Consider the following 97,722-nt stretch of genomic DNA (forward strand, 5'->3'; position numbering starts at 1 on the left):
CTTCTTCCCCCGCCGCCCCCCAGGAGCACGCCGTCCTGGAACTGGAGCGTTTCCTGCCCTATCGGCTGAGCATCCTGTCCAACCGCATCAGCCAGACCATTTCCGGCCTGTACGGCCAGCGCTTCGGTCTGGCGGTCACCGAGTGGCGGATCATGGCGGTGCTGGGACGCTACCCGGAGCTGTCCGCCGGCGAAGTGGCCGAGCGCACGGCCATGGACAAGGTCGCCGTCAGCCGGGCGCTGGCCCGGCTGCTGGAGCGCGGGCTGGTGCAGCGCGATACCCATGGCGACGACCGCCGCCGTTCGGTGCTGGAACTTTCGCCGGTAGGCTACACGGTCTACGACGAAGTGGCGCCGATGGCGCTGGAATGCGAACGCCGCTTGCTGGCGGGACTGGACGAGAACGAGCGCGCGCAGCTGGATGCGCTGATAGTCAAGCTGGCCGCAGGCGTGGGCAACATCCAGGAGAAATAGGGGCGCGACGCATGCCTGTAGGAGCTGCGTAAGCTGCGACGCGGTACGGGTTGGCTATCGCATCGCACCTACCGGCCGACCAGGTCGCAGCTTACGCAGCTCCTACAGATGCAATTCCTATCAGGTATTTACTTCGCGGCCGGCGCCCAGTCCTTGAGGAAGGCGAAGAACTTGGCGCGGTCGTAGCCCTTGCCCTTTTCCAGGTCGCCGGTGGACTGGGAATGCAGCAGATTGCCGTCGGCGTCCAGCACGAACAGGTGCGGATAGCCCTTGATTCCGGGATAAGCGGAGAGGAAAGCCTTGTTCTCGTTCTCTTCGCTGTAGTTGACCTTCATCCACACGAAGTTGGCGTCGCGGAAGCTGCGGATCTCCGCGTCTTCTTCGACCAGCTTGTCCAGGATGTGGCACCAGCTGCACCGCTCGCCGCCCACTTCCAGCAGGATGCGCTTGCCGCCGCGCTGCGCCTCGACCTTGGCCATTTCCAGATCGCTGGCCGGGTCGCGCTTGGGATCGAACGCCGCGTTCAAGGCAGCCACCGCCGCGATATCCGCAGCGGTGGGCGTGTTGCCCGAGGCGACAGGCCGGGACGTATCCGGCTTGGCCGACGTGTTGGCCTTCGTCGAAGGCGGGTTGGGTTCCGCCTTCTGCTCCTGCTTCGGCGAGCAAGCCACCATTGCGACCGCCAGCAACAATGCGGTCGCGCCGCGCGAAGCAAGCGCCATCACTTGACCCCGTGCATCAGTTTCTGGATCAGCGGCCCCAGCAGGAACAGCAGAGCGCCTGCGATCAACAACGCCCAGAAGCCGAAGGTGTAGCCGGCATGCGCGGACTGCACCGTCATCCCGCCGGTACCGCTGACGTGCCCGGCGAAAATACCCGACAAGTTGTTGCCGATGCCGGTGGACAGGAACCAGCCGCCCATGCCGAAACCGACCAGACGCACCGGTGCCAGCTTGGTGACCATCGACAGGCCGATGGGCGACAGACACAGTTCGCCGACCGACTGGATGACGTAGACCATGAACAGCGTCCAGAACGGGATCTTGCCCACGTCGTCGACCAGACTGGACAGCGCGAACATCAACAGCAGGAAGGCCAGGCCATTGAAGATCAGGCCCAGGCTGAACTTGCGCGGGATCGAAGGCTCGGCGTTGCGCTTGCCCATCCAGATCCAGATCAGCGCGATCACCGGTGCAAGGGCGATGATCGCCAGCGAGTTCACCGACTGGAACCAGGCATTCGAGAACACGAAGCCGCCCGGACCGAAGATGTCGCGATCGACGATCTTGTCGGCCAGGAAGGTGAACGAACTGCCCGCTTGCTCGAAGAACATCCAGAACATCACGTTGAAGACGAAAATGATCAGCATCGCGATGGCCTTGTCGCGCTGCACCTTGCCTTCGCGAATGCCCTCGATCAGCAGCAATGCGCACAGAATGACGAACATCGGCAGCAGCACGAACCATTGCAGCGCCGCGGCGCCCATCGACAGCAGGAAGTACACGGCCGGGATCGCGACCAGTGCGCCCACGAAGACATACAGCACCTTCTGCTTGCCGCCGTCGCCCTCCGGCGGACGGCCTATGCCTTTGAGCTGGCGGCGGCCGAACCAGAACCACACCAGGCTCAGCACCATGCCGATGCCCGAAGCGATGAACACATATTTGTAGGCCGGCATCGTCTGCGTGCCGAACACCTGCTCGGCAAGGAATCCGGTCGCGATCGGCGCGAGGAAACCACCGAGGTTGATGCCCATGTAGAAGATGGTGAAACCCGCATCGCGGCGGCTATCGCTTACGGCGTACAGCTTGCCCACCATCGTCGAGATATTGGGCTTGAACAAACCGTTGCCGCAGATCACGGTGGCCAGGCCGAACTTGAAGATCTGTTCGTCGGGCATCGCGATCATGAACAAGCCGGCCGCCATGATCACCGCGCCCAGCAGGATCGAGCGCTGATAGCCGAGCACCCGGTCGGCGACGTACCCGCCGAAAATCGCGGCGGCATAGACCAGCGCCAGATAAGCGCCGTAGATGAGATTCGACGGCGCTTCGCCGGCGTCGTTGCCGGCGTGGAACTGCGCCACCATGTACAACACCAGCGCCCAGCGGATGCCGTAGAACGCGAAGCGTTCCCAGAACTCGGTCATGAACAGCATCCACAGCGGCTTGGGATGGCCCATGCGCTGGCCGAATTCCGGTGGCGGCGAAGCGTCGTTGCCTGCGGGCGCGCCCAGCGGTGGGCCGGCCGGTTTCGCGGCGTTCGGGATGGTCGAGCTCATGGATTTGCCCCCTTGTTCAGCATTCGGATGTATCGGGAAATAGGATTCCGCGCCTTGGCGCGGGACAGGCGAGGATCACCGACGGGCGCCGCTGACGTCAAATAACGCGGACTTTTGCCTGCTGGGCACGTAGGTCGGGGCTACGCCCCCGACGCTCGCGGCTCATCCAGGTTTTAGAGGCCGGCCAACTCGCCAGCCATGCCGGGCCTGCGCGTCGGGGGCGTAGCCCCGACCTACGTCAGTAGGCGGGTGCGGCCGATCCGGGCTTGCCGTCGATCATCGTGCGCACCTCGAACAGCTCCGGGAAGAAGGTCAGTTCCAGCGCCTGGCGCAGAAACCCCACTCCGCTGGAACCGCCGGTGCCGCGCTTGAAGCCGATGATGCGCAGCACCGTGCGCATGTGCCGGAACCGCCACAGCTGGAACTGGGTTTCCAGGTCCACGAAGTCCTCGCACAGGGCGTATTCGCGCCAGTAACGGCCGGTGTCCTCGTAGATGGCCTCGAACACCGGCAGCAGCGCCGGATCGTTGACGTGCGGCAGGCTCCAGTCGCGCTCCTGGCGCTCGGCGGGAATGGCATGGCCGAAGCGGGCCAGATAGCGCAGGAATTCCTCATAGAGGCTGGGCGCGCGCAGCACCGCTTCCAGGTCGGCCTGCCCCTGCGGATCGTGGGCGAACACGCGCAGCATGTCGGCGTTCTTGTTGCCCAGCAGGAACTCGATGGTGCGGTACTGCAGCGACTGGAACCCGGAAGACGGCCCCAGCAGATCGCGGAAACCCATGTATTCCGAAGGCGTCAGCGTCTCCAGCACCGACCACTGCTCGGTCAGCTGGCGCAGCACCTGCTTGCTGCGCGCCAGCACCTTGCGGCATTGCCAGACCTCGTCGCGCTGCAAGTGCACCAGGGCCGCGCGCAGCTCGTGGATCATCAGCTTCATCCACAGCTCCGACACCTGGTGCTGGACCACGAACAGCAGCTCGTCGTGGTGCGGCGGCTGCGCCACCGGCTGCTGCGCGGCCAGCAGCAGGTCCAGGCGCAGGTAGCCGGCATAGCTCATGCGGCCGGCCAGATCGGTGTGGATGCCTTCTTCCAGCGGGCGCTGGTTGTCCTGGATGCTCATGCGGAACCTGAGGGATGCGGGAGGGGCATGGTAACGGCTGGCGTAACGGCGGTGTCATGCGCGTGCCCGAGGATTGCGGCACAATCGGCCGGCAGTCAGTCGCTCGTGCTGCGTTCATATCTAGGGAGAGGTTTATGAAGTACGGGTTCGCGCGCCTGACGGCGCTGGCGGTGTTTTCGTTGCTGTGCGCTGGGGCCGCGCAGGCGCAGGTCGTCATCAGCCAGGTCTACGGCGGGGGCGGCAATTCCGGCGCGCCGCTGCGCAGCGACTACATCGAGCTGCACAACAATTCCACTTCCACGGTCAGCCTGGACGGCTGGTCGGTGCAATACGCCAGCGCCGCCGGCACCACCTGGGCGCGCACCAACCTCAGCGGCAACCTCCCGGCCGGCGGCTATTACCTGATCAAGCAGGCCGACGGCGCCAACACCGCCGCGCCCGCGCTGCCCACGCCCGACGCCACCGGCACGATCGCCATGTCCGGCACCGCCGGCAAAGTGGCGCTGGTCAATTCGGTGGTCACGCTGAGCGGGGCCTGCCCCACCGGCAATATCGACTTCGTCGGCTTCGGCACCACCGCCAGCTGCGCGGAGGGCTCCAGCCCCACCGCCAACCTCAGCAACACCACCGCCGCCGTGCGCGCCGACAACGGCTGCACCGACAGCAACAACAACGCCGCCGATTTCGCGCTTACCGCGCCGGCGCCGCGCAATGGCGCGTCCGCCGCGCTGGTCTGCGGCGGCGGCGGCCTGCCGATCCTGTCCGTGGCCGATGTCAGCCAGGACGAAGCCACCGGCAATTTCGCCTTCACCCTGACCCTCACCCAGCCTGCGGGCGCGGGCGGCGTCAGCGTGGACTACGCCACCGCCGACGGTACCGCGACGGCGGGCGACGACTACACGGCCGCCACCGGTACGGTAACCATCGCCGAGAGCGCCGATTCGGCGCAGGTCGTGGTTCCGGTCAGCGACGACAGCGTGCAGGAAGCCGACGAAACCTTCTTCCTGGGCCTGGGCAACATCAGCGGCGCGGTGCTTGGAGATGCGCAGGCGCAAGCCACCATCGTCAACGACGATGTCACCCTGATCTCCATCCACGAGATACAAGGCAGCGGCGCGACTTCTCCGGTCGCCAACCAGCTGGTCACCACCACCGGCATCGTGACCGGACGCAAGAGCAACGGTTTCTTCATCCAGACCAGCGATGCGGAAGCGGACGCCGATCCGGCCACTTCGCAGGGCGTGTACGTGTTCACCAGCATCGCGCCGCCCGCGGCCGCCGCCGTCGGCAACCGCGTTCGCGTCAGCGGCACGGTGATCGAATACGTCCCCGGCACCGATCCCAACCAGCTGCCGTTGACCGAGATCAGCGGCAGTCCGAGCGTGGCCCTGCTCTCCACCGACAACCCGTTGCCCGTACCGGTAGCACTGAGCACCAGCCTGCCCTCGCCGACCGGCGCGCTGGACCAGCTGGAACGCTTGGAAGGCATGCGCGTGACCGCCGCCAGCCTGACCGTGGTGGCGCCCACCCAGGGCAACACCAACGAGTCCAACGCCACCGGCACCAGCAACGGCATCCTCAATGCCGTGGTCACCGGCACGCCGCGTCCGTTCCGCGAGCCCGGCATCCAGGCGCCCGACCCGGCGCCTGCCGGCAGCAGCATTCCGCCGATCCCGCGCTGGGACTTCAATCCGGAACTGCTGACCATCGACAGCGATTCGCTGGGCGGTCCGACTTTCATCCTCAATCTGGCCGCCGGTGCGTTGATCGAAGGCCTGACCGGCCCGCTGGATTACGGCTTCCGCCGCTATACGATCCTGCGCGACCCCGCAGTCGCCATCACCACCTCGCCGGGTCCGTCGCCGCAAGCGGCGCGCGTGGCCAACGCCGATGAGTTCACGGTGGCGGCCTACAACCTGGAACGCTTCTTCGACACCGTCAACGACCCCGCTACCGGCGAACCGGTGCTGACCGCGGCGGCCTTCGCCAACCGTCTCAACAAGGCCTCGCTGACGGTGCGCGACTTCCTCAATGCGCCGGACATCCTGGCCACGGTGGAAGTGGAGAACCTGACCACGCTGCAAGCGCTGGCCAGCAAGATCAACGCCGATGCGGTGGCCGCAGGACAGGCGGACCCCAACTACGTCGCCTATCTGGAAGAAGGCAACGACGTGGGCGGCATCGACGTGGGCTTCCTGGTCAAGACCTCAGAAGTCACCGCCGGGGTGGCGCGCGTGCAAGTGCTTAGCGTGACCCAGCACGGCAAGGACACCACCTGGACCGAGCCCAGCGGCACCACCAGCCTGCTCAACGACCGTCCGCCGCTGGTACTCGATGCGGTGGTGCATTACGCCGATGGCCGCACCTACCCGATCACCGCGATCGCGGTGCACCAGCGTTCGCTCAACGACGTGGACAGCGTGGAGCCTTCCGGCCCCACCACGTTGGGCGACCGCGTGCGCCAGAAGCGGCAGAAGCAGGCCGAATACCTGGCCAACCTGATCCAGTCGTTGCAGACCGCCGACCCGGGCAAGCGCATCGTCAGCCTGGGCGACTACAACGCCTTCGCCTTCAACGACGGCCTGGCCGACACCATGAACGTGGTGACCGGCACGCCGAGCGCCGACGAGCAGACCGCGGTGCCTGGCGACGGCGTCGACCTGGTGAATCCGGACCTGGTCAATCTGGGCGTGCTGGAACCGGAAGAGGAGCGCTATTCCTTCGTCTTCGGCGGCAATGCGCAGACCCTGGACCATGTGCTGGTCAACGAGCAGCTGATCGTTTCCAGCACCGCGTTCGGCCTGGACCACGCGCGCATCAACGCCGACTTCCCGGAAATCGCGCGCAACGACGCCAACTCGCCCTCGCGCCTGTCCGATCACGACCCGGTGGTGGCGTACTTCGAATCGCGCCATCGCGCCGATCTTGCGGTCACTGCGGTGGCCGACTCGGCGACCGTCACTGTCGGCCAGACCCTGCGCTATACCGCCACGGTGACCAACCTGGGGCCGGATGCGGCCGCTTCGACCGGCATAGGTTTCGCGTTGAATGCCGAATCCAGCACTTTCGCGGTGGTCGCGCCCAGCGGCTGGTCGTGCGATGCGGCGCAGATCTCCGCGGGCATGACCTCGATCGCCTGCCACACCGACAGCCTGGCCAATGCGGCCAGCGCCTCGTTCGCGATCAGTGCGGTCGCCACCGCGGCACAGGTCGGCGGCAGCGCCAATCTGGCGGTCGCCGCCAGCACCCAGTCGTTCGATGCGGTGCACGCCAACGATGAAGCGGTGGCAGCGATCCTGGTCACCGCGCCATCCACGGCGGACCTGGATCTGAAGCTGACCGGCCCGGCCAGCGTGCCGCGCCTGACGTTCTCGATTCCGTACACGGCGACCCTGCGCAATCTGGGCACGCTGGCCGCCGAACAGGCGGTGGTCGTGTTCAGCGGCAACACCATGAACCTGGCCGCCACCCTGGACCCGCCCAGCGGCTGGGACTGCCGCAAGCAGGGCACGGTCCGTCAGGTGACGTTCCGCTGCGCCGCCCGCAAACCGATGGCCGCCGGCGCCCGCGCCGACTTCAGGATCCGCGTCAATGCGCTGCCGATCCCGGCCAACCGCAGGCCGCAAGTCAACGGCGCAGCGACCACGATCACGCCGGAATCCGACACCACCAATAACAACGCCAGCATCACCACGATCGTGCGCTGAACCGAACGCAAACGATTACAGCTAGAGACGCGGCTTCGGCCGCGTCTTTTTTTGGTCTGTGTAATTGCACGGGAAAGCGCTACCGAACCCCTCTCCTGCTAGCGGGAGAGGGTGCCGAAGGCGGGTGAGGGAAAGCCGGAGCCGATTCACTGAAATATCCAGTTGGCATCGAGCGCCCAATCAGAGTTGCCGCATTCGATGTGTCTGAATCCAAAAAATTTGCGTCGCCGCCCCACATCCGGCCTTCGGCCAGCCGTATCCAGTACGGGGCAGGCTCTTTTCCCGCAAGCGGGGGGAGAAGGGCACCTGCCATTGCCCTGCGTATTGCTGCGCTGCACGACGGTTTTGCAACCCCGGTTCCTTAACATGGCGCCACTTATCATTGGTTTCACTTGCAACGGGAATCCGACACGCGATGACCATCGCCGCGAAATTCGAAATCGAATACCTGCAATACCTGGGTCCGGACGGGAAACTCGTCCGCGACGACCTGCCCGAGGCCGCGCGCGATACGCAGCGATTGAAAGACCTGTTCAAGCAGATGCTGTTCGTGCGCACCTTCGACACCAAGTCGGTGGCCCTGCAGCGCACCGGCAAGCTGGGCACCTACGCTTCCTGCCTGGGCCACGAGGCCACCCACGTGGGCATCGGCGCTTCCACGCGCCCGGAAGACACCTTCGCCCCCAGCTATCGCGAATACGGCGCGCAGTTCATGCGCGGCGTGCGTCCGCGCGAGGTGCTGCTGTACTGGGGCGGCGACGAACGCGGCAACGATTTCGCGGTGCCGCGCCACGATTTCGCCTGGTGCGTACCCATTTCCACCCAGTGCCTGCACGCAGCCGGCGCGGCGCTGGCGTTCAAGCTGCGCGGCGAGAAGCGCATCGCGGTCAGCACCTGCGGCGATGGCGGATCGTCGAAGACCGATTTCTACGCCGCACTCAATTCCGGCGGCGCGTACGAGCTGCCGCTGGTGCTGTGCGTAATCAACAACGGCTGGGCCATCTCGGTACCGCGCTCGGCGCAAACCGGTGCGCAGACGCTGGCGCAGAAGGGCATCGCCGGCGGCGTATTTTGCCTGCAAGTGGACGGCAACGATCTGATCGCGGTATTGGAAGCCATGCGCATCGCCACCGAACGCGCGCGCAGCGGCCAAGGCACCAGCGTGCTCGAATTCGTCACCTATCGTCTGGGCGACCACACCACCGCCGACGACGCGCGCCGCTACCGCGACGATGCGGAAGTGAAATCGGCCTGGGAACGCGATCCGGTCACCCGCCTGCGCACCTGGCTCACCACGCAGAAGTTGTGGAGCGAAGCCGAAGAGGCCGCCTGGAAGGAAGAATGCGGGCGTCTGGTCGACATCGAGGTCAACGCCTACCTGGAGACGCCGGTGCAGCCGGTGGAAGCGATGTTCGATTATCTCTACGCCGACCCGCCGCCGGAATTGCTCGCCCAGCGCGCAGCCGCCATCGCCGCGGAACGTTCTCTACGGGAGCCGCGCTAATGAACGTAGAAGTCGCCAAGAGCGTAGCCACTGCAACCGACGTTTCCGCCAGCCAAGCCGCGAAAGCCGCTCTGCCGATCACCCTCATCGAAGCCATTACCCAGGCCCTGGCCTGGGAAATCGCGCACGATGAATCGGTGGTGGTGCTGGGCGAGGACGTGGGCGTGAACGGCGGGGTGTTCCGCGCCACCGCCGGCTTGCAGCAGCGTTTCGGTTCCGACCGCATCCTGGATACGCCGCTGGACGAAACCACCATCGCCGGCCTCAGCGTGGGCATGGCCGCGATGGGCATGAAGCCGGTGGCCGAAGCGCAGTTCGACGGCTTCGTCTATCCCATGGTCGATCACCTGATCTGCCACGCCGCACGCATGCGCTATCGCACGCGCGGCCGCCTGCACTGCCCGATGGTGCTGCGCGTGCCGTGGGGCGGCGGCATCCGCGCGCCGGAACATCATTCCGAAGCCAACGAATCCATCTTCACCAACGTGCCCGGTTTGCGCGTGGTCATGCCCTCCTCGCCGCAACGTGCCTACGGCCTGCTGCTGGCCGCGATCCGCGACCCGGACCCGGTGATCTACATGGAGCCCAAGCGCATCTACCGCCAGTACAAGGAACTGGTGACCGATGACGGCGAAGCGCTGCCGCTGGACGTGTGCTTCGTGCTGCGCGACGGCAGCGACGTGACCCTGGTGACCTGGGGCGCGCAAGTGAAGGAAACGCTGGAAGCCGCCGACGCGCTGGCCAAAGAAGGCATCAGCGCCGAAGTGATCGACGTGGCCACGTTGAAGCCCCTGGATTTCGACACCATCGCCGAATCGGTCAGCAAGACAGGGCGCTGCGTGATCGTGCACGAAGCGCCGCGCACGGCGGGCTTCGGCGCGGAGATCGCCGCGCGCCTGGCCGAGCAGTCGATGTACGACCTGGTCGCGCCGGTGGAACGCGTTACCGGCCCCGACACGCACATCCCTCTGTTCCGCCTGGAGATGAAATACCTGCCCAGCGTCGACAAGATCGTCGCCGCCGCCAAACGCGTGCTGGCCGCCGGCTGATGCGACGCGCGCGCGTCATCGCCGAGCACCGTTCGCCGGACCGCCCTGCGATCCGCGTTTCGGCCGGCGACTCGGTCACCTTGGGCGAACGCGACAGCGACTGGCCGCAGTTCGTCTGGGCCACGCTGGCGCAGGGCCTGGGCGGCTGGATACCCGCGGCATTGTTCGACCGCGACACCGGCACGGCCACCGCGCTGGGCGATTACGATACGCGGGAGCTGGCGACCCGGATCGGCGAATCGATCGTCGTCCACTACGAGCAGGAAGGCTGGTGGTGGGCGGAAAACGCGAACGGCGAAAGCGGCTGGATACCGGCGCGCGCCATCGAACTGATCGATAACGAACCCACCTGATTTTTTGTAGAGCCGAGCTTGCTCGGCTGCTCCTCTCGCAGGATCAAGAGCAGCCGGGCAAGCTCGGCTCTACAAAGCGGACAACTCAACCTGGAACCCCGATGAGCGACAGCAAGACTTTCAATCTTCCCGATCTTGGCGAAGGCCTGCCGGACGCCACCATCGTCGAGTGGTTCGTCAAGGAAGGCGACACGATCCGCCTGGACGAGCCGCTGGTATCGATGGAAACGGCCAAGGCGGTGGTGGAGGTTCCGTCTCCTGTTTCCGGCAAGGTATTGAAACTGGCGGGCAACGCCGGCGACATCGTGGTGACCGGCGCGATGCTGGCCGAATTCCAGCTCGACCCCAATCTGCCGCAACGCGCCGATGGGCAGGACACAGGTCATTCCCACGGACCCGCGGTGGGAGCGGCGTCCCGCCGCGAGCTCCCCACTGAAAACACCGCAGCAAAAGATCGCGCCGCGGACGGCGCTCCCACGACTGCCGAACGCGACGATGCCGGCACCGTGGTCGGCGCGATGCAGAGCTCCAATGCCGTGCACCAGGAACAGGCGGTAGCGGTCGGCGGAATCAGAGCGATGCCGGCCGTGCGCGCGCTGGCGAAGAAACTGGGCGTGGACCTGAGCCGAGTGCGTGCCACTGGCGCCGACAACACGGTCACGGCGAACGACGTGAAGCAGGCCGTCGCCGACGGCCTTGTAGGAGCGGGCCCTGCCCGCGACGAAGCTTCACCTGTATCGGCCGGTCGCGCGCAGGGCGCGCTCCTACGAGAAAGCCATGAGCGCACCACACTGTCCGCTTCCGGAAAGCCCATGCGCACGCAACCGCCGGGCGTGTCGGTCAGCGGCCAACCGGAACAGCTGAAGGGCGTTCGCCGCAACATGGCACGCGTCATGGCCGACGCACACGCCAAGGTCGTGCCCACCACGCTCAACGACGACGCCGACGTGCACGCGTGGACGCCCGGCAACGACGTCACCGTTCGCCTGATCCGCTCCATCGTGCGCGCCTGCAAAGCGGTGCCTGCGTTGAACGCGTGGTTCGACGGCGAAAAACTCAACCGCACCCTGCACCCGCAGGTGGACGTCGGCATCGCGGTCGATACCGACGACGGCCTGTTCGTCCCCGCGCTGCGCAATGCGGACATCCTGGATGCTCGCGGCATCCGCGAAGGCGTCAACCGCCTGCGCGCGCAGGTGGAAGACCGCAGCATCGCCGCTTCGGAACTGAGCGGCTACACCATTTCGCTGTCCAACTTCGGCATGTTCGCCGGACGCTACGCCACCCCGGTGGTGGTGCCGCCCTGCGTGGCCATCGTGGCCGCCGGCCGCGCGCGCCACCAGGTCATGCCGATCATGGGCGGTTTCGAATCGCACAAGATCATTCCTTTGTCGGTGACTTTCGACCACCGCGCCGCCACCGGCGGTGAGGCCGCGCGCTTTCTCAAAGCGATGATCGACGATCTGGCGCTGGCAACGTAGGGCGGGCATTGCCCGCCGCTCCTCACATACCACGCTATGGCGGGCAGTGCCCGCCCTACGGAGAGCATATGACCCATCGCAGCCGATTGGCCGGTTTCATCATCGATTGCAAACGCGGCTCGCTGGAATCGTCCGCCGATTTCTGGAGCCAAGCGCTGGGTTTGGAAGTGCAGGACTACGATGAGGACGGCCTGGGCCTGTATGCCCCGCTCTCGGACGGGCCGGGCGGCATGCATATCGAAGTGCAGAAAGTCTCGCACCCCTCGCGCGTGCACCTGGATATCGAGACCGACGACATCGAAGCCGAAGTCGCGCGGCTGGAGAAGCTGGGTGCCAAGCGCATCGAATTCGTGCGCGAACGCTGGTGGGTGATGGAGGCCCCCAGCGGCCATCGCTTCTGCGTGGTGCCGATGGCGAAGAAATCGGCGCGCGAAAAACCAAATATATGGAAGTAGGCGCGCACGCGCGTAGGAGCGACGTGAGTCGCGATTATTTCCCAGTGGGCACGTCAATTCGCGACTCACGTCGCTCCTACGGTACCCCTACGACGCTCCTACGCACGCTTGTCCCGATCCAGCCACGAAGCCAGGCCTTGGGCGTTGAGCTCGATGTCCATCCGCAACACCTTCTCCACACCCGCATCGTCCAACGGGCAACCATGCTCGCGGGCGCATTGCAGATAGAGTGCAGCGAGCGCTTCCTTGATCCGCTCATGACGGTTCGGAAGACCATCGGACTCATGTCCGATCGCCACCATCGCATCGATCTGCCGATACAGATCGTCGGCCAGCCTTCGCACGTCGCCGACCCGGCCGTAATGGGTGAGGTACATCCATTGCGGATCGCGCGACAGCAGCCGGCCGATGGAAGCCTTCAGCTTCTCCGGCTCGAACTGCACCGGCGTGGAGGTGGGGATCACGAAAGCGCCCTTGGCGCTGTCCAGTTCGCGATAAGACAGACCGAAGGTGTCGCCCGTGAACCAGCTCCGGCTGCGCTCGTCCCAGATGCAATGATGGTGGCGCGCATGTCCCGGGGTATCGATGAACTCCAACGCGCGCCCGGCCAGCAGAAGGACCTGTCCGTCCTCGACCACCTGCACGCGTTGTTCGGCCACCGCCAGGATCTGCCCATAGCTGCGCTGCATTTCTTCTTCGCCATACACGGCGGTGGCGCCGGCGATCAGTTTGGAAGGATCGATCAGGTGCGGCGCCGCACGTGGGTGCGCGACCAGCCGGGCATTGGGCAGGTGCTGCATCAGCAGCCCGGCGCCACCAGCGTGGTCCAGATGCACATGAGTGACGATCAACCAGTCGACATCGCCGGGAGTCAGTCCGGCGCCTTCCAGCGCCGACAACAACAAGGGAACCGAATGATTGGTGCCGCAATCGATGAAAGCGCCGCGGCCGTTCTCCACGATCAGATAGGCGGCGTCGAAATGCTCGCGCTGGAACGCGGTGTCGATGGTGTGGATGCCGTGCTGGTTCATGCACTCGATCGTTCTAGCTGCGGACTATCGATTCTAGCGAGCGCGGCTGGCGCTCGCGATGCAGCTTTGGTAGCACCCATTGAGGCGCCCCATGTAGGAGCGGGCCCTGCCCGCGACCGGGCTTTCCCTGTAAAGCCCGGTCGCGGGCAGGGCCCGCTCCTACCTCTTGGGTTGGCGGGCGAGCAGCCAGCTCCGCAGCACGACCGCGATGAAGATCGCGGCCAGGAACGCGCCATAGGCGACCAACGTGGCCAGCACCTGCTTCCAGATGGCGCCGGTACCAATGTCGGCCAGCCCCAGCGCATAACCCCATTGCATGCCGGCGAAACTGAGCACGAACGCCACCAGCAACGCGAAGAGATCGAAGCGCCTGCGCCAAGCGTTGCGCGGTTGGCGCGGGAAAAGCCAGAACAGAGCGCCCAGCAGCAAAAACCAAGGTAGGAACAGGACCAGCGCCAGGTACGGCATCAGGCCTCCGCATCGCGCAGTTGCCTGAGCGCCTCCAGCACGTCCTGCACCGGCACCAGCACGTTGATCTCCGGTGTCTCCATCGCATCGGCGCGATCGCTGCGCTTCAGCACCGCGATCAGCTGGCCCGCTTCTTTCGGCGAATCGAAGCCGTTGCTCTGCACCAGCAGCACGCCGTTGCCGTCGAGGAGCTTGAAATAAAAGCGGTTGTCTGTGTCGCGGTACTGCTTGAACGAAGGCGGCGCCGATTTCTGCACGGACGCGTTCCGCGCCTCGGGCTGAGAAGAGAGGTCGCGTAAGCCGACGGCCTGCCGCAGTTCGGCGAGGAACGGAGTCGCGTACTTTTCGCGCAGCCTGCGCGCGCCATCGCGCAGGATCGATTCGATTTCCCCAGGCTTGGCCATCAATGCCTGGTAGCGTTCGCGCAGCGGCGCCACTTCCGTATCTATGCGCTCGAACAGTTTCTGCTTGGCGTCGCCCCAGCCGATGCCTTCGGCGAAGGCCTGGCGCATCTGCGCGGTTTCCTCGGCGCTGGCGAAGGCCTGGTAAAGCTGGAACACATGCGAGCCTTCGGCTTCCTTGGCTTCGCCCGGCAGGCGCGAATCGGTCACGATGGAAGCGATCAGCTTGCGCATTTCATCGCGCGGCGCGAACAGCGGAATGGTGTTGTCGTAGCTCTTGCTCATCTTGCGGCCGTCCAGGCCGGGCAAGGTGGCCACATTCTCCTCGATCGCCGCTTCCGGCAAAGTGAAGTATTCGCCGCCGAACAGGTGGTTGAAGCGCTGGCCGAAATCGCGCGCCATTTCGATGTGCTGCACCTGGTCGCGGCCCACCGGCACCTTGTCGGCGTTGAACAGCAGGATGTCGGCCGCCATCAGCACCGGATACATGAACAGTCCGGCGCTGATGCCTGCATCGTCGTCCTGTTCCTCGGCGCGGTTGCGGTCCACCGAGGCTTTGTAGGCGTGCGCGCGATTGAGCACACCCTTGCCGGCCACGCAGGTCAGGAACCAGTTGAGCTCGCTGATCTCGGGAATGTCCGATTGACGGTAGAACCAGACCTTGTCCGGCTCCAGCCCGGCCGCCAGCCATGTGGCGGCGATTTCCAGGGTAGAGCGCTGTACGCGGGCAGCGTCCTGCACCTTGACCAGGCTGTGCAGGTCGGCCAGGAAATAGAAGCTCTCCACGCCAGGGGTGCGGCTTGCGGCGAGGGCCGGGCGTACCGCGCCCACGTAGTTGCCGAGGTGCGGGGTGCCGGAGGTGGTGATGCCGGTAAGGACGCGGGTCATTCGTGGGACTTGCCTGAGACTGAATACGTCAAGTTTAACCGGGCGTGGGAGCGGGCGCGTGGGAGCGGCGTCCCGCCGCGAGCTGTCGCCCTTCCCGCTTCCGGTGCAACCGAAATGCAGTGGAGCGATCAAAGCAGGAGCTCGCGGCGGGACGCCGCTCCCACGGCCAATGGCCGCTGAACGCGATCAACCCCACTGGCAAAGCTGGCGCGTTCCCTGTCATGCCCACCACGGAGAACGACCATGTTCCGCAAGATCATCCTGATGTCGCTGGCGCTGTTCCTGACCGGCGCCTGCACGCCCCTTTCCGCCAGGCCATTGGTGGACGTCTCGATCGTGGACCGCGACACCGGCGAATGGCTGCGCCAATACCCGCACCGCGGCGATACCTGGGTGGCCGGCACGCCCGGCAACCGCTACGGCGTGCGCCTGACCAACACCACCGGCGAACGCGTGCTGGTGGTGCTGTCGGTGGACGGTATCAATGCCGTCACCGGGCAAACCGCCGCGCCTTCGCAAGCCGGTTATGTGCTCGAACCCTGGGAAAGCACCGAGATCGCCGGCTGGCGCAAGTCGCTGGACGACATCGCCCAGTTCGTCTTCACCGACCTGGGCGACAGCTATGCGGCCCGCACCGGCCGCCCGCGCAATGTCGGCGTGATCGGCGTGGCGGTATTCCAGGAGTCGCGCCCACGCTATTACCCGGCGCCGATGCCCTCGATATCGCGAGGCCGCGAATACGAGCGCGATGAAGCCAAATCCGCTTCGGCACCCGCTGCCGCCGAAGGCCAAATACGCGAGCAGGCAGCCGACAGCGCGGCACGCCAGAGCATGGGCACCGGGCACGGCCAGCGCGAATGGTCGCCGGTGGGCCAGACCCAGTTCGTGCGCGCCACCCGCAGCCCGGCGCAGATCAGCGAATTACGTTACGACGACGCGCACCGCCTGATCTCCATCGGAGCGATGCCGCGGCAGTACCCGCGCTACGAGCGCCGCGATCCCGCCCCGCGCGCGTTCCCCAATGGATTCGTGGCCGACCCTTATCGTTGATTGCCGCGCCGGTCTTCCGAAAGATACGGACAAAAAAGACAACGGGCCAAAAGGCCCGTTGTCGTATGTGTGGAGATGGAATCAGTTGCGCATATCGGATTTATCGATGCTGCGTGCGAAGTCGTCGACTTCGGTGTGGGCGCGATCGCGATCCCAGCCGTAGCGTTCCTGCAGTTTGCCTGCGAGATATTCCGAGTCGCCTTGGGCGACTTTGAAGTCGTCATCGGTCAGGTCGCCCCATTTGGCCTGGATCTTGCCCTTCAACTGTTTCCAATTACCAGCGATGGTGTCCTTGTTCATGGCTTGCCTCTCTGAGAAAGTCACGGCAGCGATGCCGTGCGAACAGCATGGCAGCGCGCTCGTTTCCGCAAGATCAAGTCCGTGTCAATGCGCCATAACGGCATTCAGGTCGCAACGCGAAGGCCACATTCGGGATGAAGCGACGCTTCGGAATGAAGAAAGGGCCGGTCGCCCGGCCCTTCCCCATGGCGCCATGGCGCCGCGTTCAATGCAGGAGCGCTGGAATCAGCACTTGGCGTCCTTGCATTCCTCGGCTTTCTCTTCGACTTTTTCGCCGACCTTCTGCACATCCTTGCCCGCGCCAGCCATGGTGTTGCAGCCGGCCAGCATTCCCGCCGAAAACATGGACAGCACCATCAATGCCAGTAAACGCTTCATACGATTCCTCCTGATTGAAAAAGGGTCTTGCCAGTCGCCGTGCGCGATCCGAACGATCCCCGGACAACTTGGGATATACGCTGACCTGCGCCGCATTCATCCCGTGTGAACGCGGGCAGCCGCATTCAGTTACGACTCAGTCCCGCATCAAGGTCGACTTGCCGAACAGGCTTTCCACCAGGTCCACCACCAGTTCGGCGGTCAGGTTGCGCGTGTCGATCACCGGATTCAGCTCTACGATATCCAGCGACAGCAGGCGCCCGGTATCGGCGATCATTTCCATCACCAGTTGCGCCTCGCGGTAGTTGGGGCCGCCGGGTACGGTGGTGCCGACGCCGGGAGCGATGCTGGGGTCCAGGAAATCCACATCGAAGCTGACATGCACGTGCGTGTTTTCGTCCACGCCCTCCAGCGCCGCCTCCATGGTGCGCTTCATTCCGTTCTCATCGATGTAGCGCATATCGTAGACATCGATGCCGTTGTCCTTGATCAGGCGCTTTTCTTCCGCGTCCACCGAACGGATACCGATCTGGCGCAGGTCGCGCGCATCCATCGCCGGGAAATCGCGGCCCAGCCGGGTCAATGCATCGGGCCCGATTCCGCACAGGCAGGCGACCGGCATGCCGTGGATGTTGCCCGAAGGCGTGACCGCACTGGTGTTGAAATCCGAATGCGCATCCAGCCAGATCACGCGCAGCCGCTTGCCGGCATCGCGGCAGTGCTGCGCCACTGCGGTGATCGCGCCCATGCCCAGGCAGTGGTCGCCGCCGAGCATGATCGGCATGCGCCCCAGGCGCAGTTCCGCGGCGGTGGCGTGCATCAGTTCGCGATTCCATGCCACCACTTCGTCCAGATGGCGATACCCTTGCACCGGCGGCAACCATGGATTGACCGGACCATTGAGATTGCCGCGGTCGGCGACGTCGACGCCGCGCGCTGTCAAGGCCTCGCGCAGGCCGGCGATGCGCAAGGCATCGGGTCCCATGCGCGCGCCGCGGTGTCCGGCGCCGATATCGGTAGGCACGCCGATCAGGGAAACGGGCGGGAAAGTTCGACTCATCTGCGATCTGCGGGCTGCACGAGGGGTGACGAGTCTAGCCTCGTTCGTCGGAACCTACTGCGGCGATGCAGCAAGTCCGCTCCGCACGCCAGCGCCCAGCCGGCCGGTCTACCGCTTAACTTCGCTGTCACGCATCGATCACGGCGTGGTCACCACGCATTGAGAACACTACGGACGCAGGGAAACGAATCGCCGGAGATCGCCATGGGCACCATTCGTGACATCCGTTCGACCCCGCAGGATGTGATGCTGGACATTGATGCGGAACTGCGGCACTGGCGCGGTTGCTATCGCGAAAGCGCCTTCCACCGCGGCTCGCGCGAGTTCGACGACTACATCCCCACCTTGAAATTCGGCTACGACCTCTACCTGCTCAATCACCGCGCCGAGCTCGAGGATCTGCTCTCCACGCTCAAGCAACGCTACGAACGCAGCATCCCGGAATGGCAGCGGCTCGACTGGCCGCTGAGCGAAGCGATCATCCGCGAAACCTGGAAGCGGATGAGGAGCGGGCCATCGTGGCGGCGGATGCAGCCGTTGAACCACGGTTTCAGGAGCACTGCCGCGTCGATGTGATCGCGAAGACGAAGCGAAGACGAAAAAGGCGCAGCCGGATGTGGATGGTGCCGGCACCCGGATTCGAACTGGGGACCTACCGCTTACAAGGCGGTTGCTCTACCAACTGAGCTATGCCGGCATGGCCGATGCGCGCAACGCGCGCCGGGAAAGAATGCGTGCTGAAAAGCGCGGACGCGGATTCTACCGCAGCAGGGCGCAATCGAGCGAACGCGATTGCGATGCGCCGGCTCCGCTGCGCAGCCCGGACGCGGTAATGCCGGCGGCGGCGGCGACATCCAGCCACCATTGCGCCGTGCCTTCATCGCCTATGGGCTGCAATTGCGCGTCGAATCCGGCCGCCCGCAGCGCGGCCTGGCGGCGTTCTGCGCCTTCGCGGCTGCGGTAGCGGCCCAGGGCGATGCCGTTGGTCTGCGCGCCGCTGTTGACCACCAGGTAGTCGTCGAAGCCCGCTGCGCCGATGCGCTGGGCAAGCGCCTGGGCCGCTTCGCGGTCGGCCTGGGGCGGCAGGACCACGTTGTAGCCCTGTGCCGTCTTGCCGGGAACTTCGCGGGGATTGCCGCGCGTTATCCGAGTGCCGATACGCGTCGCCGCCGATCTGGCCGCGGCCTGGTCGGCGAACGGTCCGATGCTGAAGCACTGCACGGGCGTTGCGGGTTCGACGGCAGCCACGGCAGCGGGCGGCGATGGCGCCATGGGCGCCGCTGCCTGCGTTAGCGGAGTAGCGTCGGTTTTCCCGCTTTCGCTGAGCAATTGCAGCCTGGGTACGCCCGCCGGCTGCGCCGGAAGCGCGGGGGGAAGCGGTTCGGGGCGGGAAATCCACCAGGCAGCGGCGCCCGCATTCAACACGATAAGCAGGACTATCAGGGCGCGGATCAGCATTCGGCGGTTCCAGGAGCCGTGCCCATGCGCGACCACAGGGCCAGCCCTTCCAGGACCAGTGCGGGCGCGCGAAGCGCATCGGGAAAATGTGGAGCGAGCATGTCAGCACCGCCGCCATGCAGCAACAGAGTGGGAACTTCGCCCAGCATCCGCGTCGCCTGGGCTACGCTGCGGTCGATCAGGCCCAACGCGGCGCCTTCGCAACCCGAGGCCAGGGCATCGGCCGTGGTGGAAGCGAATTCCCGATACTCGCCGCCTTCCGGCGGCAGCTGCGCGGCGGCCTGGTGCAGCGCCTGGCGCATGATGCTGGGCGAAGGTCCGATGCGTCCGCCGCGATGCAAACCGTCGCGGTCCAGCAGATCGATGGTCAATGCGGTGCCGACGCCGGCGATCAGCCATGGGCCCGCCCTGCGTCCGTGCGCGGCAAGCAGGGCCAGGAACCGGTCCACCCCCAGCCGCGCGGGTTCGGCATAAGCGATGCGCACGCCTGCCAGTCGGGCGCTGCTGCGTGCCAGGGAAATGCAGCGGAACCGCTGGGCCAGAACTTCCACCACCGTTGCGGTCAGGGCGGGGGACGCCACACTGGCAAGGCAGGCCGAATCCGCATTCTCGGGCAGCAGCCGCCGCAGCTCGCGTGCGAACGCGTCCGGCTCATGCGCCAGCGCAACCACCTCGCCCAGACTGCCGTCGTCCCGCAACTGCGCGCATTTCAGACGCGTATTTCCCAGGTCCAGCAGCCACCGGCTCATTGCGCCCTCACGCTGACTTCCCCCGCATGGAAAACACGTTCGCCGCCGTCGATGCGCACGCGCAGCGCGCCGTCTTCGGCGATGCCGGCGGCGATGCCGGCCTGGGTCGCCCCGGCCAGATGCACCAGCACTTCGCGTCCCGCCAGCGCATCGAAATGCGCATAGCGCGCCAGGAACGGAGCCAATCCTTCGACATCGAACCGATCCAGCGCCGGCACCAGATGGGTGAGCAATCGCGCGGCGACCGCGTTGCGCGACGGCGCCGTATCGAGAAGGTGGACCAGATCGATCCAGGGTTGGTCCAACGTCGCGGCCATGGCCTCGGGCATGCGCACGTTGAGGCCCAGCCCGATCACCGCGCGCACGGGCCCGGCGTGTTCGCCGCCGCCTTCCACCAGCAATCCGCCGAGTTTGCGTCCTTCCACCACCAGATCGTTGGGCCATTTCAGGCGCACGTCCGGGTACCCCGATTCGTGCAGCGCTTCGGCCACGGCCACGCCCGCGACCAGGCTCAAGCCGCCCAGCCGCGCCAGCCCGCCGGAGAACTGCCGCGACAGCGATAGATAAAGATGCGCGGCCAAGGGCGAGGCCCAGGTTTTCCCGCGCCGCCCGCGTCCGCCGGTCTGGCGCTCGGCGATCAATGCCGCCACGCCGTGCGCGGGAGTGTCGCGGCGCAGCAGTTCGCTGTTGGTGGAATCCAGCGACCAGGCGATTTCAAGCGAAGCGACGCCGGCGCGCACGAAAGGCGGAAGCGCGCCGATGATGGCTTCGGCCTGCAGCAGTTCCAGCGGGTGGCGCAGCGCATACCCGCGGCCGGCCTGCGCGTCGATTTCCACGCCGGCTTCGCGCAGGGTTTCGATGCGTTTCCACATCGCCGCGCGAGTCAGCCCCGCCTCCTGCGCCAGTGCGTCGCCCGACACCGGGCCGGCGATGAGCCGCTGCAGGATTGCGCGTTCGCCGCTCACGTACGCCCGCGCGACGGGCGTACGCGCCCGCGACGCGATCCGGAACCGGTGGGCAAGCGCTGCAGCAGACCGCCCGGCAGCCAGTCGGGCGGGTACGCGGCAGCCATCGGCGCGGGGAGCAGGAAAAGCATGGGCATGCCTTAATTATGCGCGAGATGCGGGCTGCGCCGGTGCGGCAGCGGCGGCCGCACGGTGACCATCGAAGCATCCCCTGCACCCGCGCCGGCGGCAGCGCCGGATCGCACCCGCCCGACAGGGAACCCGCATAGACTTCGCAGCGGTTCTGTTGCGCCGCAGCAGCCGGCGGTCGGCAAGACGGGCAGCAACCGCCAACGGGCCGGGAACCGCGCTATAGTTCGCGCGGTCAGAACGTCCGCCAGACAGGAGTCTCCCATGCTGCGTCTCAGCTTAGCTCTGTTGTTGATCTGCGCCAGCGCACACGCCCTGGCCCAGAACGGACGCAATGCGCCGCCCAATCCCGGCGCCTGCCAGGAAACCGAGGCGGTCGCTCGCGACGACGCAGCGCAGGCGGGCGCGGCGCACCCCAAGGCCAGCGCTGCGCGCAACAAGTACGCCAAGCCCGCTTCGGCTTCGCCGGGAGGCGGTGGCGGTGGCGATGAAGACGGTCTGCAGCGTGTTCGCGGCTCCAAGTGGCACAGCTTCCTTCCGGGCATGTTCCGCTGATCGGATCGTGGTTCGGCTGGCTCAAACGCCCGCCCCATTCCCTCGACACCGAGATCTGGGCCGACACCCGACGCTCGGTTCCCTTGTTGCACGACTTGCACGCATCCAGCGATGCGGCATTGCAGTCGCTGGTAGCGCGTTTCCTGCACGAGAAAACCATCACGCCCCTTGCCGGCCTGGTGCTGGATGCGCGCGCGCGCATGCAATTGGCCGCACTCTGCTGCCTGCCCTTGCTGGGTTTCGGAGCGAAAGGATTACGCGGCTGGTCGCAGCTGCTGGTCTATCCGGACGCTTTTCGCGTGCAACGCAGCCATGTGGATGCGGCCGGCGTGCTGCACGAATTCGAGGACGATCTTAGCGGCGAATCGTGGGAAGCTGGCCCGCTGATCCTGTCTTGGGCCGACGTGCAGGCCGACCTGGCCGACCCCTTCGCCGGCTTCTGCGTGGCCATCCACGAAATGGCGCATAAGTTGGACGCGCTCGACGGCGCGATGGACGGCACTCCGCCGCTGCCGCGCGCCTGGCAGCGCGAATGGGCCGCCGATTTCCAGCGCCAGTACGATGCGTTCTGCGACGAAGTGGATAGCGGACGCGACACCGCCATCGATGCCTACGCTTCCGAATCGCCGGAAGAATTCTTTGCCGTGACCAGCGAATACCATTTCTCCGCGCCAGCCTTGCTGCAAGCGGAAATGCCGCGAGTAGCCGCGCACCTGCAACGTTTCTACAATCCAACAAGAACTATGTAGGAGCGACGCGAGTCGCGAAGCCATGGAGCCTGACTGGTCCTATCTGCTTCGCGACTCGCGTCGCTCCTACATCGCCACAAACCGGCGCCGTCACAACCCCTGCGGCAAAATCACCTCGAAGCGCGCGCCGCCCAGTTCCTGCGAACGCGTCACCTGCAGCTCGCCGCGGTAGCCGCGCACCAGATCCTGCACGATCGCCAGGCCGATGCCGTGCCCTTGCACGCGCTCGTCGCCGCGCACGCCGCGCTGCAGGATATGCGCGACGTCTTCGTCGGCGATGCCGGGGCCGTCGTCGTCCACCGCCAACAGCAGACCGGCGCGGCGGTTGCCCACGGTCTTGGTGGGCGTGGCGGTCAGCAGCACGCGCGAGCGTGCCCACTTGAACGCGTTCTCCAACAGGTTGCCCATCAGTTCCTGCAGATCGCCCGGTTCGCCATGGAAGCGCGCATCCGGGTGGATGTCGAATTCGCAGATCACGCCCTTGGCGGCGTAGACTTTTTCCAGGCCGCGCACTATTTCCTCGGCGTTGGATTCGATGGGCACCGGCGTGGCGAACAGGGCATGGCCGCTGGAAGCGGCGCGCGCCAATTGATAGGACACCAGATTGTTCATGCGCTTCAACTGCGTATCCAGTTCTTCGCGCAATGCGGTGGCGTGGATGCCTTCGTCCAGCTGCGAACGCAGCACCGCCAGCGGCGTCTTCAGACTGTGGGCGAGGTCGGCCAGCGTATTGCGCTGGCGGTCCAGGTTCTCGCGCTCGCTTTCGATGAAGGCGTTGATGCTTTCGGTCAGCGGCTCCAGCTCGCGCGGGTGGCGTTCGGTCATGCGGCTGGCCTGTCCGCGCTGCACTTTGGTCAGTTCGTTGATCACGCGCTGCAACGGCCGCAGGCTCCAGTTGAGCACCGCCACCTGCAACAGCAACAGGAACGCGCCCGCCGCGCCCAAGTACCCCCACAAGGCGCCGCGGAAGGTGCGCAGCTGCGCGCCCAGCACGCGCGAATCCTCCGACACATAGATCGAATAAGGGAACTCGCCTTCCGGCGCGCGGTTTGCGTAGATGGTGCCCAGCCCGAAGCGATACACGCCGCCTTCGTTGCCGTCGATCTGGCGCATCGGCACCGGGCCCTCGAAGGTTTCCTGCAGCGGCTTGAGCATGTTGGCCGCCGGCAAGGTTGGCCCCAGGGTGGAATCGGAACCCCAGTGCTCGTTGGGCAGCACTACCTCGGCGTACAGACCGCTACCGGGCTGGGTGAAACGCGGATCCACCGGCATTTCGGGCGGAATCAGGGTACCGTCGCGGCCGAATTCCAGCTTGTTGGCGTAGGAAATCGCATAACCCTTCAGGCGATTGCGCAAGTTGAGTTCGGCAGTGCTGACGAAGGCGCGGTCCAACGCGTAGCCCGCCAGGAACAGGAAAGCGAGCAGGCCCACGCTGGCGGCCAGCAATTGCCGGGCGCGCAAAGAGCGCGGGCGCCATCCCTGAAAAGGATCGCGCCCGCTTTGTGCCGCACCAGCGTCCGCCGCGCGCGGTGGCATCAGCCCTCGTGGTTGCGCGGTATGGCGAAACGGTAGCCGCGGCCGCGTACGGTCTCGATCGGCTTCAGTTCGCCTTCCGGATCCAGCTTCTTGCGCAAGCGGCCGATGAAGACCTCCAGCACGTTGGAGTCGCGGTCGAAGTCCTGCTGGTAGATGTGCTCGGTCAGGTCGGCTTTGGACACCAGCTCGCCCGCATGCATCATCAGATACTCCAGCACTTTGTATTCGTAACTGGTCAGATCGATGTTGCCGCCGTTGACGCTGACCGTCTGCGCGGCCAGATCCAGCGCGACCGGGCCGCATTCCAGGGTCGGTTTGCTCCAGCCGGCGGCGCGGCGCAGCAGCGCGTTGACGCGGGCCAGCAGCTCTTCCACATGGAAGGGCTTGACCAGGTAATCGTCGGCGCCCTGCTTCAGGCCTTCCACTTTGTCCTGCCAGCTGGAACGCGCGGTCAGGATCAGCACGGGGAATTTCTTGCCTTCGTCGCGCAGCGCCTTGATCAGTTCCATGCCCGACATCTTGGGCAGGCCCAGATCGATGATGCCCACATCGAACGGCACTTCGCGGCCCATGTACAGGCCTTCCTCGCCGTCTTGCGCCGCATCCACGGCGAAGCCTTCGCGTTTGAGGCGCGCGGCCAGGGTTTCGCGGAGAGGGGCTTCATCTTCGACCAGCAAAATACGCATGGACACTCCTGTGACTACTAGAACTGGCGGCCAGCAGGCCCCCGGGTAGGGAACATCTTACGGTCGGCGGGGGTTGTCGCCGCGTGCACGCGGCGGCGCATCCTCGCGCTGGGGGGCACGGTCGCGGCCGCCTCTGCGCTGCGGGTCGTCGTCCATGTAGCGGACGCGGCCACGATCATCCATGACCTTGACCCGGTTGATCTCGCGGCCGTCGAACTGCACCCGCTCGGCACCCAGGATCTGGCCGCCGGTCTCGCGCTGGGCGCGGCGCACCGAATCGGACAACGAGGCCGGATTGCGCTGCGGCACCATGCTTTCGCGTGGCATGCTCTGGCGCGGCGGCGGATCGGGGCGCGGCTGTTCTTCCTGCCCCGATTGCGCCCACGCGCCCACCGCCGCGCCGGACAGGGCGAGCAATGCGCAGGTGGACAGCAGAAAGCGGGACATGAATCTCATAACGGAATCGTAACGGTTTTCGGCTTCCCTGAATGAACGGGAGCCGACGCGGCCTAGTGGTTGATTAGGAAATGGATTCTGGCGTCGGGCGGTGAATTCGATATGAATTTATCCACAGCCCGATCCGGCGCGTTCAGGTTCCTGGCTCATTAGAAAATCTCCGCAACGCAGCAACGGAGCGACCCCCCGGCGGCTTCGATAGCCTCCAGCGGCACGCTGCGCGAGGCAAAACCGGCCTCCCGCAGGCGGTTGCGGGTGGTCGAAGCCAGGGAGGCTTCCGCCCCTGCGCTCATCCAGACCGACCTTCCGGACAGTGCGATGGCATTGCCGGCGAAGGCGGCGTGTTCGGCCCGGGACAGGGAAATGCCGTGGGCCGCATACAGCCCGGCGATGGTTTCGGGCACGGCGGCATCGGCGAACCCGTCCGCGCAAATCAGGGCCGCGCGGCCGGCCAGCACCGCCAGCACCACGTTGGTGTGGTATTCGCCGGGTGCCAGGTCGAACATCAAGGTGGCGCGCAGGCCGAAAGCCCGATGCATCAGCGCGGCGCCCTCTTCGTCGCAGCGTTCGGACAATCCGCAGAAGCCGAGGCCCCGTGCGCGGTCGATGACCAATGCGCCGGTGAGTTCGCAAGGGTGCGGCTGCGTTGACAGGTCGGTTTCCTGGTAGCCCAGCAGATCGGTGAAGAACCCGCGGATATCGCGGCGCGCGGCTTCGCGCTGGCGTACTTCGTGGCGCATGCGCCCCACCACCAGCCGACCCGGCGCGGTGGCGAAAATATTGTTGGGAAACAGGGCGTCGGGCGTGGCCGGATCGCCGCTGAAGCACAGCACCGGCAATTCCGACGCCAACGCGCGCTGCAGTTCGCGGTGCTGCGCCTGCGCCGCGCCCGCATCGAAGGCCGCGGCCTGCGCCATATACCGGTTGTCGCGCGCCGATTGGTCCGCCCGCGCGAATCCGTCCGGCGCCACCAGGAACGCCGCCCGCGCGGTGGCGGGGCCGAAATCGGCTGCGCAGTTTCGGGCGAAGGGGAGGAACTCGGAAAGGGTGCGGGTAAGCATGGGATCCCTACAGCGGCTTGCAGGAGACGAAGCTTCAACCGGATCCCAGCAAAAAAGAAGCCCCGCGATTGCGGGGCTTCCGTGACCGGACGGATGTCGAGCGGAATCCCGATCAGATACCCATCGTGCGTCGCTGCTCGCGCTCTTGCTGCGCTTGCGGCTGGTTCTGCGTTTCCTGCTGCACTTGGGCCGTGCTCTTTTCGATCGGCTCGGCGATGGCTTGTCCCTTGTCCATGTAGACGCGGCGGTTGGCCGGGTCGCCGGGTTCGCCCTGCACCAGGAACACACCGGTGCCGTTGGTGTTGGGCAGCACATGGTCGATCCGGGTCAGGCCGCTGGCCTTGGCTTCGAACACGCCCGCCGCCGCCGCATTCTCAAGGTCCTGCCGGCTCTTGAAGGCCTGCGGGCCGAGTTGCTCCATGCTCTTGACCGTCTGCTGGAACAGCGCATTGTCGGGATGGCGCGTATCTGAGAGCAGCGGCGCTTCCTTGGATTTCTTCAACGCATCCAAGGTTTGGGGACCGACTATGCCATCGGCCTTCAAGCCGTGGGCCTGCTGGTAGGCCTGCAGGGCTTCCTTGGTACGGTCGCCGAAACTGCCGTCTTCCTTCAGCGCGCGGCCTTCCTTGTCGCGATAGCCGTAGTTGTTGAGGGTGTCCTGGAGCTGGCGGATGCCTTCGCTTTTTTCGCCTGCACGCAGAGTAGCGTCGGCGGGTTGCTGCGGCTGCGGCTTCGCTTGTGTCTGGTCCTGCGTCTGCTGCTTGTCCTGCAGCAGAGTCCGCGCCTCGGCCAGCGGATCCGTGGCGTACAGCTTCACGCCGTTGGCCTGCTTGCGCTCCAGGTACTTGTCCAGCGAACTCAGCTCCACGCCTTCGCCGCCGCGCGACTGGCTGATCATCAACTCGCCGCTCTTGGGGTCCTTCACCACCATGGTGATGTGGTCGATGCCCTTGTAGCGGCCGCCGTCCCACTTGGTCGGGCCGTTGTCTTCGCCGATGATCATGCCTTCCTTCAGCACGTCGCGGGTGACCGCTTTGCCTTCGATCATCACCCCGGAGCGCGATTGCGCTTTTTCGACGATCATCGCTGCGCCGTCGGTGCCAAGATTGAAAAACTCGTCTCTGCCGAAGACCTGCCGCCCCGCCTTGGCATTGACCTCCTTCATGGTCGCGTTCTGCATGGTCGCCACCCAGCCCGAGCAATCCACATAGCCCTGGTCCGGATGCTTGCCGTCCACGCCCGGGATCTTGCCGCTCATGGCGTACTTCACATGATCGTATTTCACGCTCAGATCATGGGCGGCGGTCAGCGCGATTCCCGTTGCCGGTACGGTCTGCGTGGACGTGCTCTGAGATGTGCTCTGAACAGGTGTAGTCTGCGCCGGAGTATTCTGGCGCGCATCGGTGACCGGCTCGATCCCTTTTTCCGGAATGCGTACCCGGTCGAACTTCGTATCCCAGTACTGCGTGAAAGTCGTCGCCATGTCGCGATCCGACATGGTTCTGAAGTCGGCGTACTTCTGGCCTGTCACCGCCTCGAAATCGCGAGAGCTGACGTTGTTGAGAATCTTGCTGCGTGTATCTTGGCGGCCGAACTCGCCTGTAGCGATGGCAGTCTGTATGGACCTATAACCCGCCGCACCCTGCTGGTGCGCCAGGTACATGTCCAAACCATCGGGTTCTGGCTTGCCTGAAAGATAGGGGCGGCCATCGTTCGCATGTCGATTGACCAATGCGTTTCGATTGTCCAAGTACAAGCGGGCTGCCGCATCGGTATTGACCACTGCATCCAGCTCACGGCCGCGGATGCCGTAGGCGTCCGCCGTACCCGGCACGAACTGGAATAGACCTTTGGCCCCTTGAGCCCCGCGCGAGGCCAGTTCGTTGAACGTACCCCCGGTCTCGATGTAGGCGAACCGCATAAAATCATCGCGCGGGATGTTCCTTTCCTGCGCTTCCCTTTCGATGATGTCGAGAACTTCCTTCTTACTGTAATCGTGCGCCATGCTTGGCTCTCCTTTTTCAGGTTGATTTGCGGCACGAATTGCCGCGATGCGTCAACCGGATCCGTCCCTGGATCCTATGTTGTCAGTCAACAGTTGCTCTACTTCATAAGTCTTACTGGTACTGCTTTTTATCCGAGTCGTAACGGTACTCATAAGTATCGCCAGAACCCAGTGTTCGCACCTTTCCGGCGGAAACAGTCTCCGTTCCACTGCGCTGGACTTTCAACAAGGGAAGGTTGCTTCCCTCTTGCGGCTCAAAGCTCAACGTTCCGGTACTCTTTGCACACGCCTGCTTCGCACCTGGTGTTTCATCGCAGGCGGCGCCGTTGTCAGTACCAATCACAATATTTCCAAGGTAGTCCCAACGCTTGTCGTCCACCTTCAACTCGTGTGGATTGAACAAAAGCAGGTCAAATGTGTTGACCTGAACGCCAGTAGCCAGGTACCAGGTCGGCACAGCTAGCAGAAGCTTGCCATCGGGAGTCTGGTAGCTTTGTGACTTCCGTGTTTCATCAATCACGTTGCCTTTTTCGTAACCCCCAAACTCACCGACGGAATACTGATTGCCATCGAATGTCCAGGGCTTTTCCGCTTCAGGGCTGGTCGTGAAGAAGGTCGCTTGCGTAATCGTTACCTTCGCATCGGGGGCCGCATAGTCCTCTTCCTCCGACTTGCCGTATTTATCCGGCGTCTGTGTAGCGAAACCAGTGAAGTAATGCTTGCCGCCAAGATCGAACGAATAGCCGTACCAATAAGTCGCCCAACTCCCGTTCTCAACCTCATACGACAAGGCGCCGTCGCCGTCTTTCTGATAGATGAAATACAGCACGCTGCTGGGCGACGGCGGCTGGACTTCGGTTGCTTTCTTGGATTCGTTGTTCATGGCTGGGACTTCCTTATCGGTCGGCTTGACGGGGGAGTTGGCGGCCTTCCCGGAGACGTTCTCGGGCGTCTTGGCGTTACAGGCGCCTATCAGAAGCACCATCAGCACAAGGAGAAATTTTCTTCCATGTCTCATAACTATTCAACTCCATAGTTAGCATCCAGTCAAAGCCATTGAATGCGAATTTTCACAATGAGCGACGCACCACACTATCTGAAAGATGCTTGCCTATAAATGTTGCTTCTGTGGAAAGTATGTCCGTGGCCACGCAAACCTATTGGATCCGTCGAGCCGATGTACAATTGGAGTACACAATTTTGCAATTGCTTGTGTTTCTACTGCATGTTTTCATCGCCATATCGGATGCCTCTTCTACGGTACGCGCGCCCGCTGCGTTGCCATACTGATCTCCCCAGGCGATTACTCCGCACTGGTTATAGTAGGTAAGTTCGGTCGAACATTTTTCACCGCCCGCAGAAATACATTTTGCTATCGCTACTTTCTTCGCAGTCCCCTCGCTTGCCATGTTCGCAGATACGCCTACTGAATTATTAATATCCGAGAACGCAATTGCCCCCCACCTATCTTTCCAGCGAACCGGCTGATCAAGAGGGCGTTGGCTTGCATCATCGCTATCCCTGTAATAACCCGGTGGGATAGGCCCACAAGAACTTATGTCGGTGCCGCTATAGGGAATCATGCCGGATGGGCAACCACCTTCAGCCAACGCAGAACCGCTCAAGCTGAGCAACGCCACTATCAGCAGCCATCTCGATTTCATAATCGCACTCTCCATTGTGCTGATGAACCATGCCCCTTGATTGGCTACTGAATACGCTTAGCCAAACTGCAATCGGCATAGTAAACGCGGCAATTGGTATCCGTTGAACTACAAGTCTTTTCCCCCAATTGCGTTGCCTTCTCGATCGTTGCTGCGCGTGCCGTGTTGTATCCCTTGTCTCCTACTACCATCACCGCACACTGATTGTAATACTCAAGATCAACCTCACAATTGAGTCCACCGTTAGCACGACATTGTGATAAAGCAGTTCGTTTCGCCTCCTCCTTACTAGGCATGCGTACGGCAGTTCCCAAACTGCCTTTAATACCATCAGTAGCAATCGCCCCCCATGTCGTGGCCCATCGGACCGAGGGTCTGTAAGCTTGAGAAGCACTATTATTGTCATTGTTGTTGCCGTAATAACCAGCAGGAATAGGCCCGCACGAGCTCAAATCCGTGCCGCTATACGGAATCATGCCGGATGGGCAACCACCTTCGGCCCACGCAAAACCGCTGATGCTGAGTAGTCCTAACATCAATAACCATTTCGATTTCATCACCCGCACTCTCCGTTGTGCTGTAAAGAACCAAGGCCCTTGATCCGCTACCGAATGCCTCGCGCCAAACCACTCAGGTTACGGCCTGTCGTTCTATACCCTTCTCCTCAGCCAACTCTTACCTTCGTAGCTCCGCTATTGGGTACGCTCTGCAAAGCTACAATTTGAATAGACTATTCTGCATTCATTTGACTTTGCGATGCATGACTGCATCGCTTGCTGCGACGCTATTTCTATTGTGCCGGCTCGGGCGGTTCCCACACGCGTATCTCCCCAAGCCATAGCAGCACATTGATTGTTATACGAGAGCACAACTTCGCAGTTTTGCCCTCCCGCCTCAACGCAATCCTTGACCGCTGAATTTTGTGCAGCCTGTTTGCTCGGCGTTCCAGTAGCTACGCCAACTGAATTATTTGTTTTGGATAGTGCAATCGCTCCCCATTTATCGGCCCAAATAACTGGAGATTGACTTGGCTCAGTCGAAGAGTCATCTCTACCGTAGTAGCCCGATGGGATTGGTCCGCATGAACTTATATCGGTGCCGCGATAGGGAATCATGCCCGAAGGACAACCTCCTTCTGCGTGAACCCCGCCGTTAACACCGAGTAATATCAAAGACATCAGTAATATCTGTTTCATCTGATATTTCCGTCGTGTGTCACCCACGATGGATCATGTCCCATTGTTTGCTAACCCTCGCTGACCGGATGGCGCCTGTGCAGTTGCAGGCTGGCTGCCGGATACTCTCCCCGCATTAAAGGTCGGCCCCCCGCCAGAAGACGGTATTTGGCTATCAACCCGCTCAATTTCAGTATTTGCGGCTCTATGCGACCCATAGCCACCCCGATACCCCGACTCGCCCGCTCGCTGGCCTACCGGCGCGCCACCACCGCTAAACGCCGAGAAGTGCATGAAGTTGCCCAGCGTACCCTGGAAGAACGCGGCCGCCATCGGCGGCACACTGACGATCAGCAAGGTCAGGATCATGCCCATGCCGCCTTGCTGCATCGCCTGACTGGTCATGCCGTCGCTGAAATTGGACCCCAGCAACGAACCCACCAGCGCCGTCCCCCAGAATGCCGCCGACACCCTCACCACCATCTCCAGCGCAATGGACACCATGGCGCTCAACACCGCCATCGAGAACATGGTGCCTATGCCATACAGCAGCCATCGCTGGAACAACGATTTTGTCTGATCGAACATCAGACATAAAATGAAGATCGGGCCGAAGCCGACGAACAAGGCCATCGCCACCTCGTAAAGCAGCAACAAAGTTCCGCCTACGATCGCAGGACCACCCGCACCGACGCCCGCGAACCACATGGCGCGGGATTTCTGATTGTCCAACGTCGGGTCGCTCATCACGTCCAACGCATCGATGCTCGACAACGCCACCTGCATCCAGGCCAGATTCTCGTCGATCTTGTCCTCTGGGGTCGTATTCTCCCCGGTCACCACCCAGTTGATTTCCTTCTTGACGTCATCGTTCAGGAACTGGTGCAAGTCGGTTCCGAACATCGCCATCATCGTGGCCGCCGTCAGTATCAACACCGACCGCAATGAGTTCGTCACCAGCGCCATCATCGACTCGCGCGATTGACCCGTCACGATGCGGTAGCCCTGAATCATGATCCACAAGGTCAGCAACGTAAGCGCGATGCCGCTCACCCATTGCATGGCTCGCCCCAGGAGATCGATGCCGAACTCGTGGATCTCATTCTGCAGATAAGCCATGATCTGCCGGAAGAAGATGAAATCCCCGACAGATTGGATTTTGGGCGCAAGCCAATTCAGCCAACCGGCCCCGTCCAGAAAATTCCCCACGATATCCATTTCTTTTCTCATCATCTACGCCCGGTTTGTGTAGGCCGCCGCAGCGGCCCTCCCCCTACCACCGAACCGGACAAATCCTGGCACGGACTCTTACATTGGTACTGCGAATCGAGCTCGCTCGTGGAACTGCCGAGGCCCCTGACCGGAACCTCGGCAATGTCCTCAGTTGCCGACTTCCAAAGCCCCTTGCAGGGCCGTGGTCTTCACAAGCGTTCCCAGCGGACTGCTTTGCTTTCCCTTCAACGCGATTTGGGTCAGCGTTTTCTGGGCTTGTTGCATGGATTGAATGTAAGCATCGTAGGAATTCATCCTCGACTCCCATTCCGCAAAACTTTTGTTCATGTCTGCGGTCAATGCCTCTGCGTCGTAGCTGACCTTGGTAAGATTTCCTTGATCGTTATTGGAGTCGCGCATGCTCTTCAACGTGGCCAATGTCTGGTCCAATTCCGGCATGCTCTTTTTCAGGAACTCCACCGTCTCGTTGTATTTCCTGTTCTCCATGACCTGGATGTTCACGCAGATTTGTTGCTGCTGCTTCATCAGGTCCCCGTTCGGGTCCAGAGTAAGCATGTTCTTGAGTCCGGACAGGAGACCGCCACCCGCGCCTCTACAGCGGTCGGCGATCATGTAGTCGTCTTCGACTTTCTCCAGAGTCACGCTCTGCGGCAATCCGAGCTTGGTGAACATGCTCTGCGCCTTGATCAATTGCTGCCGGTAATGGCTGTATTGCTGCTGCCAGCGCGCGGCTTGCTCAGCATACTCGGCCACATCCTTACCCATTTGTTCAAGCTGAGTAAGAATATTCTGCATCATGTGCGCAGGATCGTTGACGATCCACTGCGCATTGGCGCCGCCAACGGCCAAGGAGCACATCAAAGCGAGGCTGGCTAACAGCGGTTTCTTGTGCTTGCGCTTGGCCGATTTGTTTTTACTGTCGATGTTCATAAAAACTCCTTCGCTAATCTTGAGACGACTTTTAAACAGAGACCGTGCCTATGCATCCGAACGCTCGGCACGCAGTAATTTCTTACGCACTTACCGCACGCGCATTTTTTTGCGCCGATCGGACTGCTGGTTTTCCGGAACCCTTTCTCTGCGCATAGAATTCGGCTAACCACTGCTCAGGGCGCAGGTCGTTGCTGGGCAAGCCCGTGGCTTCTGCCTGCTGCTCCAGTACCTGATGCATGATTTCGATGTTGTCGGTCGATGCCGAAATCACCGCCAGCGCATCGTCCATGCCACGCAGGTTGAGCTGGCAGACGCTGGACGCATGGCCTTGCTTGACCAGGAAGCAGCGCGAGCGTTCGTCCAGGCTGACCACGACCTGGTATTCGGCTTCGGTCAGCTTCAGACCATTGATGTAGTCGTCGCGGCTGGCGTTGGGATTGGGCAGCAGGATCATGGTTGCGGTCTGCTCGATCAGCGCCGCGGCGATGTCGCTGGCCAGCGCGTCTTCCGGACTCTGCGTGGCGAAGATGCCCAGGCCGTTCTGCTTACGGATGGTCTTCTGCTTGTTCTTGGCGAATTCCTTGAGCCCGCCCTTGCCGTCGAGGATCTTCCAGAATTCGTCCATCACGTAGATCAGGCGGCGGCCATCGATCAGCGCCTCAAGGCGGTGCAGCAGGTAGTTGATGACCGGCACGCGCACTTCGGGGTTGTCGATGATGTCGGTGTAGTCGAAGCCGATGATGTTGGCCTTCTGCAGGTCGATGGTGTCCACCGGATTGTCGAAGACCCAGCCGTGCGAATTTCCCGCGGTCCACTTGCGCATGCGCGCGAACAGGCCGTCGTCGCCCATGTTGGGCAGGCTCTTCTGGAAATTGGTCATGTTGCGCAGATGCATGGGGGTGTCGAGCATGTTCTCGACCGCGCGGAAGATGTCTTCCTCTTCGCGCGAGGTGTAGCCGGTCTTTCCGGCCAGCACCTTCATCAGATCGGCCAGGAACTGCGTGTTGGCATCGTTGCGTTCGCACTGGAACGGGTTAAAACCGGTGGGCCGGCCGTTCTCCAGCGCCAGGTAGTTGCCGCCGCAGGCGCGCACGAAGATCTCGGCGCCGCGATCCTTGTCGAAGAAGAAAATGGTCGGCGACGGGTCCAGCTTCTGGACCTGGCTGAGCAGGAAGTTGATCAGCGCGGTCTTGCCGGTACCGGACTTGCCGATGACCATGGTGTTGGCGATTGCCTTCTCGCCCAGCGAATTCTCCGCCGGGTGAGTGGCGTGGAAGTTGAAGTAGTAAGGCTGGCCGTTGGTGGTCTGCAAAGTGGTGACGCACTCGCCCCAGGGATTGTTTTCCTTCTTCCCGGAAGCGAAGTTGTGCAGCGGCGACAGGCCGAGGAAGTTGAGCGAGCTGACATTGGCCAGGCGCGTGCGGTTCTTCCAGTTGCCCGGGATCTGCGAATAGAACGAGGACGCTATGGCCAGGTCTTCCTTGGTGGAGACGAACCCGGCATTGGAAAGCTCCGCGCGTGCGGTGGCGGTATTCTGCGAGAGCTTTTCCTGGGAGTCGGCGTACAGCGCCAGAGTGAAATGGTATTCGCCCAGTACGAAGTTTCCCGAAGCCAGCTGGTCCATGGCATGGTCCAGCTCCACGATCTGGCTGACCGCCTTGTCGCCCGATGAAATCATCATGCCCTTGGTGCGGTCCAGCACCTTCAGCGCGTCCTGGCGGCCGATAGGACTGAACGAGTGGGTTATCACATAATCGAAGTCCAGGTACTTCAGCCCATTTAGGATGCCGGGGTAAGTACCGTCGGTGTATTCCTTGATATTGAGGATGGCGCCGAAATGATTGACGCCGTTGGGCGTGTTGATGATGAAGTCGCCGGTCTTGTCCGAGAACATGTGCCGGCTGACCGGTAAATAGCCGTTCACCGGCGCGCTGAGCACAGGCACCGGCTCGTCGATGCGGTTCAGCAGGTAGCCGAAGAATTCCAGCGCTTCGGAGAACACCACCCCGTTGCTGGCTTCGTACATGCCCAGCCGGTACGGCGAATAATCCTTCAGCACCGCTTCCAGGTTGCCCGCCAATTCCTGGATCTTGGCGATGGCCTGATCCTGTTCGGATTGCAACTGGGCGATGTTGGTGGATTTTTCCACCAGCCGCTTACCCGTCACCACCGGCCGGTAGATCATGGTCAGGTACAGCTCGTTCTGCATGATCTTCTGCGAGGACAACGACTCGAAGTAAGCGTCCGACATGCCTTGGTTGAAGGCCTGGCCGAACTTGCTGCGGTCGTTGATGCGCCGCTTGCGGCGCACGTCGTGCACCCAGAACGCCAGGTTGGCGAAGTCCGGCGCGCGCAGCGTCTGCAGCATGCGGTTGAAGGTGTTGTGCCGGTGTTCTATCTCCCATTCGTCCCGTCCGACGAAAGGCAACCCGCCCAGATGCCACACCAGCAGGTAGTCGCCACCGGTGGTCTTGATCACCGAAGGCGACACGTGGGTGGAGAGCGGGATGAATTCGCTTATGGAGGTGTCGGGAGTGAACATGTTTTAGCGGGTCTTGTTTTAGCGGATCTTGAGTTTCAGCGGATTTGGGTAGACGGGAAAACGCAGGCGGCCAGGCCTAGCGATCCTTCGCAGGCTTGGCACGGTAGCTGTTGGGCGAAAACACCCACATTCCCGAGTGATGCTTCAGGTTCCTGGCCTTGAACTTGAACTGCAGCCGCAGGCCGATCATGCGGAAGATCATCTCGTCCCGCCTGGCCATCTGTCGCATGACGAAGATGACCGGCGGCAACAACAGCAGGCAGAACATGTTGATGTAGAAGGTCAGCAGGATGCACGTCCCGGCCGCCAGGAAGAACGGCATGTAGGGCACGCCCATGAACATGGCCGGGCGCGTGCAACCCCTGAACAGCACATTCTTATGCATAGAACATGAGGGAATTGATCAGCATGGCAGCGGGCGTGCCGCCTTCATCAAGCGTAGCGTCGCCCAGCAGCATTCTCGCGATCTGCGCCGCGGCGCCGATCAGGAACCCGCCGATCAACACGGGCGCCACATCGGAAATCCGCTTGTGGGCGAAAGCGATCTGATAGCCCGCGAAGATCACCGCGATGGTAACCACGGCGATCGAAGCGATGTTGAGCAGCGAATTGAGGTTTCCGAAGAACTCCTCGACCCGGTCGGTGGCCTCCTGCGCCATTGCCATGCCCGGCATCGCCAGGATGCCGACGAACACCACCGCCATGAGCAGCGGCGAGAGGAACTTCTTGGCCTGATCGCTGGAGGCCTTCGAGAATACTGGTTTCATGCGTGTCATCTCCTTGGGTTGATTTGCTAAACGAAAACAAGCGGTGGGGGTATCCATGATTTCCGCCATTCAGAAAAACGCTAAAAAACGAATGCCGCATCGACCGCGGGCAATTCCACTGCAGTTGCTTGGGAAACGGCAGGGCTGTCCGCTGCGATAGGCGCCTGGGCCGGCTGGGCGCCCGCCTGCATGCTTTGCAGGACTACAGGCTGCTCCTGCGGAGTGGCGGCCGATATGCGCATCAACGCGGCCTGCGAGGCATCCGGCGGGGCGATGGGTTGCGGCGGAACCTGGCGCACGGTTGATGCCGTGGCCATCGCGGGAACCTGTGCGGGCGGCGCGGCATATACGGGATAGCGGGTCACCTCGACACTGCGCCGCGACGGCCTGCTGACTACAGGGATGGCCTGGCCCTGCGGCGCACTGGCCGACCCCGGCGCGGTCTGGCGCATCGAGGCATAGATTTTCTGCACATAGCCGTGGCGATAGCCGGTAACGAAGTTGCCGGAGTAGTAGCAGCTGAACGATTTCCCCCAATCGCCGCCCGAACGGCTGTAGCACTCGGCCAGAATACGCGAGCCGGCTTGCAGGTTGGGGCAGACCTCGAAAGCCTTCTCGTAGGAGTTCAGGCCGTACTTGTCGAGGTTGTAGCGATTCACCTGGGCGACGCCCAGCGAGAAATTGAAACCGCGGCTCTCCAGCATGCGTACCGTGGCGAGCGCTTCGGGCAGGTTCTTCGGCTGGCGCACCAAATGTCCGCCGACCACGCCGATGGCGTACGGGTTGTGCGACGATTCCACGCGCACGACGTGGTGCATGACCTCCGGCGGAACCGCCAGTTCTGGGCAACTCATTAGCTCCATGCCAGGTAACACCGCGTACTCCTCCGTTACACGCTTATCGCTTTTCGACGATCATCCGACAGAGCATGCGGAGTTCCACAGCCCCTTCGATTACATCGCAGATATCCCTGTACCCATATTTCATGAGCACTCTAGTGTTGTCAACTCAATGCAGCCGCAAAATTCTGTAGGAAAAACATTACATGTCCGCTTGTTTCCGCCATCACGACGTCCGCTATCGGTAGCATTTCCTGTTTCTGAAAAAAAATGCCAACACAGGTAACCGATCTGGACGATTTTAGAGACGACGGACACGTTTTCAGCCTTACTCTGCGAACGTTCTCTCCGGATTGAAATCAATGCCCGTGATGTTGCGTTGGCCCGCGTGAGCCTTGATGTGCACCAGGATATCGATGGTCATCATCAGCAGACGCTTGATGATGGCGAACTCCAAACCCGCGCCCTCGGCGGAGGCTTTCACCATCAGCGCCAGCTGGTCCCAGGTCTGGGTGGTGCTGCCGGCGTGGCAGCTGGTGATGGAGCCCGGGTGGCCCGAGGCGCAGTTGCGGATGAAATAGAAGGATTCGTCGCCGCGCAGCTCGGCCAGGATGATGCGATCCGGCTTCATGCGCAAGCAGGCTTCCATGCAGCTCTTGGCGGTGACGTTGCTGGTGCTCTGTCCGCCTTTGGAATAGAGCAAGTGCACCGCATTGGGCTGGGTGATGAACAGTTCGCGCGCATCCTCGATGGTGACCAGGCGTTCGTCGCCGGGGATGTGGTTGACCAGCGATTTCATGAAAGTGGTCTTGCCGCTGCCGGTGGCGCCGGAAACCACTATGTTCTTCTTGTACAGGACCGCTTTCTTGAAGAACTCGGCGTAATTGCGCGAATACTTCAGCTCCAGCAGTTCCCGGTCGTGCTCGCCCAGGGTGTGCCCCTGCTCCAGGATCTGGTCGAAGAATCCGTCTTCCTGATACTGCTGCAGCGATTTGGTGTGCTTGGACGGCAGGCGGATGGTGATGGAAACCTTGCCGGCGTCGCAGGCGGGCGGAATCACGAACTGCGCGCGCTGGCCGGTGGGAAAGGTCAGCGATACGACCGGATCGGTGTCGGTGATGCGCTGGCCGGTATTGCTTTCGTTGACCACGGCGGTGCAGAACTGCCGCGCGCGTTCGAAATTCAGACCGGGCACCTCGATGCGCTGCCAGCCCTGCCGGGTTTCCAGATAGATTTCGCCGGGCTTGTTGATGCAGATTTCGGTGACATCCGGAGAACTCATGTACTCCAGGATTCCCAATACTTCGTATTGGTAGTCCAGAAATTCGCTGGAGACCCGCGCTACCGGTGAGTTGTCGATGTCCATGACATGTGGCCCGCGTCAGTTGCGGGCCAGTACCCCGGTGAAGTCCACATCCTTGGAAACGTAGACATTGACCACGGTGCCCTGGTTGATGGTGACCGTGGGCGGACGGTTGATGCTCTTGTCCAGCGCCTGGTTGGCCAGACGCTCCATGGTCCGTGCCGTGGTGCTCTCGAAGGGAGTTTCGAGTACGTTGCCATTGGAGATGGTGGTGGTGCGGGGACCGTTCTCGGCAGCCGCGTAGCTGAAGGCGTCGCTGATCAGGCTGATCAGCAGCGCCGAGGCGATGCGGCTGCCCCAATGCGCGTTGTAGTCGCCCGGATGGCCGGCGCCGCCAAGATTATCCACGCCGGGACTGGCCATGTTGACGTCGATGCCGTTGGGGGTGGTGATGCGGTCCCAGATCACCGCGACCCGCGGTCCAGTGGCGCCGGAATTATTGTATTTTCCGGAAATCTTGGAACCCTTCGGCAACAGCAGGCTGCGGCCGTTGATCGAGTAGACGGGTTCGGTGACGACGCACGAAGTGAAGCCCGGGATATCGGTGACGATGCGGGTTTCGAGCACGCAGCGGATATAGGTACCCCGGACCAGCAAAGCGTCGGGACGGTTGATGTATTGCGCGCTGGTGGCCTCGGATTGTCCATTCTGCTGCGCTCCGCCATTGGCCTGATTGCCGGGCATTGTCGCGAGCATGGCTTGCATGTAAGAGTCTTGCTGACGCTGGCCATTGGCCTGCGTCCCCTCCCCATTGTTCGCGCCGCCATTCGACATGCGCCGTTCCATCAGAGTGGGTTCGCGGGGGCCTTGCGGAGCATCGTTATAAGGCGCGGATTGCGAATACGAGGGCGCCGGCTCGGCAGGCAAGGGCGGCACATTCGGCTCGGCGGCGTATTGCTCGACCTCGATCGGCGCGGCCTGCTCGGCCGCTGGCGGCTCAGTGTTGCTGGGCAACTCGGGAATCACCACTTTCTCTTCGCGTGGCTTGGCGACCTCGTCCTTGCTGGAGGTAGCGTTCTTGAACATCCATACCGCAGCGACGATCAGCAGCACCACGATACCCGCCAGGAACAGCAACGCCTTGCGGTTGAGCTTCTGCAGGTCGTTGGATCTCAGCTGCGGGGCGTTCGCGTCGAGATCCGGCGGAGCGGCGCTCTGCTGGCTGGCGTAATAGGGATTGCCGGTTTGCTCGGGCGCATCCGGACCGCGACTGGGTTGCGGATCGGGATCGCCATCGTCGTAAGGGCGGCCGGAGGTATTGGACGGCGGAGTCTGGTTCATTGTGCTTTGTTCCTACGCAGGCCGACGACATTCCTGCCGTGCCGGATGACCAAGAAGGGATAGGTGCCGTGCACGATCAGCGTGTTGTTTTCCACCGTGGTGTTGACCACGAAATCTTCGCCGCCCTCGCGCTCGCGGCCGAAAACCGCGGGGAAGTTACCGGTAGGAAAGGCCTTGAGGTCGCTCATCTTGACGTAGGTGAACTGGCCGTCGTCGTAGACGTTGGTGGGGATCAGCCACGCCTGCTTGGTGCGCGTCGAATAGTCGTAGTTGAAGTTGTAGCGCCTGTCCTTGTCCAGCTTCGTGCTGAGTTGCGGAACGGTTTCTTCCGTCTCGGCGGCGAACTCGATGTCGTTGGGATAGGCGAAGGTTATCTTGTACTGCACGCCCGCCTGTTTGGCCTGGCTGAGCGCAGTCCAGTCGGTAGCCACGACCTTCAGTTCGAAGATATAGGAATGCGTGGCGGTGCGGATCACCATGTTGGTGTCCACGTCCACGTTCTTCGGCTTGAGATAGAACACGTTCTCGCGCCGGGTCAGGTCCCAGCCGGCGCTGAAGCCCGTGCTGAAATCCAGGATCTTCTCGTTGGGGCTAAGCTCGATCTGGGTGGTGATGCCCAGGCCGGTGCGCACCTCATAGATGCGGTCCGGTTCGTATTCATATTGCTGCACGACCTGCGCGCTGGCCGGCAGTGCGACGCCGATGATCGCAGCGTGCAGGATCACTGCCAGGCAATGCTTGCTCAAGCGATTCATTGGTTGATGGCCCCATTGGCATTGTTGGAGGAAGGAGCGGCAGCCGGCGGCGTAGCGGGCGCCGGGTAGCCTTGCTGGATCGCAGGATTGGCCGCGTCGCCGGGGATTGCGCCTGGAACGACCGGTTGCGCAGCGGGTATCGCCGGATTGGGCGCCTGTTGCGGCGGTTGCACTTCCATTTCGTCCGGCGGAGTGGCGGTGAAGCCGCTGTCGTCGTAATCCCTGTCGACGCGGTAATTGGTGACCTGGAACCCGAGCGGGTTCTCGATGCGGTATTTTTCTTCCATCTTCAGGTTCGATTTGTAGGTGAACTCCATGGTCGCGATGTTGCTGTCCAGCGGCTTGGACGTGCCGGTCGGCTTGTCGTAGAGGCTGCGCTGGAAGCGGACGGTCGCGCCTTTTGGCCATGTCTTGGCCGACCCGCCGATGAGCGAGATGCTGAGGATCTTGACCCGGATCGCCTTGTTCTTGCCGTAGACGTTGAACGGACTGCTGGGGCTTTTCGGGTTATGCAGGCCGGTATAGGCCGCCGCCACATCCGGCGAGGACATGGTGTACACGGTGGTGCGATCGCGCAGGTTCATCAAAGCGACGTCGTAGGACTCCCGCGCGAGCAGGAAGTGGGCGACGTTGCTGCGGTTGACCGCCTCCTTGGTGGTGATGCTGCGGTGATCGGCGTCCTGGGTAAGGCGCGCCACCGAACTGGTGCCGGTGTAGGCGTCGGCCATGATCAGGTAAGGCACCTTTTCCTTGAGCGGCAGCATGTAGAAATAGCCCGCCGCCAGGATCAGCGACAGCGCGATGGCGCCCGACGCCACCAGCCAGGCGCGGCGCTCGCTGCGCCGGGCCATGTCGGCCAGGGTGATCTCGAAATTGACCGCTTTGGAAACCGCGCTGTCGATCTGCGGCGATGAAACTTTCTTCCCGAACATCAATCTGATTCCTTGAAACCGTTATGGGAACACCGACCCGAAAACATTCCGGCCATGCTCAGGGAGTGGCCGCAGGCGCGTCCCCGCCGGCCTGGGCCACGCGGACGACGATCTGGTTGTCGCTGGCGGTGACCGATACCTGTTGTCCGGCATAGGCGGCGGTCAGTTGCGAAACCGCCGTTTGCAGGTCGTTGGTCTGGATCTGCGCCACCGGTCCGTACAGCGTGAAATCCGAAGGATGCAGGTACGACAAGGTCATCTTCGAGTCGCTCGCCCAGCGCGTTAGCATGTTCTTGAGCGTGCCGTCCATGGGCGAGGCATGGAATACGTAAGTCTGGTACAGGGGGATCGCCTCGGCCGACGCCGCGTAGCGATTCACTGTTTTCCAGCGGCCGCCGAAATCCGGCGCCGGGCGCGTGGCGCATCCGGACAACGCAATCACCGAGAAGATCAACACGCACCAGTAGCGACCAACCAAAGTCTTATGTTTCACGCTTCACCAACGGATGGGATTGGAAGGATCGGCCGGCGCGGCAGTGCTGCTCCGCAGCCGGCATGAAGATGGGAACGACAGGCAAGCGAAAAGCGAGAACGCACGCGGCCGGAGCCCGTGGTGCGCATTGAAAAACGAATGGCGAAAGAACCAGCCGGACGAACAGGCCCGTCGTAGCGACAGGCGCATCCCGGAACCGCATCGGTAATGACCGCAGAGGAATATCGCGACACTAGTACCCCACCTCCCTGGCAGAAACGCTCCCTGAAACATTATCTATCCCCGTGATTGCGTCCCTATCCGGCAAGCGGATGGCGGTCGCGCCTAAGCAGGCGAACGAGCAATCAAGCGGAAAACTAGCTCGATACAACACGCATAGTCAAGCACTACTATTGCGCGGGTGTTGCATGCGTCTCAGTTTGAAGTATCGAATCGAGAATTCCGTTCGTGCAAATAGTGCAGTGGCAACGGAGATACAGCGACAACCGTGTTATGGCAGAGGGGTGACTATCGGTAGCTTTCGTTTTTTGGACAACTGTGATTACAGGTATTTCAATACGCTCGATCGACAGCCTGCGCCCATAAGTCATCCTGAGATTCGCGATGAAAGACACGAATGCACAACTGTGCATCGTCTCTCATAAACAGGAAATCGATAGTCCAGCGAACTGATGGAAGCACTATCGTTTCCATGCCGTTATTTTCACGCGTGCGCCATTAATGTGCCGTAGGTCTCTTTCTGGCCGTGCCAAGCGCATGAATAAATTCCGCAAAAGAAATTTTCCGACGGACCAGGTGCGCCGCTTCCTGGAACCAGGCCCCATCGTCCTGGTTAGTTCGGCATGGAAGGAAGAACGCAACCTCATGACCATGGGCTGGCACATGATGATGGGCTTCGAGCCATCGCTGCTGGCCTGCTATATCTGGGAAGAGAACCACAGTTTCGAAATGATCCGGCGCAGCAAGCAATGCGTGATCAATCTACCCACGCTGGATTTGGTGGACGCGGTGGTGGGCATAGGCAACTGCAGCGGTGCCGATACCGACAAGTTCGCCAAATTCGGACTCACCGCGCAACGCGCCAGCGAGGTGGAGGCGCCGCTGCTGGCGGAGTGCCATTCCAATTTCGAGTGCCAGCTTTACGATGGCAGCCAGGTAGGCAAGCACGGGCTCTTCATCTGGGAAGTGGTGAAGGCCCATGTCGCGGTCGCGCCCAGGATTCCACGGACCATGCACTACCGCGGCGAAGGCAGGTTCATGGTGTCGGGGCCGGATATCTCGCGGCGCAGCCGCTTCAGACCGGAAAATCTGTAACCCCGACGCCGCTGCGAAGCGATACCGGCGCATTCCGTTTTTATGCGGTCCGGAAAAGGCGGCTGCGCAAGGCCGCCCTCACTGCTTTGTCCGTGATGCAGACCTTGGGTCGGGGCCATCGGACACGTTTGTGGCTGCGCCGGCTTCATCGGTATTCGATGGCAGCAGTACCGCACGGGCCAGCTTGCGCGGCGGCACAGGAGTCTGCACGCAAAGCTGCGTTGTTGTCGCCGCAGCAGGGGCCGCCGCTGGAGTGCCCGCAGCGGGCAACGGGCCCAGAAGATGCTGGGGCAGCAGGACCGTCAGCAGCGCCAACAACCAGGCAAGCAGCTTATGCAGAGAGAACAGGAAGTCGGTAATGCTCATGGCGGCACCCGGCCCGTGTGGAGTGCCGGCGAGAATAGTCGGCGCTTTGCCGGTCTTGGCGGCGGCGGCGACGGGACGCGGGATGGCGCGACGAAACGGCGGATTCAGGTACTGGAATCCCCCGGTTGAAGCGGACAGGGCCCCTTGAGGCGCAGGATCCGGCGCCTGGCGACGACTGGCGGAAGCGCCGGCAGGGGTCGGGGCGGATCGATGCACCGCATCCAACGAAGCCACCAGAAGTTGCGTCTTCGCGAAAACCGCATCCGCATTTCTTCACGTCAGGCCAGTCCCGGCCCGCGCATGTTGGCGATTGCGGCACAGGTTGCCGCAGCAGCGAAGGAGAACGGTTTGAACCAGCACGATCCCAATCCCGGCGCACCTTTCCAACCCCCTGCCCCGAAACCCGGAGAAACCCCGAATCCCGCACGCGACACGCCGCCTTGGCAGCCCAGCGATCCGGTGTTTCCTCCCCCGCCCGACCCGGGCGTGGATCCCGATGGCCCGCAGCCCGCCGATCCCGCCCAGCCCGGCGGGTCTTAGCGCGGCATCGGTTTTTCAGTCGGCCCTTCGGAGTACTGTGCGCGGCATCCGCGGCACGGGTGTTGGCTATTCGATGCCGATGATCGTCGCCGCGTTGCCCGCCAGTTCCAGCGTCGTCCCCAGCGCAACGGTTTTTCCGGTCAACGCATCGCGGCCCTTGCTGCCGGTCTTGATGAATCGGCCGAACCGTTCCAGCGCCAGCGTCGCGGGTTCGGCATTCTTGTTCAGCGCCACCATGACCGTGTCGTTGCCGTCGTAGCGGAAGTAGACGTACACGCCGCCTGCCGGTGCGAAGTGCTGCAGTTCGCCGTGCTGCACCACCGGGGCGCTCCTGCGCCAGCGAAGCAGTCGCCGCAGGTAATCCTGCGCCTCGCGTTCGGCTGCCGACAGGCCGTCGCCGGTGAAGGCGTTCTTCGTATCGCCCGCCCAGCCGCCTGGCATGTCGGCGCGGATCTTGCCGTCCTCCCGTTCGCGCGGTCCTTCCAGCAGTATTTCCGAGCCATAGAAGAACTGCGGCGTGCCCCGCACGGTGGCAAGGTAGGCCATCGCCATCTTGAACAGGGCCACATCCCCCTTCACGTTGGCCAGCAGGCGCGTGGTGTCGTGGTTCTCGGCGAATACGACCAAGCGGCCCGCGTCGGGATACAGGTAGTCGTTGGCCAGCGCTTCGTACAACCGTATCCAGCCCGTGTCCGCGCCCTCCGGTTCGTTCAACGCATCGCGCAATGCGGTGTGCACGGGGAAATCCATCATGCTGGGCATATGCGGAACATGGCCGTCCGGATTGACCTTGCCGCGTTGCCAGTGCGCGACCGTGGCGGGGTTGGCGCTCCACTCCTCACCGACCATGCTGAAATCCGGATATTCGTCGAGCACCGCCTTGCCCCATGCGCTGAGGAATTGCGCATCGGCATAACCGAAAGTGTCCTCGCGGATGCCGGACAGGCCGGCATATTCGATCCACCACAGACTGTTCTGGATCAGATAGGTGGCCAGGCGCGGATTGCGCTGGTTGAGGTCGGGCATCCCGGGCGAGAACCAGCCTTCCACGAAGTCCGCGCGGTCTTGCGGCGCCGCGTGCGGATCCTGCACCGTGGTGCGGCGGTGATTGGTGGGCGCGAACTTGCCGCCGTGGTTGATCCAGTCCGGCGTGGGCAGGTCGCGCATCCACCAGTGGTTGGAGCCGATGTGGTTCAGCACCACATCCATGATCAGGCCCACGCCTTTGGCCCGCGCGCTGCGGGATAGCGCACGGTAGTCCTCGTTGCTGCCGAAGCGCGGGTCGACGCGGTACAGGTCGGTGATGGCGTAGCCGTGATAGGAGAAGTCAGGCTGGTCGTTTTCCAGCAGCGGCGTGGACCAGAGCTGGGTGAAGCCCATCCCGGCGATGTAGTCGATGCTTTTCGCGATGCCCGCGATATCCCCGCCATGGCGTCCATTGGGCGAAGCGCGATCGGCTGGCTCGCGCATGGTTGCGAGCGTGTCGTTGCCGGGATCGCCATTGGCGAAGCGGTCCGGGGTGATCAGATAGATGGCGTCGGAAGGGTCGAACCCCTTGCGCGCCGCCGACCCCGGCTCGCGCGCGTCCAGGCGGAACGGATGGTGCGACACCACACGGTCGCCGTCTAGGAACTCGATATCGAACGTACCTGGACTGGCGCTGTCCGCGATCTCCAGGCTGACGAACAGATAGTTGGGGTTGTCCACCCGCTGCACGTCGACCACGCTCACGCCAGGCCGCGACAACCGGGGCTTCAATGGTCCGATCGCGTCGCCGTGCACCATCAGTTCGATGCGTGAATGCTTCATTCCCACCCACCAGCTGGCGGGTTCCAGATGGTCGATGGCGACGTCGCGCGCGGATGCCGACGCGCTGAGCATCAGGCCGAAACACAATGCGACCGCTGCTTTCATACGGACTGCCTGCATACGGGATTCCCGAGGGCCGTCGAATGGCGGATGCATTCGCGGGATGCGGCGAGGCTACAAGCCGGAGCCGCTGGCGGGAAATGAATTCGTATGTACTGCGACGCAGCAGCATGGTGCCTGGCTTCCGACGAATCGCAAAACAAGGACGGCGGCCTTGCGGCCGCCGTCCTTCGTTCCTGCAATCGCACCGAGCGGATTACTTGCCCTTGCCGTTGCCTTTTTCCTTTCCGCTTCCGTTGCCTTGGTCCTTCCCCTTGCCTTTGCCCTTGTCGCCGTGATCGTCGCTGTCGTGACCCGACTTTCCATGCCCATGATCGGCGGCAGGACGTGGAGCGTTGCCCTTGCCCTGCGACTTGCCAGGACCGTGCTTGGACCAGTCGACATGCACGGGGCGGTCGACGACGACCGGGTAACCCCATCGCCCATAAGTGGACGCCGTGCCGCGCTTCAGGGCATGGAAGGCCGGAGAGCCCGGTTTGATGCCGTAGTGCTTGGCCACGTTGCCCCAGCCCAGACCGGGATTACGGTCGTACTCGCGCACTACGTTCACGCAGGGAATGCCCAGCGAATGGGCCAATGCGCAGGCGTAATAAACGTCTGCAGGTGCCCAGCGACGATTATCGAGCAACTCGACGATCAGGCTGCGCGGCGCGCCGTAATAGCCGGTCATCTCGCCCACGAATGGATCGCGGTAGCGCCGGCCATAGTCGTTGATTTCGCCCAGGCGTGTGTCCACCCATACGTCGCCGGTGCGGATGTTGTAGCCCACCGTCTGCGCCGAAGCCGCAGCGCCGATGCCCAGCCCCACCGCCAATGCGGCAGCCAGTCCGATCTTCTTCAATGTCTTCATCACTTGTCCCTCCTTGTGAAAGTGGAGCAAGTGTCGGCGCGGCCGGGTGAATCGGACCTTACGGAATCGTTATCCGCTCATCGCCCACGGACGCGGTTAAGCAAGCGCCACCCCTGCCCAGCCGCTCCTCCTTATAAATTCATCGATAAGGAGCGCCTCAATAAGGAGAGCCGCCCGCTTGGGAGGAACCAAGCACACCGGCTTCGACGGATACCGTATAAGTGGTCCCGCCAACAGGCATCCAGTTGGAGAGATCGAAACCGTCGCCGGCGGCAATGCGCGCAACGCCGATATTGCGGTAGGTCAGCGGTTGCCTGGCTGCGCAAACCTGCGGCAATCCCGGCGCCTGCAGGAAGTAGACCTTCCCCGAACCCACCACGCTGGCATAGCCTCCGTTGGCCACCAGCAGTGCGGTCATTTCATCCACGGCGATGCCGCGCGGCGCGGCGCTCCAGCCGTAGGCCGCCACCCGGCACAGGAAGGCGATGTCGCGGCCCATGCGGTCGCGCGCGGCGAAGTGCGGATCTCCGATCACGCCCTGCAGCGACGGCACGCCAGCGAAGTCGCGATCGAAAGTCATGTAACGGTTGAACGGATCGGCCACGGCCTGGCTGCTGGTCACGCCCTGGCTGGCCTGCGCGGTGTAGACGAACTGGGTCAGCACATTGAGTCCGGCGCTGGTTCCGCCCACCGGCACGCCCTGCGCGATCCGCGTGTTGAGGGTGGACTGCACCGGGGTGTTCTTCCAGAAGCCGATGTAGTTGGACTGGTCGCCGCCTGCGATCCACACCACTTCGGCCTGGGCGATGATCGCCGCCACCGCCGGCAGATTGGCGGCCGCAGTGCTGGGAATGATCAGCGTGGCGACCGAGTTGGCGTTCGGGCACAGATCGCGCACATAAGGGTTGTAGGCATCGGTGCCGGTGGCACGGATCACCAGGAAGTCGCCATTGCCGCCCAGACCGCACAGCCATTGGAAAGCCTGATCGACATCGGTGCCTCCGCCCATCAGCACCACGCCGGGAGTAGTGGCCGGCGCTACATCGGCGGCATTGCCGACGCGCAGATAGGTATAAGGCGGAGCTTTTGCGGCAAGCGCGGGAGCGGCCAGAACGAAAGCGGACAAGAGCACCAGCAGGCAACGCAGCATGGAACACCTCGTAGTCGGAGCGATCTGTGCCGGAGTGTGCATAGGTCTCCTCGGCTATACAAGCTGCGTTGCGGGGGTAGTTCTCCGTCCATCGTTCGATTGCGTACGGATCGCCGTGGACGATGCGATCACCATTCGATCAATCGGGAGCGGTCCCATACCGCGACCTCCCTGTCCGTGGCCTGGTCGTAGATCGAGAACTTGAGCGTCCTGGATTCGTCGCCGGACAGGAAGAAGCAGGCCGTATCGCGCGCAAGCGATTCCTTCGCCTGTAGTGCGCTCTTTTCCCATGCGGGTCCCACCCAGAGTATCGGACGGCCGTTGTCGGCGGAGGCATTGATCACCATTCCCGACGGGATGCCGGCTTCGAGTTTGGCGCGGCACTCCTGCAAGCGCGCTGCGGTCTGTGCCGGGCTGGGCTTTGCGGCGTCCGCCACAGGCGGGGGTGCAACGGCGGAAGTCGCGGGAGCGTCGGCGGCAGGCGAACATGCGCCGAGCAGGAACAGGATCGAGAGTACGGAAATCGCCGCACGGGCCTTCGGCAACCCTTGTGATCTGAAGCCAGTGTGCGGCATTGCGGCGCATGGAAGCTGTGGCTTTTTTCGATCCATTCCGGTCTCCTGGCTATTAGGGAAGGCCCAAACAACCCTGCTCCTGTCATCCCGAGCGTAGCGAGGGATCTGCTGTATTGCGGGTAAAAACAGATCCCTCGCTACGCTCGGGATGACATTCGAATTGTTGAGAGGTTCCTTGGACGCATCCTGACCAAAGCTTCCGTCCGATTCAAGCCGTCTTCCGCGGTTGCGGCGGATCCACGCGCATGGCAATAGCCTCGAAGGCGGCTTAGCCGATCTGCGTGGCCAGTTTCTTCGGCGCCAGCAGGCAATAACTTCCGGCAAGGAGGTCGGACACCTCGTCCCAATCGGTTTCCGCATCGATCGCCATGCCGGCGATATCCGGCCACCACACCGGTTTGAAGAAGGGCGGCTTGGAGAATCGGGGCGCTTCGAGTCTTGCGCTGGAGCGGAAAGTCAGCACGGTCATGGGCCCTTCGGATTTCGCGGCGCGCGCATAGGCCGGCGGCCAACCCGAATCGATCATCAACACGTGGGCGAAATTCTTCTTCCGGATCATCCAGCGCGTCCCCACCCAGGCCTGCTCTTCGTAGGCTTCCGGAAATTCCAGGCAGATCGCGCGCAGGCGGAAGACGATCGGTTCGGAGACGGTAGCGCGGGCGTTCACTTCATCTTCCCTCCGGAAAGACCCGGCAGCGACTATAGCTTTTGCGGGCAGCCCCAAAAAGCTTTGTTTTGCACAAGTTGTCCGCTTGCCGTTCGCCTATTGGAGTGGTTCTTCCGATCGGATACGTTCGAAAGGACGACCCCGGACTAAAACGATATGACGACCCACCGACTGTACGCGTTGGCTTGCGCCGCCGCCCTGCTGACGATCTCCCTTGTCGCCAAGTCGGCCGATGCGCCGACGCGGACCGCGGACATCCTTGCCCAGCAGCAGACTATCCGCACCGACATGAAGGCCAAGCGGGACCGCTACGCGAACCTGCCGCGCGATGCGCAGAAATCCGTTCTGTCCGATCAGGAAAAACTGGAGAAACTGCTGGAAGGCAAGGCCGATACTTCGCAACTCGCGTCCGCCGACCAGGCCGAGGTCCGCAGATTGATGGCGCGGATCGAGGCGACCATCAGGAACAACCAGGACGAACGCCTGGTCTGTATGCAGGAGGCCAGGACCGGGAGCAATTACGTCACCCGCGTCTGCCGTACGCCCACCGAGATCCGCGCACGGAAAGAAGCCGACGAGAAACTGCTCAAGGAAGAGGCCTCACGATTGAAGTGCACCGAGGCCGCCGGCTGCGTCTGAGGAAATCGCCGCCTGCACCGGCCTGCGGCCAACGGTAAACTGTGCTCCGCCTGGGTAGCCCGGGCGGCCCACAGGACGGACATGATCAACAACGATGTGATGCGCAGCATCCGCTACATGCTGGACCTCGGCGACGGCAAGGTGGCCGAGATCATCCAGCTGGCCGATGCGGATTTCCCGATCGAGAAGGCGCAGGTGCACGCGCTGCTGAAGAAAGAGGAGGAAGACGGGTTCGTCGCCTGCAGCGATCGCGTGCTCGCGCATTTCCTCGATGGACTGGTGTTCTACTACCGTGGGCGGGACGAAAGCCTGCCGCCGCGCCCGGTGGAAACCCGCATCACCAACAACGTGGTGCTGAAGAAGCTGCGTGTCGCCTTCCAGCTTAAGGACGTGGACATGCATGAGGTGTTCGCGGCGGCAGGATTTCCGCTGACCAAGCCGGAACTGACCGCCCTGTTCCGCCAGGCCGACCACAAGCATTACCGCCCCTGCGGCGACCAGATACTCCGTAATTTCCTGAAGGGGTTGACGGTGCGTTTCCGAGGCTGAGAGAACTACGCATCCCTCGTTCCGCTTCCTTGATCAGACCTATGGACACGAAGCAACTCAAGGAATTCTGCGCGCGCCTTCCCGGCGCCGCTTGGCAACTGCATGACGCGCCCGCCAATATCCTGGTCTACAGCGTGGGCGGAAAGCGCTTCGCCCATTTCAAGACCAGCCAGCCCGAGCAGTGGCGTTTCAGCATCAAGGTTTCGCCGGAACGCTTCCTGGAGCTGACCGACGTTCCCGGCATCAAGCCCGCACGTTGGCTGGCCCGCTTCCGCTGGATCACGATAGTGGATGTGCGCAGCATGCCGGACGACTATCTGCGCGAACTGGTGGAATGGTCGTACCGCAAGGCACTGGGTTCGTTGAGCAAAAAGCGCAGAGCTGCGCTGCTATCGTCCTTATCCTGAAAACGGACCGCAGGCAGCGAACTGCCTGAGGCCAATCCTTCAGTTACAGCTTGTAGCGGAAGCCCAGCATGTACTGGCGGCCATACTCTGTGTATTCCTCGGGGAAGAACAGCCCAAGCTGGTGCGAATCGCTGACTTCGGTGCGGAATGGCTCGTTGTTCAAATTGTTGACCTGGAACATCAATGACAAACCACCCAGCTTGCTGGATTCGGGGAAGTCGTAGCTCACCTGCAGATCGACCGTGCGTTCGTTCAACGTGTAACGATAGCTGCGCTGGCCAAAGATATAGCTGTACTCGCCACGGTAAGGGTCGCGGAAGCGCTGGCTCACGCGCGCCGAGAATCCGTTCTTCTCGTAATAAAGCGTGGCATTGGCGACGATCTTCGACAGGCCGGGGAATGTATCGGTACCACTACCCTGGTCTGGACCGTCGGGGTCGATCGACGACTCGGTGTAGGACGCATTGAGCAACAGGCCAAACCCGTCCAGCACCGGATGCAGAAGATCGCCACTCAGCGCACTGCCGAACTCCACGCCGCGCATGTAGCCGCCCGTGCCATTGGCCGGGCTGGAGAACGTGCCCCAGTCGGAGTCCGGCGGTACGGGCCCTTCGTAATCGTAACCCGCGAAATTCCAGGGGATGGTCCGGGTGTAGATGTACGAATCCAGGTCCTTGTAGAACACTGCCACAGCCACGTAACTCGAATTGGATTCGCCGAAGTACTTCTCGACCGACAGATCCACGGCATTGGCGCGGTAAGGCTCGAGCTCCGGATTCCCACCGCTGCCGGTCCATTCGCCCCTGCCATCGGTAACAGCCACCCCGACGCTGCCATACGCACCCATGTCATTGATGCGCGGGCGCATCAGTTCACGGGCAGCACCGAAGCGCACATTCCAACCGTTGCCGAAATCGGCCACAAGATTCAGGCTGGGCAGGATATCGCCATACGAAGCACCTCCCGTTCCCGCCACGAGCACATTTTCGTTCTCATGCTGTTCGATGACTACGCCACTCGATGCCTGTTCGGTACGGATGTATTGCACGCCCACATTGCCACGCAGGCGTACAGAATCGGTCAGATCCATGTCGAGGTTGGCCTTCGCGTAGAACGTGCGGATCTCTTCCTCGATACTCTGGTCCTTCTGCAGGTCGTCGTTGCTCTCGCTCAGATACACGTTGTAGTACCGGCCGAGCAGCTCGCGCGGGTCGAAACTGATTACGTTGCCCATACCAGCGAAGCCGAGATCGGTGGGCGTGGACAGCAAAGAGGGATCGATCAGGGTCGGCACACGGCCCGGCAGATCGGCGAAGTAGACCTGAGCGCTCTTGTCCTTGGTGCGTTTGCTGAAGTTGAAGCCCACGTCGTAGCTGCGCAGGAAATCCGAAGATTCCACCAGACGGTTCAGATCCACGCGGAACGACTTGAGCGTATCCTTCTGCTGCGAATCCTCCATGCGTCCGTCATGACCCCACATCTGCGGGTCGCTCAGATAGACCGAATTCGGATCGGACAAATCGGGCAGAGCGTAGTTGGCGTAGCCTGCCGTCAACGGAATTTCGAAATCCACATCCAGCCCACCCAGCATGCCGGCATAGGTCTCCAGCACGGATTGGTCGCGCTCTGCGCGCGAATAGCTGGCATCGGCGGTCAGCGTGTACACGTCCCACTTGAACTCGTTGTTCCAGCCAATGGCGGACAGTTTGTCTTCACGCTGGTTGTCGTCGTTGCGCACCACCGGCTGTATGCCGCTCAGCGTGCCGCTGGTGACCACCGGTACGCCGTGATACAGCGTCGTATTGGCGGCGGTATAGGTCACCGCACCGCCGTTCCACCATGGATCGTTGGTCCACATCGCACCGCGCATCCACTCCTGTTGTTCGAACTTGGAGTGGTACATGTCCAGTACGCTGTGCCAGGTGTCGTTGGGCTTGAATTCCAGCACCGCCATGACGCCATCGCGGGTCATGTCTCTGGATTTCACCCAGCCTTCGGCGCCCTGCAGGGCGATCGCATCGGCGGGCTTGGCGCCTTGGGGCGTACCCCATAAGTCGGTGTTGGCCCACCACCACGATTTGTAGTGCTTTTCCTGGAACGGCGAGCTCAGGCGTGCGACGCCGACGGCGATGCCAATGGTGTCATCGGCGAATTGATCCACGTAGGAAGCCGAGAGCCGATAGCCTTTGTCCTTGCCCCCTGCCGTCAGGTCGCCGAGCGAGTTGTACTCGCCCTGGCCACCGAACACGATGCGACGCTCGCCGAAGTCCAGCGGACGGATGGTCTGCATGTCGACCGTCCCCGAGAGACCTTGCCCCACCAGCGAAGCATCGGGCGTCTTGTAGACGACGACGGCGTTGATCAGTTCGGCTGGATACTGGTCGAACTCGACACCGCGGCTATCGCCGGTGCTGACCTGTTCGCGGCCGTTGAGCAGGGTGCCGGCAAATTGCTCGGACATGCCGCGGATATGGATGACCTGCCCGCGCCCGTCTACGCGCTGCATGGTCAGGCCCGGCAGACGCGAGATCGAGTCGGCAATGCTGATGTCGGGCAGCTTGCCGATGTCTTCGGCGGAGATCGCCTCCACGATCGAACTCGATTCGTTTTTTACTTCCACCGACTTGGCAATACTCTGCCGGATGCCGGTCACCACCACCGCGTCGAGCGTATTGACGTCCTGCTCCTGCGCAGAGCTCTCGGTGGCCGTCGTCGCCGCCTGCTGTTCCTGTGCCTGCGCCCATTGCGCAGCGAACAGTCCCAGACAACAGGCGGTAACCAGGATTCGTTTGCGCGGTCCTGCTTGGCGCACGCTGGAAGTCGTCGTCGTATTTTCTCTTGCAAGAATCATCAGGCCTCTCCCGCCATAGTTGACAGCGCTGTCATATAATCGCCGGACGCGCTTGTCAACAATCGGTTAAGTATGGTGCGGCGTATTGCTCGCAGACCTCGCGACAGCGGACGCTTCGATAGTGATAGCGCTATCTATTCGTTGCGATGCACCATGCACGCGCGCGCACATGTAACGTTACATAACGCATCACGCGGGAGAATCGATGAACGTTTCGCACCGTAGCCGCAATACAAGATCCGGGCCGGTTTTGTTGCTCCTTTCGCTGGCGCTGATCAATGCCGCCTGCGCCAGCCAACCCCGACTTCCGGATGCCGACATCCCAGGCAATGCCGCGGAAGTTCAAGCCTGGGTCACCACTTCCGACCATCGCTGGGCGCTGCGGCCCGTGGAAGTGCGTGCGGAACATGTGGAATCGGCGGACGCGCCGGCCGAGATCGAAGTGGATACCGGCAAGCGGTACCAGCGCATGCTCGGCTTCGGCGCCTCCATCACCGATTCTTCCGCCTGGCTGATCCAGCACAAGATGAGTTCTGCCCAGCGAGCAGCACTACTGCAGGAACTGTTCGGACGCTCGGCGGACGGCATCGGCCTGGAGTTCACCCGCCTGACCATCGGCGCATCGGATTTCTCGCGGCACCACTACAGCCTGGACGATCCTCCCGACGGAAAGCCCGATCCGCAGCTGCGGCATTTCAGCATCGCCCCCAATCTGTCCGATGTGGTGCCGGTGACGCGCCAGGCCCTTGCAGTCAATCCGCGACTGCAGGTGATGGCCTCGCCATGGAGCGCGCCGGCCTGGATGAAGGACAGCGGCAGCCTTATCAAAGGCACTCTTCGTCCCGAGTACTACGACGCCTTCGCGCGTTACCTGCTCGAATACGTCGACGCCTACGCGGCAGAGGGCATTCCCGTCTTCGCCCTGACGGTACAGAACGAACCCGATTTCGAGCCTGCCGATTATCCGGGCATGCGTCTGAATGCGCCGGCGCGTGCGCGACTAATTGGCGACCACTTGGGGCCATTGATCGCCGCACGCGGCAAGGGTCCTTCGATCTTCGACTGGGACCACAACTGGGACAAGCCTCAGGAGCCGGCCGCCGTATTGTCCGATCGCGCCGCAGGCCCTTACGTTGCCGCAGTGGCATGGCATTGCTATGGCGGCGATCCGGCCGCGCAGTCCGCCGTGCATGCGGCGTTCCCGGACAAGGACGTCTACATGACCGAATGTTCCGACGGCACCTGGGAACCGGTGCGCAGCGGCGGCCTGCCTTTGCAGGCGAAGCAGCTGATCGTGCAAGCCACTCGCGACTGGGCCCGCGGCGTATTGTTCTGGAACCTGGCCCTGGACGAACGCGGCGGTCCGCACGCGGGCGGCTGCGATACCTGCATCGGAGTAGTGACCATCGATTCGGCGACCGGCCGTGTCAGCCGCAACAACGGTTATTACGCGCTCGCCCACGCCAGCCGCTTCGTACGCCGCGATGCCTATCGCATCGCTTCCACCGCCACCAGCGATGGCCTGGACAATGTCGCCTTCCAGAACACCGACGATGGATCGGTCGTGCTGATCGTCACCAACACCAACGCCAGGGAGCGCAGTTTTTCCGTGCGCCAACAGGACCGGCGCTTCGGCTACACGCTTCCGGCCAAGAGCATCGCCACCTTCCGCTGGCCTGGCTCCATTGGCCGGCCATGAGCGCAAGCGAGCGCGGATATCCCCAAGCGCTCCTTCCGCTGGCAGAATCGCTTGACCCGAGCCGGCCGTCCAGGGACTGGTTTACTTAAGGAGAGGGGCCAGGAAATGCGTAGTCGTATCGAGGATGTGGCCGCCGCCGCCGGCGTGTCGATGAAAACGGTCTCGCGGGTACTCAATCACGAACCCAATGTGCGCGAGGAAACGCGCGATCGCGTCATGCGCGCGGTCGAGCAGTTGCAGTACAAGCCCAATCTTTCCGCCCGCAGCCTGGCCGGGCAGCGCTCCTACATGGTGGCGCTGGTCTACAACAATCCCTCGCGCAATTACCTGATGGAGATCCAAAGCGGCATGCTGGAAGCCTGCCGCGCCAACCATTACAACCTGGTCCTGGCCCCCGTGGGTTCGGGCAAGCAACGCATTGCGGACGACATCAAGGGGTTCTTCGAGTACTTCGATCCCGACGGCGTGGTGCTGATTCCTCCGCTGACCGACGACAAGGTCGTGTTGGAATACCTGGAACAGCACCAAGTGCCGTTCGCCTGCATCGCACCGCGCAACCCGCAGTCGCGCATCGGCGTGATGATGGAGGAAACCGCCGCGGTGCTGGAGCTCATGGCCGGGCTGGTCGCGCTTGGGCACAAGCGCATCGGCCACATCAAGGGCCCTCGCGCGCATGGCGCCTGCCAGTGGCGCTACGCCGGGTATCGCGAAGCCTTGCGCAAAGCCGGCATCGCCTACGACGCGCAACTGGTGACACAGGGCGAATTCTCCTTCGAATCCGGAATCGACGGAGCCAACCGGCTGCTCGATCTGGCCGATCCGCCCACGGCGATTTTCGCCGCCAACGACGACATGGCGGCCGGCGTGATCCGGGCGGCCGGCGAGCGCGGTCTTGCGGTGCCGCGCGATCTGTCGGTCTGCGGTTTCGACGACACGCCCATCGCGCGCCACATCTATCCTGCCCTGACCACGGTGCGCCAGCCGACCGCGGAAATGGGCCGGCTTGCGACTCTGCAGTTGCTGGAGCGGATCCGCGCGCCGGATGCCGGCCGCATGGTCCACGTCGAACACACCTTGCTGTTCCGCGAATCGACCAGGCCGCCGAAGCAACCCGCGCCGGTTCCTGTAGGCTGAGCCCATGCACGCGATTATTGCCGCCGCCGCCGACGCGCTGATCTTCATCCTGCTTGCCTGGACGCTATGGCGTTTGCTCGGCCGCTCGATACCGATAGCGGTAGTCCCGATCATCATCGGACTGGTATTGGCGGCCACCGGATGGTTGCCGGCCACGCTGGGCGTGCCGTCGGTGATCGGCGACAAGATCGGCTGGCTCGGCGTGCTGCTGCTGGCCTTCACCGCCGGTCTGGAAACGCGCCAGTCCGCCCATGTGGATTCCACTCCTGGCCTACAGCCCGCGTCCCGAAGTTCGGCATTCCGGTTCGTCGCCAGCGCGGCGCTCGCATTGCTGTTGCCCTTCGTGGTCGGCGCACTGGCCGCATACCACTACTTCTCGGTGTTGCCGAACTGGGCGGCGCCCAACGGCGACCGCACGCTGGGCGCGATCGCCATCGGCCTGTGCATTGCGGTCAGCGCTTTGCCGGTGCTGATCGGCATCGTTCGCGAACTGGGGCCGCTGCATCGCCCCCTGACTCAGCTGGCCGTGCGCATCGCGGTGATCGACGATGCGGTGCTGTGGATCGGGCTGGCTTTGTTGCTGCTGGTGGCCGATGGCGATGCCGGCATAGCGGGTAGCTCGCCGCTGCAGCTGATGGCGCTTGCGGTGCCGGTGGCGATGGCGGCGCTGGGCACGGTAAGCCGCCGCAATGATTTCGTGCCGCCGGCCTGGGCGATCTGGCTGGCGCTGCCGCTTTATCTGATCGCCGGTTCCTGGGCCAGTTCGCATCTCGGCCTGCATGCCTTGCTCGGCGCGTATTTCGCCGGTGCGATGCTGCCGCCGGCATGGACGCGGAATTTGCCTGTGGAACGCATGGGCAGGTTCGCGCTGCTCGCCTTGGCGCCGCTGTTCTTCGGCCACAGCGGTCTGAAGATCGACGGCGACGCCTTGGGCTGGGCCTCCCTGCAGGCATCGCTCGCATTGCTGGCGGTATCGGTGGTCGCCAAACTCGCGGCGGCGCTGATCTGTCCACCGGCATCCGCTTTGTCGCGGCGGGAAGCATTGGCCATCGGCGCACTGCTCCAATGCAAGGGACTGATGGAGATCGTGGCCGCCACTATCCTGCGCGACAAAGGATTGCTCTCCGAGCACGCCTTCGCGGCCCTGGTCACGCTGGCCGTGCTGTCCACCCTGCTCACCGGTCCGTTTTTCCGTTTCATCCTGGGACGCAGGGCCGGGCAAGCGCAGTCCGGCAGTCAGCCCGTATGAAGTCGTGGCGGAGTCAAAATTCCGTGAAGGGAATCGTCCGGACCCGCGTCTAATATCTGCTCTCCTCAAATGCCCGGGAGCGCCCATGGAAACGCAGGAACTGCATCGCGGACGGCTGATCGACCATATCCAACTGGTAGTGAAGGATCTTGCGGCAAGCCGCAAGTTCTACGAGGCCGTATTCGCGGAACTCAACATCCCCATGGGCGGCTCGGGCGAGGATTTCTTCTGGGCCGACGAGTTGTTCATTTCCACACCGGACAGCGAAGCGGCGCAGGGCGAACTGTCCGGCCGCCATCACCTGGCCTTCCAAGCCAAGGACAGGGCCATGGTCGAGGCGTTCCATCGGGCCGCATTGAAGAACGGTGGCCGCGACAACGGCGCGCCGGGCCTGCGCCCTTACCATCCGGGCTACTACGGCGCCTTCGTGCTGGATCCGGACGGCAACAACATAGAAGCCGTGTATCACGGCGAAGCGCAACGAAGCGCACCTTCGGTAAAAGTGACATTCTAGAGACAAAGCGCATCGTCCACTGCGCTGTCTGTCCAGCAGACCAGCGAGGCTGCGCGTGCATTGCGCCCGTTTATCCTGACGGCGCGTGTACTAAACTCCCGCCGATCCCCGCCGCCCCGGTTGCCCGCATGTCTCTTTTCTTTCGCGCTTCGCATGCACCCCGCGATATCGCCGGCAACCGGTTCGGGTTGCGCTTGCTGATGTGCCTGTCGGTCTGGTTGCTGGCCTGCGCGCCGGCGATGGCGCAGCCGCTTCGGGTGATGACTTTCAATGTGCGTCTGCTGACCGACAGCGATGGCGCCAACCGCTGGGAGGCCAGGCGCGCATTGATGGCGAAGACGATAGCGCGCGAGGATCCGGACCTCATCGGCACCCAGGAGCTTTTCCAGCGCCAGGGCGACGAACTGGTGGCGCAGTTGCCGCAGTACGCGTGGTTCGGCCAAGGTCGCCGTGGCGGCAGCGGGGATGAGCACATGGGCGTGTTCTATCGCAAGGATCGTCTGCGCATGCTGACGACCGGCGATTTCTGGCTGTCCGATACGCCCGAAACGGTGGGCAGCATCAGCTGGGGAAACCTGTACCCGCGCATGGTGACCTGGGCGCGCTTCCAGCGCATCGCCGATGGCGCGACCTTCGTCCTCTACAACACCCATCTGCCCTACCGCGAGGAAGACGAGCCCGCCCGCGAACGCGGCGCGGCGCTCATTCTTGCGCGCTTGCGGCAACTGTCCGCCGATGAGCCGATCATTCTCACCGGCGACTTCAACACCGCGCCGGACAGTGCCACGCATTCCTTGCTGACCACTGCGCTCACCGACGCCTGGACGGCGGCGCCGCGGCGTCACGGCCCACCGGGCACCTTCCACAACTTCACCGGCAAACCCGACCAGCGCATCGACTGGATCCTGTTCCGCGGACTGCAGGCCAAGTCGGCCAGAACCGTAACCGCCCATCGCCGCGGCCGCTATCCCTCGGATCATTTTCCGGTGGTGGTGGACTTCGAACTCGCCGCCGGGAAGTAGATCGCACGAACACGAAGCCGGCGTCGCCCATGTCGCCTGTGCGACCGACGACCGGACTTCAGTTACGCATCAGGCCAGGCGGGTCGTCGGCCAGGGACGTCGAGGCGGGATGCGACCAAACCAGTGCGGCTTTCGTTCCCCGGTCCATCGGCTCGGGGCATTTGCCGTCGCCTCTTCCGGTGAAGCCGCCCGAAGGATTGCAGATTTCGGTTCCCTCGGCGCTGAACAACGGGTTGTATTGGTCGCAGCATGGGGAAAGCAGGTAGAAGGCTGGTTTCCCGTCATGGGTGATCCTCCAGATACCGAGCGGAGCGCGATCGGCAGGCAGCGCTTCGAACTGGCCGATCTTCGCGCGAAGCCATCCGGGCAGCGATGCGGACGACGGCTCGGGCGGCGACGATGCGCGCGGTTCGCCTTCGGCGCAGGATCCGCACAGCACGACCAGAAACACAACCGTGGTCAGAGCAAAGCGAGCGGCGCGGTTCTTTGATTCCATATGTCTCCCCAGAAGAATAAAACAGTGCCGAGCATGGACCATGCAATCGGGCACCATGGAATCGGATAGGGCGGGCTCCAGCCCGCCCTACGTCCAACCCATCTACGCCGGCCGCATGGCTTCAGCCCCGGACACTCAACGGTAGACGCGCTCGCATCGACGCTCGACTACGCGGTCGCCCTTCTTCTCCTGGGCGTCACCCTGCACTTTGCGTCCGATCAGACCGCCGGCCACCGCACCGCCGACCGTGGCGACTTTCTTGCCGTTGCCTTTGCCGACCTGATTGCCGAGCAGACCACCCACCACCGCGCCGGTGGCGGTACCCAGGATGCGGTTGGAATCCTTGCTGCTGCGCTGGACTTCGACGTTTTTGCACACCACCTTGCTGCCGTCGTTGAAACGGCGGCCTTCGTCCTGCGGACCGTATTGCTGGGCGAACGCGTTGGCCGAAAGCAGCATGGCGCCAGCCAGCAGAATCGTACGTATCGTCTTCATGTCCCGACCTCATCACTCGTGTACGAAACGGCATTGTTCGCCCGCAATCGACAACAACGCGTGAAAAAACGGTTCTCGCGCCACCGGCGAAGGCAATGGTTCAGCCGGCGTCCGCTTACCGTTTTCGGATTACCGCTTCGTTCGGCTCTCTACGGCGTCTGCCGCCGGGCCAGGTCCACGCGTGCCAGACAATCAGCAGAGTGAGCAGCACTTCGATCGCGCCCATGAAGATGTAGAAGGTCGGCGCGCCGCGCATGGTCATCAGCATGATCGCGGTATACGTTGCGACAGAAGATCGGTTTTCGTCGCGCTGTGGTCCGTTGGCGTCAGGACGTCTCGCAAGCTACCGAAGCCGGCGCCTCGTCGGCAAGTGCGCGTGCTGCACGCATGGTCTTGCTGGCCCACGCATAGATCAGCAGCCCGACCACCGCCGTGGCGGCGCCGACATAACCTGTCGATGTCCAGCCATAGCCGGCGACGATGGCCATGCCGCCCAGCCAGGGGCCCAGCGCGTTGGCGGTGTTGAACGCAGCATGGTGCGAGGCCGCCGCCAGCGTTTGCGCATCGCCGGCCACGTCCATCAGATGCGATTGCAGTATCGGCCCAAGCGCGCCCATCAGGCCTATGGCGACGGTCGCCAGCAGCAGGGTCGGCAACCACTTCGCCATCAGCGGGAACAACAGCAGCATCGCCAAGGCCCATGCCAGCACCACCCACGCGCCGCGCAGTTTGAAACGGTCGAACAGCCAGCCGCCGACGAAATTTCCCACCACTCCGCCGAGACCGAAGCCGACCAGACCCAACGGAATCCATGCCGCCGACACCTGCGTCACTTCCAGCATCGTCGGCGCCAGGTAACTGAAGACGGCGAACATACCGGCGAAACCGATCGCCCCTATTCCCAGCGCCTGCCACACCGGCAGCCGGTTGAACGCACGCAATTCGTCCAGCGGTTTCGCCTTCGGGCCATCGACATGCGCCGGCAGCCACACCGCAAGCAGTACGGCGGTAGCCACTGCGATCATCGACACCGCAGCGTAGATCCAGCGCCAATCGACCAACTGCCCCACCCACGTCGCCAACGGATTGCCGATCAGGATCGCCAGGGTCAGTCCAAGCATCACGATGCTCACCGCGCGTCCGCGCCGGTGCGGCGGGCTGATCGCCACCGCCGTCAACGCCGCCACGCCGAAATAGGCGCCATGCGGCAGACCGGCGATGAAACGGAACAGCAGCAAGCTGTGGTACGTGGGACCCAGCGCGCTGGCCAGATTGCCAAGCGCGTAGAAGCCCATCAGCGACAGCAGCAGGGTCTTGCGTTTCCAGCCGGCGCCCAGGATGGCCAGCAACGGCGCACCGGCCACCACGCCCAGTGCGTAGGCACTGATCAGGTGGCCCACTTGCGGCTCGGTCACACCCAGCGAAGCCACCATGTTGGGCATCAGGCCCATGCTGGCGAATTCGCTGGTGCCGATGGCGAAGCCGCCCAGGGTAAGCGCGAACAGGATCAGCCCCACTTGGCGCAGCGTCAGGTCTGCATTGGTATTGGGCGCATTGATGTTGGGGATAAGGGAATCTTCGGCCATGCGCTCATTATGCTGCAGTGCAACAGAACGGTCGAGCCCGTTGCTGGAACGCTGTATTGAGGCGATAGCCAAAGCCAAAGGTTTCCAATCGCAGATCGCCTGGTATGCGCATCTAGCGATGGCGATCGCGCCACCCAGAGCCCGTACCGAGAAACGGCAATCAACTGGCGCCCAACAAACCGGACAGCCGCGCTAAGACCCGCGCCTTGAGTTCAGCTTTTTGCTGGCGGTTCAATCCAAGGTCGAATGCCGACACGGTCCTTGTCCGGGGCGAAGCTCGCAATGCGTTGATTAAGGCTATCCTCGGGCATCCATGGCCGGATACCCACACGCAGCCAACGATGAATCTGTTCGAACGTGAATCGCAGCTCGAAGCTTTGGAGAGCTTGCTCCACAAAGCGCAGGGCGGTGCCGGTAGCGTGGCGCTGATCGGCGGCGAGGCGGGCATTGGCAAGACCAGTCTGGTCACCGCCCTGCGCGATCGACGCGGCACGATGAATCTCTGGTGGGGGGCGTGTGATGCGCTCCAGACTCCGCAGCCCCTTGCGCCTCTGCACGACATCATTCGCAACAACCCGGTTTCTTTCGGACCCCTCGTCGACCAGCTTGGGCGCATGCAGCTCTTTGGCGCCGTTCTCTCCGAACTCCAGACGGCACCGACGATGTTCGTGGTCGAAGATGCGCACTGGGCGGATGAAGCGACTCTCGATCTGCTTAGATTCCTGGGGAGGCGTCTGGAGCAGATGCCTTGCCTGCTGGTGGTGACCTATCGAGATGACGAAGTGCCGGCGCACCACCCTTTGCGTCGGTTGATGGGAGACCTTCCCAGGGCGTCCGTCGCCCGCATGCAGGTGCCTCGCCTGACCGTGCAAGCCGTGGAGGCGATGGCCAAGGGCTCGTTGCACACGCCCGAGGGGCTATACGAGGTCACGCAAGGCAATCCTTTCTTCGTCAGCGAGATGCTACGGCGCGGGACAGAAACCGTGCCTTATGGGGTGGAAGATCTCGTGCTGGCGCGTTTCGCACGGCTCGGCCCGGCGGCCCAGGAAATCGCACAATTGGCAGCGGTCGTGCCCAGGCACATCCAGGGCTGGTTGCTGGAAGCGGTGCTCGCGCCGTCGGTCGGTGCGATTGAGGAATGCCTGGATAGCGGACTGCTGATCGCTCATGGCGAGGTGTTCGCCTACCGGCATGAACTGGCGCGCGTGGCGGTCGAGCAATCGCTGTCGGGCCCGCGTGCGCAGAGGCTGCACGCACGCGTACTCGCCGTGCTGGACGACGTGCCCCCGAGTCGCGCGCCGCTGGCATGGCGCGTGCATCATGCCGCCCGCGCCGGCAATGCCGAAGCCGTGCTGCGTCTGGCGCCAGCGGCCGCCGAAGAGGCGCAACGCAGTGGTGCGCACCGAGAGGCCGCCGCGCACTTCCGGACTGCACTGGCGTTCGACGGCGCGCGGCCGGATTCGGTGCGGGCCATGCTGCAGGAACGGCTGTCCTACGAATGCTATCTGACCGATCAGATTGCAGAAGCCCTGAGCGCACGCGAGGCAGCGCGCGATCTCTGGCGCAGCATGGGTGAATCCCTCAAACAAGGAGACGCGACTCGCTGGCTGTCGCGCTTGAGCTGGTACAACGGCCAGACCTCGCGCGCGCAAGCGTATGCGGACGAAGCCATCCAGCTGCTTGGCGATCTGCCGCCGGGCCGCGAACTGGCGATGGCCTACAGCAATCGCGCGCAGCTGCACATGCTTCAAGGGGAAAGTGCGGACGCTATCCGCTGGGGCCAGCGTGCGCTGCAATTGGCCCGCGACCTGGACGATAAGGAGATCGAAGTCCACGCGCTGAACAATATCGGCACGGCGCAGCTCGACAGCGACGACGAGTCGGGGGCCGCTGCCCTGGAGCAAAGCCTGCTGACCTCGTTGGCCCATGGCTTCGAGGAACATGCCGCGCGCGCTTACGTAAACCTGTCCTACGACGCGGTCATGTGCAAGCGCTTTCCCCTCGCACAGGACTGGCTGGAGCGCGGCCTGGCCTACTGCGAAGCACGTGACCTCGACGCATGGGCGGGCTACCTGGCGGCATTGCAGGCGTACGCCTGGTTCGCTACGGGCCAATGGGACCAGGCCGCCGGTCAGGCGGCGCAGATCCTGCGCACCCCCAATCTCGCGCCCATCAGTCGCGTTATCGCGCTCACGGTGCTGGGGCACGTGCGCGTCCGCCGCGGGGATCCGGATGCCCTGCCGGTCCTCCAGGAAGCGCTGCAGCTGGCACTGCCCATGCAATCCTTCCTTCGGATCGCGCCAGTAGCGGCCGCCCAGATCGAAGCGGCGTGGCTGAAAGGCGATGACCCGCGCGAAAGCGAAGCCATGGCCGCACTGGCTTCGACGCACACCCGATCGCGCTACCGCCGCGACTTGATGGATGAGATCTCGTATTACGAGGGTCGGGCCGATACCCAGGGCGATCTCTCCATGCACACGCCAGCGTTCGCCTTACAGTTCGCCGGCCGGTGGCGCGAAGCCGCGGACGCGTGGCTCGAACTGGGCTGTCCCTATGAGCAGGCGCGAGCGTTGGCTGAGGGCGACGAAGAGGCTCGGCGCGCCGCACTCGCCATCTTCGAGCGTCTTGGCGCGAACCCGATGGTCGCGCGCTTGCGCCGTGCGTTGCGCGAGGCAGGGGTTCGTGGCGTCCCCCGCGGCCAACGCGCCTCGACCCAGGCCAATCCCTATGCCCTGACCCCGCGCGAGGTTGAAGTCCTGCAATTGCTATGCGGCGGCTTGCGCAACGCGCAGATTGCCGAGCGCCTTTCACGCTCGGTGCGCACCGTGGATCACCACGTCGCCGCCGCTTTCTCCAAGCTCGGCGTGAGCACGCGCACCGAAGCCGTGGCGGCCGCACTGGCCATGGGCATCCGCGCCAAAAAATAGGCAGTCGCCTTACGCAATCTGGGCAAACTCGCCGACGCGGCGCGGAAGGCGTCTCCGTAACCTTTTCGACACAGCAATCCGCTGTGCCCACTACGGACTCTCATCATGAACACTTCCATCAATCCCCTGCGTGCGCTGGCTGCGGCCGCCCTCTGCGCCCTGGCTCTGAGCGGCATTGCGGCCGCGAGCGATGCCGGTGACGCCGCCGGCGCCAACCACCGCTTCGTTATCCAGCGTTCTTTCCCCAAGGGCGCGCTCGATGGCCTGGATGCCGCCACCAAGGCCAAGGTCAACCAGACCAATGCCAAGTTCGGCGTGAAATGGCTGATGTCCTTCGCCAATGGAGATCGGACCAAGACCTTCTGCATCTACGAAGGTCCAACTGAGCAAGCCATCCGCCAGGCGGCCCGGGCGAATCACCTGCCCATCGACACCATCACCGAAGTGCCCGTCACCCTTGACGCCCAGTAAGCGAACGAGGTGCGCGGCCGGACGGCCGCGCCACCCGTCTGCAGTCATTCTTCCGGAGAACTCCCATGCCCCGTTATGTAATCGAACGCAATTTCCCCACCGGCCTGAACATCCCCATGACCGACGAGGGCGCCCAGGCTTGCCTCGGCGTTGTCGCCACCAACGCCAAGGAAGGCGTGACCTGGGTGCATTCCTACGTGAGTGCCGACAAGACCAAGACGTTCTGCGTCTACGATGGTCCCGACCCCGAGGCGATTCGCCGGACGGCTGGCGACAACAACCTGCCGCTGGAACGCATCACGCAAGTGAATGTTCTGGCCCCCTACTTCTACCGATAGGCAGGAGGCCGACCATGTCCCGTTCACTTGCCGTGTTGTACGGCGGCGCCTGCTACACGGCATTCCTGGCGACATTCCTGTACGCCATCGCCTTTGTCGCAGGCGTGGGCGTGCCCAAGCACATCGACAACGGGCCCAGCGCGCCCCTCATGACGGCCTTGAGCATCAACATCGCTCTGCTCGCCCTGTTCGCTGTCCAGCACAGCGGTATGGCACGGCCGGCTTTCAAGCAGTGGTGGACGCGTTTCGTGCCGCAACCGATCGAGCGCAGCACCTTCGTACTGGTGAGCAGCCTGGTGTTGTTGCTGATGTTCTGGCAGTGGCGTCCCTTGCCGCAGCTGGTCTGGCACGTTGAGAACGGCTTGGCGGGGGGCTTTCTATGGGCTATCTCCCTGCTGGGTTGGCTGCTGGTGCTGACCAGTTCGTTCACGATCGATCACTTCGAGCTGTTCGGATTGCGCCAGGTGTGGCTCCACGCGCGGCGGCGTTCGGCGAAGGACGAACCCTTTGTCCTCCGTGCCATGTACCGGATCGTACGCCACCCGCTCATGCTGGGATTCCTCATCGCATTTTGGGTCACGCCAGCGATGAGCTTGGGGCATCTGCTGTTCGCCGTGGTGGTCACCGGTTACATCGTGGTGGCGGTCAAGTTCCTTGAGGAGCGCGACCTCGTTGCAGTTCATGGCGATGCGTATCGCGACTATCAGCGAAGGGTTCCGATGCTGCTGCCCTGGCGGAAGCGCCCTTGAATGTGCGAATGCTGGATCGGCAACGGTGCGGCGGGGCCATTCCCGCCGCGTCCCCGCCGATGTCTGCTCCTGTACAGAAATGGACTATCTTCTTGACACATGAGACAAACCGGCCTTCCATTAGAAAGCGAACAACAATCGACAGATGGGATCGATGTGACAGCTCTACGAAAGAAGCAGTTCGAACGCGCGATGCTTCACGGCTTGCTGCAGCAGCTAGCCATTCCCGCTCGGTTTCTGTCAGGCAACTTTGAATCACCCGACTTGGCCATCGTCTTGGATGGCAATACGATAGGTGTTGAGGTCACTGAGATTCAAAAGAGCAAAGAAGAGCGTGCGAGACGTGCTCCGAAGGACGACATACTGGAGCGCGCAAAGCGCGGGTACGAAGCGCAACATGGACCTCCACTGAGCGTGTGTTTCTCGTTCTACGACAGGGCATCCATCCAAACTGTAAATCGCTCCGACCTGGGCCGAGCGATCGTCGAGTTTCTCCTCAGTCTGCGTCTCGAGCATGAATATGAAGTGGTGATTGCAGCGGGTGAACGCTTGCCTCCCATGCTGAGACAGTACTTTCGAGAACTTAGATTCTGGCGCGAATCTGGACACGGAATCTGGCAGTGTTCTGAGGCGAGTTGGGTCGCCTCTCTCACCAAAGAGGTTCTTCAGGAACGCGCGGACGCCAAGAAGGACCTATTACCCGGCTATCGTGCAAAAGGCTACGACGCCTATTGGCTATTAATTTGCGCGCATCCGACCAACCCCGCCTGTCGGTTTGAGGCCGCACGCGATTTCTGCCCTGCGCATGTCCTATCCCCGTTCGATCGAACCTTCTTCTACGATCGCTGGCATGCTCTTGAGCTGGGATTGGCGGCAGGACCGAATGGGTGACCAACACTGGATGCAATCCGGGTCGCCTGGGCGTCTGCTTCGGATCGGAAGCGGACATCGAACAGCCCCGTCCGCTTCCAATCCCATGCTGAACTCAGAGTCCAGGCTCTCGCCTATCCAGGCTGGCGCCGTTGTCCAGTTCTGCTGACAGCGGTGTCCAGTTGATCTGGCGGCCATATGCGGTTGCTTGGTGTTCCGCAACTGCAGCGGCGAAGAAAACGGAGATCGCAAAGCCGCGGCCTTTGAGTCCTGTCCCCACCTCGACGGATGCGCCATGGGATTGCGCGATCTGCGCGACCAGCGACAAACCGATTCCGCTGCCGCGGCCCGTGCTGCGGGGCGCTCGATAGAAGCGGTCGAAAATGCGGGCCCGATCTTCTTCCGCGACGCCGGGGCCATCGTCGGCCACTTCCAGACGCATGCCGCGGATATCGTTCGACCGCCCAGGCCGGCAGGACACCGCGATCTGCCCGCCTTCGCCGGCGTAGCACACCGCGTTGTCGATCACATTGCGCAACAGGATGCCCAGTTGATCGATATCGCCCAGGATCGCGCCCGGCTCGGTCTGCAGCGAAATATGTTGCCCGCGGTCCCGGGCCAGCGCTTCGAAGTCGCGAACGACCAGCACCACCAGCTCCGACAGATCGACCTGGCCGAACCCTTCCGTGCTGGCGCCGGCATCCAGCCGGGCCAGATCCAACAGCTGTTCGGACAAGCGGGCGCTGCGCTGCACGCCGCTGCTCAGGCGCCGCAAGGCGGCATCCTTTTCTTCGATGGTGGTGGCGCGCAAGGCGACGTCGGCATGCGCGGCCAGCACCGCCAAAGGCGTCCGCAGTTCGTGCGCGGCATCGGCGGTGAAGCGGCGCTCGTTCTGCACGGCGGCGTCGACGCGCGCAAGCAGCTTGTTGAACGAATCCACCAGCGGGCGCACTTCGGTGGGCATGGCCTCGGTCGGCAAGGGAGTCAGATCCAGCGGCCGCCGCGTCAGCAAACTGTCGTGCAAGGCGGTCACCGGTGCCAGCGACCAGCGCACCACTACCCAGATCATCAATCCCAGCAGCGAAAAGATCAGCGCGGCCACGGCCAGGCTGAGGCGTTTCAAGTTGTGCAGCTCGCGGTTCAACGTGGCCTGGGTGCGCCCGACCTGCGCCACGATGCCCCGTCTACGGTCGGTGATGCTGTAGACGCGCCATATATCGTCGCCGATCCGATGGGTGCCGAAACCGTCACGGAAATCCGGCTTCAACGGTCCGGCGGGCGCGGCCGGAGAATGCACGACGTTGCGTCCGTCCACCCAGACCTGAAAACTCATTTTCCCGTCTTTGTACCTGGACAGCTGCGGTTGCGTCGGAGCATTGGGCAGCTGGATGACGCTGTCCGGCATGGACCGCAGCACTTGCGTTCCGATATCGCGCAAAGAGGCGTCCCACAGACCGGTCTGTTCGCGATTCATCTGCATGGCCTGCCAGCACAACCAGGTCATCCACGACAGCACGATGCACAGCAGCAATGCGAGGGTCAGGCGTCCGCGGATGGAATTCATGCGCCGTTGCCGCCCATCCGGTAGCCGAATCCATGCACGGTCACGATCGTCTCTTCGCCCAGCTTTCGCCGCAACTGGTGGATGTACACCGCGATCGTGTTGCTCTCGATCGTACCGGAGGAACCGTATATGCCCTCCTCGAGCTGCTCGCGGGTGACGACCCTGCCCTGCCGCTCCATCAGCAGCATCAGCGTGCGGTACTCGTGCACGCTCAGAGCCACCGATTCGTCCCGGTGCGTCACCCGCCGTTGCGCCGGGTCCAGCTTGATCCCGTTGAAGGTCAGCACCGGCGACACCCGGCCCTGGCTGCGCCTGATGACGGCCCGCAGTCTTGCGAACAGTTCGTCCAATTGGAAGGGCTTGACGATGTAGTCGTCGGCCCCGGCATCGAGCCCGCCGATGCGGTCGGTCAGTTTGTCGCGCGCGGTGATGATCAGCACCGGCGTTGCGTCGTAACGGGCCCGCAGATTCGACAGCACGCCCAGTCCCGAACCGCCGGGCAGGCCCAGGTCGAGCAGCACCGCATCGTAGGGATGGTCGACCAGAATGGTCCTGGCCGCTCCGGCATCCGCCACCCAATCCACGCGCCAGCCATTCTGTTCCAGACCCGCGCGCACGGCCTCGGCCAGCATTTCATCGTCTTCCACCAGCAACAAGTTCATGACCGTAGTCTCAAGTCTTCGACGCCTGGCGCGAGCTTGCTGGGAAGCGATTAAAGAATTCTTAAAAACGACGCCACAGGATACCTCCAGCCGCCGCATGGCAGAAGGATTCCTTTCGAATGAGCGTTCAACCGCTTCGCTTGCCCGATATAGCCCCGGTAACCGTCAGGCCCGCCGTGCTCGAAGACCTGCCCCGCCTGCTCGCCCTGTGCGCGGAGCATGCCGAAAGTCTCGCCTACGAGCGCTTGCCTTATGGAGACACGCAGGCCGACACGCTGGAACTGGTGGAAGCTCTGTTCGACACGCCCCGTCGCGCTTGGGTCTGGGTCGCCGAATTCGCCCGGGAATTGGTGGGCTACGTCTGTGCAACGGTGGATTTCTCGATCCTGGAGCGGGGCTACTACGCCAACCTCGAAGCTCCGTTCGTACGACCCGCCTGGCGGCATGTCGGCGTGGAGACGCATCTGTTCCAACAGGCGCTCGTTCTGGCGGCGAACACCGGATGCCGCTACCTCCAGTCGCAAACACCGACCTGGAAAGTCCATGCCACCCGATTGCAGGCCGCCTCCAGCGCGAGCCGCGTCGAGATGGTGCGGTACGTTCTTCCGGCTCCGATCAGCCAGTCCCCTGGCGCGACGCCGACTACGGCGAGCGAAGCGCAACTTACCGCCGATGACCGATGCACTTCCTGAAAACGCCGCTCCTTCGCACATGAAGGAAGGAATCGCAGCGCCGACTTATCCCCCCCACTGCAAGGAATTCCGATGAAATCCGCCCGCGCTTCGCTATGCCTAGTGTTGCTCGCTCCCTTCGTCTCGCACGCGCAAGAACCGCCTGAATCCAAAACGATGGATGAACCCGTATCGCACTGGAGCCTCGGCATTGCCGGCGTACTCAGGGACAGCGAATACGCTGGCGAAGGAAATCGGACCCTCATCGTCCCCAGCGCGTCCTACGAAGGGGAATGGTTCTATTGGCGCGGCGCTACCCTGGGCTACCGTCTCGCCAAGACCGACCACTTCAGCGTGGATGCTTTCATCGCCGCGCGCCTGGACGGTATCGATGCCGACGACTTCGGCGCCGTCGAACTTGCCGAACGGGGCATCGACCGCGACTTGCTGGAGGACCGCGACCATAGCGCGGACGCAGGACTGTCCGCCACCTGGAAGGGCGCTGCGGGAGAAATCGAACTCGACGCCAGAGCCGATATCACCGGCACCAGCGAGGGATACCAGATCGCCGTCGACTATCGCTACCCTTTCCGGATAGGCCGCGTCACCGTGAAACCCGGTATCGGCGCGACGATGCTGTCGGACGACATGGCCAACTACTATTACGGCACGCTGGACGAAGAAGTGGCTCGCGGCGTGGTCGACTACAAGCCCGGCCGCTCCACCATTCCGCATATCGGCGTCTCGGTGGTGGTTCCGTTCGCATCGCAATGGCTGTTCGTCGGCAACGCACAATTGCGGTCGCTGCCGGATGAGATTCAGGACAGCCCTCTGGTGGAACAAGACGCCGATAGCGTCCCGCTCCTTTTCATCGGCGTATCGCGCCGGTTCTGAATCCGACCAGGCGACCCGACCGGGTTCGTACTCAGCGATGCTGTTCCGCGTGCAGCCGCAATACTTCCAACGTGCCTCTCCAGTACAGGTCCATGTGCCGGAAGATGCTCTCGGTCGGAAAGCCGGTGATCGTCAAGGTCAACGAGGTCGCATCGTCCATGGGCGTCAGGCTGAACCGCAATGTGGAGTAGTTCGCCTGTTCATCGACGGAAAGCCGCGATAGCGAGCTCAGGTGGGTGTAGCTGAGCCAGGTGCGAGGAGCGAACTCCAATACCGTACCGCGATTCTCGAACCGCACATGGTGATACCCACGGATCACGATCGGACTGCCTACGCTCCAATCAGTGTCTATCCCGATTTCCAGTTCCGGCTCGCCCATCCATGTCTTCATCCGTTCGGGAATCGACAGACTGTCCCAAACAACCTCGATCGGAGCGTCGACAAGGATGGTTTGGTGGAAAGTTTGCTTCATCGGCGGATCGAGTCGAGGTGCCGTAGGGCGGGTCTCGACCCGCTGGCTTGTGATTGGTTTCGTCCAGGCTGCATGCTAACGATGGCTATCGCTTCGCTCAAGCCATCTTGCGGTCAGTTCCAGTTGTCGATCTTTATATCGTCGGGCGAAGGCCTGCCCTCGCCTGTTTCGACCAGCTGCTTCAGGCTCAACAGGAAGATCGCCCACTTCATGCTGCAGTGCTCGGTGAACTCGACCGCCTCGCGCCAGTTCCTGTGCCCGAAGCGGACGATGGTGTAGTCGTCTTCCTGCACCAGTCTGAAGACCACATCGGTGCCTATCCATTCGTCCGGGCCGGCCGTGCAGCGCCAATGCACCTGCTTGTCGGGATCCAGACCCATCACTTGCATGGTCATGCCGCCGATTCTTCCCCCATCCCGTGTCTTGAACTCGAAATCGAGGGTGGCGCCGGGTTTGGAAACGCCGGTCGTCGCCGTCGTCCACCAGCCTGCAACGCCCTCGACCGTCGACAGCGCCGCATAGACCCTGGATGGGGACGCCTTTATTCCAACGCGATGGATGATGTCGATCATTTTCCTGCTCCTTCCACTGTTTGAATTCGAATAAGCAACCGCGGTGCGGCTGCGCTGGCCCGATCAAGCGACGGCTGTTTTCGGACGCCGCACGGCGCGTACTTTTCCGCTGGCCCCGCCGCCGCAGTAGAAAAGTCCGGCGCCGTCGGATTCGAGCCCGCTGATGCCGGTGCCCGGCGGCATTTCCAGACGTTCGAGCACCTCGCCGCTGCCAGGGTCGATATGGCGCAGCTCGCTCTGGTCGCCTTCCCAAGTGCCGTGCCACAGTTCGCCATCGATCCAGGTCACGCCGGTGACGAAGCGGTTGGATTCGATGCTGCGCTTGACCGCGCCGGTCTGCGGATCGATCTGGTGGATCTTGCGATCGCGGTATTGGCCCACCCATAGACTGCCTTCGGCCCAAGCGAGTCCCGAATCGGAACCATGGCCGGGCGCGGGGATCGAGGACACCACCTTGCCAGTGGCCGGATCGATCTTGTCGATGCGCGCTTCGGCGATCTGATAGAAGTGAGTGCCGTCGAAGGCGGTGCCGGCGTCGCAGGCGATATCCAGCGTATGCGTGTGTTCGCCGCTTTCGGGATCGAAACCCACCAGAGCGGCGCCGGTAGCGGCCCAGACGCGCCGGCCGTCGTGGGTCACGCCATGCACTTTCCCGGCTTCGTTGAAGGGCCCGTATTCGCGCACGATTTCGGCCGGGCGCAGCGCAGGCTGCCGGGTGGTCTTGTTTGCGGAACTTGTCATCGTCGTCTCCTGGCTCCGCCCTGGATCGGCGGCGTGGGACAACTCTATTCAATCGGCAGCGCAGCAGGGAGTAACAAGATCGTCGTGAATCCCGCCAGCGGCGGCGCCAGCCAGCGGCGCGCGCGCGCGCGCCCGATCGAGCGTACCCGTTCGGCGGTCTCCAGTTCGGCCAGTGCGCGCTGCACCGTGCGCTGGCTGTCGCCCAGGGCCAATGCCAGGGCGGAGGTGGACCATGCGGCGCCATCGGAGAGCAATGCCAGCAGCGAAGCCTGGTCGCTGTCGATGGGCGGCGCCAGTACGACGACGTCTTGCCCGTCGCAAGGTACGAAGATGAAACCCCGGGGCGTGGCTTCGATATGCGCCATTCCCCGGACCAGCGTACGCAAGCGGCCGATCTCCACGCGCAAGCGCGCACGATGCGTGTCGTCGGGGCGGCGCATGCGGAACGCGTCTGCGATCAGGCTTTCCCGATCGGCATCGTTCGGCCACGTCTGGGCGAGCGCGTGCGCCAATGCGAACAACACGGGCCGGCGCGCCAGCGACCGCCATTGGCCGCCGACGCGCAGTCCGCGACGGCAACCGTCCACCACCAGCGCGCCGGAGGCCAGCAGAGTCGCGACTTCATCGAGACGCAAGGTCTGCTCGCCGTCGGCGGACAAGCGCCGGGCAGCGGGACTATCGAGCGCAGTGCGCGCCTCGGCCACTTCGGACATCAGTGCGGGTATGCGCGCACGCTCGGCCGCATCATGCGCTCTGGCCAGCGCCGCCCGCGCCGGGCCGATGCGCAGCGAACGCAATGCCAGCTCCACCCGGGTCAGCTCGGCCACCGCCGCCAGCGCCGGTGGCAAGCCGTGCGCATCGATGCGTTCCATGGCAGCTTCGGCTTCGTGCAGGCGGCCCAACAGCAGCAGCCGGCGTGCTGCGATCACGCGCGCCTGCATCGCGTTGGCGCGATCGGCGCGCGCCTCGAGCGTGGCCGACGCCGCCGTCAGCGCGCGTGGCGACCACCCCAGATCGCGCATGGCCAGCGCCACCTCGGCTTCGGCGACTACGCAACGCGCCCGCGCCAACGCCTCATGGTTGCCGAAGCCGCGGGCGGCGCGGCGCAGCAGCTCGCGCGCACGCGGGTGTTCGCCCAACTGGGCCATGGCGATGCCGCGCAACGCCAGCGCCGGCGGGTCCTCGCGCAAAGCGACCCGCTTGAGCGCACCGAGGGTGTCGCCGGTGGCCAGGGCGCGTGCGGCGGCGGCGATCAGGGAATCCATGGCGACAGCCTACTCCGCATCCTGCGACATCCGGGGAACGTGGCGAACGGCGCCGATTATTTTCGGCTCATCCGGACAAAAGCAACGAAGGCAGCCAAGCGACTTGACTGCCTTCGTCGTTCCTTCAGTGGGTTTCCGCCTGTTCGGGCGACCGCATCAGTCGAATCTGTACACGACCTCCGCAGCCACTTCGCGGCCTACCGGATTGGCCACGCAATAGGCGAAACCGCCGCACCACTTGTCCTGGAAGTGGTCGTCCAGGATGTTGTTGACGTAGAAGTTCAGGCGCAGGGCGTCGTTGAACTGATAGCCGACGCTGGCGTTCCAATAGATCTTGTCCTGGTTGTAGAAGTCGATAAATTCGCTCTGCTGGCCGTAAGTGATGCTGCGCTCGCCGGCGCCATTCACGCGCAGATCCGTGCAGTCGGTGGCCACGTCCGGGCGGAAACCGCTGGGCAGCGCGGCGCAGGCGCCGTTGCGGTCGCTGCGGGTGCCTGCAGTCCAGTCCACGTAGAGCACCGCAGTCCAGGGATCCATCGTCCAGGTAGCGCTGGCGCGGCCGCGATAGCGGATCTGCCGTTCCTGGTCGCGGACATTTTCGAACAGGTCGCCTTCGAACTGGGCGAACTTGTAGGTCAGCTGCCGGGTGTAGTTGAGCGCGAAATCGAAGGTTCCCCAGTTCGCGGTCTGCAGCTGGTAGCGCGAAGCGACATCGACGCCGCTGACGCTTTGCTTGGCGCGGTTGATCGGACCGATCTCGACGCGGGTGACCACGCCATTGGCGTCGCGGGTGACGCGGCTGAGCTGCAGGTCGCACAACGCCTGGCTGGGTGGAGTGCGGCGCGGCTTGTCGGCGGGCGACTGCCCGGTCAGGCAATAGGCTTCGTCCAGCAGCACCTGGTCGGCGCTGACGTCGTCGATCGCATTCTCGATGTTGACCCGCCAGTAGTCCGCGCTGAGCGAGAAGCCCTCGAACGCATCCCACACGAAGCCGTAGGTGAACGAATCGCCGGTTTCGTACAGCAGGTCTTCGGTGCCCTGCCGGGCGATCAGCGGATTGTCGATGTGGTACGGGTCGCCATCGCCGCCGGGGCAATTGCTGGTCTGCCGGTTGGGATCCCGCAGGCAGGTCAGGTAATCGACCTGGTCGGCCACGCTCTCGCTGGGATCGGCGTAGACGAAGTGCATGTCCGGCGCGCGGAAGCTGGTGGCGTAGCTGCTGCGCAAGAGCAGGTTGGAGAACGGACGCCACTCCAGGCCCAGGTTGTAAGTAGTGGCCGCATCGTCGGCGACCGCGTCGTAGCGGTCGTAGCGGCCGGCGGTGGAGAGCGTCAGGTTCTTGAGCAAGGGAATCTTGAATTCCACGCCCGCTGCGTAACGGTTGCGCTCGCCGCCGCCGGTTTCGATATTGCCGAACGGCGTGAAGTACACCGGGTTGGTGCCCATGGTATTCGGGTCGGGATACAGCTTGTAGCCCTGCTTGGCGGCTTCCAGGACGCCAGCGAAGCCGATGGGACCGGCCCAGCCTTCGAACAGATCGCCGCTGAGCACGAAGCTGCCCTGGGTGAGCCAGGTGCGCGCCTTCTTGTCGCCCACCGCGCGGACGCTGTCGTAGTCGCTGCGGGATACCGGGTTCCACAGCCGGCTGTAGTCGGGCGCATGGATTTCCAGGCCGCTGGCCGCATCGATGCCCAGCGATGGGCCCAGGAAGAATTCCGCAGCCCGCGCCTCGTGGATGGTGGGGAAGCGCTCCTGCACTTCGTACTCGGCGCGGCCGACCATGACGTCCCAGTCGAAGCGATCATTGAAGACGGTGCCGCGCAGGCCGGCGTTGAAGTCCCAGTTCGTTTCCTTCGACAAGGTCAGCGCGCGGTCGACGCCGCCGATCTCGCTCGGCACGAAATAGCGCAGCAGGCTGCGCTCCTGGCCGCTGTCGCGGTCGATGTAGTTGGAACTGCCCCAGGCCGGCATGAAAGTGTTGCTCTCGCCGGTGGATTTCCAGTAGCCGACGGTCGCCCAGGCTTCGACATTGCCGAGCTGCTTGGTGCCGTACAGGTAGATCGAGAGGTCCTCGCTGCCGTTGCGCAGGGTCCAGTGTTCGAACACGGCGCGCTGGGCGCACTGCCAGCCGGTATCGGTCTGCGCGCCGTTGAAATCGTTGTACAGAATGCGGTTGTGCAGGAAGAAGTCGCCGTCGAACTGCTCGCAGGCGCCTTCCGGCGGCATCAGCCGCTGCCCGTTGGTCGCGTCGAACAGACGGATGCCGACGCTGGGCGTATTCGTCGCCACGCCCTGCTGCACGCCGCCGAAGTTCCAGTTGCGGCGCGGCGCGTCGAATTCCGAATCCATCCACGGCCGGTCGTGCGCCCACAGCGGCTTGCGGTCGAAATACTGCAGGGTGTAGGCCACGCTCCAGTCTTCGCCGTGCCGGCCACCGGACCAGGAGACGTCGGTCACCGCGCGCCCGCCTTCGGTGGTGGTGCCGTAGCGCGCACGCAGGGTGTCGCCGTCGATGTCCTTCTTCAGGATCACGTTGACCACGCCGGCCACCGCGTCGGAGCCGTAGATCGCCGAAGCGCCGCTGGAAAGCACTTCGATGCGGTCGACGATGCCGGTGGGAATATTGTTGTAGTTGGCGAAATTGCTCTTGCCGGTATAGGGCATCGGGTAATCGGCCACGCGGTGGCCGTTGATCAGCAGCAGGCTGCGGCCGGGGCCGAGGTTGCGCAGGTTGAGCGGACTGGCGTTGACCGAGCTCTGGCCCCAGTCGTAGTCGTTCTGCACGTTGCCGGTGACTTCGGTCAGCGAGCTGAGCGCTTCGTAGACGGTGGTGAAGCCTTCCTTCCTGATTTGATCGCCGGTGATGACCGTCACCGGCGCCGGGCCCTCGACCTCCGCGCGCTTGATGCGCGAGCCGGTGACGGTGACCGCATCGAGCGTCTTGGCTTTTTTGTCGGATTCGGCCGCGGCAGCTTCGGTTTGGGCGGGGTCGACCGCCTGTTCTGCCGGTGGTGGCTGCTGAGCATCCTGCGCCAGCGCCGCCAACGACGGGAACAGCACCAATGCGAGCGCGCTCGCCAGGGCGTTGCGGTGGAAAATCGAGTACTGCATGGAGCCCCCTCCGAATGTTGAATTAGCTAATGGTCTGATCGCGATGACGGATTCAGATCGCAGAACCACCGCGCTCGCTTGGCTTGCCGAGGATGTCAACCATGTGACATCGATCCCTCAGTGCGACCTTACGCGACAAAATCGATCTAAATATGCGGCATCCATCACCATTTTAGAACGATCTAAAAAATGTACCGGACGAAGGCAATCCGATGCTCAACCGAAAACATTTCCGATCACCTGCCGTATACAGGCAGGACATGCAACCTATGCCGTTGCGCTGCATTATCGTATGCCGCACTTTCCACGCCGCGTCTTGCAGCGCACGACGGCCCGGGTCTATGTCTGGGTAGTCCTCACCGGCATTCCGGCGACAGGAAGAAAACTTCAATTACATTTTCGCCTGCACATCCGCACCATCGCCTCCCCTGGTTTCCAGCCACGCACCGGAGGGAAAATATCCAAGAGCAAGCTTCGGACCGTTGCGGCAGGTCCTGTCGAGCCAGGATTCCGCGCCGCAGGCGTCGCCGGAAATCCTGCGCTGGTTCTATTGCATGGCTGGCCGCACTGCAGCGCTCTTTACGATTTCGCCTTCCATGCCATTCCCGAGTTGCCCGGAACCATGGCGGCCGGCCGCGAGCTCCCGTACTTCGATTTTTCCATAGACAATCTGGCTGGGGATCCCGGAAAGATACTCGAGGCTATGCGCGAGGCATTCGTCGATGCTGTACGTTCGCGGCGACGCGGAGGCGAAGCATATGGACTCTTATCCGCAAGGTCTCGAACGGATCGGCGTTCCGGAGTTGGCGCATGCGGTCGTCCCAGGCGACGAGTTCACTCCGCCGGAGACGCCGAAGGCCTTCGTGGCGACGCTGGGCGGCTTCTGCCAACACTGCGACGCTATTGGGCGGTGATGGATCCAGCCCGGCCGGCGGCGGTTGCGATGCCGGCGTTCAGAGCTACGAAGACGGTTCGCTGAGAGGAGGCGACTGGGCGAACGTCGCCTTGACGCGCCTGGACACCAGGAAGTACGGCACCCAGACCAGCATCGCTATGGTTGCGCGAACCAGTACGGCGAGGCTTTCGTAACCGGCCCCCTGATCGGGAATCGACGGGATTTGCGCCGCGATGAAGTAATTGGCGGCGGCCACCGCGAAACTTGCCGTCACCAGGCCGATGGAGAACTTCGGGGCGTACGAGGAACGGACGACCAGCAATGCAAGGGCGACCATGGCCATGGCGCCGATGACGATATGGCCGGCCAGTTCGAAGAGAAGGACGCGTTCCCACAGCGGATGGTAAGCGGGCGAACCCGGACTGGTAAGCGCTTGCCAGGTGCCGTCGCGAAACAGGGGCAGGAAGGTGGAAAGGATCAGGAAGCCGATCCTGGCGATCTTCAGAATCACAAATCCGGTGAACAGCAGCAGCCAACCCCACAGGCCGTCCAATTCATTTACTTCTACTTCTTCGTGCACTTCAGCCCCCCGGCCTTTCCCCACCCGCCTAGTGTGCCCGATGGGACGGCAGACGGGGTTAAACCAAGGGGGAAACTCGTCCCGCGGGAGAAAAATCAGCCCGGTAACGGCGGCAGCGCGGGCGCATCGAGTCCCTTGAAGGGATCTCGCCAGGCGTCGAGTTTTTCCAGCTGCCCATACCACCGCTCGAGGAACGGGTAGTCGCCCAGCGGCAGTCCCGCGACATCGTTGAAAGGCAGGAACGCCGCCATCCGGAAATCGGCATAGGACACCGAATCCCCGACCAGCCATGCCCGCTTGGAAAGCTCGGCATCGAGGAGCGCAGCGGACGTACCGAAACGCCTGAGCCCTTCCTCCACCCGCTGCCGGTCCACTGCGCCAAGCCCGTACCGCTGCTTCGTACCGCGTTCGAAATGCACCATGTCGCAGGCTCTGGCGAAGTTCTCCTTGCCCCAGCTGAGCCACTGCACCATCTCGGGCTCGTCGTCGCCGGTGCGCCAGAAATCCGCGCCCGCGTCGCGCGACAGCCGGCAGGCGATGGCGTCGGCTTCCCAGAGGCTCTTCCCCGGGCCTAGCAATATGGGCAGCAGCAGGTTCGGATTCAGCGGGCGATACCGCTCTCTCTGGCCCGGGGCCATCGGCGCGGCGAACTCGAAGTCGACCTCGGCGTTCAAATGGCGCGCCACCGCCACTGCCAGGCGCGGGTTCGGGTTGCGGCTGAAGAGCAATTTCATCGCGTGCGATCCTTCGAAGCAGGAGCAAGGGCGAAGTGAAGCGTACTCGCATGCCGATTCCCAGGCGGCCCGGGATCGATACCGTCAAGCGGGCTGCGGGAGCCGGCGTGTGGATTCGGCCCTACGCACGCAAACTGCGGTCACGCCGCAGCAGCGCGCAGCGAACGCTCGAACGCCATGTGCTGGCCGATCTTTTCGACCCAGCGCACCGGCGCCGTCGCCGGGGGCACCGTGCTTTCCATCGTCCAGTTGGCGTCGACGTAGTCGGGAAACTCCCCTGCCCATTGCTGCGGATTCAGCGGCAGCGCGTTGCTCAGCACCGTCGTCAGATTGACGATGGAATGCCGCGACAACTCGTGCGGGAACCATTCGCCCTTCACGTAGAACGAGGTGACGAAACCCTCGCCGACCGTACCGTATCCGAATGCGTCCGGCGGCAGCGTGGGCACGTAGTCCCAGTAGTTGTAGACGCGGATGCTGTTGCCGGCCGCGATCGTCGCGTCGTAGGCCGTTTGCCAACTATCGGTGCCCACCATGGGGCTGGCGAAGTTGATATTGGTCGAGGCAGTCGGCTGGCTGATCGCCATATCCAGCGAAAACAACTGGCTCAGTGCCGCACCCAGGCTGTGTCCGGTGACGTAGAGCTGTTGCGGCTTGTATTTTCCGAGCAGCGAGAACAGTTGCTGCCGCATCGACTGGGCCATGCCGCCGCCCATGCCGTCGTAGATTCCGTAAAAGCCCGAGGCTACGCGCGGGGTCGGGCTGATGCCGCCCTGGCTCGGCTCGAAGCCGGTGGTGAGGAAGTGCACGTCCTCCCAACCATCCAGATCCGAGTCGGTGCCGCGGAACGCGAAGATGAAGGTGCCCGGATCGGTCTGCGACTGGAATACCAGTCCGTATTTCTCTTCGGAGCCGGTGTCGAGAAAAGCGTCCCAGCCCGTCCATCCGTCCATCTGTGTGTAGCCGTCCGGAGGCGTGATGGGATCGCCGCTGTAGTAGTTGTAGGCGGCCTTGGAGGCGATTGCCAGAGCCAGGGTGAGCGCGGTGTCGAGGGTCGGCTGGGTGGGGCTGGCGATGTTCGCGGCCATGAGGATCTTTCCTTGATCGTGGGATGCGCGCGAAGCCTACTTATCCGCCAGCGTCGAAGTACGGACGCCGCGCACGGTTTCGGTTTTTTCCGAATCGCGTACGTCACGCTACCAACTACGGAAACTTGCATGCGCTCCAAGACGCGGTGCGCTTTTGGTATCCCGCATGCCAACGCCGAATCCGTTGGAAGATCCTTCCGTCCAAGCCTTCCGCTACCGGCAGATGGGACAAGACCCGCCATACGGTCGCCGCGCGCTTGCATCGTGCCCGCAGGCCGGCCACCATTCCTGCTGGCCTGGGGGACACCGCATGGAATTGTTGACGCTGCAGCATTTCGCTCCGTACGTAAACGAAACGTTCGCCGCCACCATGAACGATGGCGAGGTGCCGTTCGTGCTGGTCGAGGCGCGTGCGCTGCAGGACGGCCCGGCGCCCGGGACGATGCGTCCGCCGTTCTCGCTGCTGTTCCGCAACGCCTCTTCTTTCCTGTTTCCGCAACAGCTGTACCGCATGCGTCACGACGGGATCGGCGAAGTCGGAATTTTCCTGGTGCCGATCGCCCGCGAACGCGAAGGCTTCCTCTACCAGGCCATTTTCAATTGAACCGGTTTCGATTAAACCGTCCGGCTGGATTCCTTCAGCCCGCCCGGCCGGCCGCCCAGCGCATGCGCCGGTGGCTGCCCGACTCCTCGGCCGCGGCGAATCCCATGCGCTCGTAGAGGCGCTGCGCGCGCGGATTGTCGATCTGGACGTGCAACTGCACGCCACGCCCAAGCCCGGCGGCCTCGCGCTGCGTCTGCGCGATCAACGCGCCGGCGATGCCCTGTCCGCGGGCGGCCGGATCGATGCTGATGTCGATGATCAGGTAGTCCGGTTCGCCGCGATGCAGGTAATAGCGTCCCAGCGGTATGCCGTCGCTTTCGATGACCAGGAAATCCGCCGCATCGTAATGGCTCAGATAGTGCAGGTGCTGCAGCGCGAACTGGCTGTCCAGGAAATCGCTTTTGGCCGCATCCGGCCAAGGCACCCGCGCGAGTTCCTCGGTGCGCGTGCTCGCATAGAGCGTGCGCAACCAGGGCAGATCTTCGTCGCGCGCGGGCCGCAGCGTAATGCCGCGCGCGCGCAGGAAGCCGGGCGTCGCCAGTCGAACGTCGCGCCCGGCCGGAAACGGCGGACGCGACGGCGCAAGAACAGCGGACATGCGGACTCTCAGTTGAAACTGGGATACAGGCCGCTGAGCGCGATGCAGAAGTTCACCGCCAGATAGGGCTGCCGGTTTTCGTGCGGCTGGCCGCCGCCGCTGACGCCGCACATGCCCGGAGCGAACTGCGCGTTCGCCTGTCCGCCGGCGACGAACGGCGCGCTGAGACTGGGAACGGCCAACGAATTGCCGGGACTGGGCGAACTCGCGCGCTTGCTCGTGTCGTTCTGGTTGTAGACGGTGAACGGATGCGAATGCATCGGCATTTCGCCCTGGGTCAACGTCACGCTGTTCTCGCCGAAGGTCTCGCCGATGACGCGTTGGCTCAGACCCGGTCCCGCGCCCTGGTTGCAGCCTGCGCGGCCGGTGAAATTGGGCAGCTGGAAACTGGTCGTTCCATTGCCGCCGTATTGGGTGCCCAGCAACGAGAACAGCGCGGTGTTCTGCTGGATCGACAAGGTCGCGCCATTGCAGAAAGCCCACTGGCGGGGCGGGAAGTTGAAACCGAAAAGCTGGATTTCGCCTATGAAGGGTTCGGTCACGGAGAGGTCCTCGGAACTGGTGGACGTGCGGGCGCGCGCAACGGACGGCGCGGATCGGAAGTCAGTTCTGTTGCGGGAAAATCCCGGCCCAGGCGATGCAGTACTGCACCGTCAGCGTCGGCATGAGGTTGTCGTGCGGCTGGTTGCCGCCGGACATGGTGGTCGATGCCGCGGAGGTGGCGTAGCCGTTGGCGCCGGTGACGTCGGTGGCGTACATGGTGTCGCCCGACAACGCGCCCAGTTCGACCGTATTGCCGATAGCCGTGGCGTTGGCCACCGCCGTGGTCGCGCTCATCGTATGGCTGTGCGCGGGCATCTGGTTGGTGGTCAGGACGACCGTCTCGCTGCCGCCGAGCTCGCCGATGACGCGCGGGCTCAGGCCGGGTCCGTTGCCCCAGTGCATCGGCACGCGTCCGCTCAGGTTGGGCATGGCGAACGTGGTCTGGCCGTCGCCGCCGTAAGTCGTGCCGATCAGGGTGAACAGAGTCTCGTATTCCGAGATCGACTGCAGCGAGCCGTCGCAAGGAAACCAGCCGTTGGGGACGCGGGAAAAACCGAACAGGCGGATCTCTCCGACATACGGGGTGCTCATAGGGAACTCCGTGCAGTGAGTGGGTGGCCGCGCGTCAGTTGCGCGAGGGGAAGATGCCGGCCAACGCGATGCAGTAATTGATCACGTCGAAGGGCTGCATGTTGGGATGCGGCTGGGTGCCGCCCACCGGCGCGATGCTCTGCGGCGACAAAGGCACCTGGGTGCCGCTGGCGGGCGCATAGAGGGCTGCGGTGTTGGTTCCGTAAAGCGTGTTGGTCGGGTTGCGCTGACTGCCGTTGCCGGTGGTCCCGCTGCACTGATGGTTGTGCGTGGGCAATTGCGTGGTCAGCACGGTCACGTTCTCGGCCCCGCCCGTTTCGCCCAGCTGATAAGCCGTGGGTTGCCACCCGGGATCGGCGGACGTACCGAAAGCGACTGGCGTGCGGCCCTGCATGTTGGGCAGCGCGAACGTGGTTTGGCCATTGCCGCCGTAGGTCGTTCCCAACAACGAAAACAGCGCCTGGTTTTGACTGATCGACAGCAGCTGTCCGTTGCAGAGAGCGAATCCTTTCGGCGCAAAGGCGAAGCCCGTGAGCATGATCTGCCCCAAGAATACTTCGGTCATTTTTCATTCCCCAAGGATGGTGGCACCGCACGTTGATGTGGGATGCGGCAGCTACTCTCGCTCACCGCATGCGTGCGGTACAAGTGAAATATTTACACCCACGCATTTATTTTTCCTACGTGGCTGCGGCATGAATAAGTGTGAGATGCAGCACTTTTCTTGACTCGGGTTCCTGCTCGAATGCGCAAGAGTTCGCAAGGAGCGTGGCCGGGCATCGCCTGCTGACAGCGGATACGGGGATTGGATCTACGCTGTCGCGAAGACAAGGGGCATCCGCCCAAGCGCGCGCGGCGTCTACTTGGGGCAGGACATGCATCAGCAGAATGCGCATAGCGCGAGTCCATCGCGCGCCGCTCGCGTCGGTTTCATTTCCTGGTTCGGGCTGCTGGCATTGACGTGCGCGGCGTGGTTCTGGCCCGGCGCCGCGATGGCCGCGCCTTCGCCGAATTGCGGACCTTTCAACATCACGGTCGCGCACGGCGGTTCGCAAGTCATAGACGCCAGCGCCTGCGACGGGCCGGACGACTTCGGCATCGGTCTGCTGGAAGTGCCGCCGGCGCACGGCACCGTCACCATCAACACGCTGGCCCAGACGGTCACTTACGCGCATGCCGGCGGCGGCGATACCGCGACCAGCGACACCTTCGTCTTCGACGACGGACTCAACAACGAAGTCACGGTCAACGTCACCATCGGAGCAGCGTCGCCGATCACGATCTCGCCCGGCACGCTGAGCATGACCGCCGGCACGCCCTTCAGTCAGCAGCTGACCGCCGCCGGCGGTACCGCGCCCTACGCCTGGACGCTCGCCAGCGGCGCGTTGCCTGCAGGACTCACGTTCAACGCCAGCGGTCTGCTCGCTGGCACGCCGACCGCACGTGGCAACCACACCTTCACCGTCCAGGCCACCGACAATACGTCGCTGACCGCGACCAAGTCCTACACCCTCACCGTCGCCAATCCGACCTTGAGCCTGTCGCCCGCCAACCCGACCGCCGCGGTGAACGGCGTGGCTTACAGCTTCACCTTCACGCCGGTCGGCGGCGTGGCGCCCTATACGCTGGCGCATGAAGTCGTGAGCGGTTCGCTGCCGCCGGGCCTGAGCCTGAGCGGGGCGACCCTCAGCGGCACGCCGAGCGCAGTGGGCAGCTATACGTTCGGCATCCGGGTCACCGACAGCAGCACGGGGCCGGGCAGCTACTTCGAAGTCGAAAGCGTCACCCTGGTGGTCAATCCGCCGCCGACCATCACGGTCAACCCGGCCACGGTTCCTGCCGCGACCGTCGGCGCCGCGTACAGCCAGACCATCACCGGCGGCGGCGGCACCGCGCCGTACACCTTCGCGATCACCGCTGGCGCGTTGCCCGCAGGACTCAGCCTCAGCGGCACCGGCGCGTTGAGCGGCACACCGACAGCGGGCGGCACTTTCAACTTCACCGTCACCGCCACCGACGCCAACAGTTTCTCCGGCAGCCGTGCCTACTCGCTGACAGTGAGCGCGCCGACCATCGCGGTGGCGCCGACGACGCTGCCGGCCGGCGCCGTTGCGACGGCTTACAACCAGACGATCAGCGCCAGCGGCGGCACCGCACCGTACACGCGTGCGATCACCGCCGGTGCGCTGCCGGCAGGACTCAGCCTCAGCAGCACCGGTACGTTGAGCGGCACGCCGACGGCGGGCGGTACCTTCAACTTCACCGTCACCGCCACCGACAGCAGTACCGGTGCCGGCCCTTACACGGGTTCGCGCGCGTACTCGTTGACGATCAATGCGGCTACCGTCGTGCTGCCTGCAACCACGCTGGCCAACGGCACCCTGGCGACGGCTTACAGCGCCACGCTGAACCCGGCCAGCGGCGGCACCGCGCCCTACGCCTATGCGCTCACCGCCGGCGCGCTGCCGCCAGGACTCAGCCTTAGCAGCGCCGGAGCGCTGAGCGGTACGCCGACTGCCAACGGCACCTTCAACTTCAGCGTCACCGCCACCGACAGCAGCACCGGCACCGGGCCCTACACCGCCACCCAGGCCTATGCGCTGACCATCGTGGAAATCGCGCCGGTCGCCAATGCGGTTTCCGCCACCGTCGGCTACGGCAGCGCCGCCAATGCGGTCACGCTGAACATCACCGGCGGAACACCGACCTCGGTCGCCGTCGGTACCGCACCCACTCATGGCACGGCCATCGCCAGCGGCCTCTCGATCACTTACCAACCCAACGCTGGCTACGCCGGAGCGGACAGCTTCACCTATACCGCGACCAATGCCGCAGGTACTTCGGCGCCCGCAACGGTGACGATCACGGTAAGCAACCCGACCATCACCGTGACCGCATCCGGTCCGCTCTCTGCGCAGACCGGCGCGCCTTATACGCAAACCTTCACCTGGAACGGCGGCGCCTCGCCGTACAGCGGCTACTCGGTCACCGGACTGCCGGCGGGTCTCTCGATCACCGGCACCACCGCCGACAGCGTGACGGTATCGGGTACGCCGACCGCTGGAGGTTCGTTCCTGCTCAACGCTTCGGCCGTCGACAGCAGCACCGGCAACGGTCCGTTCACGCAGGCGCAGGCATTCATGCTCAACGTCGGCGCACCGACCCTTTCGCTGACGCCGGCCGCAGGCACGCTGACGGTGGCCTATGGTTCCCCCTATTCGCAGACGATCGTCGCCAGCGGCGGCACCGCGCCCTACAGCTATGCGCTGACCGCCGGTGCGCTGCCCCCGGGCATATCCCTCTCCAGCGCGGGATTGCTCAGCGGCACGCCTACGGTGCCGGGCAGCTATTCGATCGCCCTGCGGGCCACCGACAGCAGCACCGGTACGGGCGCGCCGTACTCGGTAGTGGGCAATTACGTGTTGCAAGTTGGCGTGCCGACGATCGCGATCGCTCCGGCCTCGCTCCCCAATCCGGTTCCTGGCGTCGCCTACTCGCAGACGCTCACCGCCAGTGGCGGTGTCGCGCCCTACGCCTTCTCGTTGACCACCGGCTCGCTGCCGGTGGGCATGTCGTTCTCTTCGGCCGGAGTGCTGTCGGGAACTCCGGCGATGACGGGCACGTTCAATTTCACGGTCGCCGTGCAGGACGCGAACGGCCAATCCGGCGCGCGCGCCTACAGCGTCACCATCGCCACACCGACCCTGACCCTGACGCCGACTACACTGCCGGCGGGCAGTCCGGGCGTCGCCTACAGTCAGAGCTTCAGCACCAGCGGCGGCGTTGCGCCCTACAGTTACTCGCTGGACAGCGGCGCGCTGCCGATAGGCATTTCGTTCTCCTCCGCCGGAGTGCTCAGCGGCACGCCGATCGTGGCGGGCACGTTCAATTTCGTGGTCCGCAGCACCGACAGTACCGGCGGCACTGCGGCCACCATCGCGGCGAGCTATTCGCTGACGATCGCAGCGCCGACGATCGCCATCGCACCGGCCAGCCTGCCCGCAGGCGGTGTGGGAACGCCCTACGCGGCCAGCCTCAGCGCCAGCGGCGGCACGGCGCCTTATTCCTACTCCTTGAGCAGCGGCGGTCTGCCGCCAGGCGTGAGCTTCAGCTCGGCGGGAGCGTTCAGCGGCACGCCGGCCATTGCGGGCAACTACAACCTCACTGTCCAGGCGACGGACAGCCTGGGCTTCAGCGCCAGCCGGTCGTACACGATCGCCATCGCCGATACCGCACCGGTCGCGGTGGCCGACAACGCGACCACGCCGGCGCAGCAACCGGTCACCATCGCGGTGACCGGCAACGACAGCGGAGTGATCAGCGCGGTGGCCATCGCCAGCGCGCCCGCGCACGGCGCGGCGGCGGTCAGCGGCACCAGCATCGTGTACACGCCGGCGACCGGCTACCACGGTGCCGATTCGCTGAGCTATACCGCCATCGGTCCCGGCGGCAGCTCCGCCCCGGCCACGGTGTCGATCACGGTAACCCCGCTAGCCGTGCCGCAAGGCCAGCCGCAAACGGTGACCACGCTGGCGGGTCAGGCAGTCACCATCGATGCGGCCCTCAACGCCAGCGGCGGCCCGTTCACCGGCGTCGCCATCGTCGCCGCGCCCAGCACAGGCACCGCGACCGTCAGCGGCACCAATATCGTCTACACGCCGCCGACCGACGCTTCGGGCTCGATCACCATCGGCTATACCTTGAGCAATGCGTTCGGCGCATCGGCGCCGATCATCGCCACGGTCACGGTCAATCCGCTGCCGGTGGCCGTCTCGCGACAGGTCAGCGCGATCGCCGGCACTCCGGTCGTAGTCGACCTCACCGCTGGCGCCAGCGGCGGGCCATTCACGGCGGCGACACTGGTTTCCGTTCTACCGGCGTCCTCCGGCACCGCCATGATCGCCGGCAGCGGCGGCACCTACGAGCTTACCTTCACCCCGGCGGCTTCCTTCTCCGGTCTGGCCACCGTCACCTTCACGCTGGCCAACGCGTTCGCCACCTCGGCGCCGGCGACGGTCGATATCGAGGTGGCCCTGCGTCCTGACCCGACCCTCGATGCCGAGGTCATGGGCGTGCTCGGTGCGCAGGCTTCGGCGACGCGCCGTTTCGCCAACGCGCAGATCGGCAACTTCCAGCAGCGCATGGAAGGTCTGCACGGCGGCAACGAAGGCGCGCGCTTCCAGAACCGGTTGAGCTTTGCCACCGACCCCGCCTGCAACGACGATACGCGGCGCGCGCTCGACAGCCATTGCCCCGTCCGCGACGAGGCCGCGCCGGTCGCAGCGCCGGCACCGGCCGCCACCGGCGGTTCGTACGCGTTCTGGACCGGCGGTTCGATCAACAGCGGCGACCGCGACGGCAGCACGGACAGCAGCGGTTTCGACTTCGAGACCACCGGCGTCAGCCTGGGCGCCGACTACCGCATCAATCGCGCCTTCGTGCTGGGCGGCGGCATCGGTTACGGCCGCGACGACAGCGACATCGGCGAGAACGGCAGCCGCAGCGACTCGGACAGCCTGACCTTGGCGGTGTACGGCAGCTATCACCCAGGCGAAACTTTCTTCATCGACGGTCTGCTCGGTTATCAACGCCTGTCCTTCGACAGCCGCCGCTACGTCGCCGCCAACGGCGGTCAAGTGAGCGGCGAACGCGACGGCAAGCAATGGCTGATCTCGCTGTCCGCCGGCGGCGACTACCGGCGCGACCGGCTGCACGTATCGCCCTACGCCCGTTTCGATCTGGCTCGCGCCACCCTGGACGGCTACACCGAGCAAGGCGATGCGATCTACGCGCTGCGATACGAAGACCAGGACGTGGATACTTCCACCGCCAGCCTGGGCCTGCGGCTGGATTACCGCTATCCGGTCAGCCTGGGCACCTTCTCGCCCCAGTTGCGCCTGGAATACCAGCACGACTTCCAGGACGACGGTTCGGCCACGATCAGTTACGCCGATCTGCCCGGCGGTCCGTTCTACCGCGCCGATGTGCAGGGGCTGGAGCGCAACCGCTTCGTGTTGGGCCTGGGCGCCATCCTGCATACCGAACGCGACCTGACCCTGCGCTTCGAATACCGCGGCCTGTTCGGCAGCAGCGACGATACCGATCACGGCGTGCTGCTGAATCTGGAGAAGAGTTACTGATGCGGACGGAGTTGCTGATGGAATGGGCGCGGCGCGGCCGCGCCCGCTCTTGGCGCACTCTGTGGTCCGCTTCTCCGGCATGAGCATTCCCTCCCATTGAGAGGACCCAGCGCCGAGGAAGACTCCTCGACGGGCGGATCCTCTACCGGAGTCCAACTGCTGCCTTGAGCCGAAACTCCCGGATCTTCCGAAGAACGTGTATCGGAATTCGTACGCGCAGGACTTTCAGACCACGGTTTCTACCGAAGAAGGCGGCTTCCAGACGCTGCGTTGCACCAACGCATCGGTCGCCTTTCGCTGGTCCTGCGCATCCAGCTCAACCAGCCATTGCGTCTGTCCGCCGGCGCTGGCCGCAATCGCAATCCCGTCCCGATAAAGCACGCTGGATCCGGGTACCCGGGGAATCTTCGCGCCGGTCAGTACGGTGCCGAGCAGGTTGGCCGGGTCGGCGGCGGAAACGCGCACCAGTTGTCCGTCGGCCGGACGGCGCCTCATTTGCCGCAGCAGACCCAGCGCTTCGGGCAGCGCGAACTGCTCCCCGGACAGCCCCACGATGAAGCGGCCGCCGCGAATCTCGCCGCGCGCTTCCAGGCGATGGTAGACACGGACCAGTTCGCGCCAGGGAGGAAGCCAGACCGCCTCGCGCTCGAGCATTCGCCAGCACACCACGCCGTATCGGCGCAGCAGGGTGCGGGCCACGTGTTCGATCGCTTCCGGCGATTTCTTCGCGCCCGGATCGGCGTTCGGCTGGCGTACCAGCGCCCACCGTCCGGCATCCTGGATACCGAACAGCGAATGGCGCCGACGCCTGGATGAAATGGAGGCGCGTTTCGAAGCGGGCACCAGCAACGCGCGCAAGCCGGCATAGCTGTCGCAGTGAACGCGGCCGCGCGCCACCAGTTCGGCCAGCGCGTCTTCCAGTTCCGTCTTCAACAGGTGCGCCCCTTCCGCAAGCTCGTCGAAGAAAGAGGCCCCGCTGGCGGTCAGCCATTCAACGACCTTGCTGGCGCGCGAGCTCATGCCCGCGTCGTCGCCAGGCGCCGGCGCCAGCTGACGCCAGAACGGCGCCGTGCGGCGCGGCAGCAGAAGCAGCGGCGTGGAGCGCAACGAAGCGCTTGCGGCGATACCGCCTTCGGAAGCGCTGGGCCGCAGCCGCGTCCACAGCGTGCGTCCGGAGGTGCAGAGATCGTCGAGCCAGGCGATGGAATAGTCCTGGACCCGGGCCGACAGCAGCTCTGCTTCCCAACTGGCCGCCGGCGCCTCGTAGCCTTCCAACTGGCCGAGCACGACGGACAGGGCTTCCGGGCCGCTGACGCGGGCAGCGGCGCTGAGGTGCTGCCAGTCGAACAGGAACCGCACGAAATCGCGCGGCTCCACCGGTTCTATTTCCTGGCGCAGGCGCTTGAGCGTGTAGCGGTGGATGCGGGCGAGCAGATGCCGTTCGCACCATTCCGTTTCTCCGGAACCGGGAGTGAAGCTCCCTTGCATTACATAACCTTCGTTTTGAAGTCCGAGCAACGCGATTTCCATTTCCGCAACCGGTACCTGCAGCTGCGCGGCAAGCTCGTCCGCACGCATCGGACCCAGGCCGGAGAGGCGCGAGCGCAGCAGTTCGCGCATCGCCTGTTCGTTGCTCCAAGGCGTTTCGGCGTATTCGCGCGGCACTTCCACCGGCGGATGCGCGACTGCGCCGGGATAGACCGCCGCCGCTTGCGGAAGCCGCTCCGTCGCCACCCAACGACCGGCACCGTGCAGCTCCAGCCGGGTAGCGCGGCCGTCCGCAGCCAGCGCCTGCAGCCACTGCTGCCAGTCGGGCGCCGCGCGGACTTCCGCTTCCGTGATCAATCCCAGGCCGCTCAGGGCTTCGTGCATTTCGTCCACGCTCCGCGCCTCGGGCCAGGCCTCGCGCCTGACCGCTTCTATGGCCTCGGCATCGAGCCGGCCCATATCCGCAGCGCTTTCCGGATCGGCGTAGCGGCGGCTCTGCACCGCCTGCGTTCTGCGTTCTTCCAATGGCGCATCGTCCAGATACGCGTAAGGACGCGCGCTCAGCGCTTCGGCCGCGAGGGGCGAAGGCGCCGGCAGATCCCTGGCCAGCACTTCGACTTCTCCGGACTCGATGCGGCGCAGCAGGTTCAGCCAGCCGTCCGCATCCATCGCGTCATACAGGCAATCCCACAGGGTTTGCGCCACCAGCGGGTGCTCCGGAATTTCCCGCTCCCCGGCCAGGTTCTCCGCGCATGCCACCTGGTCGGGAAAAACCGTCGCCAGCAAGTCCTCCGATTTCATGCGTTGCAGTTGCGGCGGCACTTTCTTGCCGCCCTGGAAACGCGGCAGCGCCAAGGCCGTGGTCGCATTCCAGCGCCAGCGCACCGCGAACAGCGGCGCATCCAGCAGCGCCTGCACCAGGACCTCGAGCGCCGAGGCCGACTTCAGGTAGTGCTCCACGTCCTGCAGCGGAAAGCTATGGCTGGTGGAAAGCGACAGCACGATCGCATCCTCGGTCGCCGCAGCCTGCAATTCGAAATTGAACTTGCGGCAGAAGCGCTTGCGCAATGCCAGTCCCCAGGCGCGATTCAGGCGACTGCCGTAAGGCGAGTGGATCACCAGCTGGGTGCCGCCGGATTCGTCGAAGAACCGCTCCATCACGATGCGCGTCTGCGTAGACAAGGCGCCGAGCGCGGCCTGCGCGCGCGCCAGATGATCCACGATCTGCTGCGCCGCCTCCCTTTGCATCCCCGTCTGCCGCGCCAGCCCATCGCAAGCTGCGTCCTCACCGGACGCAGCGATCGCGTCCCCGACCGCTGCGCGCAAACGCGAAACGCCGAACGACAATTCGTCGGTACGGCCGGGCGCCTCACCCAGCCAGAACGGGATGTTGGGCGGCGCGCCCTGCGCATCCTCCACGCGCACGCGGCCGGGTTCGATCCGCAGGATCCGGTAGCTGGCGTTGCCGAGCTGGAAAATATCGCCGGCCATGCTCTCCACCGCGAAGTCCTCGTTCACGGTGCCGATGTTGTGCGCCTGCGGTTCCAGCAGCACCGCGTAATCGCCGGTCTCGGGGATGGTGCCGCCGGACATCAAGGCCGTCATCCGCGCGCCCTTGCGCTCGCGCAGACGGCGATTGACCGCATCGCGATGCACGTACCCGGCTCGCGGGCCACGCCGGGTAGTGAAGCCTTCGGACAGCATCCGCACCACTGCGTCGTAGTCTTCGCGCTTCAACTTCGCGTACGGCCATGCGCGGCGCAGCAGGGCGAAGAGTTCGTCCTCGTCCCATTCCGCGCATGCGACCTCGGCGACGATCTGCTGCGCCAGCACGTCCAAGGGCGCCGGCTGCACGCGCAGCGCGTCGAGTTCTCCCCTGGCCACGCAATCCAGCAACGCCGCGCATTCGAGCAGTTCGTCGCGCGACTGGGGAAACAACCGCGCCTTGGGAACCCCTCCCACCGCATGCCCCGAACGTCCGGCGCGCTGCAGGAAGGTGGCGATGGAGCGCGGCGAACCCAGCTGGCAGACCAGATCGACGTCGCCGATATCCAGGCCCAGTTCCAGCGACGCGGTGGCCACCAGTACTTTCAGGTCGCCACGCTTGAGCCGTTGTTCGGCATCCAGTCGCGCTTCTTTGGCCAGGCTTCCGTGATGGGCGGCGACGGCCTGCTTGCCCAGCAATTCGCCCAGGTGGCGGGCCGCACGTTCGGCCATGCGTCGCGTGTTGACGAAAACCAGCGTGGTGCGATGCGCGCGCACCAGTTCGGCCACTCGCACGTACACCTGTTCCCACTGGTCGTTGGACATGACCGCTGTCAGCGGCGTAGGCGGAATTTCCAGCGCCAGATCGCGCTGCTTGGCATAGCCGATGTCGACGATCGCGCAATCGACAACGCCAGCGGCGTGCGCGGAACCGCCACCCACCAGGAAGCGGGCCACTTCATCGATCGGCTTCTGCGTGGCCGAGAGTCCGATGCGCACGAGTGGCGCCGCACACAACGCCTGCAGGCGCTCCAGCGATAGCGAAAGATGGCTGCCGCGCTTGCTTGCGGCCACGGCATGGATTTCGTCCACGATCACCGTGCGGGTGGTGGACAGCATGGCCCGTCCCGAGACCGACCCCAGCAGTACGTACAGCGATTCCGGCGTGGTGACCAGGATATGCGGCGGCTTGCGCAGGCTCTGCTGGCGTTCCTTCTGCGGCGTATCGCCGGTGCGCACCGCCGTGCGGATCTCCACGTCCGGCAAACCCAGGGCTGCGAGTTCCTGGCGGATTCCCGCCAGCGGCGCGTCCAGGTTCAGCTTGATATCGTTCGAAAGCGCTTTCAGGGGCGAGATGTAGAGGACGGTGGTTTCGTCGGGCAATCCCTCCGGTTGCTCCTGCCGCTGCTGCAACCCTATGCGCACCAGTTCGTCCAGCGCCGCCAGGAAAGCCGTGAGCGTCTTGCCCGAGCCGGTAGGCGCTGCCACCAAGGTGTTCCGGCCCGCTCTGATCTGCGGCCACGCTTCGGCCTGCGCCTGCGTGGGCGCACCGAAAGTCCGGCTGAACCAGTTGGCGACGGCGGGATGGAAAGTGTCGAGAGGCATTGGGAAGTCGGCGAAGGCCTTCTTGGGTCCCGCGGACCCGTTCACTGGGAATCTACATGGGGCCGGATGCCGGGCATCCAACTATACGACCCGTGAACAAGGGCCGCTCTAGAATAGGAAACCTTAATACGAGGAACCTTGCACGGAGGTTTGCCATGCTGCGTTCGCATGTGGTGGGGAAGCCCACCGAATCGCATCCTGCTACCGAGATATTCCGTTTGACGCCCGATGGCGCCATCCCCAACAGCACCAATCCGGCGCTGGTCTACCGCGGCGTCTTTTCGCAACGCGACGACGCAGGCGCGCAATGGCTGGAAAAGCGCTTCGCGGACAACGGCTGGACCGACGCCTGGCGCTGGAGCGTTTATCCGTTCCATCATTTCCACAGCAATACGCATGAAGTACTCGGCGCATTCGCGGGAAAGGCGCTGCTTCAGCTGGGCGGCGAGCATGGGCCGGAAGTGAATCTGCGGGCCGGGGACGTGTTGGTCATACCGGCGGGCGTGGCCCATCGCAAATTGCGGGAAGCCGATGGATTCCAGGTAGTCGGCGCCTATCCGGAAGGCCGCGAACCCGACATGCGCACGGGCCTGGAAAGCGAGCGCGAAACCACCGAAAAAGCCGTCGCCCAGGTGCCTGTTCCGGCGGCGGATCCCGTGTTCGGCGCAGAGGGCCTGCGCCTCTTCTGGCGCTAGCCGCCGCACCTCCTTGTCGTCTGGCAACACCGGACGCACCGAAGCGAAGAGAAAAGGCCGACGATTCGTGCCGGCCTCGGTTCGTAGCCGGGCTTTCCGAATCGATCCTTCCGTGGCTCCGCACGCAAATGGCGGTAGAGCGCTAGCGGTAGACCAGTACCGGCACGTTGCCGTGGGTGAGCACTTTCTGGGTCTCGCTGCCCAGCAGCAGGCCCTTGACGCCACGGCGCCCGTGCGATGCCATCACGATAAGATCGCAGCCCCGCTCGGTAGCGGTCCGCAGGATGTCTTCGTAAGGATGGTCGCTGACGGTCGACACCGATTCGAAAGCAACGCCCGCGGCCCGGGCCGCGGACTCGACCGCGCCGAGCAGGTTGGCCGCTTGTTCCGCACTCACCCGCAGGTATTCCTCGCGCGTGGATTCCACTTGCAGCGCCTCATAGGCAAAGACGTGGAACGACGGCGTCGCATGGAAGCCGGTCACCCGTGCGCCCATGGCCTTGGCCAGTGCGACTCCCCGCTCGATCGCGCGCAACGACAGATCCGAGCCGTCGGTCGGCAACAGGATGTGCTTGAACATACTCGGTTCTCCTCACAGTCGGCTCAATGCCCGTTGGGCATCAACATTGCACATCCGGCCGTCAGCAACTTGATCCAGGTCAACTTCGCTATAAGTGATGGGCGAGCCGAGCGGATTACCCCTGGCCTGGAGGCGCGGAACGCAGCTCATGCCCATGCACGGGCGCGTAGGCTGGGTTGGCTCCATCAACCCAGCATGCCGGGACACTCTGCCAAGAGCGCTGGGTTGGTAAAGCCAACCCAGCCTACGGTCCTAGGCGTTGATCAATGAGACGACCGTTTCTCTGACCCAGCGTAGGCCGTTGTGCCCGTGGCTGCGCTCATGCCATACCATCGCCATGCTGAACCCTTCCACGGGAAACGGACACTCGACCTGCTTGAGCTTGTCGGTACGGTCGTGCACCAGTCGTGCCGGAACCAGGGCCACGAAGTCCGACTCGGCCACGATTTCCGGAACGAACAGGAAAGAAGCCGCGGACAGCACCACGTTGCGCTTGTGTCCAAGAGCGGCCAGAGCGTCGTCCACCGGAGTGACGAAACCGCCGCCGCGCGGCGATACGATCACATGCTCCAGCTGGGCGAACTCTTCGACCGTGATCCGTCTGCGCAACCGCGGATGGTTCCGGCGCCCGATGAGCACATAACGCTCATCGAACAGAGGCCTGCTGCGAAGGCTGGGAGGCGCGGTTTGCGGCGTCATGAAGGCCAGGTCGACTTCGCCACGCGCCATCTGCGACTCCAGCTGCGACGCATCGAGAGTGCGGAGCGCCACGCGCACGCCGGGCGCGCTTTTCCTGAGTTGTTTGACCAGCGGTTTGACCGCCGCCGCCTGCATGTAGTCCGTGCAAGCGATAGCCACGACCAGCTTGGCCTTGGCAGGATCGAAATTGCTGTGCGAGGCGACCGTGGCGCGAATTCCGTCGAGAGCCTGGCGCAAGGGAGCCAGCAGTTCGATGGCCTTGGCCGTCGGCGCCATCCCTCGTTGCACGGGAATCAGCAGCGGGTCATCGAACATATCCCTCAGTCGGCTCAACTGGGCGCTGACCGCCGGTTGGCTCAGATGCAGACGGGCAGCCGCTTTCGTCACGTTCTGCTCCGCCAGCAACGCTTCCAGAGTGACCAGCAGATTGAGGTCCAGGCGCTTGCTATCCATCAAATGGATGGTAGCCGAAAAATTATGCGATTTTACAGATAGATGAAAGCGGCTGATCGTAATGGCTACGCCAGCTTGCGAGCGAAGTAATGAAGAAGAAGGTTTTGATTGTCTTTGCCCATCCGGAACCCACATCGCTGAACCGTCAACTCGTCGATGTGGCCGTGCGGACGCTTCAGGAACAGGGGCATGAAGTACTGACGTCGGACCTGTACGGCATGGGCTGGAAGGCGGTGTTCGACGAACACGACTTTCCCAGCCGTGCCGATCCGGAGCGGTTGTTCTTCGTGCAGGAATCCGGGCATTCCTATGCCAGCGGACGTCAGACCGAGGACATCGCCTCCGAGCAGCAGAAAGTGCTGGCCGCCGACGCCATCATTCTGCAGTTTCCGCTTTGGTGGTTCGGCATGCCCGCCATCCTCAAGGGCTGGGTGGATCGGGTGTGGGCTTACGGTCTTGCGTACGGCTACAAGAACGCCGGCAACCGGTATCGCTATGGCGATGGGGCTTTCAAAGGCAAGCGGGCGCTGCTGTCGGTGACGGCCGGCGGCCCGGCGGTGGATTATTCGCCGCGGGGCATCAACGGGCCGCTGGAACAGTTGCTCTTCCCCATCACCCATGGCACGTTCTTTTTCCCGGGCATGGACGTACTGCCCACCCATACGGTCTATGGAACCGGACGCATCACCGCCGACGCCGTGGCAGCAGCGAAAGCCGCCTGGCGTTCGCGTCTTGAAGGTCTTTTCGAGGAGGCGCCCATTCCTTTCCGGCCGCAGAACGAAGGCGACTATCCCGATGGCCACGTACTCGCGAGTCATGTCGCTGTCGGCCAGACCGGATTGTTGGCGCATGAGCGATGGGCTTAAGCCTGCCCTGCGGCACTACGCGCGTTGCAGAACGAAACGGCTCAATCGCACCGAAAGGTGAAAAAAGGCGAGCGCGTAGGCCGGGTTGGCTCTATCAACCCAGCATGCCGGGACACCCTGCCAAGAGCGCTGGGTTGGTGAAGCTAACCCAGCCTACGGTCCTGGTTGCTTAGCTACGACAACCGTGTCGACAGGCAATCGGTATCGGTGGGCGTGGAGATCGGGTTCTGACGCTTACCGCGGGACAAAGCAGCAGCCCCATAAGGCCTAGCGCCGTAGGAGCGACGCAAGTCGCGAAAGCCTCAGCAACTGAACCCTCGCCAGCTTCGCGACTCACGTCGCTCCTACAGCTCTTCGCCAGCTCATACCACCCATCACCCCCAAGCCGGCTGGCCCTCCCCCAACGGCACACAC

The 97,722-nt window shown here is 63.6% G+C and carries 93 protein-coding genes and 1 tRNA gene; 32 read left to right on the forward strand and 62 right to left on the reverse strand.

Going from position 1 to position 97,722, the window contains the following annotated elements; translation table 11 throughout:
- A partial coding sequence (locus tag CSC73_RS13385; RefSeq protein ID WP_163841027.1) for a MarR family winged helix-turn-helix transcriptional regulator occupies positions 1–473 on the forward strand: 473 nt, incomplete at its 5' end.
- 128 nt (positions 474–601) lie between these two features.
- Here CSC73_RS13385 and CSC73_RS13390 read toward each other — a convergent pair.
- The 3 genes from CSC73_RS13390 to CSC73_RS13400 all read right to left on the reverse strand — a co-directional run bounded on the left by CSC73_RS13390 (position 602) and on the right by CSC73_RS13400 (position 3,874).
- Positions 602–1,195, reverse strand: a complete 594-nt coding sequence (locus tag CSC73_RS13390; protein WP_163841028.1) for a thioredoxin family protein — start codon at positions 1,193–1,195, stop codon at positions 602–604.
- Entirely contained in the window at positions 1,195–2,754 is a 1,560-nt protein-coding gene (locus CSC73_RS13395; protein WP_163841030.1) for a peptide MFS transporter, read from the reverse strand. Before CSC73_RS13395 ends, CSC73_RS13390 begins: the two co-directional genes overlap by 1 nt.
- 238 nt (positions 2,755–2,992) lie before the next feature.
- Complete coding sequence (locus CSC73_RS13400) at positions 2,993–3,874, reverse strand: tryptophan 2,3-dioxygenase (protein WP_163841032.1); 882 nt, start codon at positions 3,872–3,874, stop codon at positions 2,993–2,995.
- A 134-nt stretch (positions 3,875–4,008) separates the two neighbouring features.
- Between CSC73_RS13400 and CSC73_RS13405 the strand changes: the two genes are divergently transcribed.
- The 6 genes from CSC73_RS13405 to CSC73_RS13430 all read left to right on the forward strand — a co-directional run bounded on the left by CSC73_RS13405 (position 4,009) and on the right by CSC73_RS13430 (position 12,423).
- Positions 4,009–7,581, forward strand: a complete 3,573-nt coding sequence (locus tag CSC73_RS13405; RefSeq protein WP_163841034.1) for a Calx-beta domain-containing protein — start codon at positions 4,009–4,011, stop codon at positions 7,579–7,581.
- Between the two features lie 415 nt (positions 7,582–7,996).
- Positions 7,997–9,085: a pyruvate dehydrogenase (acetyl-transferring) E1 component subunit alpha gene (pdhA, locus tag CSC73_RS13410; RefSeq protein ID WP_163841035.1), complete on the forward strand. Its 1,089-nt coding sequence runs from the start codon at positions 7,997–7,999 to the stop codon at positions 9,083–9,085.
- Positions 9,085–10,134: an alpha-ketoacid dehydrogenase subunit beta gene (locus tag CSC73_RS13415; RefSeq protein WP_246197524.1), complete on the forward strand. Its 1,050-nt coding sequence runs from the start codon at positions 9,085–9,087 to the stop codon at positions 10,132–10,134. The genes pdhA and CSC73_RS13415 overlap by 1 nt, the downstream gene beginning before the upstream one ends.
- Complete coding sequence (locus CSC73_RS13420; protein ID WP_163841038.1) at positions 10,134–10,487, forward strand: SH3 domain-containing protein; 354 nt, start codon at positions 10,134–10,136, stop codon at positions 10,485–10,487. The genes CSC73_RS13415 and CSC73_RS13420 overlap by 1 nt, the downstream gene beginning before the upstream one ends.
- A 101-nt stretch (positions 10,488–10,588) precedes the next feature.
- Positions 10,589–11,968, forward strand: a complete 1,380-nt coding sequence (locus CSC73_RS13425; protein WP_163841040.1) for a dihydrolipoamide acetyltransferase family protein — start codon at positions 10,589–10,591, stop codon at positions 11,966–11,968.
- A 68-nt stretch (positions 11,969–12,036) separates the two neighbouring features.
- Positions 12,037–12,423 (forward strand): VOC family protein, encoded by a 387-nt coding sequence (locus CSC73_RS13430; protein ID WP_163841042.1) that lies wholly within the window; start codon positions 12,037–12,039, stop codon positions 12,421–12,423.
- 98 nt (positions 12,424–12,521) lie between these two features.
- On the opposite strand, the gene CSC73_RS13435 is transcribed toward CSC73_RS13430, so the two are convergent.
- The 3 genes from CSC73_RS13435 to CSC73_RS13445 form a co-directional block, all read right to left on the reverse strand.
- Positions 12,522–13,454 (reverse strand): MBL fold metallo-hydrolase, encoded by a 933-nt coding sequence (locus CSC73_RS13435; protein ID WP_163841044.1) that lies wholly within the window; start codon positions 13,452–13,454, stop codon positions 12,522–12,524.
- A 159-nt stretch (positions 13,455–13,613) separates the two neighbouring features.
- Positions 13,614–13,922, reverse strand: a complete 309-nt coding sequence (locus CSC73_RS13440; RefSeq protein ID WP_163841046.1) for a hypothetical protein — start codon at positions 13,920–13,922, stop codon at positions 13,614–13,616.
- Positions 13,922–15,211: a tryptophan--tRNA ligase gene (locus CSC73_RS13445; protein WP_163841054.1), complete on the reverse strand. Its 1,290-nt coding sequence runs from the start codon at positions 15,209–15,211 to the stop codon at positions 13,922–13,924. Before CSC73_RS13445 ends, CSC73_RS13440 begins: the two co-directional genes overlap by 1 nt.
- Before the next feature lie 243 nt (positions 15,212–15,454).
- Between CSC73_RS13445 and CSC73_RS13450 the strand changes: the two genes are divergently transcribed.
- Complete coding sequence (locus CSC73_RS13450) at positions 15,455–16,261, forward strand: hypothetical protein (RefSeq protein WP_163841056.1); 807 nt, start codon at positions 15,455–15,457, stop codon at positions 16,259–16,261.
- Between the two features lie 81 nt (positions 16,262–16,342).
- Here the strand turns inward: CSC73_RS13450 and CSC73_RS13455 are convergent, their stop codons facing one another.
- From CSC73_RS13455 to rocF, 3 genes are all read right to left on the reverse strand, one after another.
- Positions 16,343–16,561 carry a CsbD family protein gene (locus tag CSC73_RS13455; protein ID WP_163841058.1) on the reverse strand — a complete coding sequence of 73 codons (219 nt, stop codon included), beginning with the start codon at positions 16,559–16,561 and terminating at the stop codon, positions 16,343–16,345.
- Positions 16,562–16,786: 225 nt separating this feature from the next.
- Positions 16,787–16,939: an entericidin A/B family lipoprotein gene (locus CSC73_RS13460; protein WP_163841061.1), complete on the reverse strand. Its 153-nt coding sequence runs from the start codon at positions 16,937–16,939 to the stop codon at positions 16,787–16,789.
- Positions 16,940–17,075: 136 nt separating this feature from the next.
- Positions 17,076–17,999 carry an arginase gene (gene rocF / locus CSC73_RS13465; RefSeq protein WP_163841063.1) on the reverse strand — a complete coding sequence of 308 codons (924 nt, stop codon included), beginning with the start codon at positions 17,997–17,999 and terminating at the stop codon, positions 17,076–17,078.
- Between the two features lie 204 nt (positions 18,000–18,203).
- Between rocF and CSC73_RS13470 the strand changes: the two genes are divergently transcribed.
- Positions 18,204–18,575 carry a hypothetical protein gene (locus CSC73_RS13470; protein WP_163841065.1) on the forward strand — a complete coding sequence of 124 codons (372 nt, stop codon included), beginning with the start codon at positions 18,204–18,206 and terminating at the stop codon, positions 18,573–18,575.
- 45 nt (positions 18,576–18,620) lie between these two features.
- Here the strand turns inward: CSC73_RS13470 and CSC73_RS13475 are convergent.
- From CSC73_RS13475 to CSC73_RS18570, 5 genes are all read right to left on the reverse strand, one after another.
- Positions 18,621–18,696, reverse strand: a tRNA-Thr gene (locus CSC73_RS13475).
- Positions 18,697–18,758: 62 nt separating this feature from the next.
- Positions 18,759–19,457 carry an SPOR domain-containing protein gene (locus CSC73_RS13480; RefSeq protein WP_163841067.1) on the reverse strand — a complete coding sequence of 233 codons (699 nt, stop codon included), beginning with the start codon at positions 19,455–19,457 and terminating at the stop codon, positions 18,759–18,761.
- Entirely contained in the window at positions 19,451–20,206 is a 756-nt protein-coding gene (locus CSC73_RS13485; protein ID WP_163841070.1) for a type III pantothenate kinase, read from the reverse strand. The genes CSC73_RS13480 and CSC73_RS13485 overlap by 7 nt, the downstream gene beginning before the upstream one ends.
- Entirely contained in the window at positions 20,203–21,171 is a 969-nt protein-coding gene (birA, locus tag CSC73_RS13490) for a bifunctional biotin--[acetyl-CoA-carboxylase] ligase/biotin operon repressor BirA (protein WP_163841072.1), read from the reverse strand. The genes CSC73_RS13485 and birA overlap by 4 nt, the downstream gene beginning before the upstream one ends.
- Positions 21,168–21,302, reverse strand: a complete 135-nt coding sequence (locus CSC73_RS18570) for a hypothetical protein (protein ID WP_281352911.1) — start codon at positions 21,300–21,302, stop codon at positions 21,168–21,170. Before CSC73_RS18570 ends, birA begins: the two co-directional genes overlap by 4 nt.
- Positions 21,303–21,564: 262 nt before the next feature.
- Between CSC73_RS18570 and CSC73_RS13495 the strand changes: the two genes are divergently transcribed.
- The gene (locus CSC73_RS13495; RefSeq protein WP_163841073.1) at positions 21,565–21,855 is read left to right on the forward strand and encodes a hypothetical protein; all 291 of its coding nucleotides are present in this window, start codon (positions 21,565–21,567) and stop codon (positions 21,853–21,855) included.
- Positions 21,822–22,604: a M90 family metallopeptidase gene (locus CSC73_RS13500; RefSeq protein ID WP_163841075.1), complete on the forward strand. Its 783-nt coding sequence runs from the start codon at positions 21,822–21,824 to the stop codon at positions 22,602–22,604. The genes CSC73_RS13495 and CSC73_RS13500 overlap by 34 nt, the downstream gene beginning before the upstream one ends.
- 90 nt (positions 22,605–22,694) lie before the next feature.
- Here CSC73_RS13500 and CSC73_RS13505 read toward each other — a convergent pair whose 3' ends face one another.
- The 20 genes from CSC73_RS13505 to CSC73_RS13600 all read right to left on the reverse strand — a co-directional run bounded on the left by CSC73_RS13505 (position 22,695) and on the right by CSC73_RS13600 (position 42,325).
- A complete protein-coding gene (locus CSC73_RS13505; RefSeq protein ID WP_163841077.1) occupies positions 22,695–24,140 on the reverse strand; it encodes an ATP-binding protein in 1,446 nt (481 codons plus the stop codon).
- Complete coding sequence (locus CSC73_RS13510) at positions 24,140–24,826, reverse strand: response regulator transcription factor (RefSeq protein WP_093286361.1); 687 nt, start codon at positions 24,824–24,826, stop codon at positions 24,140–24,142. The genes CSC73_RS13505 and CSC73_RS13510 overlap by 1 nt, the downstream gene beginning before the upstream one ends.
- A gap of 57 nt (positions 24,827–24,883) precedes the next feature.
- Positions 24,884–25,282: a PepSY domain-containing protein gene (locus CSC73_RS13515; protein WP_425502317.1), complete on the reverse strand. Its 399-nt coding sequence runs from the start codon at positions 25,280–25,282 to the stop codon at positions 24,884–24,886.
- 149 nt (positions 25,283–25,431) lie between these two features.
- Entirely contained in the window at positions 25,432–26,343 is a 912-nt protein-coding gene (locus tag CSC73_RS13520) for an arginine deiminase-related protein (RefSeq protein ID WP_163841079.1), read from the reverse strand.
- Between the two features lie 112 nt (positions 26,344–26,455).
- Positions 26,456–28,348: a peptidoglycan-binding protein gene (locus tag CSC73_RS13525; protein WP_163841081.1), complete on the reverse strand. Its 1,893-nt coding sequence runs from the start codon at positions 28,346–28,348 to the stop codon at positions 26,456–26,458.
- 112 nt (positions 28,349–28,460) lie between these two features.
- Positions 28,461–29,231: a hypothetical protein gene (locus CSC73_RS13530; protein WP_163841083.1), complete on the reverse strand. Its 771-nt coding sequence runs from the start codon at positions 29,229–29,231 to the stop codon at positions 28,461–28,463.
- A gap of 274 nt (positions 29,232–29,505) precedes the next feature.
- On the reverse strand, positions 29,506–30,027 hold the full coding sequence (locus CSC73_RS18680) for a DUF4189 domain-containing protein (protein WP_425502318.1): 522 nt from the start codon (positions 30,025–30,027) through the stop codon (positions 29,506–29,508).
- Positions 30,028–30,056: 29 nt separating this feature from the next.
- Positions 30,057–30,569, reverse strand: a complete 513-nt coding sequence (locus CSC73_RS13540) for a DUF4189 domain-containing protein (RefSeq protein WP_163841087.1) — start codon at positions 30,567–30,569, stop codon at positions 30,057–30,059.
- Between the two features lie 135 nt (positions 30,570–30,704).
- Entirely contained in the window at positions 30,705–31,208 is a 504-nt protein-coding gene (locus CSC73_RS18685) for a DUF4189 domain-containing protein (RefSeq protein WP_163841089.1), read from the reverse strand.
- 33 nt (positions 31,209–31,241) lie between these two features.
- Positions 31,242–32,405, reverse strand: coding sequence for a TrbL/VirB6 family protein (locus CSC73_RS13550; protein WP_163841091.1), 1,164 nt, complete (start codon positions 32,403–32,405; stop codon positions 31,242–31,244).
- A gap of 162 nt (positions 32,406–32,567) precedes the next feature.
- Positions 32,568–33,350 (reverse strand): TrbJ/VirB5 family protein, encoded by a 783-nt coding sequence (locus tag CSC73_RS13555; RefSeq protein WP_163841093.1) that lies wholly within the window; start codon positions 33,348–33,350, stop codon positions 32,568–32,570.
- Positions 33,351–33,432: 82 nt separating this feature from the next.
- Complete coding sequence (locus CSC73_RS13560) at positions 33,433–35,895, reverse strand: VirB4 family type IV secretion/conjugal transfer ATPase (RefSeq protein ID WP_163841095.1); 2,463 nt, start codon at positions 35,893–35,895, stop codon at positions 33,433–33,435.
- Positions 35,896–35,971: 76 nt separating this feature from the next.
- Positions 35,972–36,280, reverse strand: coding sequence for a VirB3 family type IV secretion system protein (locus CSC73_RS13565; RefSeq protein ID WP_093286312.1), 309 nt, complete (start codon positions 36,278–36,280; stop codon positions 35,972–35,974).
- A complete protein-coding gene (locus tag CSC73_RS13570) occupies positions 36,273–36,662 on the reverse strand; it encodes a TrbC/VirB2 family protein (RefSeq protein ID WP_163841209.1) in 390 nt (129 codons plus the stop codon). Before CSC73_RS13570 ends, CSC73_RS13565 begins: the two co-directional genes overlap by 8 nt.
- Before the next feature lie 80 nt (positions 36,663–36,742).
- Entirely contained in the window at positions 36,743–37,525 is a 783-nt protein-coding gene (locus CSC73_RS18600) for a lytic transglycosylase domain-containing protein (protein WP_211840889.1), read from the reverse strand.
- A 304-nt stretch (positions 37,526–37,829) separates the two neighbouring features.
- The gene (virB11, locus tag CSC73_RS13580) at positions 37,830–38,867 is read right to left on the reverse strand and encodes a P-type DNA transfer ATPase VirB11 (RefSeq protein ID WP_093286299.1); all 1,038 of its coding nucleotides are present in this window, start codon (positions 38,865–38,867) and stop codon (positions 37,830–37,832) included.
- Between the two features lie 15 nt (positions 38,868–38,882).
- Positions 38,883–40,145 (reverse strand): TrbI/VirB10 family protein, encoded by a 1,263-nt coding sequence (locus CSC73_RS13585; protein ID WP_163841099.1) that lies wholly within the window; start codon positions 40,143–40,145, stop codon positions 38,883–38,885.
- Positions 40,142–40,900, reverse strand: a complete 759-nt coding sequence (locus CSC73_RS13590; protein WP_163841101.1) for a TrbG/VirB9 family P-type conjugative transfer protein — start codon at positions 40,898–40,900, stop codon at positions 40,142–40,144. Before CSC73_RS13590 ends, CSC73_RS13585 begins: the two co-directional genes overlap by 4 nt.
- A complete protein-coding gene (locus CSC73_RS13595; protein ID WP_163841103.1) occupies positions 40,897–41,832 on the reverse strand; it encodes a VirB8 family type IV secretion system protein in 936 nt (311 codons plus the stop codon). The genes CSC73_RS13590 and CSC73_RS13595 overlap by 4 nt, the downstream gene beginning before the upstream one ends.
- A 58-nt stretch (positions 41,833–41,890) precedes the next feature.
- Positions 41,891–42,325, reverse strand: a complete 435-nt coding sequence (locus tag CSC73_RS13600; protein WP_246197525.1) for a TcpQ domain-containing protein — start codon at positions 42,323–42,325, stop codon at positions 41,891–41,893.
- A gap of 756 nt (positions 42,326–43,081) precedes the next feature.
- Between CSC73_RS13600 and CSC73_RS13605 the strand changes: the two genes are divergently transcribed.
- Positions 43,082–43,639: a flavin reductase family protein gene (locus CSC73_RS13605; RefSeq protein WP_163841105.1), complete on the forward strand. Its 558-nt coding sequence runs from the start codon at positions 43,082–43,084 to the stop codon at positions 43,637–43,639.
- Between the two features lie 78 nt (positions 43,640–43,717).
- On the opposite strand, the gene CSC73_RS13610 is transcribed toward CSC73_RS13605, so the two are convergent.
- From CSC73_RS13610 to CSC73_RS13635, 6 genes are all read right to left on the reverse strand, one after another.
- Positions 43,718–44,005 (reverse strand): hypothetical protein, encoded by a 288-nt coding sequence (locus tag CSC73_RS13610; protein ID WP_163841107.1) that lies wholly within the window; start codon positions 44,003–44,005, stop codon positions 43,718–43,720.
- 606 nt (positions 44,006–44,611) lie between these two features.
- A complete protein-coding gene (locus tag CSC73_RS13615; protein ID WP_163841109.1) occupies positions 44,612–46,474 on the reverse strand; it encodes a glycoside hydrolase family 13 protein in 1,863 nt (620 codons plus the stop codon).
- A 196-nt stretch (positions 46,475–46,670) separates the two neighbouring features.
- Positions 46,671–47,324, reverse strand: coding sequence for a hypothetical protein (locus tag CSC73_RS13620; protein ID WP_163841110.1), 654 nt, complete (start codon positions 47,322–47,324; stop codon positions 46,671–46,673).
- A gap of 157 nt (positions 47,325–47,481) precedes the next feature.
- Positions 47,482–48,474, reverse strand: a complete 993-nt coding sequence (locus CSC73_RS13625; protein ID WP_163841112.1) for a cyanophycinase — start codon at positions 48,472–48,474, stop codon at positions 47,482–47,484.
- A gap of 128 nt (positions 48,475–48,602) precedes the next feature.
- Positions 48,603–49,049 (reverse strand): hypothetical protein, encoded by a 447-nt coding sequence (locus CSC73_RS13630; RefSeq protein WP_163841114.1) that lies wholly within the window; start codon positions 49,047–49,049, stop codon positions 48,603–48,605.
- 268 nt (positions 49,050–49,317) lie between these two features.
- Positions 49,318–49,716, reverse strand: coding sequence for an MmcQ/YjbR family DNA-binding protein (locus tag CSC73_RS13635; protein WP_163841116.1), 399 nt, complete (start codon positions 49,714–49,716; stop codon positions 49,318–49,320).
- 156 nt (positions 49,717–49,872) lie between these two features.
- Here CSC73_RS13635 and CSC73_RS13640 point away from each other — a divergent pair, with 156 nt between their 5' ends.
- The 3 genes from CSC73_RS13640 (at position 49,873) to CSC73_RS13650 (ending at position 51,311) form a co-directional block, all read left to right on the forward strand.
- A complete protein-coding gene (locus tag CSC73_RS13640; protein WP_163841118.1) occupies positions 49,873–50,355 on the forward strand; it encodes a hypothetical protein in 483 nt (160 codons plus the stop codon).
- An 81-nt stretch (positions 50,356–50,436) separates the two neighbouring features.
- Positions 50,437–50,904 (forward strand): YehS family protein, encoded by a 468-nt coding sequence (locus CSC73_RS13645; protein ID WP_163841120.1) that lies wholly within the window; start codon positions 50,437–50,439, stop codon positions 50,902–50,904.
- A gap of 41 nt (positions 50,905–50,945) precedes the next feature.
- Positions 50,946–51,311 carry an MmcQ/YjbR family DNA-binding protein gene (locus CSC73_RS13650; protein WP_163841122.1) on the forward strand — a complete coding sequence of 122 codons (366 nt, stop codon included), beginning with the start codon at positions 50,946–50,948 and terminating at the stop codon, positions 51,309–51,311.
- 43 nt (positions 51,312–51,354) lie between these two features.
- Here the strand turns inward: CSC73_RS13650 and CSC73_RS13655 are convergent, their stop codons facing one another.
- On the reverse strand, positions 51,355–54,162 hold the full coding sequence (locus tag CSC73_RS13655; RefSeq protein ID WP_163841124.1) for a TonB-dependent receptor: 2,808 nt from the start codon (positions 54,160–54,162) through the stop codon (positions 51,355–51,357).
- A gap of 205 nt (positions 54,163–54,367) precedes the next feature.
- Between CSC73_RS13655 and CSC73_RS13660 the strand changes: the two genes are divergently transcribed.
- The 5 genes from CSC73_RS13660 to CSC73_RS13680 all read left to right on the forward strand — a co-directional run bounded on the left by CSC73_RS13660 (position 54,368) and on the right by CSC73_RS13680 (position 59,780).
- Entirely contained in the window at positions 54,368–55,861 is a 1,494-nt protein-coding gene (locus CSC73_RS13660) for a glycoside hydrolase family 30 protein (RefSeq protein ID WP_163841126.1), read from the forward strand.
- Between the two features lie 105 nt (positions 55,862–55,966).
- The gene (locus tag CSC73_RS13665) at positions 55,967–56,995 is read left to right on the forward strand and encodes a LacI family DNA-binding transcriptional regulator (protein WP_163841128.1); all 1,029 of its coding nucleotides are present in this window, start codon (positions 55,967–55,969) and stop codon (positions 56,993–56,995) included.
- 4 nt (positions 56,996–56,999) lie between these two features.
- A complete protein-coding gene (locus CSC73_RS13670; protein WP_163841130.1) occupies positions 57,000–58,244 on the forward strand; it encodes a cation:proton antiporter in 1,245 nt (414 codons plus the stop codon).
- A gap of 85 nt (positions 58,245–58,329) precedes the next feature.
- Complete coding sequence (locus CSC73_RS13675; protein WP_163841132.1) at positions 58,330–58,758, forward strand: VOC family protein; 429 nt, start codon at positions 58,330–58,332, stop codon at positions 58,756–58,758.
- 128 nt (positions 58,759–58,886) lie between these two features.
- Complete coding sequence (locus CSC73_RS13680; RefSeq protein ID WP_211840890.1) at positions 58,887–59,780, forward strand: endonuclease/exonuclease/phosphatase family protein; 894 nt, start codon at positions 58,887–58,889, stop codon at positions 59,778–59,780.
- 58 nt (positions 59,781–59,838) lie between these two features.
- On the opposite strand, the gene CSC73_RS13685 is transcribed toward CSC73_RS13680, so the two are convergent.
- The 4 genes from CSC73_RS13685 to CSC73_RS13700 form a co-directional block, all read right to left on the reverse strand.
- On the reverse strand, positions 59,839–60,333 hold the full coding sequence (locus CSC73_RS13685) for a DUF6970 domain-containing protein (RefSeq protein ID WP_163841134.1): 495 nt from the start codon (positions 60,331–60,333) through the stop codon (positions 59,839–59,841).
- 78 nt (positions 60,334–60,411) lie between these two features.
- On the reverse strand, positions 60,412–60,771 hold the full coding sequence (locus CSC73_RS13690) for a glycine zipper 2TM domain-containing protein (protein WP_163841136.1): 360 nt from the start codon (positions 60,769–60,771) through the stop codon (positions 60,412–60,414).
- A 115-nt stretch (positions 60,772–60,886) separates the two neighbouring features.
- Positions 60,887–61,039, reverse strand: a complete 153-nt coding sequence (locus CSC73_RS13695; RefSeq protein ID WP_163841137.1) for a hypothetical protein — start codon at positions 61,037–61,039, stop codon at positions 60,887–60,889.
- Between the two features lie 58 nt (positions 61,040–61,097).
- Positions 61,098–62,357 carry an MFS transporter gene (locus tag CSC73_RS13700; RefSeq protein ID WP_163841139.1) on the reverse strand — a complete coding sequence of 420 codons (1,260 nt, stop codon included), beginning with the start codon at positions 62,355–62,357 and terminating at the stop codon, positions 61,098–61,100.
- A gap of 341 nt (positions 62,358–62,698) precedes the next feature.
- Between CSC73_RS13700 and CSC73_RS13705 the strand changes: the two genes are divergently transcribed.
- The 5 genes from CSC73_RS13705 (at position 62,699) to CSC73_RS13725 (ending at position 67,733) form a co-directional block, all read left to right on the forward strand.
- On the forward strand, positions 62,699–65,284 hold the full coding sequence (locus tag CSC73_RS13705; RefSeq protein ID WP_163841141.1) for an ATP-binding protein: 2,586 nt from the start codon (positions 62,699–62,701) through the stop codon (positions 65,282–65,284).
- A 105-nt stretch (positions 65,285–65,389) separates the two neighbouring features.
- Positions 65,390–65,755 carry a DUF4242 domain-containing protein gene (locus CSC73_RS13710; protein ID WP_163841144.1) on the forward strand — a complete coding sequence of 122 codons (366 nt, stop codon included), beginning with the start codon at positions 65,390–65,392 and terminating at the stop codon, positions 65,753–65,755.
- 65 nt (positions 65,756–65,820) lie between these two features.
- Positions 65,821–66,093, forward strand: coding sequence for a DUF4242 domain-containing protein (locus tag CSC73_RS13715; RefSeq protein ID WP_163841146.1), 273 nt, complete (start codon positions 65,821–65,823; stop codon positions 66,091–66,093).
- Positions 66,094–66,107: 14 nt separating this feature from the next.
- The gene (mddA, locus tag CSC73_RS13720) at positions 66,108–66,842 is read left to right on the forward strand and encodes a methanethiol S-methyltransferase (protein WP_163841148.1); all 735 of its coding nucleotides are present in this window, start codon (positions 66,108–66,110) and stop codon (positions 66,840–66,842) included.
- Between the two features lie 99 nt (positions 66,843–66,941).
- Positions 66,942–67,733: a hypothetical protein gene (locus CSC73_RS13725; protein ID WP_163841150.1), complete on the forward strand. Its 792-nt coding sequence runs from the start codon at positions 66,942–66,944 to the stop codon at positions 67,731–67,733.
- 94 nt (positions 67,734–67,827) lie between these two features.
- Here the strand turns inward: CSC73_RS13725 and CSC73_RS13730 are convergent, their stop codons facing one another.
- Both CSC73_RS13730 and CSC73_RS13735 read right to left on the reverse strand, forming a co-directional pair.
- Positions 67,828–69,276: an ATP-binding protein gene (locus CSC73_RS13730; protein ID WP_163841152.1), complete on the reverse strand. Its 1,449-nt coding sequence runs from the start codon at positions 69,274–69,276 to the stop codon at positions 67,828–67,830.
- A complete protein-coding gene (locus CSC73_RS13735) occupies positions 69,273–69,938 on the reverse strand; it encodes a response regulator (RefSeq protein WP_163841155.1) in 666 nt (221 codons plus the stop codon). Before CSC73_RS13735 ends, CSC73_RS13730 begins: the two co-directional genes overlap by 4 nt.
- A gap of 119 nt (positions 69,939–70,057) precedes the next feature.
- Between CSC73_RS13735 and CSC73_RS13740 the strand changes: the two genes are divergently transcribed.
- Together CSC73_RS13740 and CSC73_RS13745 are read left to right on the forward strand one after the other, a co-directional pair.
- Entirely contained in the window at positions 70,058–70,630 is a 573-nt protein-coding gene (locus CSC73_RS13740) for a GNAT family N-acetyltransferase (RefSeq protein WP_163841157.1), read from the forward strand.
- A gap of 156 nt (positions 70,631–70,786) precedes the next feature.
- Entirely contained in the window at positions 70,787–71,503 is a 717-nt protein-coding gene (locus CSC73_RS13745; protein ID WP_163841159.1) for a MipA/OmpV family protein, read from the forward strand.
- 31 nt (positions 71,504–71,534) lie between these two features.
- Here CSC73_RS13745 and CSC73_RS13750 read toward each other — a convergent pair whose 3' ends face one another.
- The 5 genes from CSC73_RS13750 to CSC73_RS13770 form a co-directional block, all read right to left on the reverse strand.
- Positions 71,535–71,975 carry an SRPBCC family protein gene (locus tag CSC73_RS13750; RefSeq protein ID WP_163841162.1) on the reverse strand — a complete coding sequence of 147 codons (441 nt, stop codon included), beginning with the start codon at positions 71,973–71,975 and terminating at the stop codon, positions 71,535–71,537.
- Between the two features lie 113 nt (positions 71,976–72,088).
- On the reverse strand, positions 72,089–72,547 hold the full coding sequence (locus CSC73_RS13755; protein WP_163841164.1) for an SRPBCC family protein: 459 nt from the start codon (positions 72,545–72,547) through the stop codon (positions 72,089–72,091).
- A gap of 63 nt (positions 72,548–72,610) precedes the next feature.
- The gene (locus tag CSC73_RS13760; RefSeq protein WP_163841166.1) at positions 72,611–73,288 is read right to left on the reverse strand and encodes a Vgb family protein; all 678 of its coding nucleotides are present in this window, start codon (positions 73,286–73,288) and stop codon (positions 72,611–72,613) included.
- Positions 73,289–73,332: 44 nt separating this feature from the next.
- On the reverse strand, positions 73,333–74,553 hold the full coding sequence (locus CSC73_RS13765; RefSeq protein ID WP_163841168.1) for a helix-turn-helix domain-containing protein: 1,221 nt from the start codon (positions 74,551–74,553) through the stop codon (positions 73,333–73,335).
- Between the two features lie 156 nt (positions 74,554–74,709).
- Positions 74,710–77,664, reverse strand: a complete 2,955-nt coding sequence (locus tag CSC73_RS13770) for a TonB-dependent receptor plug domain-containing protein (protein WP_163841170.1) — start codon at positions 77,662–77,664, stop codon at positions 74,710–74,712.
- Here CSC73_RS13770 and CSC73_RS13775 point away from each other — a divergent pair.
- Positions 77,663–78,643 (forward strand): hypothetical protein, encoded by a 981-nt coding sequence (locus CSC73_RS13775; RefSeq protein ID WP_163841172.1) that lies wholly within the window; start codon positions 77,663–77,665, stop codon positions 78,641–78,643. The genes CSC73_RS13770 and CSC73_RS13775 overlap by 2 nt on opposite strands.
- Here the strand turns inward: CSC73_RS13775 and CSC73_RS13780 are convergent.
- The 3 genes from CSC73_RS13780 to CSC73_RS13790 all read right to left on the reverse strand — a co-directional run bounded on the left by CSC73_RS13780 (position 78,624) and on the right by CSC73_RS13790 (position 80,961).
- Positions 78,624–79,139 (reverse strand): DUF2569 family protein, encoded by a 516-nt coding sequence (locus tag CSC73_RS13780; protein ID WP_163841173.1) that lies wholly within the window; start codon positions 79,137–79,139, stop codon positions 78,624–78,626. The two genes, CSC73_RS13775 and CSC73_RS13780, sit on opposite strands and share 20 nt — an antisense overlap.
- Positions 79,140–79,234: 95 nt before the next feature.
- Entirely contained in the window at positions 79,235–79,873 is a 639-nt protein-coding gene (locus tag CSC73_RS13785; RefSeq protein ID WP_163841175.1) for a glutathione S-transferase family protein, read from the reverse strand.
- Between the two features lie 140 nt (positions 79,874–80,013).
- A complete protein-coding gene (locus CSC73_RS13790; protein WP_163841182.1) occupies positions 80,014–80,961 on the reverse strand; it encodes a lipase family protein in 948 nt (315 codons plus the stop codon).
- 310 nt (positions 80,962–81,271) lie between these two features.
- Here CSC73_RS13790 and CSC73_RS13795 point away from each other — a divergent pair, with 310 nt between their 5' ends.
- Entirely contained in the window at positions 81,272–81,565 is a 294-nt protein-coding gene (locus CSC73_RS13795; RefSeq protein WP_163841185.1) for a DUF6916 family protein, read from the forward strand.
- Between the two features lie 34 nt (positions 81,566–81,599).
- On the opposite strand, the gene CSC73_RS13800 is transcribed toward CSC73_RS13795, so the two are convergent.
- The 4 genes from CSC73_RS13800 to CSC73_RS13815 form a co-directional block, all read right to left on the reverse strand.
- Positions 81,600–82,163 carry a GNAT family N-acetyltransferase gene (locus CSC73_RS13800; protein WP_163841187.1) on the reverse strand — a complete coding sequence of 188 codons (564 nt, stop codon included), beginning with the start codon at positions 82,161–82,163 and terminating at the stop codon, positions 81,600–81,602.
- A gap of 8 nt (positions 82,164–82,171) precedes the next feature.
- The gene (locus tag CSC73_RS13805) at positions 82,172–82,705 is read right to left on the reverse strand and encodes a phage tail protein (RefSeq protein ID WP_163841188.1); all 534 of its coding nucleotides are present in this window, start codon (positions 82,703–82,705) and stop codon (positions 82,172–82,174) included.
- Between the two features lie 61 nt (positions 82,706–82,766).
- On the reverse strand, positions 82,767–83,297 hold the full coding sequence (locus tag CSC73_RS13810; RefSeq protein ID WP_163841190.1) for a phage tail protein: 531 nt from the start codon (positions 83,295–83,297) through the stop codon (positions 82,767–82,769).
- A 34-nt stretch (positions 83,298–83,331) separates the two neighbouring features.
- A complete protein-coding gene (locus tag CSC73_RS13815; RefSeq protein ID WP_163841192.1) occupies positions 83,332–83,862 on the reverse strand; it encodes a phage tail protein in 531 nt (176 codons plus the stop codon).
- Positions 83,863–84,172: 310 nt separating this feature from the next.
- Here CSC73_RS13815 and CSC73_RS13820 point away from each other — a divergent pair, with 310 nt between their 5' ends.
- The gene (locus CSC73_RS13820; protein WP_163841197.1) at positions 84,173–89,437 is read left to right on the forward strand and encodes a putative Ig domain-containing protein; all 5,265 of its coding nucleotides are present in this window, start codon (positions 84,173–84,175) and stop codon (positions 89,435–89,437) included.
- A gap of 225 nt (positions 89,438–89,662) precedes the next feature.
- Here the strand turns inward: CSC73_RS13820 and CSC73_RS13825 are convergent, their stop codons facing one another.
- Positions 89,663–94,015 carry a DEAD/DEAH box helicase gene (locus CSC73_RS13825; protein ID WP_163841198.1) on the reverse strand — a complete coding sequence of 1,451 codons (4,353 nt, stop codon included), beginning with the start codon at positions 94,013–94,015 and terminating at the stop codon, positions 89,663–89,665.
- Positions 94,016–94,170: 155 nt separating this feature from the next.
- On the opposite strand from CSC73_RS13825, the gene CSC73_RS13830 reads away from it, so the two are divergent.
- Positions 94,171–94,710: a cupin gene (locus CSC73_RS13830; RefSeq protein WP_211840891.1), complete on the forward strand. Its 540-nt coding sequence runs from the start codon at positions 94,171–94,173 to the stop codon at positions 94,708–94,710.
- A 142-nt stretch (positions 94,711–94,852) separates the two neighbouring features.
- On the opposite strand, the gene CSC73_RS13835 is transcribed toward CSC73_RS13830, so the two are convergent.
- Together CSC73_RS13835 and CSC73_RS13840 are read right to left on the reverse strand one after the other, a co-directional pair.
- Positions 94,853–95,290: a universal stress protein gene (locus CSC73_RS13835; RefSeq protein ID WP_163841199.1), complete on the reverse strand. Its 438-nt coding sequence runs from the start codon at positions 95,288–95,290 to the stop codon at positions 94,853–94,855.
- Between the two features lie 252 nt (positions 95,291–95,542).
- Positions 95,543–96,442 (reverse strand): LysR family transcriptional regulator, encoded by a 900-nt coding sequence (locus tag CSC73_RS13840; protein WP_163841201.1) that lies wholly within the window; start codon positions 96,440–96,442, stop codon positions 95,543–95,545.
- An 89-nt stretch (positions 96,443–96,531) separates the two neighbouring features.
- Here CSC73_RS13840 and CSC73_RS13845 point away from each other — a divergent pair, with 89 nt between their 5' ends.
- The gene (locus CSC73_RS13845; protein WP_163841204.1) at positions 96,532–97,308 is read left to right on the forward strand and encodes an NAD(P)H-dependent oxidoreductase; all 777 of its coding nucleotides are present in this window, start codon (positions 96,532–96,534) and stop codon (positions 97,306–97,308) included.
- The last annotated feature ends 414 nt before the right edge of the window (positions 97,309–97,722 follow it).

Source organism: Pseudoxanthomonas sacheonensis, from assembly GCF_010093305.1.
GTDB lineage: Bacteria > Pseudomonadota > Gammaproteobacteria > Xanthomonadales > Xanthomonadaceae > Pseudoxanthomonas_A > Pseudoxanthomonas_A sacheonensis.

Coding starts and splice junctions, on each gene's coding strand:
- CSC73_RS13730 (WP_163841152.1), bottom strand. CDS start 69,276: ATGAATTCCATCCGCGGACGCCTGACCCTCGCATTGCTGCTGTGCATC.
- CSC73_RS13700 (WP_163841139.1), bottom strand. CDS start 62,357: ATGGCCGAAGATTCCCTTATCCCCAACATCAATGCGCCCAATACCAAT.
- CSC73_RS13725 (WP_163841150.1), top strand. CDS start 66,942: ATGAGACAAACCGGCCTTCCATTAGAAAGCGAACAACAATCGACAGAT.
- CSC73_RS13550 (WP_163841091.1), bottom strand. CDS start 32,405: ATGGATATCGTGGGGAATTTTCTGGACGGGGCCGGTTGGCTGAATTGG.
- CSC73_RS13735 (WP_163841155.1), bottom strand. CDS start 69,938: ATGAACTTGTTGCTGGTGGAAGACGATGAAATGCTGGCCGAGGCCGTG.
- CSC73_RS13435 (WP_163841044.1), bottom strand. CDS start 13,454: ATGAACCAGCACGGCATCCACACCATCGACACCGCGTTCCAGCGCGAG.
- CSC73_RS13650 (WP_163841122.1), top strand. CDS start 50,946: ATGGACACGAAGCAACTCAAGGAATTCTGCGCGCGCCTTCCCGGCGCC.
- CSC73_RS13710 (WP_163841144.1), top strand. CDS start 65,390: ATGAACACTTCCATCAATCCCCTGCGTGCGCTGGCTGCGGCCGCCCTC.
- CSC73_RS13430 (WP_163841042.1), top strand. CDS start 12,037: ATGACCCATCGCAGCCGATTGGCCGGTTTCATCATCGATTGCAAACGC.
- mddA (WP_163841148.1), top strand. CDS start 66,108: ATGTCCCGTTCACTTGCCGTGTTGTACGGCGGCGCCTGCTACACGGCA.
- CSC73_RS13775 (WP_163841172.1), top strand. CDS start 77,663: ATGGAGCCCCCTCCGAATGTTGAATTAGCTAATGGTCTGATCGCGATG.
- CSC73_RS13680 (WP_211840890.1), top strand. CDS start 58,887: ATGTCTCTTTTCTTTCGCGCTTCGCATGCACCCCGCGATATCGCCGGC.
- CSC73_RS13480 (WP_163841067.1), bottom strand. CDS start 19,457: ATGCTGATCCGCGCCCTGATAGTCCTGCTTATCGTGTTGAATGCGGGC.
- CSC73_RS13645 (WP_163841120.1), top strand. CDS start 50,437: ATGATCAACAACGATGTGATGCGCAGCATCCGCTACATGCTGGACCTC.
- CSC73_RS13440 (WP_163841046.1), bottom strand. CDS start 13,922: ATGCCGTACCTGGCGCTGGTCCTGTTCCTACCTTGGTTTTTGCTGCTG.
- CSC73_RS13450 (WP_163841056.1), top strand. CDS start 15,455: ATGTTCCGCAAGATCATCCTGATGTCGCTGGCGCTGTTCCTGACCGGC.
- CSC73_RS13760 (WP_163841166.1), bottom strand. CDS start 73,288: ATGACAAGTTCCGCAAACAAGACCACCCGGCAGCCTGCGCTGCGCCCG.
- CSC73_RS13825 (WP_163841198.1), bottom strand. CDS start 94,015: ATGCCTCTCGACACTTTCCATCCCGCCGTCGCCAACTGGTTCAGCCGG.
- CSC73_RS13665 (WP_163841128.1), top strand. CDS start 55,967: ATGCGTAGTCGTATCGAGGATGTGGCCGCCGCCGCCGGCGTGTCGATG.
- CSC73_RS13655 (WP_163841124.1), bottom strand. CDS start 54,162: ATGATTCTTGCAAGAGAAAATACGACGACGACTTCCAGCGTGCGCCAA.
- CSC73_RS13765 (WP_163841168.1), bottom strand. CDS start 74,553: ATGGATTCCCTGATCGCCGCCGCCGCACGCGCCCTGGCCACCGGCGAC.
- CSC73_RS13670 (WP_163841130.1), top strand. CDS start 57,000: ATGCACGCGATTATTGCCGCCGCCGCCGACGCGCTGATCTTCATCCTG.
- CSC73_RS13785 (WP_163841175.1), bottom strand. CDS start 79,873: ATGAAATTGCTCTTCAGCCGCAACCCGAACCCGCGCCTGGCAGTGGCG.
- CSC73_RS13445 (WP_163841054.1), bottom strand. CDS start 15,211: ATGACCCGCGTCCTTACCGGCATCACCACCTCCGGCACCCCGCACCTC.
- CSC73_RS13620 (WP_163841110.1), bottom strand. CDS start 47,324: ATGAAGACATTGAAGAAGATCGGACTGGCTGCCGCATTGGCGGTGGGG.
- CSC73_RS13795 (WP_163841185.1), top strand. CDS start 81,272: ATGGAATTGTTGACGCTGCAGCATTTCGCTCCGTACGTAAACGAAACG.
- CSC73_RS13560 (WP_163841095.1), bottom strand. CDS start 35,895: ATGTTCACTCCCGACACCTCCATAAGCGAATTCATCCCGCTCTCCACC.
- CSC73_RS13405 (WP_163841034.1), top strand. CDS start 4,009: ATGAAGTACGGGTTCGCGCGCCTGACGGCGCTGGCGGTGTTTTCGTTG.
- CSC73_RS13425 (WP_163841040.1), top strand. CDS start 10,589: ATGAGCGACAGCAAGACTTTCAATCTTCCCGATCTTGGCGAAGGCCTG.
- CSC73_RS13800 (WP_163841187.1), bottom strand. CDS start 82,163: ATGTCCGCTGTTCTTGCGCCGTCGCGTCCGCCGTTTCCGGCCGGGCGC.
- CSC73_RS13685 (WP_163841134.1), bottom strand. CDS start 60,333: ATGGTGCCCGATTGCATGGTCCATGCTCGGCACTGTTTTATTCTTCTG.
- CSC73_RS13715 (WP_163841146.1), top strand. CDS start 65,821: ATGCCCCGTTATGTAATCGAACGCAATTTCCCCACCGGCCTGAACATC.
- CSC73_RS13590 (WP_163841101.1), bottom strand. CDS start 40,900: ATGAATCGCTTGAGCAAGCATTGCCTGGCAGTGATCCTGCACGCTGCG.
- CSC73_RS13740 (WP_163841157.1), top strand. CDS start 70,058: ATGAGCGTTCAACCGCTTCGCTTGCCCGATATAGCCCCGGTAACCGTC.
- CSC73_RS13615 (WP_163841109.1), bottom strand. CDS start 46,474: ATGCAGGCAGTCCGTATGAAAGCAGCGGTCGCATTGTGTTTCGGCCTG.
- CSC73_RS13610 (WP_163841107.1), bottom strand. CDS start 44,005: ATGAGCATTACCGACTTCCTGTTCTCTCTGCATAAGCTGCTTGCCTGG.
- CSC73_RS13485 (WP_163841070.1), bottom strand. CDS start 20,206: ATGAGCCGGTGGCTGCTGGACCTGGGAAATACGCGTCTGAAATGCGCG.
- CSC73_RS13585 (WP_163841099.1), bottom strand. CDS start 40,145: ATGAACCAGACTCCGCCGTCCAATACCTCCGGCCGCCCTTACGACGAT.
- CSC73_RS13390 (WP_163841028.1), bottom strand. CDS start 1,195: ATGGCGCTTGCTTCGCGCGGCGCGACCGCATTGTTGCTGGCGGTCGCA.
- CSC73_RS13460 (WP_163841061.1), bottom strand. CDS start 16,939: ATGAAGCGTTTACTGGCATTGATGGTGCTGTCCATGTTTTCGGCGGGA.
- CSC73_RS13750 (WP_163841162.1), bottom strand. CDS start 71,975: ATGAAGCAAACTTTCCACCAAACCATCCTTGTCGACGCTCCGATCGAG.
- CSC73_RS13605 (WP_163841105.1), top strand. CDS start 43,082: ATGAATAAATTCCGCAAAAGAAATTTTCCGACGGACCAGGTGCGCCGC.
- CSC73_RS13630 (WP_163841114.1), bottom strand. CDS start 49,049: ATGCCGCACACTGGCTTCAGATCACAAGGGTTGCCGAAGGCCCGTGCG.
- CSC73_RS13625 (WP_163841112.1), bottom strand. CDS start 48,474: ATGCTGCGTTGCCTGCTGGTGCTCTTGTCCGCTTTCGTTCTGGCCGCT.
- CSC73_RS13845 (WP_163841204.1), top strand. CDS start 96,532: ATGAAGAAGAAGGTTTTGATTGTCTTTGCCCATCCGGAACCCACATCG.
- CSC73_RS13520 (WP_163841079.1), bottom strand. CDS start 26,343: ATGCTTACCCGCACCCTTTCCGAGTTCCTCCCCTTCGCCCGAAACTGC.
- CSC73_RS13555 (WP_163841093.1), bottom strand. CDS start 33,350: ATGAACATCGACAGTAAAAACAAATCGGCCAAGCGCAAGCACAAGAAA.
- CSC73_RS13505 (WP_163841077.1), bottom strand. CDS start 24,140: ATGCCACCGCGCGCGGCGGACGCTGGTGCGGCACAAAGCGGGCGCGAT.
- CSC73_RS13455 (WP_163841058.1), bottom strand. CDS start 16,561: ATGAACAAGGACACCATCGCTGGTAATTGGAAACAGTTGAAGGGCAAG.
- CSC73_RS13495 (WP_163841073.1), top strand. CDS start 21,565: ATGCTGCGTCTCAGCTTAGCTCTGTTGTTGATCTGCGCCAGCGCACAC.
- CSC73_RS13695 (WP_163841137.1), bottom strand. CDS start 61,039: ATGCTGATGACCATGCGCGGCGCGCCGACCTTCTACATCTTCATGGGC.
- CSC73_RS18600 (WP_211840889.1), bottom strand. CDS start 37,525: ATGGAGCTAATGAGTTGCCCAGAACTGGCGGTTCCGCCGGAGGTCATG.
- virB11 (WP_093286299.1), bottom strand. CDS start 38,867: ATGGACATCGACAACTCACCGGTAGCGCGGGTCTCCAGCGAATTTCTG.
- CSC73_RS13570 (WP_163841209.1), bottom strand. CDS start 36,662: ATGAAACCAGTATTCTCGAAGGCCTCCAGCGATCAGGCCAAGAAGTTC.
- pdhA (WP_163841035.1), top strand. CDS start 7,997: ATGACCATCGCCGCGAAATTCGAAATCGAATACCTGCAATACCTGGGT.
- CSC73_RS13530 (WP_163841083.1), bottom strand. CDS start 29,231: ATGAACAACGAATCCAAGAAAGCAACCGAAGTCCAGCCGCCGTCGCCC.
- CSC73_RS18570 (WP_281352911.1), bottom strand. CDS start 21,302: ATGCTTTTCCTGCTCCCCGCGCCGATGGCTGCCGCGTACCCGCCCGAC.
- CSC73_RS13755 (WP_163841164.1), bottom strand. CDS start 72,547: ATGATCGACATCATCCATCGCGTTGGAATAAAGGCGTCCCCATCCAGG.
- rocF (WP_163841063.1), bottom strand. CDS start 17,999: ATGAGTCGAACTTTCCCGCCCGTTTCCCTGATCGGCGTGCCTACCGAT.
- CSC73_RS13595 (WP_163841103.1), bottom strand. CDS start 41,832: ATGTTCGGGAAGAAAGTTTCATCGCCGCAGATCGACAGCGCGGTTTCC.
- CSC73_RS13420 (WP_163841038.1), top strand. CDS start 10,134: ATGCGACGCGCGCGCGTCATCGCCGAGCACCGTTCGCCGGACCGCCCT.
- CSC73_RS13660 (WP_163841126.1), top strand. CDS start 54,368: ATGAACGTTTCGCACCGTAGCCGCAATACAAGATCCGGGCCGGTTTTG.
- CSC73_RS13675 (WP_163841132.1), top strand. CDS start 58,330: ATGGAAACGCAGGAACTGCATCGCGGACGGCTGATCGACCATATCCAA.
- CSC73_RS13840 (WP_163841201.1), bottom strand. CDS start 96,442: ATGGATAGCAAGCGCCTGGACCTCAATCTGCTGGTCACTCTGGAAGCG.
- CSC73_RS13470 (WP_163841065.1), top strand. CDS start 18,204: ATGGGCACCATTCGTGACATCCGTTCGACCCCGCAGGATGTGATGCTG.
- CSC73_RS13790 (WP_163841182.1), bottom strand. CDS start 80,961: ATGGCCGCGAACATCGCCAGCCCCACCCAGCCGACCCTCGACACCGCG.
- CSC73_RS13810 (WP_163841190.1), bottom strand. CDS start 83,297: ATGAGCACCCCGTATGTCGGAGAGATCCGCCTGTTCGGTTTTTCCCGC.
- CSC73_RS13830 (WP_211840891.1), top strand. CDS start 94,171: ATGCTGCGTTCGCATGTGGTGGGGAAGCCCACCGAATCGCATCCTGCT.
- CSC73_RS13640 (WP_163841118.1), top strand. CDS start 49,873: ATGACGACCCACCGACTGTACGCGTTGGCTTGCGCCGCCGCCCTGCTG.
- CSC73_RS13525 (WP_163841081.1), bottom strand. CDS start 28,348: ATGGCGCACGATTACAGTAAGAAGGAAGTTCTCGACATCATCGAAAGG.
- CSC73_RS18685 (WP_163841089.1), bottom strand. CDS start 31,208: ATGAAACAGATATTACTGATGTCTTTGATATTACTCGGTGTTAACGGC.
- CSC73_RS13515 (WP_425502317.1), bottom strand. CDS start 25,282: ATGAGATTCATGTCCCGCTTTCTGCTGTCCACCTGCGCATTGCTCGCC.
- CSC73_RS13705 (WP_163841141.1), top strand. CDS start 62,699: ATGAATCTGTTCGAACGTGAATCGCAGCTCGAAGCTTTGGAGAGCTTG.
- CSC73_RS13540 (WP_163841087.1), bottom strand. CDS start 30,569: ATGAAATCGAAATGGTTATTGATGTTAGGACTACTCAGCATCAGCGGT.
- CSC73_RS13770 (WP_163841170.1), bottom strand. CDS start 77,664: ATGCAGTACTCGATTTTCCACCGCAACGCCCTGGCGAGCGCGCTCGCA.
- CSC73_RS13690 (WP_163841136.1), bottom strand. CDS start 60,771: ATGAAGACGATACGTACGATTCTGCTGGCTGGCGCCATGCTGCTTTCG.
- CSC73_RS13835 (WP_163841199.1), bottom strand. CDS start 95,290: ATGTTCAAGCACATCCTGTTGCCGACCGACGGCTCGGATCTGTCGTTG.
- CSC73_RS13400 (WP_163841032.1), bottom strand. CDS start 3,874: ATGAGCATCCAGGACAACCAGCGCCCGCTGGAAGAAGGCATCCACACC.
- CSC73_RS13565 (WP_093286312.1), bottom strand. CDS start 36,280: ATGCATAAGAATGTGCTGTTCAGGGGTTGCACGCGCCCGGCCATGTTC.
- CSC73_RS13745 (WP_163841159.1), top strand. CDS start 70,787: ATGGATGAACCCGTATCGCACTGGAGCCTCGGCATTGCCGGCGTACTC.
- CSC73_RS13815 (WP_163841192.1), bottom strand. CDS start 83,862: ATGACCGAAGTATTCTTGGGGCAGATCATGCTCACGGGCTTCGCCTTT.
- CSC73_RS13415 (WP_246197524.1), top strand. CDS start 9,085: ATGAACGTAGAAGTCGCCAAGAGCGTAGCCACTGCAACCGACGTTTCC.
- CSC73_RS13510 (WP_093286361.1), bottom strand. CDS start 24,826: ATGCGTATTTTGCTGGTCGAAGATGAAGCCCCTCTCCGCGAAACCCTG.
- CSC73_RS18680 (WP_425502318.1), bottom strand. CDS start 30,027: ATGGAGAGTGCGATTATGAAATCGAGATGGCTGCTGATAGTGGCGTTG.
- CSC73_RS13395 (WP_163841030.1), bottom strand. CDS start 2,754: ATGAGCTCGACCATCCCGAACGCCGCGAAACCGGCCGGCCCACCGCTG.
- CSC73_RS13820 (WP_163841197.1), top strand. CDS start 84,173: ATGCATCAGCAGAATGCGCATAGCGCGAGTCCATCGCGCGCCGCTCGC.